Source organism: Flavobacterium sp. ACN6 (genome assembly GCF_002304005.1).
Classification (GTDB): domain Bacteria; phylum Bacteroidota; class Bacteroidia; order Flavobacteriales; family Flavobacteriaceae; genus Flavobacterium.
Genome location: NZ_MRCQ01000018.1, coordinates 1 through 88,696 on the forward strand (window position 1 = coordinate 1; position 88,696 = coordinate 88,696).

At 33.8% G+C, this 88,696-nt stretch carries 84 protein-coding genes; 65 read left to right on the forward strand and 19 right to left on the reverse strand.

Going from position 1 to position 88,696, the window contains the following annotated elements; translation table 11 throughout:
* The first annotated feature begins 350 nt into the window (after positions 1-350).
* The 8 genes from BSF42_RS20480 to BSF42_RS20515 all read left to right on the forward strand — a co-directional run bounded on the left by BSF42_RS20480 (position 351) and on the right by BSF42_RS20515 (position 8,915).
* Positions 351-2,570, forward strand: a complete 2,220-nt coding sequence (locus tag BSF42_RS20480) for a bifunctional (p)ppGpp synthetase/guanosine-3',5'-bis(diphosphate) 3'-pyrophosphohydrolase (RefSeq protein WP_095954961.1) — start codon at positions 351-353, stop codon at positions 2,568-2,570.
* Positions 2,571-2,658: 88 nt separating this feature from the next.
* On the forward strand, positions 2,659-3,117 hold the full coding sequence (locus BSF42_RS20485) for a Fur family transcriptional regulator (protein WP_095955035.1): 459 nt from the start codon (positions 2,659-2,661) through the stop codon (positions 3,115-3,117).
* A 96-nt stretch (positions 3,118-3,213) separates the two neighbouring features.
* Complete coding sequence (locus BSF42_RS20490; RefSeq protein WP_035649096.1) at positions 3,214-4,485, forward strand: adenylosuccinate synthase; 1,272 nt, start codon at positions 3,214-3,216, stop codon at positions 4,483-4,485.
* A gap of 55 nt (positions 4,486-4,540) precedes the next feature.
* On the forward strand, positions 4,541-5,125 hold the full coding sequence (locus BSF42_RS20495; protein WP_095954962.1) for an NUDIX domain-containing protein: 585 nt from the start codon (positions 4,541-4,543) through the stop codon (positions 5,123-5,125).
* A gap of 14 nt (positions 5,126-5,139) precedes the next feature.
* A complete protein-coding gene (locus BSF42_RS20500) occupies positions 5,140-5,718 on the forward strand; it encodes a hypothetical protein (protein WP_095954963.1) in 579 nt (192 codons plus the stop codon).
* Positions 5,719-5,800: 82 nt separating this feature from the next.
* On the forward strand, positions 5,801-6,691 hold the full coding sequence (locus BSF42_RS20505) for a L,D-transpeptidase (protein WP_095954964.1): 891 nt from the start codon (positions 5,801-5,803) through the stop codon (positions 6,689-6,691).
* Positions 6,692-7,125: 434 nt separating this feature from the next.
* Positions 7,126-7,716 (forward strand): TetR/AcrR family transcriptional regulator, encoded by a 591-nt coding sequence (locus BSF42_RS20510; protein ID WP_095954965.1) that lies wholly within the window; start codon positions 7,126-7,128, stop codon positions 7,714-7,716.
* A 59-nt stretch (positions 7,717-7,775) separates the two neighbouring features.
* Positions 7,776-8,915, forward strand: a complete 1,140-nt coding sequence (locus BSF42_RS20515; RefSeq protein ID WP_095954966.1) for an NAD(P)/FAD-dependent oxidoreductase — start codon at positions 7,776-7,778, stop codon at positions 8,913-8,915.
* 186 nt (positions 8,916-9,101) lie between these two features.
* On the opposite strand, the gene guaB is transcribed toward BSF42_RS20515, so the two are convergent.
* The 4 genes from guaB to BSF42_RS20535 all read right to left on the reverse strand — a co-directional run bounded on the left by guaB (position 9,102) and on the right by BSF42_RS20535 (position 13,729).
* Positions 9,102-10,574, reverse strand: a complete 1,473-nt coding sequence (gene guaB / locus BSF42_RS20520) for an IMP dehydrogenase (protein ID WP_095954967.1) — start codon at positions 10,572-10,574, stop codon at positions 9,102-9,104.
* A 260-nt stretch (positions 10,575-10,834) separates the two neighbouring features.
* Positions 10,835-12,235 (reverse strand): DUF5723 family protein, encoded by a 1,401-nt coding sequence (locus tag BSF42_RS20525; RefSeq protein ID WP_095954968.1) that lies wholly within the window; start codon positions 12,233-12,235, stop codon positions 10,835-10,837.
* Positions 12,232-12,783, reverse strand: coding sequence for a hypothetical protein (locus BSF42_RS20530; protein ID WP_095954969.1), 552 nt, complete (start codon positions 12,781-12,783; stop codon positions 12,232-12,234). The genes BSF42_RS20525 and BSF42_RS20530 overlap by 4 nt, the downstream gene beginning before the upstream one ends.
* Before the next feature lie 79 nt (positions 12,784-12,862).
* Positions 12,863-13,729, reverse strand: coding sequence for a hydroxymethylglutaryl-CoA lyase (locus tag BSF42_RS20535; RefSeq protein ID WP_095954970.1), 867 nt, complete (start codon positions 13,727-13,729; stop codon positions 12,863-12,865).
* A gap of 210 nt (positions 13,730-13,939) precedes the next feature.
* Here BSF42_RS20535 and BSF42_RS20540 point away from each other — a divergent pair, with 210 nt between their 5' ends.
* The gene (locus BSF42_RS20540) at positions 13,940-14,554 is read left to right on the forward strand and encodes a hypothetical protein (RefSeq protein WP_095954971.1); all 615 of its coding nucleotides are present in this window, start codon (positions 13,940-13,942) and stop codon (positions 14,552-14,554) included.
* Positions 14,551-15,267, forward strand: a complete 717-nt coding sequence (locus BSF42_RS20545; RefSeq protein ID WP_095954972.1) for a DUF3307 domain-containing protein — start codon at positions 14,551-14,553, stop codon at positions 15,265-15,267. The genes BSF42_RS20540 and BSF42_RS20545 overlap by 4 nt, the downstream gene beginning before the upstream one ends.
* Here BSF42_RS20545 and BSF42_RS20550 read toward each other — a convergent pair.
* Positions 15,253-16,287 carry a quinone-dependent dihydroorotate dehydrogenase gene (locus tag BSF42_RS20550; protein ID WP_095954973.1) on the reverse strand — a complete coding sequence of 345 codons (1,035 nt, stop codon included), beginning with the start codon at positions 16,285-16,287 and terminating at the stop codon, positions 15,253-15,255. The two genes, BSF42_RS20545 and BSF42_RS20550, sit on opposite strands and share 15 nt — an antisense overlap.
* Before the next feature lie 270 nt (positions 16,288-16,557).
* On the opposite strand from BSF42_RS20550, the gene BSF42_RS20555 reads away from it, so the two are divergent.
* The 6 genes from BSF42_RS20555 to BSF42_RS20580 all read left to right on the forward strand — a co-directional run bounded on the left by BSF42_RS20555 (position 16,558) and on the right by BSF42_RS20580 (position 22,670).
* A complete protein-coding gene (locus BSF42_RS20555) occupies positions 16,558-17,154 on the forward strand; it encodes a hypothetical protein (protein WP_141248490.1) in 597 nt (198 codons plus the stop codon).
* A 27-nt stretch (positions 17,155-17,181) separates the two neighbouring features.
* The gene (locus BSF42_RS20560; RefSeq protein ID WP_095954975.1) at positions 17,182-18,399 is read left to right on the forward strand and encodes an OprO/OprP family phosphate-selective porin; all 1,218 of its coding nucleotides are present in this window, start codon (positions 17,182-17,184) and stop codon (positions 18,397-18,399) included.
* A gap of 86 nt (positions 18,400-18,485) precedes the next feature.
* Positions 18,486-19,448, forward strand: a complete 963-nt coding sequence (locus tag BSF42_RS20565) for a DUF6515 family protein (protein WP_095955036.1) — start codon at positions 18,486-18,488, stop codon at positions 19,446-19,448.
* Between the two features lie 98 nt (positions 19,449-19,546).
* Positions 19,547-20,686, forward strand: a complete 1,140-nt coding sequence (locus BSF42_RS20570; protein ID WP_095954976.1) for a formylglycine-generating enzyme family protein — start codon at positions 19,547-19,549, stop codon at positions 20,684-20,686.
* Between the two features lie 118 nt (positions 20,687-20,804).
* A complete protein-coding gene (gene pepT, locus BSF42_RS20575; RefSeq protein WP_095954977.1) occupies positions 20,805-22,082 on the forward strand; it encodes a peptidase T in 1,278 nt (425 codons plus the stop codon).
* Positions 22,083-22,670, forward strand: a complete 588-nt coding sequence (locus tag BSF42_RS20580; protein WP_095954978.1) for a YdeI family protein — start codon at positions 22,083-22,085, stop codon at positions 22,668-22,670.
* A 456-nt stretch (positions 22,671-23,126) separates the two neighbouring features.
* Here BSF42_RS20580 and yajC read toward each other — a convergent pair whose 3' ends face one another.
* The 3 genes from yajC to BSF42_RS20595 form a co-directional block, all read right to left on the reverse strand.
* The gene (gene yajC / locus BSF42_RS20585; protein WP_095954979.1) at positions 23,127-23,402 is read right to left on the reverse strand and encodes a preprotein translocase subunit YajC; all 276 of its coding nucleotides are present in this window, start codon (positions 23,400-23,402) and stop codon (positions 23,127-23,129) included.
* Between the two features lie 122 nt (positions 23,403-23,524).
* On the reverse strand, positions 23,525-24,436 hold the full coding sequence (gene nusB / locus BSF42_RS20590; RefSeq protein ID WP_095955037.1) for a transcription antitermination factor NusB: 912 nt from the start codon (positions 24,434-24,436) through the stop codon (positions 23,525-23,527).
* Positions 24,437-24,712: 276 nt separating this feature from the next.
* Positions 24,713-25,819, reverse strand: coding sequence for a Glu/Leu/Phe/Val dehydrogenase (locus tag BSF42_RS20595; RefSeq protein WP_095954980.1), 1,107 nt, complete (start codon positions 25,817-25,819; stop codon positions 24,713-24,715).
* Between the two features lie 204 nt (positions 25,820-26,023).
* On the opposite strand from BSF42_RS20595, the gene BSF42_RS20600 reads away from it, so the two are divergent.
* From BSF42_RS20600 to BSF42_RS20615, 4 genes are all read left to right on the forward strand, one after another.
* Entirely contained in the window at positions 26,024-27,802 is a 1,779-nt protein-coding gene (locus BSF42_RS20600) for an ABC transporter ATP-binding protein (protein WP_095954981.1), read from the forward strand.
* 68 nt (positions 27,803-27,870) lie between these two features.
* Positions 27,871-28,239 (forward strand): PUR family DNA/RNA-binding protein, encoded by a 369-nt coding sequence (locus tag BSF42_RS20605; RefSeq protein ID WP_057119174.1) that lies wholly within the window; start codon positions 27,871-27,873, stop codon positions 28,237-28,239.
* A 162-nt stretch (positions 28,240-28,401) separates the two neighbouring features.
* The gene (locus BSF42_RS20610; RefSeq protein WP_095954982.1) at positions 28,402-29,226 is read left to right on the forward strand and encodes an alpha/beta hydrolase; all 825 of its coding nucleotides are present in this window, start codon (positions 28,402-28,404) and stop codon (positions 29,224-29,226) included.
* Between the two features lie 23 nt (positions 29,227-29,249).
* Positions 29,250-29,795 (forward strand): alpha/beta hydrolase, encoded by a 546-nt coding sequence (locus BSF42_RS20615; protein ID WP_095954983.1) that lies wholly within the window; start codon positions 29,250-29,252, stop codon positions 29,793-29,795.
* A gap of 57 nt (positions 29,796-29,852) precedes the next feature.
* Here the strand turns inward: BSF42_RS20615 and BSF42_RS20620 are convergent, their stop codons facing one another.
* Positions 29,853-30,188: a tRNA-binding protein gene (locus BSF42_RS20620; RefSeq protein ID WP_095954984.1), complete on the reverse strand. Its 336-nt coding sequence runs from the start codon at positions 30,186-30,188 to the stop codon at positions 29,853-29,855.
* Positions 30,189-30,315: 127 nt separating this feature from the next.
* On the opposite strand from BSF42_RS20620, the gene BSF42_RS20625 reads away from it, so the two are divergent.
* From BSF42_RS20625 to BSF42_RS20635, 3 genes are all read left to right on the forward strand, one after another.
* Positions 30,316-31,209: an alpha/beta fold hydrolase gene (locus BSF42_RS20625; RefSeq protein WP_095954985.1), complete on the forward strand. Its 894-nt coding sequence runs from the start codon at positions 30,316-30,318 to the stop codon at positions 31,207-31,209.
* Between the two features lie 130 nt (positions 31,210-31,339).
* On the forward strand, positions 31,340-31,894 hold the full coding sequence (locus BSF42_RS20630) for a thioredoxin family protein (RefSeq protein ID WP_095954986.1): 555 nt from the start codon (positions 31,340-31,342) through the stop codon (positions 31,892-31,894).
* Between the two features lie 376 nt (positions 31,895-32,270).
* Positions 32,271-32,666 (forward strand): GreA/GreB family elongation factor, encoded by a 396-nt coding sequence (locus BSF42_RS20635; protein WP_095954987.1) that lies wholly within the window; start codon positions 32,271-32,273, stop codon positions 32,664-32,666.
* Positions 32,667-32,774: 108 nt separating this feature from the next.
* Here BSF42_RS20635 and BSF42_RS20640 read toward each other — a convergent pair whose 3' ends face one another.
* The 6 genes from BSF42_RS20640 to BSF42_RS20665 form a co-directional block, all read right to left on the reverse strand.
* On the reverse strand, positions 32,775-33,098 hold the full coding sequence (locus BSF42_RS20640; RefSeq protein ID WP_095954988.1) for a cytochrome c: 324 nt from the start codon (positions 33,096-33,098) through the stop codon (positions 32,775-32,777).
* A gap of 96 nt (positions 33,099-33,194) precedes the next feature.
* Positions 33,195-34,127: a peptidylprolyl isomerase gene (locus BSF42_RS20645; RefSeq protein WP_095954989.1), complete on the reverse strand. Its 933-nt coding sequence runs from the start codon at positions 34,125-34,127 to the stop codon at positions 33,195-33,197.
* Positions 34,128-34,169: 42 nt separating this feature from the next.
* Positions 34,170-35,336: an MFS transporter gene (locus BSF42_RS20650; protein ID WP_253251130.1), complete on the reverse strand. Its 1,167-nt coding sequence runs from the start codon at positions 35,334-35,336 to the stop codon at positions 34,170-34,172.
* A gap of 142 nt (positions 35,337-35,478) precedes the next feature.
* The gene (locus BSF42_RS20655) at positions 35,479-35,826 is read right to left on the reverse strand and encodes a cupin domain-containing protein (protein ID WP_095955038.1); all 348 of its coding nucleotides are present in this window, start codon (positions 35,824-35,826) and stop codon (positions 35,479-35,481) included.
* 16 nt (positions 35,827-35,842) lie between these two features.
* Complete coding sequence (locus tag BSF42_RS20660) at positions 35,843-36,748, reverse strand: archaemetzincin family Zn-dependent metalloprotease (RefSeq protein WP_095954991.1); 906 nt, start codon at positions 36,746-36,748, stop codon at positions 35,843-35,845.
* Between the two features lie 14 nt (positions 36,749-36,762).
* Positions 36,763-37,635: a sugar phosphate isomerase/epimerase gene (locus tag BSF42_RS20665; protein WP_095954992.1), complete on the reverse strand. Its 873-nt coding sequence runs from the start codon at positions 37,633-37,635 to the stop codon at positions 36,763-36,765.
* A 586-nt stretch (positions 37,636-38,221) separates the two neighbouring features.
* Here BSF42_RS20665 and trmD point away from each other — a divergent pair.
* From trmD to uvrB, 21 genes are all read left to right on the forward strand, one after another.
* Positions 38,222-38,896: a tRNA (guanosine(37)-N1)-methyltransferase TrmD gene (gene trmD / locus BSF42_RS20670; protein ID WP_095954993.1), complete on the forward strand. Its 675-nt coding sequence runs from the start codon at positions 38,222-38,224 to the stop codon at positions 38,894-38,896.
* A gap of 232 nt (positions 38,897-39,128) precedes the next feature.
* The gene (rplS, locus tag BSF42_RS20675; protein ID WP_095954994.1) at positions 39,129-39,479 is read left to right on the forward strand and encodes a 50S ribosomal protein L19; all 351 of its coding nucleotides are present in this window, start codon (positions 39,129-39,131) and stop codon (positions 39,477-39,479) included.
* A gap of 280 nt (positions 39,480-39,759) precedes the next feature.
* Entirely contained in the window at positions 39,760-41,979 is a 2,220-nt protein-coding gene (locus BSF42_RS20680) for an NADP-dependent isocitrate dehydrogenase (protein ID WP_095954995.1), read from the forward strand.
* A 145-nt stretch (positions 41,980-42,124) separates the two neighbouring features.
* Entirely contained in the window at positions 42,125-44,506 is a 2,382-nt protein-coding gene (locus tag BSF42_RS20685; protein ID WP_095954996.1) for a TonB-dependent receptor, read from the forward strand.
* Between the two features lie 27 nt (positions 44,507-44,533).
* Entirely contained in the window at positions 44,534-45,355 is an 822-nt protein-coding gene (locus tag BSF42_RS20690; RefSeq protein ID WP_095954997.1) for a DUF4249 domain-containing protein, read from the forward strand.
* Positions 45,356-45,357: 2 nt separating this feature from the next.
* Positions 45,358-45,840: a GyrI-like domain-containing protein gene (locus BSF42_RS20695; RefSeq protein WP_095954998.1), complete on the forward strand. Its 483-nt coding sequence runs from the start codon at positions 45,358-45,360 to the stop codon at positions 45,838-45,840.
* Between the two features lie 2 nt (positions 45,841-45,842).
* Entirely contained in the window at positions 45,843-46,283 is a 441-nt protein-coding gene (locus BSF42_RS20700) for a DinB family protein (RefSeq protein ID WP_095954999.1), read from the forward strand.
* Between the two features lie 148 nt (positions 46,284-46,431).
* Positions 46,432-47,094, forward strand: a complete 663-nt coding sequence (locus BSF42_RS20705; protein WP_095955000.1) for a thiamine diphosphokinase — start codon at positions 46,432-46,434, stop codon at positions 47,092-47,094.
* Positions 47,095-47,252: 158 nt separating this feature from the next.
* The gene (gene xerA / locus BSF42_RS20710; protein WP_095955001.1) at positions 47,253-48,296 is read left to right on the forward strand and encodes a site-specific tyrosine recombinase/integron integrase; all 1,044 of its coding nucleotides are present in this window, start codon (positions 47,253-47,255) and stop codon (positions 48,294-48,296) included.
* Positions 48,297-48,433: 137 nt separating this feature from the next.
* Positions 48,434-49,729 carry a phospholipase D-like domain-containing protein gene (locus tag BSF42_RS20715; RefSeq protein WP_095955002.1) on the forward strand — a complete coding sequence of 432 codons (1,296 nt, stop codon included), beginning with the start codon at positions 48,434-48,436 and terminating at the stop codon, positions 49,727-49,729.
* Positions 49,730-49,909: 180 nt separating this feature from the next.
* Positions 49,910-50,542, forward strand: coding sequence for a DUF4240 domain-containing protein (locus tag BSF42_RS20720; RefSeq protein WP_095955003.1), 633 nt, complete (start codon positions 49,910-49,912; stop codon positions 50,540-50,542).
* 182 nt (positions 50,543-50,724) lie between these two features.
* The gene (locus BSF42_RS20725; RefSeq protein ID WP_095955004.1) at positions 50,725-51,342 is read left to right on the forward strand and encodes a hypothetical protein; all 618 of its coding nucleotides are present in this window, start codon (positions 50,725-50,727) and stop codon (positions 51,340-51,342) included.
* 146 nt (positions 51,343-51,488) lie between these two features.
* Complete coding sequence (locus BSF42_RS20730) at positions 51,489-52,079, forward strand: hypothetical protein (protein WP_141248491.1); 591 nt, start codon at positions 51,489-51,491, stop codon at positions 52,077-52,079.
* 171 nt (positions 52,080-52,250) lie between these two features.
* Positions 52,251-52,877 (forward strand): hypothetical protein, encoded by a 627-nt coding sequence (locus BSF42_RS20735; protein ID WP_095955006.1) that lies wholly within the window; start codon positions 52,251-52,253, stop codon positions 52,875-52,877.
* 155 nt (positions 52,878-53,032) lie between these two features.
* On the forward strand, positions 53,033-53,647 hold the full coding sequence (locus BSF42_RS20740; protein ID WP_141248492.1) for a hypothetical protein: 615 nt from the start codon (positions 53,033-53,035) through the stop codon (positions 53,645-53,647).
* 159 nt (positions 53,648-53,806) lie between these two features.
* Positions 53,807-54,259 (forward strand): hypothetical protein, encoded by a 453-nt coding sequence (locus BSF42_RS20745; protein ID WP_095955039.1) that lies wholly within the window; start codon positions 53,807-53,809, stop codon positions 54,257-54,259.
* Positions 54,260-54,421: 162 nt separating this feature from the next.
* The gene (locus BSF42_RS20750) at positions 54,422-54,868 is read left to right on the forward strand and encodes a hypothetical protein (RefSeq protein ID WP_095955008.1); all 447 of its coding nucleotides are present in this window, start codon (positions 54,422-54,424) and stop codon (positions 54,866-54,868) included.
* Between the two features lie 401 nt (positions 54,869-55,269).
* Positions 55,270-56,220 (forward strand): 23S rRNA (adenine(1618)-N(6))-methyltransferase RlmF, encoded by a 951-nt coding sequence (gene rlmF, locus BSF42_RS20755; RefSeq protein ID WP_095955009.1) that lies wholly within the window; start codon positions 55,270-55,272, stop codon positions 56,218-56,220.
* Between the two features lie 80 nt (positions 56,221-56,300).
* On the forward strand, positions 56,301-56,537 hold the full coding sequence (locus BSF42_RS20760) for a uroporphyrinogen decarboxylase (RefSeq protein WP_095955010.1): 237 nt from the start codon (positions 56,301-56,303) through the stop codon (positions 56,535-56,537).
* A gap of 84 nt (positions 56,538-56,621) precedes the next feature.
* Positions 56,622-57,563: an alpha/beta fold hydrolase gene (locus BSF42_RS20765; protein WP_095955011.1), complete on the forward strand. Its 942-nt coding sequence runs from the start codon at positions 56,622-56,624 to the stop codon at positions 57,561-57,563.
* Between the two features lie 47 nt (positions 57,564-57,610).
* Positions 57,611-59,602: an excinuclease ABC subunit UvrB gene (gene uvrB / locus BSF42_RS20770; RefSeq protein WP_095955012.1), complete on the forward strand. Its 1,992-nt coding sequence runs from the start codon at positions 57,611-57,613 to the stop codon at positions 59,600-59,602.
* Here the strand turns inward: uvrB and BSF42_RS20775 are convergent.
* Complete coding sequence (locus BSF42_RS20775; RefSeq protein ID WP_095955013.1) at positions 59,599-60,000, reverse strand: TerB family tellurite resistance protein; 402 nt, start codon at positions 59,998-60,000, stop codon at positions 59,599-59,601. The two genes, uvrB and BSF42_RS20775, sit on opposite strands and share 4 nt — an antisense overlap.
* 57 nt (positions 60,001-60,057) lie before the next feature.
* Here BSF42_RS20775 and BSF42_RS20780 point away from each other — a divergent pair, with 57 nt between their 5' ends.
* The 4 genes from BSF42_RS20780 (at position 60,058) to BSF42_RS20795 (ending at position 63,498) form a co-directional block, all read left to right on the forward strand.
* Complete coding sequence (locus BSF42_RS20780) at positions 60,058-60,858, forward strand: alpha/beta hydrolase (RefSeq protein ID WP_095955014.1); 801 nt, start codon at positions 60,058-60,060, stop codon at positions 60,856-60,858.
* Positions 60,859-60,886: 28 nt separating this feature from the next.
* The gene (locus tag BSF42_RS20785) at positions 60,887-61,897 is read left to right on the forward strand and encodes a dipeptide epimerase (protein ID WP_095955040.1); all 1,011 of its coding nucleotides are present in this window, start codon (positions 60,887-60,889) and stop codon (positions 61,895-61,897) included.
* A gap of 2 nt (positions 61,898-61,899) precedes the next feature.
* Entirely contained in the window at positions 61,900-62,928 is a 1,029-nt protein-coding gene (locus BSF42_RS20790; RefSeq protein WP_095955015.1) for an aminotransferase class I/II-fold pyridoxal phosphate-dependent enzyme, read from the forward strand.
* 111 nt (positions 62,929-63,039) lie between these two features.
* Complete coding sequence (locus BSF42_RS20795) at positions 63,040-63,498, forward strand: DUF1456 family protein (RefSeq protein WP_095955016.1); 459 nt, start codon at positions 63,040-63,042, stop codon at positions 63,496-63,498.
* Positions 63,499-64,437: 939 nt separating this feature from the next.
* Here the strand turns inward: BSF42_RS20795 and sucC are convergent.
* Complete coding sequence (gene sucC / locus BSF42_RS20800) at positions 64,438-65,631, reverse strand: ADP-forming succinate--CoA ligase subunit beta (protein WP_095955041.1); 1,194 nt, start codon at positions 65,629-65,631, stop codon at positions 64,438-64,440.
* Between the two features lie 416 nt (positions 65,632-66,047).
* Here sucC and gltB point away from each other — a divergent pair, with 416 nt between their 5' ends.
* The 16 genes from gltB (at position 66,048) to BSF42_RS20880 (ending at position 84,255) form a co-directional block, all read left to right on the forward strand.
* The gene (gene gltB, locus BSF42_RS20805) at positions 66,048-70,565 is read left to right on the forward strand and encodes a glutamate synthase large subunit (RefSeq protein WP_095955017.1); all 4,518 of its coding nucleotides are present in this window, start codon (positions 66,048-66,050) and stop codon (positions 70,563-70,565) included.
* Positions 70,566-70,675: 110 nt separating this feature from the next.
* Positions 70,676-72,130: a glutamate synthase subunit beta gene (locus BSF42_RS20810; RefSeq protein WP_095955018.1), complete on the forward strand. Its 1,455-nt coding sequence runs from the start codon at positions 70,676-70,678 to the stop codon at positions 72,128-72,130.
* Positions 72,131-72,293: 163 nt separating this feature from the next.
* Complete coding sequence (lysA, locus tag BSF42_RS20815; protein ID WP_256385393.1) at positions 72,294-73,586, forward strand: diaminopimelate decarboxylase; 1,293 nt, start codon at positions 72,294-72,296, stop codon at positions 73,584-73,586.
* A 490-nt stretch (positions 73,587-74,076) separates the two neighbouring features.
* On the forward strand, positions 74,077-75,243 hold the full coding sequence (locus BSF42_RS20820) for a glycosyltransferase family 4 protein (protein WP_095955020.1): 1,167 nt from the start codon (positions 74,077-74,079) through the stop codon (positions 75,241-75,243).
* A gap of 21 nt (positions 75,244-75,264) precedes the next feature.
* Positions 75,265-75,714 carry a hypothetical protein gene (locus BSF42_RS20825; protein WP_095955021.1) on the forward strand — a complete coding sequence of 150 codons (450 nt, stop codon included), beginning with the start codon at positions 75,265-75,267 and terminating at the stop codon, positions 75,712-75,714.
* A 97-nt stretch (positions 75,715-75,811) separates the two neighbouring features.
* The gene (locus BSF42_RS20830) at positions 75,812-76,174 is read left to right on the forward strand and encodes a hypothetical protein (protein WP_095955022.1); all 363 of its coding nucleotides are present in this window, start codon (positions 75,812-75,814) and stop codon (positions 76,172-76,174) included.
* Positions 76,175-76,425: 251 nt separating this feature from the next.
* Entirely contained in the window at positions 76,426-77,586 is a 1,161-nt protein-coding gene (locus BSF42_RS20835; RefSeq protein WP_095955023.1) for a DUF1624 domain-containing protein, read from the forward strand.
* A 125-nt stretch (positions 77,587-77,711) separates the two neighbouring features.
* A complete protein-coding gene (locus tag BSF42_RS20840) occupies positions 77,712-78,269 on the forward strand; it encodes a hypothetical protein (RefSeq protein ID WP_095955024.1) in 558 nt (185 codons plus the stop codon).
* A gap of 37 nt (positions 78,270-78,306) precedes the next feature.
* Positions 78,307-78,795, forward strand: a complete 489-nt coding sequence (locus BSF42_RS20845; RefSeq protein ID WP_095955025.1) for a YegJ family protein — start codon at positions 78,307-78,309, stop codon at positions 78,793-78,795.
* Between the two features lie 12 nt (positions 78,796-78,807).
* Complete coding sequence (locus BSF42_RS20850; protein WP_095955042.1) at positions 78,808-79,515, forward strand: M949_RS01915 family surface polysaccharide biosynthesis protein; 708 nt, start codon at positions 78,808-78,810, stop codon at positions 79,513-79,515.
* A 399-nt stretch (positions 79,516-79,914) separates the two neighbouring features.
* Positions 79,915-81,102 carry a hypothetical protein gene (locus BSF42_RS20855; RefSeq protein WP_095955026.1) on the forward strand — a complete coding sequence of 396 codons (1,188 nt, stop codon included), beginning with the start codon at positions 79,915-79,917 and terminating at the stop codon, positions 81,100-81,102.
* A 146-nt stretch (positions 81,103-81,248) separates the two neighbouring features.
* Positions 81,249-81,575: a helix-turn-helix transcriptional regulator gene (locus BSF42_RS20860; protein WP_095955027.1), complete on the forward strand. Its 327-nt coding sequence runs from the start codon at positions 81,249-81,251 to the stop codon at positions 81,573-81,575.
* Entirely contained in the window at positions 81,565-82,065 is a 501-nt protein-coding gene (locus BSF42_RS20865; RefSeq protein ID WP_095955028.1) for an SRPBCC domain-containing protein, read from the forward strand. The genes BSF42_RS20860 and BSF42_RS20865 overlap by 11 nt, the downstream gene beginning before the upstream one ends.
* Before the next feature lie 46 nt (positions 82,066-82,111).
* Entirely contained in the window at positions 82,112-82,609 is a 498-nt protein-coding gene (locus BSF42_RS20870) for an SRPBCC domain-containing protein (RefSeq protein WP_095955029.1), read from the forward strand.
* A 94-nt stretch (positions 82,610-82,703) separates the two neighbouring features.
* Positions 82,704-83,582: an alpha/beta hydrolase gene (locus tag BSF42_RS20875; RefSeq protein ID WP_095955030.1), complete on the forward strand. Its 879-nt coding sequence runs from the start codon at positions 82,704-82,706 to the stop codon at positions 83,580-83,582.
* On the forward strand, positions 83,575-84,255 hold the full coding sequence (locus BSF42_RS20880) for a GNAT family N-acetyltransferase (protein ID WP_095955031.1): 681 nt from the start codon (positions 83,575-83,577) through the stop codon (positions 84,253-84,255). Before BSF42_RS20875 ends, BSF42_RS20880 begins: the two co-directional genes overlap by 8 nt.
* Before the next feature lie 70 nt (positions 84,256-84,325).
* Here BSF42_RS20880 and BSF42_RS20885 read toward each other — a convergent pair whose 3' ends face one another.
* Positions 84,326-85,861, reverse strand: a complete 1,536-nt coding sequence (locus BSF42_RS20885; RefSeq protein ID WP_095955032.1) for a YifB family Mg chelatase-like AAA ATPase — start codon at positions 85,859-85,861, stop codon at positions 84,326-84,328.
* 79 nt (positions 85,862-85,940) lie between these two features.
* Entirely contained in the window at positions 85,941-86,915 is a 975-nt protein-coding gene (locus BSF42_RS20890; RefSeq protein WP_095955033.1) for a Gfo/Idh/MocA family protein, read from the reverse strand.
* A 316-nt stretch (positions 86,916-87,231) separates the two neighbouring features.
* Between BSF42_RS20890 and BSF42_RS20895 the strand changes: the two genes are divergently transcribed.
* Entirely contained in the window at positions 87,232-88,548 is a 1,317-nt protein-coding gene (locus BSF42_RS20895) for an ammonium transporter (RefSeq protein WP_095955034.1), read from the forward strand.
* The last annotated feature ends 148 nt before the right edge of the window (positions 88,549-88,696 follow it).

Sequence of the window (88,696 nt, forward strand, 5' to 3'; positions counted from 1 at the left end):
GAGGTTCTGAGGTTCTGAGGTTCTGAGGTTCTGAGGTTCTGAGGTTCTGAGGTTCTGAGGTTCTGAGGTTCTGAGGTTCTGAGGTTCTGAGGTTCTGAGGTTCTGAGGTTCTGAGGTTCTGAGGTTCTGAGGTTCAAATTAAAAGTCTACGCCTTTTAATTTATAATTTTTAATTTTTAATTCTCTCTACAAAGCAGTTCTTAAAATGTCAGGCTGAGCGAAGTCGAAGCCCATTTCTAAGAGCAAAAAATCTAAAATCAATCCCAAAGATTCGGGACTAAAATCAGTAATCATAAACGCTTGCGTATATACAAACAAATGCTTATTTTTAGTACTTGAACTATGCCGTTATGACAGAAATAGATATTGAAAAAGAAAATAAAGCTATTGCACAGGAATACAAGGAATTACTTCGAATAAGTTACCAAACTTTAAGTCCAACCGATAAAAAATTAATTCGAAAAGCTTTTGATGTTGCTGTTGATGCTCATAAAGAGCAGAGACGTAAGTCGGGAGAAGCGTATATCTTTCATCCTATTGCAGTTGCAAAAATTGTTGCCTCAGAAATTGGTCTGGGAGCGACCTCTATCGCCGCGGCCTTACTACACGATGTTGTAGAAGATACTCCAATTACAGTTGAAGATATTGAGCGATTATTTAATCCGAAAGTAGCGCAGTTGGTAGAAGGTCTTACGAAGATTTCGCTAGTTCAAAAAGACTTAAATGCTTCAATGCAGGCTGAAAATTTCAGAAAAATGATTCTGACATTGAATGATGATGTCCGTGTAATTCTGATCAAACTTGCCGATCGTCTTCATAATATGCAGACAATGGACTCGATGGCGGAATATAAGCAGACTAAAATTGCATCTGAAACTTTATACATTTATGCTCCTTTAGCCCACCGCCTCGGACTTTATAATATTAAAACTAAATTAGAAGATTTAGGATTAAAATATACGGAACCTGCAGTTTACAATGACATTGTAAGCAAAATTCGAGAAACTAAAGAAGAGCAAGACGCTTATATCAAAGATATTTCAGATGTCTTGAAAAAATCTTTAGACAATGAAGGCATTGATTATATCATCAAAGGCAGACCAAAATCTATTTATTCTATCCGCAGAAAAATGCGTGCGCAAAATGTAAGTTTTGACGAAGTGTACGATAAATTTGCGCTAAGAATTGTCTATAAATCTGATGCTCACGATGAAAAATTTGTAGCATGGAAAATATATTCCATCGTAACTGACCACTACAGACCAAGTCCGAGCCGTCTTCGTGATTGGATTTCATCTCCAAAATCAACTGGTTATGAAGCACTTCACATTACAGTAATGGGACCAAAAGGACGGTGGGTTGAAGTTCAGGTGCGAAGTGAACGTATGGACGAAATTGCCGAAAAAGGCTATGCAGCACATTATAAATATAAAAACGGTGCAACCGAAGAAAGCGGTCTGGACACTTGGCTGAATTTACTTCGCGAAGCTTTAGAAAATCAGGAAACCAATGCGGTTGATTTTGTAGAAGATTTTAAAATGAATTTATATTCAAAAGAAATCTTCGTTTTTACACCAAAAGGTGAAATTAAATCGCTTCCAAAAGGTGCTACTTCATTAGATTTTGCTTTTAGTATTCATTCTGAAATCGGAATTAAAACCAGAGGAACTCGTGTAAACGGACGTTTGGTACCGTTAAATCACGAACTTAAAAGTGGTGATCAGGTTGAAATTATTACATCTGCTAACCAAAAACCAACTGTAAACTGGTTAGAATATGTAACGACATCGCGTGCGAAAAATAAAATTAAAAACGTTCTTAACGAGAATACTAAAAAGATTGCAGAAGAAGGAAAAGAATTACTTACGAGAAAATTAAAACACTTAAAAGTAAATATCAACGAACAGGTTATTAATGAATTAGTAAACTTCTTCAAACTAAAAACAAGTTTAGATTTATTTTACAGAGTCGGAATTGGAGCAATTGAAAATCAGCAGTTAAAAGATTATGCTGCGCAGAAAAGCAATTCGTTTATCAATTTCTTTAAAAATAAAATTAAACGAAATAAAGATACCGCTGCAGAGGATATTCATAAACCAGTTATCAGCAGCAATTATGACATGCTGGTTTTTGGAACCGAACATGATAAACTGGATTACAAACTTTCGCAATGCTGCAACCCGATTCCAGGTGATGATGTTTTTGGTTTTGTCACGATTAATGAGGGAATCAAAGTGCATAAAAAAGACTGTCCGAATGCAATTGGAATGCAGTCTAACTATGCATACCGAATCATGAGCGCCAAATGGATCGACTCTTCGCAGGAAGAATTCAAGGCGATTATCAATATTACGGGAATGGATGTTTTAGGACTTACCAACCAATTGACAAGGGTAATTTCGAATAATATGAGTGTGAATATTCAGAGTATTTCGTTAAGCACAGATGCTGGAATTTTTCATGGTCAAATTGCTGTAATTGTAAAAAATAACACCATTTTGAAGAAAATGATTAATGCGATTAAGAAAATTGACGGGGTCGATAAAGTGACGCGAGAATACAGAACCTAACTTTTTAACCTATCTATAAGGGTTTTATAACTAAACTTTAAACCCGAAACTTTTATTGATTAAAAATAAAAAATTATCTTTGCCGGATATGACACTCATTTCAACTGACAACACTAGAAATCAAGAAATTGTAAAAAACGTTTTTACAATGTATCTTGAACAAAAAGGGCATCGCAAAACTCCTGAGCGTTATGCTATACTTCAGGAAATTTACGACAGCGAGGAACATTTTGACATCGAAAATTTGTATATCAAAATGAAAAACAAAAACTATCGCGTGAGTAGGGCTACTTTATACAACACGATCGAGTTATTGTTGGACTGCGCTTTGGTTAGAAAACATCAATTTGGACAAAATCAAGCTTACTACGAAAAATCATACTTTGATAAACAGCACGATCATATTATCATGACTGATTCTGGAGAAGTAATTGAATTTTGTGATCCAAGAATTCAAACCATCAAAAAGACAATCGAAGAAATTTTCGATATTGAAATTACAAATCATTCGCTTTATTTCTACGGAAACAAAAAGCAAAATTCATAGTCTAAAAAAAGGCTTTTCAGAAAAAACAAAAAAAAGAAAATTAACTACATAATCAGTAGGACAACTTAGATTGTCCCAACGCAAATTAAAAACAGAATGACCGTAGATTTATTACTAGGATTACAATGGGGAGATGAAGGTAAAGGAAAAATTGTTGACGTTCTTACCTCAAATTATGATATTATTGCACGTTTTCAAGGAGGACCAAATGCAGGACATACATTAGAATTTGACGGAATCAAACACGTACTTAGAACAATTCCTTCTGGAATTTTTCATAAAAATTCAGTAAATATTATCGGAAATGGTGTTGTAATTGACCCAGTAGTTTTTCAAAAAGAAATTGAAGGTTTAGAGAAATTTAACCTTGATATCAAAAGTAAATTAATCATTTCTAGAAAAGCGCATTTAATTTTACCAACGCACCGTTTGCTTGACGCAGCTTCTGAAGCATCAAAAGGAAAAGCAAAAATTGGTTCTACTCTTAAAGGAATTGGACCAACTTACATGGACAAAACTGGTAGAAATGGTTTACGTGTTGGTGATATCGAATTGGAAGATTTCAAAGAAAGATACAGAGCATTGGCAGACAAGCATGAAGCTATGATTGCTTTTTACGATGTTAATATTCAATATAATTTAGCTGAACTTGAAAAAGAATTTTTCGAAGCTATTGAAGAATTGAAAAAATTAGATTTCATTGACAGTGAAGAATACATGCACCAAGCTCAAAAAGCAGGTAAATCTATTCTTTGTGAAGGTGCGCAAGGATCTTTATTAGATGTTGATTTCGGAACTTATCCTTTCGTAACTTCATCAAATACTACTGCAGCTGGAGCTTGTACAGGTTTAGGAATTGCTCCTAACAAAATCAAAGAGGTTTACGGAATTTTCAAAGCTTACGTTACACGTGTAGGAAGCGGACCTTTCCCAACTGAACTTTTTGACGAAGTTGGCGCAACAATGGCAAGAGTTGGTAACGAATTTGGATCTGTAACAGGAAGACAAAGACGTTGCGGATGGTTAGATTTAGTAGCTTTAAAATATGCTGTGCAGGTAAATGGAGTTACGCAATTAATGATGATGAAAGGTGATGTACTTTCTGGTTTCGAAACTTTAAAAGTTTGTACAGAATACAATTATAAAGGACAAAACATTTCTCACTTCCCTTATAACATTGAACCAGAAAATGTTACTCCGGTTTACAAAGAATTTAAAGGATGGAAACAAGATTTAACTGGATTGACAACTTACGATCAATTACCAATTGAGCTTAAAGAATATATTGAATTTATTGAGAAAGAAATCGAAGTGCCAATCAAAATTGTATCGGTTGGACCAGACAGAAAGCAAACAATAACAAAATAATACATTTAAACGCTCTGATAATCAGAGCGTTTTTTTTTATGAAACTATTTCCAAAATGAGAAAAAATCCAGAAATTGAAATTACAGATACCAAATTGCTATCAGACAATTGGTACGTATTAAACAAAGTTACTTTTAACTATACAAAGGAAAACGAAAAAAAAGAATCGCATATTCGTGAGGTATACGACCGCGGCAACGGCGCAGGAATTTTGTTATACAATACTGCGAAAAAAACGGTTATACTAACCAGACAATTTCGCCTGCCGACTTATCTTAACGGAAATAAAACCGGAATGATGATTGAGGTTTGTGCAGGACTTCTAGATAAAGACAATGCAGAACAGGCTATTATTCGCGAAACAGAAGAAGAAACTGGATACCGCTTAAAAAAGGTTCAGAAAGTAATCGAAACTTACATGTCGCCAGGATCTGTAACTGAAATTTTATATCTCTTTATTGGAGAATATGATGAAAGCATGAAAGTAAGCTCTGGCGGCGGATTGGACGCTGAACAAGAAAATATTGAAGTTTTAGAATATACTTTTGATGAAGCTTACAATATGATTGAATCTGGTGAAATTACAGATGCTAAGACTATTTTATTGCTGCAGCATGCAAAAATAAAAGGTTTGATTTAGTAAGCCTCAAAATCATGTTTCACAACGCTCAAAATAAAACATCTATTTGGAAGCAATTCGCAGAAGATACTAACGGTACTTTCATAAAAGGATATTCTTCGTATTCAGATTCTGTAAAGATTGGACACAAAAACTGGAATCTAGTCTTTGATAACTTCACACTTTGGTCTGGAAAATATAGCACAGAAATGACCAGAATTATTGTTCCAATTACTTTAAAAGATAATTTTAAGTTTGAAATATATTCAGAAGGATTCATTCGTAAAGTAGGAAAAATATTTGGAGCTCAAGATATTGAAATTGGTATAGCAAAATTCGACAAATCATTTACTATTAAAAGTAATAATGAATTCAAAATAAAATCATTACTACGAAATAGCACAATTCGTAATTTGCTTTTAAAACAAAAAGACGTTAATATTCAAATATCAGATCAAAAAGGAATTTGGGAACAAAAAATGCCTGAAGACGAATTTGAATTATCTTACTATGCAAATGAAAAAATTAATGATTTACAAATACTAAAGCAACTACTTGAACTTTTTCAATTATTTTTAGACGAGTTAGTTCAAATAAATACAATTTATAAATGAAAATCAGACAAACTATTCAAAAAATTATGTAACCCTTTTTAGCTATCACATTTATAACTTTACTATCATAAAAATACGACCTATGAGAAAGTTATATTACACAGCAAACGCCTTACTTATATTGATGCTAACTTTAGCAGTTTCTTGCAAAAAAAGCGATACAATCAATCTAACTGAAAATAAAACTACCAAAAAAGCAATTGAATATAAGAAACCAGAATCTGCTGTTTCTTATCAAATTCAAAAAACGAAAGAATGGCTGAAAACAAATGAAGCCGACAGCAGCAAAAGCAAAATGGATATTATTTATGCCTTAAACAGAACTGATAAAGCAAATTTCAAAAAACTTGATTCTGTTGTTATTCCAGCAGATTTTACTGGTGATTTGGTTTATTATCTTCCGTTTCCATTGCATGTTGCAGCTTTGCAGGAAGTTTCAAAAATTATCATTTTTTCCTATCCAACACAAACTTTTGCGGCTTACGAAAATGGCGAATTAGTTTATACAGGACCAACAAACATGGGTAGAAAAAAAGATCCTACTCCAACTGGATTATTTTTTACCAATTGGAAAGCAGAACAAACAACCAGCACGTTTAATGACGAGTGGGATTTAAAATGGAATTTTAATATCGAAAATAAACTTGGTGTTGGTTTCCATCAATATGAATTACCAGGATATCCTGCGTCTCATTCTTGTTTAAGATTATTAGAAAAAGATGCTAAATATTTGTACAAGTTTGCAGATGAATGGATTTTAAAAGACAAAGAAAATGTGAAAGTAAAAGGAACTCCGGTAGTTGTGTTTGGAAGTTACGATTTTGACGGTCCAAAGCCTTGGTTGAAATTAGCATCAGATCCTGAAGCCTTAAATATATCGGAGTCTGAAATTGAAACACAGACAAAACCATATCTAAAAGAGATTTTAGAAAATCAAAATCTTAGAGAAGCCGAGCCAACAAAGACTTTGTAAAATATACTATAAGTACAAAATCAGCTGAAACGATTTAATATTGTTTCAGCTTTTTTTGTGCTATAAAATAGAGATATGCATAAAGATTTGGCTGAAGCCTTTTCCTCTTCTTTTCCATAACCTCCAGCTATAGCTGGAGGCAATTCAAATACATAAATTTGAAATTGCAGATAGTAAAAGTACAATCACCAACAAGTAAAAAACACCAACCACCAACCACAAACCATCAGCCAACAACCAAAAACCACAAACCAAAAACCATAAACCATCAACCATAAACCATCAACCATAAACCATCAACCATAAACCATTAACCATTAACCATTAAATCTTAGCATCTTAGTACCTCAGAATCTTAGAACCTCAAAAAAACATAACTAAGCGATCGTTCATTTATTATTTATTTATATCTTTGTAACATAATTAACGAAATTATGAGAACAAGAGATACTAATAAAGAAGAAATTGTAAAGCAAAAAGCAATCGAAATGATTGTTTCACAAGGCGTCGAAGGCTTTGGAATGAATCGGCTGGCAAAAGAATGCGGTGTATCTGTAGCAACACTTTACATTTACTATTCAGACAAAGAAGATCTAATTCGTAAGATTGGAATTGAAATAGGCCGTAACTTTTTTGATAAAATGCTTGACGGATTCTCTTCTGAAATGTCTTTTAAAGACGGATTACGAAATCAATGGGAAAATCGTATTTATTTCATGCTCCATTTTACCTTGGAAGCTACTTGTTTTGAGCTCTTGAAACATTCTAGTTATGGTGATGCAATTGTAGAGGAAATTACAGGCGATTTTAAACAAACGATGTCACAGTTTATGCTTTCGTCAATTGAGAAAAAAGAACTGATTCCAGTCACTTTTGAAGTATTTTGGAGTATTGCTTATGGCTCGCTTTATTCTCTTTTAGAACTTCACAGAGAAGGAAAATCCATGTCAGGAAAACCTTTTAAGTTTAATGATGATCTTAAAAATGAAGCTTTTAATTTGGTTTTAAAGGCGCTTACTCCTTAAGACAATGGTAATGGCAAAATTCAATATCAATATCAATTTTAAATTTTAATTTTAGTAAAATGAAAAATTCAATTATAGAAAATAAAAAAATAGTGATAATCGGCGGTGGTCCCGTGGGACTTACAACGGCTCGAATTTTACAAATAAATGGTGTGGATGTAACGGTTTACGAAAGAGAGATAAATGCTCAAGCTCGAACTTCGGGAGGAACTCTTGACATTCACTCAGATTCTGGTCAATATGCGATTCAAAAAGCGGGTTTGATGGAGGAGTTTCGCAAATACGCACGACCAACCGGCGAAAAAATGGCAGATATTGACGGAAATATTACTTCTGATGAAATGCCAGATGAAAGCAATGCTTTTTCCCGCCCAGAAATTGACCGCAATGATTTAAGAAAAATCATGCTGGATAATCTGGAGGAAAATACAGTTGTTTGGGACAGTCAGTTAATTAATAATGAGAAAACTGAAGACCAATACTTTTTGGAATTCAAAAACGGCAAAACCACAGCTGCCGATTTTGTGATTGTAGCAAATGGCGGTAGATCTAATGCAAGAAAATTTGTAAGCGATCAAGAACCAAAACTTTCTGGAACTTATATCATTCAAGGAGAAATTAAGAATCCAGATCTAGATTATCCTGAATTCAAGCCCAAATACGGAAATGGAAATGTTATGGCAATGGGTGAACAAAAAATGTTTTACACGCATACTATGCGCGATGGTTCTGTTCATTTTGGAGTTTCTTTTAAAGCTGATGAAAACTGGATTTTAAATAACGAAATTGACTTTGAAAATGATCAGTCCGTAATTTCATTTTTAAACGAAACTTTTAAAAACTGGGGAGACGACTATCAAAAATTCTTTAAAGCCTCAACTGAATTCTCAGGTTTACCGTTAAGATTGTTTTCGCTAGAAGAATCTTGGAAAGAACATTCCAATATTACTCTTGTTGGTGATGCAGCACATTTAATGCCCCCTTTTGCAGGTGAAGGCGTAAACATGGGACTTTTCGACGCTTATCATTTAACCAAAAACCTAACCGACGGAAAATTTGAAACAATAGATGAAGCAATTGCTGATTATGAAAAAAAGATGTTTGGTTACGCATTAGAAGCACAGCGCATGACAAAAAAAATGGAAGATTTACTCCATTCTGATGTTGTTACTGAAGACATTTTAAACAGCCGATTTTAGTTAGAAATTAGATAAAACCCCAGCGGGGTAAAATATTTATAGAATTTCATTAAACAATTGAAAAAGCTCCAGCGGAGCGACATATATTAGATTAAAAATGTCGCTCCGCTGGAGCTCTGTATTATAAACGTATAATTTTATCTATAAATATTTTGCTTCTCCGAAGCTTACAAAGAAAATTAAAAATTATCTAGAATAATTTGGAGCTTCTTTAGTAATAGTTACATTATGAGGGTGACTTTCAGTGATTCCGCTTGACGTGATTCTAACAAAACGTCCAGATTCTTGTAAAGTAGGAATATCTTTTGAACCACAATATCCCATTCCTGCACGAAGTCCACCAATAAATTGAAGCATACTTTCGTTTAATTCTCCTTTGTAAGGAACACGACCAACAATTCCTTCTGGAACTAATTTTTTTACATCATCTTCAACATCTTGGAAATAACGATCTTTTGAACCAGTCTGCATTGCTTCAACAGACCCCATTCCGCGGTACGATTTGAATTTTCTTCCTTCAAAAATAATAGTTTCTCCTGGAGATTCTTTTGTTCCTGCTAGTAATGAACCTAACATTACACAGTCAGCACCTGCAGCGATTGCTTTAGGAATATCCCCTGTATAACGAATTCCACCATCAGCAATTACAGGAACACCAGTTCCTTTAATAGCAGCAGCAACTTCTAAAACTGCTGAAAATTGAGGAAAACCAACACCTGCAACAATACGTGTAGTACAAATAGAACCAGGTCCGATTCCAACTTTTACACCATCAGCACCATTTTCTACCAAATATTTAGCAGCTTCCGGCGTTGCAATGTTTCCAACAATTACATCAATTTGAGGGAATTTTGATTTTACTTCTTTTAATGTATTAACCACACCTTCTGTATGTCCGTGTGCTGTATCGATAATAATTGCGTCTACTCCGGCAGCAACTAAAGCTTCAGCTCTTTGAACTGCGTCTCCAGTAACTCCAATTGCAGCAGCAACTCTTAAACGTCCAAAAGAATCTTTATTTGCGATTGGTTTTTGAGTTAATTTTGTAATATCTCTAAACGTAATTAAACCAACTAATTCGTTTTTATCGTTTACAACTGGTAATTTTTCGATTTTATGACCTTGCAAAACAACTTCAGCCTGTTCTAAAGAAGTTCCTTCAGCAACAGTTACTAAGTCTTTACTCGTCATAACCTCAATGATTGGTCTTGCACCATTTTTCTCGAAACGTAAGTCACGATTGGTAACAATTCCTTTTAAGATTTTGTTTTCGTCAACGATTGGAATACCGCCAATTCCGAATTCTTTCATGGCGTTTTTAGCGTCTGCAATAGTAGAATTAAGTGGTAAAGTAACAGGATCGATAATCATTCCTGCTTCAGCACGCTTAACTTTTCGAACTTTTCCTGCTTGTTGTTCGATAGTCATATTTTTATGTAAAACACCTATTCCGCCCTCTTGCGCCATAGCGATTGCCATTGCACTTTCGGTAACAGTATCCATAGCAGCAGATACGATTGGAACGTTTAGTGTGATGTTTCTTGAGAATTTTGATTTGATACTCACTTCGCGGGGAAGCACATTCGAGTAGTTAGGTACTAATAATACATCGTCGTAAGTTAAACCTTCGCCGATAATCTTGGAGTTGTGTGCTATCATGTTGCAATTTCTAGTTGAATTGCGTGCAAATATAGTGAATAAATTGGAAACTTGAATACTAACTTATTCATAAATTTGACTTTACAAGAAAAAACTTACTTTCAAAATTCCAAATTTTAAATTCCAAACTTTAAGAAAATTCCAAATTTTTTAAATCCCAAATTCCAACTAATCTTAATCTTACTCTTTTAAAATTTCAAATTCCAATACAGTACCTGTATTTTATTGGAATTCGGAATTTAAAAAATTGAAGTTTTTACCTAATCTTCTTTACCCTCAAAAACAAAATTTATACCTATCTGAAATGCTGCACTGCTGGCTTTTGACAAATCTTTGTATTCAAGAATATTGTTTACTAAAGCATAAATATTGACCGGCCCAATCGTTCCTGCGAGTCCGAGTCCTATATTTTTGTTTGAAAATTTATCAAAAGTATAGGTAGCTTTTACATCTAATTTTCTAAAAATATTTCTTCGATAAAAAGCGGTCAAAGCAACCAAAGGATCTCTTGGCGTAGTCATCGCGAATACCTGTGCTCCTGCTGCGTTTTTATAGTATTTTTCGACCTTACCTCTGCAATTGCATTCGTCATCAGGACGTGCTTCTCCAAAGGAGTATTGAATGGAGGAATAAAATTTAGTGGGACGCCAAGTAGTATATTTATTGTAAAGTGTATTTCTTGCAATTGCTTTTTCAAATTCATCAAAAACATCTTCTGGATCATCATTACCCATAAAGTCAGGATTTACGCCATTGTATTGATATGTTCCTTTGTAGGTAATTGTCTCAATGTCTTTGGACTGTCTTATAAAACCCAAATCGACTATACTCGCTGTAAGCTGTAAATTATCTTTTATATAATAAGTTATTCCTGCATCGATTCCCAGTCCTAAACTTCCGTTGAAGAAAGTATTATTGGCAATATCACGAGCAATATTTCCTTCGTATTCGTCTTTTGTAAAAGTGGCAATTCCAGAAGTTTTTAATTCTAAATTTGACGAAATAATTTGATTATACAGATTTGGTGTTCCTGCACTTTCGCCTGTGTAAATATATCCCGAATTCTTGGTTGAAGTTGCGTTTGCACCACTGGAATAAATCTTTGCGCGTCCTCCAAAAACAAATTTATCATTTACTTTTTTATGAAAACCAACATGAAGCACCGAAAGTACCTCAGCTTTAGCGCTTAAATCTCCAAGATTAAATGATTTACCGATGTAATCTCTATTTCCATTCAATGCCAGTAAAGCCGGATCTTCTGGAACGTACATAAAAAAATCAAATTCCTGATACAATCCGAAGGAAACATAAGAGCGGCTTTCTCGGCCTCCAACTCTGAATCCGCCAGAGAATATTTCTAGCTGCTGATTGGTTACTACTTTATCATTGCCAGACGATTTATTAATAACATCTCGCACTTTTTGATTAAAATCTACTCCGTTATCTGCAAATAAATCATAGGCAGAAAAACTGCTCGAACCCAAATTGGCAGAAACTCCAGACAAAACTGGAAATCCAAAATAATATTTGTAAGAAACGTCAGCCCCAGGGTTTACAAGGGAAGACTGCGGAATCGAAGTGAAATTATACAGCAGTTCTTTATTTTGAGAGAAACAAGAAAGCTGAAAAACGATACAGAAAATCAGATATATTTTTCTCATTCAATCACTAAATAAGCTGTTGCACTTGATCTTAATTTTAAATTTCCTAAACTTTCATCGTTTAATGGCGGCCCAGCAGCAATTAAAACAACAAAACCGATTTTTGTAGTCTGTTTTAAAAGAGCTAATCGCTCATTTTCAAAAACTTCTGTTGGGTATTTTATAATAGTAGTAGTTCCATTATAGGAAGGAACGGTATAAGATATTGTTTCCAGTATTTCACTTTCATCGTTCATCAGCAGCATATTTAGAACAAAAGTTCGATCGATAATGTTTTCAATCTCAAAATTAAATTCTGCTTTGTTTAACCGATTAGTGAAAAAGCTCTCTTTAAAAACATCAAAATTTCTTATATCATAAGCAATATTGGTACCGCCATCATCTATAAGCTGATTTGCGGGAATATCGAAGTAAGCAAGATTTGCTACAACCACTGGTTCGAGTTTTAAATCTTTGACCTGATCGAAATCTAATTCACTCGAACAGGAAAAAAATAAAAAAGCCACTAAAAATATACCTGAAATTTTACCTAGAAAATTTGATTTCATATCAAACAATTATATTGATAATAAATGTAACGCTGAATGTTTACAATCATTATGTAAGGTAAGAAAATATAACCATTTTTTAATGAAACTTTCCAAACAGTTTTGAAGCTTCATTATAAGCGCTTTCAAAACTTAGTGAGTTTAAACCCGTTATTTTTTTATTAGCAGTAAAATAAGAAATCAGTTTTTCGGTCGGCATGTTACCCGTCAATTTATCGGTTGCCATAGGACAGCCTCCAAAACCTTGTATTGCACCATCAAATCTTGTACAACCTGCTTTTGTTGCTGCATCGATTTTTTCGAACCAGCTGTCTGGAGTAGTATGCAAGTGTGCTCCGAATTCTATCTGCGGGTATTTCGGAATTAAATTCGAAAACAAATGCGTAATAACTTCTGGTGTAGATGTTCCTACTGTATCTGAAAGTGACAGGATTTTTACGCCCATTCCTGCAAGTTTTTCTGTCCATTCTGCTACAATTTCAACATTCCACGGGTCTCCATAAGGATTTCCGAAACCCATTGAAAGATAGGTTACCACTTCTTTATTCTTTTTAGCAGCAACTGCTAGAATTTCTTCTAGTGTGACCAAAGATTCTGTAATCGTTTTATGCGTATTACGCATCTGGAAATTCTCTGAAATAGAAAATGGAAACCCTAAATATTGAATTTGCTCATAGCCTGCAGCCGTAACTGCTCCTTGTGTATTAGCAATAATAGAAAGCAGTTTACTCGAAGTTTGAGATAAATCCAGCTGTTCTAAAACCGCTGCAGTATCCTGCATCTGCGGAATAGCTTTGGGAGAAACAAAACTTCCAAAATCAATCGTATCAAAGCCTACTCTAAGCAATGCCTGTATATAGGAAACTTTATTTTTTGTTGGAATAAAATCCTTTATGCCTTGCATGGCATCTCTAGGACATTCAATAATTTTGATTTCTTTATTCAAAGCTTATTCATTTGTAATGGCTAAGTTAGTTTCTTTTTTAAATAAATAAAATATAATTTTATTGGAATCGAAATTATTACAAAATACCGTAATAGGGTTAATTATTACACAAAAACGTAATAATTTAAAATATTACCAAAAAACGTAATAATTAAATTTATTACTTATATTTGTAATAGAAAGTTTATTATTTTTTAATTATATTTGGTTATGACTAGTGTTATTACAGGCGACATAATAGGTTCAAGACAGCAAAAATCAGATCATTGGGTTGAGGATTTAAAAAAAATCTTAGCTCCATTTGGTAAGATGCCAAGTCAATGGGAAGTTTACCGTGGTGACGAATTTCAAATTGAAGTTCCGAACCCTGAAGATACACTACTGACTGCAATTTTGGTAAAAGCACATTTACGAGCCCTAAAATCTGATGCCAGAATGAGTATTGGTTTTGGAGATAAAACACATAACGCCGAAAGAATTTCAGAAAGTAATGGCTCTGCTTTCATCCATTCTGGAGAACTTTTTGAAACATTGAAAAAGCAGAAAGTCACTTTAGCGCTGCGAACAGGCGATATTAATTTTGACGAAAAGATAAATTTAATGGTTCAGCTCGCCTTGACATTTATGGACAGCTGGCTGGTACAGTCGGCGGAGTTTGTAGCCGCTGCAATAGAAAATCCGAGTTTATCTCAAGAAGAATTAGGACAAAAACTAGGCATTAACCAAGCTGCCGTAAGCCGAAGACAAAAACGCGCTCAATTTGATTTGGTTATGAATTTAGATCGATATTTTAGAAAACAAATAAAACAACTTACAGCCTCATGATTTTATTTATAAAACTGCTTCTAGCTCATTTATTGGGTGATTTTATCTGGCAGCCAAATTCTTGGGTTACCGATAAAGAGCATAAAAAACATAAAAGTATTTACTTATATATTCATGTCTTACTTCATGGAGTTCTAGCAGCTGTTTTAGTCGGGCAAATCAGTTTTATTCCGTATGCAGTTTTAATTGCTGTTACGCACGGTGTTATTGATTTAATCAAATTGAATTTTCAAAAGCCAAAAAACAAACGTACTTGGTTTGTAGTCGATCAAATTGCGCATCTTTTGATTTTATTTGGAGTTACGTTTCTTTACCAAAATAATGGCATTATCGATTTTTGGGTTATGAATGAATTCTGGATTCTAATCACTGGAATTTTATTGGTAACCAAACCTTCTTCCATTTTTATTAAAACCATAATTTCAATTTGGAGTCCAGAAAGTCAAAATAGCCACCAGGACAATTCTCTTGCCAATGCAGGAAATTACATTGGCATATTAGAACGTTTATTTGTAGTTTGTTTTATTTTGACTGGACATTTTGAAGCAATAGGCTTTTTATTGGCTGCAAAATCTATTTTTAGATTTGGAGATTTAAAAGAAGCCAAAGACCGAAAACTAACCGAATATGTAATGATTGGAACTTTAATCAGTTTTGGAATTGCAATAGTAGTCGGACTCGTTATTCAGGCACTTCTTTTACAACTGCCCTAAAACTTTTTTGTTAATAGCTTTGATCAGCGCTGGACCTTCGTAAATAAAACCAGTATACAATTGCACCAAACTTGCACCTGCATTTAGTTTTTCAATAGCATCATCTGTAGAATGAATTCCTCCTACTCCGATAATTGGGAATGCTTTATTGCTTTTTTCCGAAAGAAAACGAATAACTTCTGTAGAACGTTTTGTTAACGGTTTTCCAGACAATCCACCCATTTCAGATTGGTTTGAAGATTGTAAACCATCTCTTGAAATTGTGGTATTGGTCGCAATTACGCCAGCAATCTGTGTTGTTTTTACAATATCAATAATATCTAACAACTGCTCATCTGTAAGGTCTGGAGCAATTTTTAAAAGAATTGGTTTTACTCGCTGCGTGCTTGTTTTTTGCTTTTCAATATTTCTGTCTTGCAAAGTCTGCAATAAAGCCGTTAAAGGTTCCTTGTCCTGCAACGCTCTTAAATTTGGTGTATTTGGCGAACTCACATTTACCACAAAATAATCAACGTGGTCAAACAAAGCATCAAAACAAATAATATAATCGTCTACAGCATTTTCATTTGGCGTTACTTTATTTTTTCCAATATTTCCTCCAATCAAAACGCCAGAGTTTTTCTTTAAACGCTCTACAGCTTCTAAAACTCCTCCGTTATTAAAACCCATTCGGTTAATAATAGCCTTATCTTCTTTTAAACGAAATAAACGTTTTTTAGGATTCCCTTCCTGACCAACCGGCGTTACAGTTCCAATTTCGATAAAACCAAAACCAAAATCAGAAAGCTCTTTATACAACTTGGCATCCTTGTCAAATCCTGCAGCAAGTCCTACTGGATTTTTAAATTTAATTCCGAACACTTCTCTTTCCAATCGAGAATCTTTTACCTCATAAATTGATCTTATAATTGAAGAAACTCCTGGAATTTTTGAAATGAATTTAACGAATGAAAAAGTAAAGTAATGCACTTCTTCAGGATCAAACCAGAAAAGTATCGGACGAATTATCAATTTATACATAAGTGTGTTGTTGTTTATTTTGGGTGCAAATTTAAATATTATAGTTTAAAAAGGTGCTTTTTTACCAAAACAAATAATTTCTATTTTGTTCAATTCTTCAAAACCTATTTATAAAGATATAAGTCAAAAATTTAAATTTTAAGGTTGCAAGTTATAAAATGAAACAACTTCAAGGATTTGAACAACCTACTCTGGATTATTTATTATTTAATTTTGAGCTATTTAAGAAAAAAAAATCTGCAATCCTCTTCATCAAATAAAATAGAAGTTATGCAAAATGAAACGACATCAGGAATCAATAACCTATTTGGAATAAGAACTCTTCTGATAATCCTTTTTTGTTTTTCAGGGTATCCAAAAATTACAGCTCAGGAAAAGGAAGAGAAATCATTTAGTCCGCATCATCAAATAGGAATATCTATTAATCATATTCACGTTTTTGAAGGTCGTGACGACGAAGGAAATCGCGAAGTTCTAAGTCTGCCTGCATGGGGAATTGATTATACCTTTCAGTTTCATGAAAAATGGGCAATAGGTCTCCATACCGATTTTATAATTGAAAAATTTAAAGTCGAAAAAAACCTTGCAAGCGAAGATGATAAGGAAACTATTGAAAGAAGTTATCCTATTGCTCCTGCCGTTATGGGAATTTACAAACCAAATGAACATTGGAGTTTTCTTTTAGGTTTCGGTGGTGAATTTGCTAAAGAAGAAGATTTCTTCCTGACTCGGGCTGGAGCAGAATATGGATACGAACTTCCAAAAGGGTGGGAAGTTTTTGGCACCATCAGCTATGATTTTAAATGGAATGCGTATGACAGCTGGGGAATTGGATTAGGAATTGCAAAAAACTTTGGAGGAAAATAATTGGATTAATACAAACCAATCGAGCTTATGTATATCGCAAACAAAACAAATCGTAATTCTAACCTTCTTTTAGTTTTTCTATTGCTAGCTGGTTTTAAAGGCTTTTCGCAGCAAGGGAAAGATACCACTAAACTTATGAATGTTCGGTATGGAAATAAAGGAATTGAACTACAGACGAAAGACAATAAGTTTTTATTTCAATTACAAAGCAGATTACAATTTCGTTTTTCTACTCCTTATGATACAGATCCTCTAACTTATGACGATTACAGCCAAGATGCCAAAACAACTTTTAAAATAAACCGAGCCAGATTAAAAATTGGCGGTCATGCTTTTGAACCTTGGTTAAAATATTATTGGGAATACGAATTGAGTCAGTCAAATTTACTTGACTTTAGAATTATGATCGAAAAGTGGGATTGGCTGAGCTTTAAAGTCGGGCAATGGAAAACAGAATTTACCCGCGAACGTTTCATTAGCAGCGGTGAACAGCAGATGGTTGAAAGATCCTTAATTAATAGGCCTTTTACAGTGGACAGACAATTAGGAGCCGAAGTTTATGGCCATTTAAAAGGAAGCGGCATAGCCGATTTTAATTACTGGTTTGCTGCTTTAACAGGAACAGGAAGAGGGAGCACTTCAAACGACGATAATCATTTAATGTATTTTGGACGCGCACAATGGAATTTTTTAGGAAGATTTCTTGATTTTGAAGGCTGTGATTTAGAATTTCATGAAAAACCGACTCCGATCGTTGCTTTTTCAGCCATAACAAACCGAAGCCCTTATACGCGTTTTTCGCAGGCAGGCGGCGGCTCATTAGATGGTTATGAAGATGGTCTGCCTGGTCAATACAGAGTAAACCAATGGAATCTGGAAACTGCGTTTATGTACCGTGGCTTTTCGTGGCAGAGCGAATGGCATACCAAGGAAATTATTGATCGATTGAATAATAACGATACCACCACATTAAAAGGATATTATGTTCAGGCTGGGTATTTTTTTCATAATATTTTCCAATGGTGGCCCAAACACTTAGAAATGGCAGGAAGACATGCGGCATATAGACCCGATAATTCCATTAGACAAAATAGACAAGACGAATCTACATTGGCTTTTAACTGGTTTTTTAAAGGACATAAAAATAAACTCACTTCTGAGGTAAGTTATTTTAGTTTTCAAGACAAAACACTTCCTTTAGAGCAAGGCTGGCGCTTTAGAATACAATGGGATATTTCGCTGTAATTCAAATAAGTACTTTTAAAAATTTGAGAAATTTCTCAAAATCGAACATTTTTTTTCATAACTTTAATTCATCTAAACAACTGAAAATGAAAAACATATCCAAATCAGTAAAAAGATCAGCAATAGCGTGTCTGATCGGAACATTTTTCCTTATTTCAATAGATAGTTTTGCACAGCGTCATGGCGGAGGCGGTGCTGCCCACAGAGCCGGCGGAGCAACGCACACAAGACCAGCTGTACAGTCTAGACCTGGTTCTAATGGAGGCGGTATAAAACGTCCTGCTAATTCTTCTACAAATAGAGTAACCAGACCAGCAGCATCAAATAATAATAAAATTACTAGACCTTCAAGCTCTAATAATAAAGTTACGAGACCAGCAACTTCTACAAATAGAAATAACAACAACATTAATGGAAATAGAACTGGAAACAGAAATACAAACATAAGCGGTAATACCAGAAATGTTGACAGAAGTCGAGATATTACCATCAACAATAATCGAAATACAGTTGTTAGACGAAACACCGTCGTGTATGCCCGCCCTCCTTATGTATACGGCGGTTATAGATATCATGCTTACAATCCGTATTATTTTCATCCGTACAGACCGTTTTATTATGGACCTGTTTGGCATCCTTGGGGATTTTTTGTTGCCACTTTAGCCGTTACAGCAATAGTAGTGAGTGTCGAAAGTACGCAATATCATTACGATCAGGGAGTTTGGTATGCACCATCTAATGGAGGCTATACAGCTGTTCCAGCACCAGTCGGCGGAACTGTAAATAATATCCCAAGCGGCGCACAGACTGTCAATACGGGAACAGTAAATAATTATTATTACGGAGGAACCTATTATGAAAAAGATGGCAGTTCTTATAAAGTAGTACCTCCAACGGCGGGAACTATTGTCGACAATTTGCCAGAAGGCGGAGAAGAAGTTACAATTGGAGATGTAAAGTATGTAAAGTTTGGCGAAACCTACTACCAGCCAGTTAAGGTTGATGGTAAAGACAAATATGAAGTAGTTTTAGTTGAAGAAGATAAATAATATTTATTAATCCTATATAATTACTATACTATAATGAATTTATTTTATAATTTTATCCCATCTATTTGACAACCAATATCAGATCAAAATCATATACCATGAAAAATAAAACATTTTGGATTATCGCTGTCCTGACAATTTCCATTATTTCAATTGCTTACAGTTATACTAAATTAGTTGTACCCAAAAAAGAAATAGTTGCCGCTGCAGAATGTCATGAGATTCCAAACACTTCCGAATCTTCTGCTTTTAAAGCAACAATTGAAAATAAAGTTAAACCGACAGGAAAAGCTCCTGCTGGAATGGTTTGGATTCCTGGAGGTGAATTTTCTATGGGAAGCAATGTCGAAGACGAAAGTTTGTGCAGTATAAAAGGGGTAACAAAAGATGCCGCTCCTATTCACCGCGTTTATGTGGACGGCTACTATATGGATGAAACTGAAGTTACCAATGAAGAATTTGAAAAATTTGTGAAAGCAACTGGTTATATAACTGTTGCAGAACAAAAACCAACTAAAGAAGAATTTCCGACTGCAACTGACGAACAGTTAATTACAGGATCTGTTGTATTTACACCTACTCCATCTGCAGTTAATCTGAATAATTTTATGCAATGGTGGCGCTACGAACCAGGAGCCGACTGGAAACATCCAGATGGCTCACAAAGTACTATTAAAGGGAGAGAAAAATATCCTGTAGTACACGTGGTTTATGAAGATGCTGCTGCGTATGCGAAATGGGCGGGAAAGAGACTTCCAACAGAGGCAGAATGGGAATTTGCAGCACGCGGCGGTAAGACAGGAAATTTATATGCTTGGGGAAATGATTTAAAACCAAAAGGAAAATTTCAGGCGAATATCTATCAGGGAAATTTCCCAATTAAAGATGGAGACACTGGAGAAGATGGTTTTAAAGGAATTGCTCCAACAGCGAAATACGCACCCAATTCATACGGCTTGTATGATATGGCTGGAAATGTATGGGAATGGGTTAGCGATTGGTACAGTGTAGATTATTATAAATCATTGGCAGAAAGCGGTAAAACTGTAAAAAATCCGACAGGTCCTGATGCTTATAACGATCCTAATGATCCAACAGAAATAAAACGTGTACATCGCGGTGGTTCATTTTTATGTACTGATCAATATTGTACACGATATATGGTAGGAACGAGAGGAAAAGGCGAAATTAGATCTGCCGCAAACCATGTGGGTTTTAGATGTGTAAAGAGTAAATAATTATAGTAAAACAACTGAAAGGGATTCTGCAGAGAATCCCTTTTTTTATTCATTCAGATATAGGAAGCTAAATTATTGAGCAGAAAAAATTTTCTATATTTGCTAAAAATTCAAAGAAATGCAACATATCATAGACCGCTTTATCAGTTATGTAACAATTGATACCGAATCGGATCCAAATTCACAAACAACACCTAGTACGGAGAAACAATGGAATCTTGCCAATAAATTAGTTGAAGAACTAAAAGCAATAGGCTTGGATGAAGTAACTATCGATGATAAAGCGTATATCATGGCAACACTGCCAAGTAACGTTGATCATGAAGTACCAACTATTGGTTTTGTTTCTCATTTTGATACTTCTCCAGATTTTAGCGGTGCCAACGTAAAACCTCAAATCGTAGAAAATTACGATGGAAAAGATATTATTCTTAACGCAGAAAAAAACATTGTTTTATCTCCAAATTATTTCAAAGATTTACTGCAGTATAAAGGTCAAACCATTATCACTACTGACGGAACAACTTTGTTAGGTGCCGATGACAAAGCTGGAATTACAGAAATTGTTTCAGCAATGGAATATCTTATCCAGCATCCAGAAATTAAACACGGAAAAATCAGAATTGGTTTTACGCCAGACGAAGAAATTGGCCGCGGTGCGCATCATTTTGATGTAGAAAAATTTGGCGCTCAATGGGCTTATACGATGGATGGAAGCCAGATTGGTGAATTAGAATATGAAAATTTTAATGCGGCTGGAGCTAAAATTACTTTTAAAGGAAAAAGCGTTCATCCTGGTTATGCAAAAGGAAAAATGATCAACTCAATGCTTTTGGCAAATGAGTTTATTAATGAACTTCCGAAAGGCGAAACTCCAGAGGAAACAAAAGGTTACGAGGGATTTTTTCACGTACATCATATAAAAGGAAACATCGAAGAAACGGTTTTAGAATTGATTATCCGTGATCATAACAAAAAGAAATTCGAAAAAAGAAAAGAGCTTATTGAAAAAATTGCCAAAAAATTCAATAAAAAATTCGCGAAGAAATTTGGTGAAGACATCGTAATTGCAGTTGTAAAAGATCAATATTACAATATGAAAGAAAAAGTTCTTCCAGTAAAACATATTGTAGATATTGCCGAAAAAGCAATGAAAGAATTAAACATCAAACCGATCATTAAACCAATTCGCGGCGGAACTGACGGTTCTCAATTATCGTTTATGGGATTACCTTGTCCGAACATTTTTGCGGGCGGTCATAACTTTCATGGAAAATACGAATATGTTCCTGCAGAAAGTATCCAAAAAGCAACTGATGTAATTGTAAAGATTGCTGAATTAACAGCTAATCCAGGGATTTTTGATACAGCTGAAAAATCTAAATCAAAGAAATAATTGGAATCACAATCCGAAAATAAAGGCATTTGGAAATATGGTGATAAATGGGAAGAAGAGCTCCTTCTTCTTCAATCTATCATCGATAAAACAGAACTTATCGAAACCACAAAATGGGGCGGTCCAGTTTATGTTTATAACAAGAAAAATGTGATCGGAATTGGGGGATTTAAAGACTATTTTGCCATTTGGTTTTTCAATGGTGTTTTTCTGAAGGACACCAAAAAGAAACTCGTAAATGCTCAGGAAGACAAAACTAAATCATTGCGTCAGTGGCGTTTTACATCCAAAGATGAAGTAAATGAGGCGATGGTTTTAGAATATATTTCTGAAGCAATTGAAAATGAAAAGCAGGGAAAAGTTATAAAACCTTCTAAAAAAGAAGCAATTGTTTCTGAACTTTTAGAGAAAGAAATGACCCAAAATCCAACTATAAAAGAAGCTTTTAATAAATTCTCGCCTTACAAACAATATGAGTTTTTAGAATATATTGAAACCGCCAAACAAGAAAAAACCAAACTTTCAAGAATTGAAAAAGTGATTCCGATGATTCTGGCTAATGTTGGACTGAATGATAAATACAGGTGATTTTTTTTAAAAAATTCCAAATTAAAAATTCCAAATTCCAAATGCTTCGCCAATTCGCGATCACTCGGATCTAAATTCCAATACTTTGTCATTCTGAGCGAAGTCGAAGAACTAAACTATACGAGACCTTTGTCAAAGTTTAAAACTTTGACAAAGGTTTTTTTATGCGCAAACAATGTCATTGCGAGGAACGAAGCAACCACACAGAGAATAACCTATTATAACTACAAAGCATTCCCACATAGTATGTCATTCCGAAAAACGAGAGTACACAACTATTTTTTGTCATTTCGACCAAAGGGAGAAATCACACCAGAAACTCCACAAGTCCTGTCGCCAATCTTTAGCGATCAGCGAGTTTAATTTCTCCCTTTGGTCAAAATGACAATAATGCGCAAAAAAAACCCAAACTCCTTTTGGAATTTGGGATTTTGAATATTGTAATTTTAAAAAAAATTATGCTTTTTTATTCAAAGCTGCACTCAATTCTAATGAAATCGCTGAACGCTCTAATTTTAATTTTCCTGACATAGTTTCGATTACAACGGTAGTTTCTGCTAATTCAGCAATTTTACCGTGAAAACCACTTTTTGTAACTATTCTATCACCAACTTTTAGGCCGCTTTCAAATTCTTTTTCGTTTTTAGCTCTTTTTTGTTGTGGTCTAATCATGAAGAAATAGATTACCACAAACATCAATAGAAATGGCGCAAATTGAGTTAATTGTCCCATAATTTAAATTTATTTTTGATTTATATTTAATATTTTCTTTTAACTCTTCTCCCGAAGCCTCGGGACGCTCAGAGAGACAAAACAGTTGGAATTTGGTATTTAAAAAATTGAAAATTTAATTTTTACATCAACCCTCTTCCCACTTTTACCATCTTTTTATTAGCGGTAAGTTCTTTTACAAGGTTATCTAAAATTCCGTTGATAAAAATACTGCTTTTTGGTGTAGAATACTCTTTTGCGATTTCTAAATATTCGTTAAGAGTTACTTTTACAGGAATTGACGGAAATTTTAAAAATTCGCAGATTGCCATTTTCAAAATAATAGTATCAATTTCTGCAATTCTTTCGCTGTCCCAATTTGGTGTTTTATCATCGTATTCTTTAGCAAAAACAGTTTCATTTAAAACAGTTCTTCTAAATAAATCTTTGGCAAAATCTTTATCCTCAACATCTTTATACAATTTTGGAACTCTAAAATCGTCTGGATCTTCTGTCTTAATTGCTTTTAACTGCTTAATAATATGTGTATTTACAACCGGAATATCATCAACCCAAGTTAATTTGTCATCCTCCAAATACTCGTATAATTTTTCATTTGGAACAATAACTTCAGCAAACAAATCAATTACAAATTGTCTGTCTTCCTCAAATGTATTCACATTATTGCTCATGTATTTTTTATACAAATCGCTTGCTTTTACATCATTTAAAAGCAAAATGATATAATCATCGTTTAATGACCAGTTGTTGATTTTACGATTTTCTAAAGCGATGCTTAAGGAATTGCTTTCGGCAAGAAGTTGAAAAATTTTATTCTTTACAAATTTTTCATTTGGATTACGTTCTGCAGCAGTTGCAAGGTGTTTTTTACTTGACAGATGTAAAAAAACAGACTCTTTTTTACAAATTTCTATCAATGAAGAAAGCATTATAAGATATAAGTCCTGAATATTATCAATGCTATAAAAAAGGAATTTCTCTTCTTTTTCCAGATTATCAGAACCGCTTTGGTGCATTGCATAAATGGATTGCATTACTTTAACGCGTATGTGTCTTCTATTTACCACCGTGTAAGAACATTTAAAAATTAGTCTGCAAAATTAGGAATTTCAATCCTTATAATAAAATTTATTCGTAAAAAAGTATTCAGTCGCAGTGTCAGTTTTCAGTCTTAGTCACGGTATTCAGCGAAATCAAAACAGTTCTCAGAAAAAACCAAAAATTGAGACTGGAACTGCGAACAAAAAAAAGCCCCAGTTTCCAGATAAAACTGGAAACTGAGACTGAGACTGTAAACTGAGACCTAAGAATTACTTAGAAGCGTTCTCTATTCTTCTTTGATCAATACGATTTTGAGCAATTGTAAGCGCTGCTTTATGAGTCGTAATATTATTTTTAGCGGCAAAATCTATAATTTCTAAAGTAGTATTATAAATATTTTCCGTTTTAGTCATGATTTCAGCTTTACCGTAATTTGCTAATTCCGCGTAAACATTGATAATTCCACCAGCGTTAATCAAGAAATCTGGAGCGTATAAAATACCTCTTTCCTGCAGTCTTGCACCGTGAACATTCTCATCTGCTAATTGATTGTTGGCAGCACCAGCAATAACTTTAGCTTTAATTTTGTCTACTGTATTATCATTAATTGTTGCTCCCATCGCACATGGCGCATAGATATCAACATCTGCTGTATATAAATCTTCACCAGTGTAAATTGTCGCATTGTATTTTGAAGCAACCTGATATAATTTTTCTTCATTAATATCAGTAATAGTTACCTGTGCTCCTTCTTTAGTTAAATACTCTACCAAAGTTTCACCAACGTGCCCAATTCCTTGAACCAAAACTTTTTTACCATCTAAAACATCAGTACCAAACTGACTTTTAGCTGCAGCTTTCATTCCTAAATAAACACCGTAAGCAGTAACAGGAGAAGGGTTGCCAGAACCACCTCTTTCTTCAGAAATACCCGTAACATAAGGCGTTACGTCTCTTACTGTATCCATGTCTTTAGTTTCCATTCCAACATCTTCTGCAGTAATATATCTTCCGCTTAATGAATGTACAAATTCACCAAACTTACGCATTAATTCAGGCGTTTTCTGTGTTTTAGCATCACCAATAATAACAGCTTTACCTCCACCAATATTAAGTCCAGTAATGGCAGATTTAAACGTCATACCTCTTGAAAGACGTAAAACATCATTTAAAGCTTCCCATTCTGTGTTATAATTCCACATTCTAGTACCTCCCAAAGCTGGCCCCATAACCGAATTATGAATACCAATAATTGCTTTTAAACCTGTATCTTTGTCATTGCAAAATACAATTTGTTCGTGATCGTCAAAAGATAATTGACCAAAAACAGGATCCATTTTTTGAAGTTCCTTTCCAGTTGCGAAAGTTGCATCCATAGCGCTAGTATTAATTAGGTTAAAATTATGAATTTGTCAAAAAGACTTCTCAAACATAATTAAAAAATACACATGTGCTAATTTTTTATCTTTAAAATAACAATTTTACAATACAATTGTTTTGATTAAATTGCAATTTATTATAATTTTAATTACTAATAATTCACAAAATCAAATCAATTCAATATCAGATTTCTTAAAAAAATGAAAGAATTAAGCTATTTAAACAAATATTTCATTAAGTATAAATACAGTTTTTCGCTGGGTATTTTAATCACCATAATCGCACAAATATTTTCTCTATTTACTCCAAAATTGATTAGTAAGTCATTAAATGCTATTGAGAATTTTGACAAACTATCTGCTGCAGACCAAAAATCGGAAGTCGTTATTGCTGCTTTTCGACAAGATTTAATTCATAACGTGCTGTTAATCATAGCAACCACGATTGTAGCTGGATTTTTAACGTTTTTAATGCGCCAGACTTTAATTGTAATGTCTCGTCATATTGAGTTTGATTTAAAAAATGAGGTTTTTAGACAATACGAAAATCTTTCTCAGACTTTTTACAAGCAAAATAGAACTGGGGATTTAATGAACCGTATCAGCGAAGACGTTTCAAAAGTACGTATGTATGTTGGGCCGGCTGTTATGTATACTATTAATACATTTATCCGTTTTGCGATTGTTATATTATATATGTATAATGTATCGCCGCTGCTTACCTTATACACGATACTTCCGTTACCAATACTTTCGTTTTGTATTTTTAAATTAAGTTCCGAAATCAATAAACGAAGTACTACTTTCCAGCAATATCTTTCTAAAGTTTCCAGTTTCTCACAAGAAATATTTTCAGGAATCAGAGTTATTAAAGCGTATTCTCTAGAAAAACAGCACCAAAATAATATGGTTGATCTTGCAGAAGAGAGCAAACGCAAGAGTTTAAGTCTGGCAAGAGTACAGTCTTTATTTGGCCCGTTAATGATTGCACTTATCGGAATTAGTAATTTGGTAGTTATTTATTTTGGAGGCGTAATGTATATTAATGGAACGATTCCGAATATCGGAACTATTGCCGAGTTTATTTTATATGTAAACATGCTGACTTGGCCGGTTGCTTCTTTAGGATGGGTTTCGTCAATGGTGCAAGAGGCAGAAGCTTCTCAAAAACGTTTAAATGAATTTTTGAAAATAGAACCAGAAATCAAAAACAACAACGAAAACACATCAGATATTCAAGGAACGATTTCTTTCGAGAATGTTTCTTTTACCTATAACGATACTAATATTGAAGCTTTAAAAAATGTTTCGTTTACGGTTAAAAAAGGAGAAACGCTGGCAATCTTAGGAAAAACAGGTTCAGGAAAATCAACCATACTTTCTTTAATCTCCAGATTATATGATGTAACCGATGGCGAGCTTAAAATTGATACAAACGAAATCAGTACTTTAAACTTAAACGATCTTCGAAATAATATTGGAATTGTTCCGCAAGATGCTTTCTTATTTTCTGATACTATTAAAAATAATATCAAATTTGGAAATCAAAATGCAACTGACGAAGAAGTATTCGAAGCTGCTAAAAATGCTGTTGTCCACGATAATATTATTGCGTTTAATAAACAGTATGACACTGTTTTAGGAGAAAGAGGAATTACACTTTCGGGCGGACAAAAACAGCGTGTTTCAATTGCAAGAGCGATTATTAAAAATCCTGCTATCTTACTTTTTGACGATTGTTTATCTGCCGTTGACACCGAAACCGAAGAAATGATTTTGAATAATTTATTTGAAATTTCTAAAGATAAAACAACTATAATTGTAAGTCATCGTGTGTCATCTGCAAAGAATGCAGACAAAATTATCATACTCGAAGACGGCCGTATTATACAACAAGGTTCTCATAATCAATTAATAAATCAAGACGGCTATTACGCATCGTTATATTTAAAACAACTTTCGGAAAAAGAATTACTTTAATTGTTGCGTAATAGATAATTTTTTATGATTTTTGAGTACTATTAATTCCAAAAATGATAGAACGTATTATGAGAGAAAATGACATGTTAGAAAAAGAAGAGATTTTTTCTAAAGTATTACGAGCAGGAAGAAGAACTTATTTCTTTGATGTGAGAGCTACCAAAGCTGATGATTACTATATCACTATTACCGAAAGCAAAAAATTTACTGAGGAAGATGGTTCATTTCATTTCAAGAAACACAAAATTTACTTGTACAAAGAAGATTTTAGTGCTTTTGCCGAAATACTAGAAGAAATGACCTCTTATGTTTTGAACCACAAAGGCGAAGAAGTAATTTCTGAAAGACATCAAAAAGATTTTAAGAAAGAATACAGTTCTGAAAAATCTGAAAGCCAAAGATCTAGCTTTACAGATATTGATTTTGACGATATTTAATTCAAAATAAACTTTTTATAAGTACGAGTCCAATTTGTTCTGCATTTTGGACTTTTTTTATATATTAATTTATTATTTTAGATTTTGGACCCGAAGTTTCGGGACAGATTTTAGATTTTCTTCAATCAATTAAACTCGAAAACACAATTCAATACTTTTAAAATGAAAAAATTAATTATCCTTCTAAGTTTCTTTCTCTACGGAATTTCAATCTCTTCGCAGAATTTAGAATACGAAACAAAAACCAACATTCAATATTACAATACAGCTGCAAACAAATCTGACAAGTACATTAACGAAAGATGTGTGTTGGATATTTATTATCCAAAAAACAAAACGGGATTTGCTACAATTGTATGGTTTCACGGCGGCGGCTTAACGGGCGGGAATAAAGAAATTCCTGAAGCCTTAAAAAATAAAGGTTTTGCGATTATTGGCGTAAATTACAGATTATCACCAAAAGTAAAAGCTGCAAATGCTATTGAAGATGCGGCGGCGGCAGTTGCTTGGACTTTTAATAATATATCAAATTATGGAGGTGACAAAGCTCAGATTTTTGTTTCTGGACATTCTGCTGGCGGTTATTTAGGAATGATGATTGGTTTGGATAAAAAATGGCTTCAAAAAGAAAATATCGATGCTGATAAAATCGCTGGATTAATTCCGTTCAGCGGACAATGTATTACGCATTTTGAAATTAGAAAAGAAAACGGAATTCCTGAAAAACAGCCTACTATTGATGCTTTTGCTCCTTTATACTACGTTCGCGCCGATGCACCGCCTCTTTTGTTAATTACCGGAGATCGTGAATTAGAAATGCTCGGACGTTATGAAGAAAACGCATACATGGCCAGAATGATGAAATTATCAGGGCACAAACAAACTAAACTTTACGAACTTGACGGTTACAACCATGGAATGACTGAACCTGGTTTTCCGCTTTTAGTGAATGAAGTAAACCGAATTTTGAAAGAAACTAAAAAATAATATATAATTTAAAATCCACGGCAATGGAAACAAATTTATTGATATTACCCGGTCTGGGCGACTCAGGCGAAAAACACTGGCAGACCTTTTGGCATAAAAAATTCAAAAACTCCATTCGAGTGGTACAAGATAATTGGGACGAACCCGTTCGCGAGGATTGGATTGCGAGATTAAACGAGAACATTTTAAAGCTTACTAAACCAACTATTTTGGTAGCACACAGTTTAGCGGTTTCGCTGGTGCTGCATTGGGCAGAAAAGTACAACAACCAAAATATAATCGGAGCTTTTTTAGTTGCTCCTGCAGATGTAGATTCACCTCAACACACACCAGAATGCATTAGAAATTTTTCGCCAATGCCAATTTACAAATTGCCTTTTCCATCTGTTGTTGTTGCAAGCGAAAATGATCCTTACGCTTCTTTCGAAAGAAAACAATATTTCGCTGAAAAATGGGGAAGTGATTTTGTAAATGTCGGTCAGCAAGGACACATTAACTCTGATTCTGATTTAAAATATTGGGAAGAAGGACAGATTATTTTACGTGATTTTCTTTCTAAAATAAAATAATTTAGTCTCAGTCGCGGTTTTCAGTCACAATGTGAGACTGTAAACTGCGACTGAATACTAGCCTATACGCAATCCATTCGGGATCTTAAAATCTGGAGCTAATAAAATTACATCTCCCTCCTCGCCTACAGCGCCAAGAACCAGACATTCGCTCATAAACTTCCCGATCTGTTTTCTAGGAAAATTTACCACTGCAACAATCTGGCGGTTTAGTAAATCTTCTTTTTGATATCTTTTTGTTATTTGTGCCGATGATTTTCGAATCCCAATCTCTGATCCAAAATCAATAGTAAGCTGATAAGCAGGTTTTCTCGCTTCAGGAAAATCATTTACTTCAATTATAGTTCCTACGCGCATATCTGTTCGATCAAATTCGTTCCAAGTTAAATCCATTTTTAATTGTATTAGAATTACAAACCTATAAATTTTGTAATTAATGCACCTAATTCTGTAACCTATTTCTTTCGGTTAGCTTATAATTTTACTGTAGAAAATAGTATACTAACGAAAAATATATAACATGGAACATACTGAACCAAATGCATGCATGTCAATTAAAGATTTTGAATCAAATTTAAAACAGGTTCACACCGATAAATATATAGAAACAGCTCAAAACGTAAGGTTATATGTTAAAGATTATGGACAGGGAAAACCAGTAATTCTTATTCATGGCTGGCCGCTTTCTAACGAAATGTGGGAATATCAAATCGACCATTTAGTACAAAATAATTACAGAGTTATTGCCTACGACCGACGCGGTTTTGGTAAATCATCGCAGCCTTGGGACGGTTATGACTACGATACTTTAACAGACGATCTTAAAGAAATTATAGAACAATTGGAATTAGAAAACGTAACACTTGTTGGTTTCTCAATGGGAGGCGGAGAAGTGGTTCGTTATTTCAGCCGTCATGGCGGAAAGGGCGTTACCAAAGCAGTTTTAATTTCTTCAGTTATTCCGTTCCTTTTAAAAACTCATGATAACCCAGACGGACATCCGAAAGAGAAAAGTGAAACTACTGCAGCAGCAATTAAAGAAGACAGAATTGCTTTTGTAGACAATTTCGGAAAAACGTTTTTTGGCATCAATATTATCAATAAACCAATTAGCACACCGCTTCTAGAATATTACAGATCATTATGTTCGCTAGCTTCTCCAAGAGCGACTTTGAAATGTGCTGAATCGTTCTCATTTACTGATTTTAGAGATGAACTAGATTTTATCAAGGTTCCAACTTTGATCATTCATGGTGATGACGATAAAATTGTTCCTATCGATCTTACTTCAAGAAAAGCTGCAAAAGCAATTGCAAATAATACTTTTATTGAATACGAAGGAGCACCACACGGTTTATTTTACACAGACAGAGAAAAACTAAACGAGGATTTACTGCAATTTTTAAATTCTTAAAAACATAAAAAAGTGTCCAAAGAAGCAAGCTGATCCAGCTAACTGCTTCTTTGGATATTTTTTTTTATTCTTGTGCTCTTTTATTTACAGATTTTTAAAGCTATTTTTGAAAATCTAATTTCTAGTAAAAATGGCACAAGCTAAATCAACAATGCTTCCTTTAGGAACAATGGCTCCTGATTTTTATCTAAAAGACACTAACTCAAATGACACTTTTTCTTTCGAAGATTTAAAAGGTTCCAAAGGTACTTTGGTTATGTTTATCTGCAACCATTGTCCGTTTGTGCTTCATGTTATCAATGAAATTGTAATGATTGCTAACGATTACCGCGTACAAGGAATTGGAGTAATTGCTATTTCAAGCAACGACATTGTTAAATATCCCGAAGATGCTCCAGAATTGATGACGGCATTTGCTATGCATCATAAAATTGATTTTCCTTATTTGTATGATGAAAGTCAGGAAACAGCAAAAGCTTATGACGCTGCCTGTACTCCAGATTTCTATTTATTTGATAATCAAGATAAACTTTTTTACCGCGGCCAACTGGATGATTCAAGGCCTGCCAACGGAATTCCTCTTAGCGGAAGCGACCTTAGAGGCGCTATAGATGCCTTAATTTACAACAGAAGTTTAAAAGAGCCACAAGTACCAAGTCTGGGCTGTGGCATTAAATGGAAGTAAAAACTCACTAAATTGAAAAAGATTACCTATCTTTGCAGATCAATTTAATTCTCCTCATGGGAAATATAATATCACATACAGCTATAAAAAAGTCATTTTCCTTTTCGGGAAAATCGCTTAGTGCTGTAATTATTTCGCATAATAGGGCCTTTATTAATTAGGCCTCCGTCTATTCCAGTTTCTTCTTTCTGACGGAGGATTTACAATCAAGCTTAAGCATTTTATTATTTGACAAAAATCAATTTTGGTCAGATATTTTTTTGTTTTTCAAATTAAAACATTTTAAATCCTTTGTCTTATTTTAAGACTAAGAAGCAGTACGATTAAATTCATAAAAGAATCATTTAAATTTTATAACAATAAATTCAATATAGATATGAAACCAACACCCACTTTCTGTAAATCAGATTATCAATTTTTAAGAGAATTGATTTTAAAAAGTAAAAATTCAACAAATACTAAAGAAGCCAATCAGCTTTCGCAAGAATTAGACCGCGCTGTAATAAGCAAAGAAAGCGAACTTGATACTTCTGTTATCCGAATCAATTCTTTTGTAACAATTGAAGATGTGAAAGCCAAAAAACAAATGAAAATTCAAATCGTTTTACCTTCTTCGGCAGACGTAAAACAATCTAAGATCTCAATTCTAGCGCCGCTAAGTGTTGCTATTATTGGTTTTAAAGAAAATGATGAAGTAGATTGGGAATTACCGGCTGGCATCAAAACTTTAAAAGTAATTGCGGTAGATAATTCGGCTGTACATCATTCTTAACTTTTTAAACACCTCATTCTGTGAAGGTGTTTTTTTATATCTATTTGAAAATAAAAAAAAACGGTTCAATTATATTTTGAACCGTTTTTTTATGCTTTATTAAATCAATTACAATTGTGAATGAATATAACTGGTAACAGATGCTAATTGAGTTTCGTCTAATTTTGCCTTTTTACCCATTCTTACCAAAATTGGCGCCCATTCTTCTTTAGTGTATTTCTTTGGATCGTACAATTTGTGGCATCTTGCACAACTGTTTTCATATAAGTTTTTCGCTTCTGCTAAATCTACATATGTAGTAGTTAATTCTTTAGCATCTCCTGCTTTTGGCGGAGGTGGAGGTGATGGCGCAGCTTCTGCAACCGTTTTTGTAGTACCGCAAGCCACTAAAAGCAGTGTCACAGCAGTTAAAGTTAGTATTCTTAATTTCATCTTGCTTTTTTTATTTGAAAGTAAATATAAAAAAATCCCATACACAGCGGTGTATGGGATTACAATTTAAAACAATACTAAATTGCTTGTAAATTCTTATTTTACGTCCATTAATTCAACGTCAAAAATCAAAGTTGCGTTTGGCGGGATCACTCCTCCTGCACCAGATGGTCCGTATCCTAAATCAGATGGAATTACAAAACGAGCTTTGTCTCCAACTTGTAATAAAGCGATACCTTCGTCCCATCCTTCGATAACCTGCCCAACTCCTAATTTAAATTCGATTGGTTTTTTACGTGGGTAAGAGGAATCAAAAACTTTTCCGCTTTCTAATGATCCTTCGTAGTGAACAGAAACCGTTTTTCCAGCTTCCGCTTTTTTACCATCTCCTTTTTGGATCATTTTGTAACGTAAACCGCTTTCCGTTTTATCAAAACCTGCAGCCAATTGTTCCATTTTTGCTTCAGTTTCTGCTTTTAAAGCTGCTTCACGTTTTAGACGAGCACCTTTTAAACCGATGAAAGATTCGATAGCATTAAATTTTTCTGCTTCCTCACCTACTCTAATGATTTCTACAGACTCTAAATTATCACCTTGAGCAACAGCATCAACGATATCTTGTCCTTCAACAACATAACCAAAAACACTGTGTTTTCCGTCTAACCAAGGAGTTGGAACGTGTGTAATAAAGAATTGAGAACCATTGCTTCCAGGACCAGAGTTTGCCATAGACAATACTCCTGGACGATCGTGTTTTAAACTTGGGTGAAATTCATCATCAAATTTGTAACCTGGATCTCCAGTTCCAGTTCCTTTAGGGCATCCACCCTGGATCATGAAATCAGGAATTACTCTGTGAAATGTTAATCCGTCATAGAATTTTTGTCCTTGAGGTTTAACTTTATTTTCCATATTACCTTCTGCAAGAGCTACAAAGTTCCCTACAGTTCCAGGTGTTAAATCGTGTGTTAGTTTTACTAAAATCGAACCTTTGCTAGTGTTGAATTTAGCGTATATTCCGTTTTCCATGTTGTTATTTTTAATTTGAACGCAAATTTACAAATTAATTTTTTAATCAATTTGCGCTTTTGTTTTTTTAGTCCCTATGTTTCGGGATGATTTATAAGTCAGTCCGTAAATTGCCAATGAGATTAATGATAAAACCATACAGCCAATAGCTACCGCATGCCATCCGCCTAGTTTCCACAATAACAATCCGTATGCAGATCCAGCAGCAGTTCCTAAGAAACTGAAAGACATAAATACAGTATTCAATCTATTTCTGGCTTCTGGTAATAAAGAATAAACGCGGGTTTGGTTTGAAATGTGAACACCTTGAATTCCTACATCAATAAATACAATTCCAATTGCAATTCCTATTACACTTTCTACAGAAAAATAGAAAACCATAAAGCTAATTAAAATCAATAAACAGCCGTAACCAACTGCAATTCTGGAATTTCCTTTATCTCCGAGTTTACCAACCAAAGGTGCTGCTAAAGCTCCAGAAGCACCAACAATTCCGAATAAACCAATTGTGGCACTATTAAAATTAAAAGGCTCACCAGAAAGCAGTAAAACCATTGTTGTCCAGAAAGCTCCAAACTGGGCAAAACTGAAAACATTGATTGCCGTTGCTTCACGCAAAACAGGCTGTGTTTTTATAAGGGTAAATAAAGATTTAATTAACTGGCCATAAGTGCCTTGAAACTGCGGTTTATTAACTGGGAATTTATTTTGAATGACAAAAAAGATTAAAAGACAAATTCCGGCAGCGATATAAAACATAGACCTCCAGCCTAAAACCTGACCAATAAAACCGCTTAAAGTCCGCGAAAGCAAAATCCCGACTAAAAGTCCGCTCATAATTGTTCCGACAACTTTTCCCCGCTGTTCAGGCGCACTTAGAGAAGCAGCCAAAGGCAGGATAAGCTGTGGCACTATAGATGTGATTCCAATAAGCAGTGAAGCAATTTGTAAAATAAAAAAACTCTTTGCCGTTGCTGCAATTAATAAGGCAATTACAGAGGCAAAAGTGGTCATTAAAATTTGTTTTTTTCGTTCTATTTTGTCACCAAGAGGCACCATAAAAAACAACCCAATTGCATAACCCGCCTGAGTTAAATAGGTAATAGTTCCTGCGCTGGCTTCGGGAATTTTAAATTCGTTGGCAATTAGAACAATCAGAGGCTGGCAGTAATAAAGATTTGCAACTATAAGACCAGTGCAAACTGCCATAAAAAGTACATTTGTTTTAGATAAATTCATGCTGCAAAAATACCGATCTAATCTTAATCAAAAGTTTAAAAAAGTTATAAAATTTTTAAATTTAAGATCAGATCAGTCTTTTCAGCTTATATTTTGGTTGATTCTAAAAGTGTTACGACTTCAAAAAATCTTCTCTTGCCGGACCAAAAACATCCGTCAGCATGCCCGTTTCCAAACAAACAACCCCATGAATTGCGTGAGGCGGAATGTAAAAGCTATCGCCTTCTTTTAACGTTTCGGTTACACCATTTATCGTAACATCAAATTTACCGCTCGCCACATAAGTAACCTGCGTGTGATAATGTTCGTGCAAAACGCCAATTCCTCCTTTTTCAAAATGTACATTTACCAGCATCACTCTGTCATCAAAAGCCAAAATTTTACGTTTGATTCCTTCGCCAACTACTTCCCACTCTATTTCGTCGCCTTTTATAAACTCTTTGCTTGTTCCTACACTCATATTATTTTTATTTAATTTATTCAATGCTTTTAAGATCTTTCTTCATTAACTGCAAACCTTCAGCTAAATTGTTTTCCTTAAAATACTTTTCTAATTCTTTTAACCTTTTTACATTATCGTATTTAAATCCTGAATTTAATTTTCTTTGGCAAAGAGAACACAATCTAATAGAATGCATATCTGTTTCAGACATGCTATTGGTTCCATTCATAACACAATTAGCTTCAATACAATGATGCAGACCAAACATATGCCCTATTTCATGAGAACATATTTTCAATAATCGATCTAGAGATAAATTAAAATCGGCTTCTTTTTGCATTCTATACATCGAACTTACCGCGATTTTATCTCTGTAAGATGCGAGTCCAAAAACATAATTCCATTCGGGTTTTGGGTACAAATCCTTTTCTGTTATTGCCATTAACGCAATTCTTTTATCAGGATTCTCTTTTTTTAGAACATCATTTAAAATATAACCTGCCAAAAATTGTTCTTGTCCTACATTGTTAATTCTTCTGGCATGGTTGGGAATAATATCATTTGAAACATTTTCTAAAACCTTAGTTTCCAATTGAAAAAATACTTGCAGGTACTGACGAACTAATTCTATCTGCTTCAATTGTTGTGAATTAAATTCACCGATAGGCTCTAAATAAATAATATTTTCTTCTTTGGTTGGCACAACATGTCTTGTTTTTATAAACTGCCCAAAACTCTGTCCTTTTTCTTTCCGAGAATACAGCCAGTCTCCAAATTCTGGTTTACCAAGTTTTACATCATTAGCTTTAATGTCTGCAAAGTAAGGCAGCAGCGGAAAATCTTGTTCTGTCTTTGATTGCAGACTTGGACTAGATTTTTCCTTTTTTTCTGATTGACAGGAGCAAAAAATAACAAATACCAGCAAAAGAAGTCTCTTCATAAATTACATATTATTTAGATTAAGTTTTTTGAAATAAAATCGCAGCTAGATTTAATAGAATCAAAAGAATTAACTGCAAAATTATTTTCCTGTTCTACAAAAAAATGAATCATTCCTGATTGTTTTGCTGCTGCAAATAAAGGTTTAAAATCTATTAAACCCGAACCAACTTCAGTATTTAAATCGTTATTATTTTTGTCTTTATCCTTTACATGCCACATTTTGAAACGTCCAGGATTTTCTGAGAATAATTTAATTGGGTCATTTCCAGAGTGAATTACCCAATATAAATCCAATTCAAAATAAACAATATCTTTATCGGTTTCATTTAGTAGAATCTCGTAGCCTGTAATTCCCTCATATTTTTGAAATTCAAAATCATGATTATGATAAGCCAATTTCAAACCTGCTTTTTCGCACATTTTAGCAGCTTCATTTAAGCGTGAAGCAATCTTTTTATAATCTTCAAGATTTCTTCGAAAAGGTTCATCGACCCACGGAACAGTCAAAAACTCACTTTTTAGATTTTTTGCTGCTTCGATTGAAGCTATTAATTCCGACGTATTTCCATCATATAAAAAGCTTCCCAAATTGTAATGACCGCTTACTGCTTTTAAACCATTATCGTCTAAAAGTTTTTTTAACTCTTTTGGAGTCAGTCCCCAAAATTGGTCTTTAATAGAAAAACCATACGTCTCAACGGTAGTAAATCCTGCTTTTGATACTTTTTCTAAAGTTGCTTTTACATCATTCGGAAGTTCTTCACGAAGTGTATATAACTGTAAACCTATTTCTTTTTTATTCATAGAAAATGCTAATGATGGTTGAGCCAAAACAGCTGTTGTTGCAAGACCTGTGGTTACTATAAAATTCCTTCTTGTAATCATTTGGTTAGATAAATTTCATAAGGTAAATTTATTATAAAAAATGATTCTCAAAATTTTTTATAAAGTTTTAAAATACGGGACGCCATTTTCCTTGCTTCATAATCATCATTTTACCCTGATTTAAACGCTCTCGTGAATGATTTATAAAAAAAGAGTACTTTAAAAATTGCTTTTAAAAGTACTCTTTTTTATACCGACAAAAAGATAAATTGATTTTATTTACTTAAACCAATTACGTTTTTTGATTCAACAGTTTGAGGCGGGAATTTTTGCTTTTCATCATGCCATGAATAAATTTTTTCCTTCTTTATTTACATATAATTGTATTTCCAATAATAAGGACCAGCGATATTGGAATCATCATCATGACCATTGGTAAAAATTTGATCAGCGTACAGCAATATTTAATTATCCTGATCGTCATGAAATACTCTGATCGGAGATCCCCAATTTTTAATTAATTTTTGTTTGGATACGATGAAGTGCACTGCATAGATGTATGTTCTTCTATTCTATTCAAAATCTTTTAGAAATTGACAACTATTAACTTTGTATCTTTGTCGCCAAGAAAATCATTGAATAGAAAATGCGAATTGATATTATTACACTTTTACCAGAATTATTAAGAAGCCCGTTTGAAGCTTCGATTATGAAACGTGCCATCGATAAAGGTTTGGTCGAAGTACATTTTCACAATCTTCGTGATTATAGTACTAACAGACAGAAAAGTGTAGACGATTATCCATTTGGAGGCGGTGCTGGTATGGTAATGACAATTCAGCCAATTGATGATTGTATTACCCATTTAAAAAGTCAGCGTGAGTACGACGAAATAATTTATATGTCTCCGGATGGTGACACTTTAAATCAAAAAATGGCCAATACGATGTCTATGTATGAAAATATCATCATTTTGTGCGGCCATTATAAAGGTGTTGACCAAAGAGTTAGAGATCATTTTATTACTAAAGAAATTTCGATTGGCGACTACGTTTTATCTGGAGGAGAATTAGGCGCTTTAGTTTTATCTGATGCTTTAATTCGATTAATCCCTGGAGTTTTAAGTGACGAAACCTCAGCTTTAACAGATAGTTTTCAGGATAATTTATTATCAGGACCTATATATACAAGACCAGCAGATTATAAAGGATGGAAAGTGCCAGAAGTTTTAACCAGCGGCCACTTTGCAAAAATCGACAAATGGCGCGAGGATATGGCGTATGAACATACTAAGAATAGACGACCTGATTTACTTGAGTAAGATTAAAAAGTTTTCAGTCTCGGTTCTCAGTTTACATACTGGATTCATTTCGCAAGAACTGAAAACTGACACTGAAAACTGCGACTAATTACCATTTTATCAACAACTTAAAATAATTTACAATTTATAATTCATAATTTATAATTATTTTTTACATTTGCACCCGAATTAGACTAACCTCTGGCGAAATCCGTGAATGTTACTCTATTAAAAACAATAATATAAAATTATCATGGCAGATTTATTAAAATTCGTTCAAGACGAATTCGTTGCTAGAAAAGATTTCCCTGAATTTGGAGCTGGAGATACTATTACAGTATTCTACGAAATTAAAGAGGGTGAAAAAACTAGAACTCAGTTTTTTAAAGGAGTTGTTATTCAAAGAAGAGGTTCTGGTAACACAGAAACTTTTACTATTCGTAAAATGTCTGGAGCTATTGGAGTTGAGCGTATCTTCCCAGTAAACTTACCAGCTTTACAAAAAATCGAAATCAACAAGAAAGGTGCTGTACGTAGAGCTAGAATTTTCTACTTCAGACAACTTACTGGTAAAAAAGCTAAGATTAAAGATAAAAGAAGATAATCATTTATCGAATTGTTATAAAAAACTCGTTTCATATTATTTGAAACGAGTTTTTTTTGCCTTCTATTTTCAGCACTAACAAAACTGTAATTTTTTAATATCAAAATCATCGAATTAGCAATTTAACGAGCTCGAAATAACAATCTGTTAATTTCTGCTTTTCTCGGGAAAACTCAACCGTTTTCGTTGTGATTTTATTATATTTGCTCCGCTCATTTTGAGCCGAATATACCTGTTACATCGTTAACTCCCAACGATACGATTATAAAAAAAAAAGAAAATGACAAAATCAAAAATTTTTTACACCTTAACTGATGAGGCGCCGTTATTGGCAACTTACTCTTTGTTACCAATTGTTCAAGCTTTTACAGCGACAGCTGGAATTGAAATCGAAACCAGAGATATTTCGCTGGCAGGAAGAATTTTATCGAATTTCCCAGATTCTTTGACAGATGCTCAAAAAACTGGAGATGCATTGGCAGAACTTGGCCAATTAGCAACTCAGCCGGAAGCAAACATTATTAAATTACCAAACATTTCAGCATCTGTACCGCAATTAAAAGCTGCAATTGCTGAATTACAATCTCACGGATACAACGTTCCAAATTTCCCAGAAGATCCACAAAATGATGCTGAAAAGGAAATTAAAGCAAAATATGCAAAAGTTTTAGGTTCTGCTGTAAACCCAGTTTTACGTGAAGGTAACTCTGACCGTAGAGCTCCAAGAGCAGTTAAAAACTTCGCAAAAGCAAATCCACACTCTATGGGTGCTTGGTCTGCTGATTCAAAAACTAAAGTGGCATCTATGCCAAATGGTGATTTTTACGGAAGTGAAAAATCATTAACTGTAAATGAAGCAAACGATGTAAAAATCGAATTTACTGCTAAAGATGGAACTACAACTGTTTTAAAAGCAAGTACTCCGCTTAAAGCTGGAGAAATTATTGACAGTTCAGTTTTAAGCGTAAGCAAATTAAAAGCTTTTGCAGCTGATGCTATTGCTGAAGCAAAAAAAGAAGGAGTTTTACTTTCTGTGCATTTGAAAGCTACAATGATGAAAGTTTCAGATCCAATTATCTTTGGCGCTATCGTTGAAGTATATTTTGCAGATCTTTTCAAAAAATATGAAACTTTATTTACTGAATTAAACATTGATACCAGAAATGGTTTAGGCGATATCTATGCAAAAATTGCAGGAAGACCTGAACAGGCTGAAGTTGAAGCTGACATTACTAAAGCAATCGAAAACGGACCAGCTTTGGCAATGGTTAATTCTGATAAAGGAATTACAAACTTACACGTTCCTTCTGATGTTATTGTTGATGCTTCTATGCCAGCAATGATCCGTACTTCTGGACAGATGTACAACAAAGAAGGAAAACAACAAGATACTCTTGCTGTTATTCCGGACCGTTCTTACGCTGGAATTTATACTGCAACAATTGATTTCTGTAAAAAACACGGTGCTTTTGATCCTAAAACAATGGGAAGTGTTCCTAACGTTGGATTAATGGCTCAAAAAGCTGAAGAATACGGATCTCACGACAAAACTTTCCAAATAAAAGGTGACGGTGTTGTTCGTGTTGTAGATGCAAACGGAACTGTTTTAATGGAACAAAACGTTGAAGAAAACGATATTTTCAGAATGTGTCAGGCAAAAGACGCTCCTATTCAGGACTGGGTTAAACTTGCTGTAAACAGAGCTCGTTTATCTGATACGCCTGCTGTTTTCTGGTTAGACGAAAACAGAGCACACGATAGAGAATTGATCGTTAAAGTTCAAAAATACCTTAAAGATTACGATACTACAAACTTAGATATCCGTATTTTAAATCCTATTGCTGCTACTGAATTTACTTTAGACAGAATCATCAAAGGTTTAGATACTATCTCTGTAACAGGAAACGTTTTACGTGATTACCTTACCGATTTATTCCCAATTTTAGAATTAGGAACTTCTGCAAAAATGTTATCTATCGTTCCTTTAATGAACGGCGGGGGATTGTTTGAAACTGGTGCTGGAGGTTCTGCTCCTAAACATGTTGAGCAATTTACAGAAGAAGGATATTTACGTTGGGATTCATTAGGAGAGTTTTTAGCTCTTGGTGCTTCATTAGAGCATTTAGGACAAACTTTAGACAATTCTAAAGCAATTGTTTTAGCTGAAACTCTTGATGAAGCAAACGATAAATTCTTAGCAAACGATAAATCTCCAGCTCGTAAAGTTGGGCAAATTGACAACCGTGGTTCTCATTTCTATTTAGCTTTCTATTGGGCTCAAGCTTTGGCTGCTCAAAACAAAGATGCTGAATTGAAAGCGATCTTCGCTCCAATTGCTGCTGAATTTGAAGCTGAAGAAGCTAAAATCGATGCAGAATTAATTGGTGCTCAAGGAAAAGCGCAAAGCATTGGCGGTTACTACCAGCCAACTGCTGAGTTAGTGAGCAAAGCGATGCGTCCTAGCGCAACATTTAACGCTATTATTGCTAAAATCAAATAATTCAAAATACATAAATCGTATTTTTAATAAATAAAAAAAGGACAGCTCTCAAAGTTGTCCTTTTTTTTTATTAACTTATGTTTAACAAAAGTTTCGTGGTAATGTCTAGCAAGAATTATTAACTATGTAATTCAAAATCAATGTAATGATTACAAAAAATACCTGCACATTTTTTCTTTTTATTTTAACGATTTTCAGCGCCTTTTCACAAGAAAAATTTACATTAAGCGGTACCATCAGCGACAGCAAAAATAATGAAACTTTAATTGGAGTAAATATCTACATTCCGGCTTTAAAAATCGGAGCAACTACAAACGAATACGGATTTTACTCACTCTCTGCTCCTAAAGGAGAATATGAAATTGAAATCAGTTATGTTGGCTACCAAACCATTCAGAAAAACATTCTTCTAAATCAGAATACAAAAAACAACTTTTCTATCAGCGAAGGCGGCGAAGAATTACAAGAAGTTATAATTACAGATAACAAAAGTAAAATCAATATCAAATCGCCCGAAATGAGTGCCAACAAACTTTCTATTGCCACAATAAAAAAAATGCCCGTTGTTCTCGGAGAAGTCGATGTTCTTAAATCCATTTTATTACTTCCAGGCGTTACTAATGCAGGAGAAGGCGCTTCTGGATTCAATGTCCGCGGAGGCGGTGCAGACCAGAACCTCATTCTTTTAGATGAAGCTACCATATTTAATTCATCACATGTTTTCGGATTCTTTTCTGTTTTTAATCCAGACGCCATCAAAGATTTAAAACTCTATAAAGGAGGAATTCCTGCACGCTATGGCGGAAGAGCTTCATCTGTTTTGGATATTTATCAAAAAGACGGAAGCAGTAAAGATTTTCACATGAACGGCGGTATCGGATTAATCTCAAGCCGTCTGCTTGCTGAAGGTCCAATTGTAAAAGACAAAGGTTCGTTTTTAATTGGCGGAAGAGCTTCTTATGCCCATTTATTTTTAAAACTCTCCGAAGATGATAAAAATAATACTGCTTATTTCTACGATTTAAACACCAAATTAAGCTATAAACTCAACGACAATAACAGCTTGTATTTATCCGGATATTTTGGCCGTGATGTTTTCAGCTTAAATAAAAGTTTCACCAATACGTACGGAAATTCAATTTTAAATTTGAGATGGAATCATTTATATTCTGATAAATTATTTTCTAATCTTTCCCTGATTTACAGTGATTATTATTACGGATTAGACCTTGATTTTGTTGGCTTCAAATGGGACTCTGGAATTAAAAACTATAATATAAAATACGATTTCAAGCATTATCTTTCAGATAAATTAAAACTAAATTACGGCATCAACGGAACGTATTATGAATTTAATCCCGGGACTATCAAACCAACCGGCACAGATTCAGGAATTAATCCCGATCAATTGGATAAGAAATATGCTTTTGAACCTTCTGTATATTTAGATGCAGAAAGTCAGCTTACTACTAAAATCACCATTGCTTACGGATTGCGTTACAGCCTTTTTTATAGATTAGGTTCTTCTACAATTAATTATTACGAAAATGATCAAGCAGTAATTTTTGATACCGATATGCAGATTTATGAAAAAGGAACACCCACTTCTACACAATATTTCGGCAAAAATAAAGTGATTAAAGACTATACTAATTTCGAACCCAGATTCTCTGTTTCTTACCAATTAAATAACGATCAAGCCATAAAAGCGAGTTACAACAGGATGACACAGTATCTGCAATTAATTTCGAATACCTCATCTCCTACTCCGCTTGACGTTTGGATGCCGAGTGATAATTACATCAAACCGCAGCTTGCAGATCAGGTTGCTTTAGGATATTTTAGAAATATTAGCAATGGTGATTACTCATTTGAAGTTGAAACTTACTACAAGGAAATTCAAAACAGACTGGATTATATCGATGGTGCCGATTTAATTGCGAACGATGCTATCGAACAAGTAATTTTAAACGGTCAGATGCGCTCGTATGGCTTGGAAATTATGTTCAAGAAAAACAAGGGTCAGTTTAATGGCTGGGTTTCCTATACTTTATCTAAATCAGAGCAGCAGACTCCAGGCCGAACGCCGGATGAAATTGGAATCAACAATGGTCAATGGTATGCTTCTGCTTATGACAAAAGGCATAATTTAGCCATAACATCGGCTTATAATTTAAATGAAAAATGGTCGTTTGGTGCTAACTTTGCTTTGCAGTCCGGACAGCCGGTTACGTATCCGAATGGACAATATGAATACTTGGGAATTACGGTTCCAAGTTACGGATTACGAAATAAAAACCGACTCCCTGCGTATCACCATTTAGATATTTCTGCTACTCTGACACCAACTAAAAACAAAGGCCGAAATTGGAAAGGCGAATGGGTTTTCAGTATCTACAACCTTTACAATCGCATGAATGCGGCCTCAATTAATTTCCGTCAAAATGTTGACACGGGCGCAAATGAAGCAGTGCAGTTATCCATTTTCGGCATTGTTCCAGCGGTAAGTTATAATTTCAAATTCTAAAGATCAATTCAGAAACTAAATATAATTATGAAAAAATTAGTTTTGTTAATCGCATTTTTCACATCAATTTTCTTTACCAGCTGTGAAGATGTTGTAGATGTTGACTTAGATACGGCCCCTCCAAAATTAGTAATTGAAGCGGCAATAAACTGGGAAAAAGGCTCCAGCGGAAGACAGCAGGTAATAAGGCTTACGACAACTACAGGTTATTTTGACGACTTGATTCCTATTGTTTCCAACGCCGTGGTTTTTATAAAAAACAGCAAAAACCAGCAATTTAATTTTAATGAATTTAATAAATCGGGAAATTATGTCTGTAATGATTTTAGAGCTGAAATGAACGAGCAATACACCTTAACGGTTATCAGCGGCGGCAATACTTATACGGCATCAGAAATCTTAAAATCGGTTGCACCAATAACAAGAATGGAGCAAAAAAATGACGGCGGTTTTACAGGACAGGATATTGAAATTAGGTCTTATTTTACAGATCCGGGCGACGAAGACAATTATTATTTATTTAAATACGTTTATTCTAATAAAGTGACTTCAAACTTCTATGTTTCTGAAGATAAATTCTATCAGGGAAATGAAATTTTCAGCAGCACTGATGACGAAGATCTAAAAGCTGGTGATGAAATTGAAGTGACACATTTGGGAATTTCAAAACAATATTACAATTACATGAATATTCTGGTAAGTATTGCCGGAAGTAATATTGGCGGACCATTTCAGTCACCGCCGGCAACAGTAAAAGGAAACATTATTAATACGACCGATAAAAGCAATTATCCTTTGGGTTATTTCTCTTTGAGCGAAACGGTTACAAAAAAATATACTATTCAGTAATTATGCAGCCACTAATAAAATCTTTATCCGAAAAAAAACTTATTGGACATTCTATCGAAATGTCTTTCCTAGAAAATAAAACATTTCAGTTATGGAGTGGTTTTATGCCAAAACGAAAGGAAATAAAAAATGCAGTAAACGCTAATTTATACTCTTTGGAAGTATATTCCGAAAATCATTTTGATAACTTTGATCCTAGCGATAATTTCCAAAAATGGGCTGCAGTAGAAGTTTCCGATTTTGAGAATGTTCCAACAGAAATGAAAAAATTAATTGTACCTAGTGGTTTGTATGCCGTTTTTCTTCATTCTGGACCTGCGGCAGAAGCACATAAAACCTATCAATATATTTTTGCAGAATGGCTTCCAAATTCAGAATATATCGTAGACGAAAGACCGCATTTTGCAGTAATGGACGAAAAGTATAAAAAAGACGATCCAGATTCTGAAGAAGAAATTTGGATTCCGATAAAAAACAGAAGCTAGTTATGATACTTGAAACTCTAAAAATACTTTTTAATAGAGATTTGAATAAACTCAAATTCGAAATTGAATCGTACCAATATGAAAATCAAATTTGGGCTGTCAATAACGATATTTCCAATTCTGGCGGTAATCTTTGCCTCCATTTAATTGGAAACTTGAATACTTACATTGGCGCAGAGATTGGAAAAACAGGCTATATTCGAAATCGCCCATTAGAATTTTCACTAAAAGATATTCCGAAATCAGAATTAATCCAGAAAATTGAAGATACAATCCTAGTGGTAAACCATGCACTTGATGTTTTAAATGAAAAAGATTTAAACACTATTTATCCGCAGATTGTTTTCGAAAAAGAAATGACAACCGGATTTTTCTTAGTACATCTTTCAACGCATTTAGCGTATCATTTAGGCCAAATAAATTATCATAGAAGACTGATTTAACAAATTCCAAATTTTAAATTCCAAATTCCAAAAAAGAGCGAAGCGATTTTTTTGGAAAAATCTAAAATCTAAAATCTATCCCGAAACTTCGGGACTAAAATCTAAAATCTAAATGTACCTTTGTACAACATTCAAAAAAAAAACTAAAATGTCATCACACCATATAGTTCGCGACGATCAGGAACCTGCTTTAATAATTGCCAACGGCTCTGCCTGCGATCCTGAATTATTGGGACAATTGCTTGAATGGTCTCCTTTGGTTGTTGTTTTAGATTCGGCTATCGAAAGAGTGATCGAATTGGGCATAAAAGTCGATGTTCTTTTAGGTGATTTTGACCGTGGTTTCGATCCTGAAATCTATAAAATTTCACAATTTCCAATAGAAATTGTCCATACACCAGATCAAAATAAAACAGATCTGGAAAAAGCATTCGATTACCTTATCGAAAGAAAAATTCCTGCCGTAAACGTAGTTTGGGCAACCGGAAGACGCGCCGATCATACGATAACAAACCTTACTAATATTGTTCGTTACCGCGATTTACTTAAAATTGTAATTCTTGACGATCACTCCAAAATATTTTTGCTTCCGAATAAATTCGAAAAATGGTACACAGCCAAAACGCCTATTTCTTTGATTCCTATTGGTGTTGTAAACGGAATTTATTCGACCAATTTAGATTATCCACTTCAAAATGATACACTTACTATGGGGTACAGAACCGGAAGTAGTAATTCTGTCGCACAAGACGGGCTTATAACGATCACACATCAAAATGGTGATTTGTTGTTGATGGAGTGTATTGATTAAATTATTTCTGAGAATTCAGATTACTTTGACAGAAGTTTTTTTGAAATCTGATCCTCCATACACTTTTAGTAATTTAATTGCATAAAGCCACTGACACAGTAGTTCTTATTTTAAATACATAACTATTTTCTTACTTTAGCTGTTAAATTATTACAACGATGAATTGGGAAGCTAGAATTATTACTTATAAAAAAGAAAAAAGAATTGCAGTGTATTTTGAAAAAAATGCCGAATTAATACAACGAATGAAAAAACTGGCAGGTTCACGCTGGAGCCAAACTTTGGGCGTTTGGCATCTCCCTGACACAGTTGAAAACAGGAAACGGTTTCATTTGGTTTCTCTTTCACATTCTTTACCATCAACAGAAGGCATTGAGCAGATAAAAAAATACATTCAATGGCTTTCTTCTAAACGATACAGTTCCAACACTATCAAAACGTATTCTGAAGCTTTGAAATCTTTTTTGGTATTTTATAGAGAAAAAACTATTGCCGACATTACCAATGAGGATTTGATTACTTACAACAATGAATTTATCCTTAAAAACAATCTTTCATCTTCTTATCAAAATCAAATCGTAAATGCTATAAAATTATTTTTTAGTACTGTGAGAGGTGCCAAAATTGAAATTGACAAAATTCATCGTCCCAAACGTTCAAAAATTTTACCTAACGTTTTGAGTAAAGAAGAAATAAAATTGATTTTGAATGCACATTCCAACATCAAACACAAAACAATGCTTTCGTTGATCTATAGTTGCGGATTGCGCCGAAGTGAGCTTTTAAATTTAAAACCTGCCGATATTAATTCTAAAAGAGGAATTGTCATTATTAAACAAGGCAAAGGTAAAAAAGACCGGATATCACCTTTGTCCCTTAAAATATTAGAAATGCTTAGAGAATATTACAGTATTTATAAACCTGCCATTTGGTTGTTTGAAGGTCAAAATTCTGGAGAGAAGTATTCAGAACAAAGTTTGCAAAGTGTTTTGAAACAAGCTCTTCAAAAAGTTGGGGCCAAAAAACCAATAACGCTTCACTGGTTGCGTCACAGTTATGCAACACATTTGCTAGAGAGCGGAACCGATTTGCGTTACATACAAGAACTATTAGGTCATAGTAGTAGCAAAACTACTGAAATTTACACCCATGTAAGTACTAAAAGTATTCAGCAAATTAAAAGTCCTTTTGATGATTTATAAGGATTTATCTATATATTTGATTTAAATAAAGTATGTAGTCAGTCATACTTATCTATCCAAAACTGGTTAGATATGTATGATTTTGTCATACATATATACTAGTTAGGTGCTAGATAAAAAAAAACATCCGGATAAATATGAACGAAATAGTTTTAAAAAACCCAATTACGAACTCAGTAAAAAAATCAATTGAAAACTGTTCGAAACGTATTAATATTGCTGTACCTTTTCTTTCTGGATTTGTAAAAACAATACTTAATATTGAAAATACAGATAACATTATCGACAAGAAAATTATCACTCGTTTTGATGATTCATATATAAATTCATTTGATTTACCTACCCTTACAGCATTACTACACTGTGGTTTTGAAATAAGATACAATAATTCAATACATCTTAAATTATACATCGCAGACGAAAATATATATGTAACTTCCTCAAACTTTACAAAAGGAGGATTTGAAGATAATATTGAGCTGACAATTAAAGTCGATGAAAAAAACAATCAAGAATGTAGATTTATTTTTAATGAAATTTGGAATAAATGTGAACTTAATATCATTGACGACAAACTTATTAGCTCAAATTTAGAAAAATACGAGCTACTTAAGAAAAGGCAAAATTATCTAAAAAAGGAATCGAAGAAAATAACTAATCAAGAAAGTCCTAACTTGGAACTAGATATCCAAACCATAATAGATACAATTTTCAATGAGAAAAAAGATTATTCAAGAACTGTTCAATTATTATTTGAAGCTAATAAATTAAGAAATCAAACCAGAGCAAAACTGATAGATGGATACAACTCTGATATATTTTATGTTACAGAAGGTAATATTTTAAGAAAACAAACATTGTTTTATGATTTTGTATATGGATATGAAAGTCAACTTGCTGGTACTGGTCTTCGCGAATCTCATTTTCAATCTGTTTTTCTCCATCCTAATTTTGAAAAAGTTATTAATTATATTTTACCTGAAAAAATTGGTCTGGAACCTTGGAATTTTAAAGACGAGAAAATATTAAAAGAATTCTGCAATGGAATATTTGATTTTGATATTCCATCATATAAAGAAACTTTACCAATTAGATTGGCAACATATTTCTACCCAGAAATTCTTTTACCAGTTTACAAACTTGATCATTTGAAAGAAATTTGCGATTCATTTGGATTTAAAACAGATGCTGAAACTAAAGGAGATAAACTTTACAGCTACAATTCCTTTTTACTTAATAAAATGAAATCACTTCCTTACGAAAATATCATAAAAAGTTATATTGCATATCAAGTGAAATTTACATTAGAATTATTAGATAAACTGAAAAGAGAACAATTCGATTCGATATTAAGTGGTTACCGAAAACTTTGGATGAAAAATTTTATTATTGGCGCAAATGAAATTTTGATCAAATTGAATAAAACACAATAATGTCCAGCACCTAACACACGCTACAAGCAATTTGGGGATTTGGCTAATTGAAAGATGGTTTTGTATTTGGAAGATTTGGCAAAACCGGATAATAGGCTTAATTTAGTCCCAAACTGCTTGTAGTGCGGGAACGTTACCTGTCATTGAAGAAACCAAACGCAAAAAAAACTATATAGAATTATGAATTCAAAATTGACAATAATAATCCTTCTTTTTATTATTCAAATTTCGACGGTAAGCTGTCAAAAAAAAGAATATAATAAACCAGTAAAAACTCATGAGTATATTAACTTAACATCTTCTGATAAAAGTGGAAAGATAATGGAAGAAAATAAGTTTTGGGAATTAATTGAAGTTTCAAGAATTCAATCTAAAGATAATTATGAGCTTCAAATAAACATATTAAAAACTGAACTTCTAAAACTTGAACCTAAAGAAATTGAAAAATTTGACAATACATTTTCTGCTCTTTTAGCAGGCTCATATAATTGGAATCTTTGGGGTGCTTCTTATGTTATAAACGGAGGTTGTTCGGATGATTGTTTTGATTATTTCAGACAATATTTAATTGCTCATGGTAGAGAAAAATTTTATGAAACAATTGCAAACCCTGATGATTGTGCATATTGGATTAAATCCGAAAGTGAAGAATTATGGGAAGGACTTCAATATTCGGCTTACGATGCTTATAAAGAGAAAACAGGAAAGGATCTTCCAAAAACATATCATCCTGATTGGACGCTCAAAGGAAAAAAATTTGACGAAAACACAGTACAAGAAAAATATCCAAAACTTGCGGAAAAATTCCACTGAATAAGATCAACGACAGGTAACAGCCACTACAACGGATTTGGGCATTGGGCTTAATGGAAAGATGGTTTTGTATTTGGGATGATTTGGCAAATCCGAAAATAGGGCTTAATTTAGTCCCAAACCCGCTGTAGTATCAGAACGTTGGCGGTCAGTTTAAGAAGTCGAAGAATAAACGACAAAATATGAGTATCGAAAGAAAACAGTTAATAGAATTGTGTGACAAGTTTCTTAAGGATGAAATTCAAAAAATTGATTTATCAAATTTTGCGTGGAATTGTATAGCTTCTGACGAAATAGATTGGGACGAAAATGACGAAATAATTTCTGAAACAATTTTTGATTGGGATAACGAAGAAATAAACTTTCCCATCAATAAAGTTAATATGAAACTTTGGAAAAATAGGCTCGAAAACGATGTGGACGAATTAATGGTTTATAACAATTGGAATATTCATATTGAAAAGCAGAAAGAAATCTGTGAAAAATATGGCTCAAATTGGAAGCCCATCAATAAAACTCTTAACATTGGTACTTCCCAAAATTTAGATTTAGAGAAATTAAATGGATTCAGGCACAGAACCAAAAAAGGTGAAGTTTGTTGGTTTATTTGGAGCGGAGAATATTCAGAAGACGACAATTTTTTTCAACCAATTTGTGCTGAACATTTATTGCAAAGAAAACCAAAACTGATTGACTATTTAGGACTTGACGAAGGATTTAGATTTCTAATAACCGAAAATGGCTATGAAGATGTTTGGTTTGACGAAAAACTGTTGGAAATAGAAAAACCGAACCGCTAACAGCCGTTACACGAGATTTGGGCATTAGGTTGAATTTAAAGATGGTTTTGTACTTGGAAAATTGTGCATAACAGAAAAAACTCGCATCTTTAATCCCAAACTGCTTGTAGCGCGAGAACGTTGGCAGTAAGTTAAACATCAGAAATTTGAACGAGACATTTAAAATATTAAAAGGATTGCCGGCATATGGCGAAATATACATTTCAATTCCTGAAAATGGCTATTCTGAATTTTCAGAAGGTTTGGCAATTAAATTTATCAAAAAGGATAATACTGAATGGATTGGAAATTTTGAAACTGGAAGTTCAAGTTTGAAATTTGCAACAAAATTAAAAGACAGTGAAAATATTTTAATAATTGCGTGTGGAAATTGCTACATAATGAATTCCGAAGAAACTCAACCGAAAGTTGAATTTGGACACGATTATAAATATATTTTTGAATATAACACCAAGTTTGTTTTAGTTGGCGAATATTCTATATCTATTGTAGAAAGTATCGATAACATTGAACATTTAGACAATTTATGTTACGAAGGAATAACAAATGTAAAATTGGAAAACGAAAACTTAATTGGAGAATTAAATAATTATGATTCGTACGGAGAAGGATATAAAAATGGTTTTATTTTAAACCTAGAAACTTCAGAGTTTAAAGGAATTGAAAGAATCAAAAAGCAAAACAAAATAAATACAGAAAACATAGCTAAGAACAATAAATGGTGGAAGTTATGGTAACTAAATAACCTATTGCAACACACGCTACAAGCAATTTAGGAATTTGGCTTAATGGAAAAATTAGTTTGTATTTGGAAGATTTGGCAAATCCGAAGATAAGGCTTAATTTAATCCCAAACCTTGTGTAGCACCAGAACGTTAACTGCCATTTAAAAAAACGTAAATAAGAAAATGTCTGTAAAAAAGAGCGTTTTAGAAGGGAAAAAAAATAATGAATTATATATTTATATTCAGCCTGAAAGTAGATTTGTAGCCCAAGCTATTAAATATTCTTTTGATATTTTAAAACAAAGAGGAGAAATCTTTTCTGAAGAAGAAACCAATCGAATACTAAAATTAATTGAAGAGAAAAGTTTAAAAGAAAAGCAAGAATCAATTGGAGAAGAAGCTTGGGATAAACATTCGGTTGAAGATAATAACGCAATCGAATTGTTTTCACAGTTATCGATTTGGGGATTTTCAATTGCATTTGGAGTAATTTTTGGTAGCATTTTACTTGCGTTTAATCTTAAAAAATTGAATAAACCTAAAGTGTCAATTATTGTTGTTTTATTTGGTATCCTTTATACAGTTTTTCAATTTCTTGCAATAAATTATCTTGAAGAAATTAATTTTGTTATTAAAAGACAAACATTCCTTTTTTCGGGAGTTGGAGCATTAATTCTACATTATGTATTTTGGGAAAACTATATTGGAAAAGAAATAAGTTATAGGAAGAAGTCTATAATAAAACCTTTGATAATTTGCATTGTGATTTTTATCCCGATAATATATTCAATTATTATTGTAAACAAATAAACGACAGTTAACAGCCGTTACACGAGATTTGGGCATTTGGCTGAATTTAAAGATGGTTTTGTACTTGGAAAATTGTGCATAACAGAAAAAACTCGCCTCTTTAATCCCCAACCTCGTGTAGCACCAGAACGTTGGCAGTAATTTTAACGAAAAAAATGAGAAACAGAAAGTTAAACTTTATAATTATAATATTTTTAGTTTTTGCATTTTCAAGTTGTGCAACATTCTCAAAAAAAAGATTTCGCAAAGAAGTACAAAAACTAAAAATTGAAAATATTTCAAAATTAAGTGGAAATTATTCTTTTAACCCAATTAAAAGATATTACAGTCTTGGAAAACCAGAGGTAACAGATAATATTGCTGATTCATTAAGAAATAATAATGCGTATATGTTTTTACTAAACCAATCTCTAAATAAACACATCAAATTTGATTCCCTTAGTAAAACTAAAAACAATTTTCAGCTAAATTTAGCTATCGAAAAAAATATATTGAAAGTTAAAGTTTTAGAGGGTTTAGTAGTAATTAAAGATACAACACTGACAGGAAAATATAGAAATGGAATGTTTTATTTAGATAATAATTTTTTAGAATGTAACGGAATTCCATATCTTTTTGGAGGGTGTAGAAATAACAAAAGAAGAATTGGATTGACAAAAAATGGAAATTTGATAATAAATGAAGCTGTAAATAATGAAGGAGCTCTATTATTAATTATTGGAGCGGGATATAGTTATAATTTGACATATGAATACAAACGAGTTGAATAAAAAAACTACCACCAACACACGCTACAAGCAATTTGGGGATTTGGTATAATTTAAAGTTGCTCTTGTATCTGATAAATTTGTGTTTATCCGCAGATTTAGTTTCCTTAATCCCAAAATACTTGTAGCGCGGGAAAGTTGGCAGTAATATTACCTCAGAAAATGAAAATTCACGAAAAGAAATTTAACGAAATTAAAGACTTGCTAACTAGTAAACTTGTTGAAAAAGTTAGTATCTATAAAGAACAAGGTACCCAATTTTTAAAAATAGAAAACACTGAATTTTGGTTGTCTATTGATGAAAAAGAATTTACAGTTGGTTATGGATTTAATCATACTCATTTTAGTGAAGATTATGCAAACCTGTATGAAGGAATAATTCAAGCATTTGATTTAATAACTAACAAAGTAAAAACGACAAAATTCATAAAAGGGAATACTATTTTCAAAACAAAAACCGAAATAGAATTTCCAAATTCAAAACTTGTAAATATTGGTGAAACAGGATTATTAATTTTTCCTTTTTGGAAAAAAACTAAAATTGAAACTTGCTTTTCTGACTTAATAATTAATAAAAGCGAAATTGAAAACGAAGTGAATAAACTAATCAACTAAAAATACTACTGCTAACACACGCTACAAGCAATTTGGGCATTAGGCTTGATTTGAAGTTGATTTTATATTTGGAATGATTTGGCAAATCCGAAGAATGGGCTTAATTTAGTGCCAAACCCGCTGTAGCGCCAGAACGCTACCAGCTATTTTAGAGAATCGAATATGAGAGAAAATTGGCTTTTTATTAAAACTCCGGATCATTACGGAAAGTCGGAGATTATTCAGATTGATGAAGATATCATTTATTATTTTGTCGTTGAAAAAACTGATAAAATCGGTCTAATAAAGAACGAAAATAGAAATGAAAATCTAAGCGAGACAGAACATAAATATATAAATCAAAATCGAATTAGACTTTTTAAAAAAGGAAAAATCTACAAAGTTTTAATCGATGAAAAGTCTGTAACTGAAGATTGCGTATTCGAAAATGATTACGAAAAACTAAACGCTACTGAAACTGAATTAACAGAAAGTGAAATTCAGAATTTAAAGTTTGAGTTTAATTGGAATGGCGAAAAAAAGAATATTAGGTTCAATGAAGTTTTGGACTCGCCAGTTATGCAAGAAATAAACAAACGTGTGAATAAAGAAGGAAGCAGAATTACTTGAAAAACTAAATGAAACGCTATTTCTTTCACTTTATACAGACAATTATCTTGATAAACTAATTCCAATAAAATATGTTGACAAACAAAAGATAATTTTATATGGTTTCCCAAAAGAACCTTATGAAATTAATTGTCCAATAATAGAATAAAAAACAGTTGGTAATAGCTACAACAAAGGATTTGGCATTGGCTTACTAAAAAATTAGTTTTCTATTTGTGATGATTTACTTCTCTTATTCGCTATCGCTCGCTGTTTCCCCTATTCCTTATCTATCGAGTAGCAAATCTGTGAAAAAGCATAATTTAGTTAAGGTCTTTCCAATGTTTTATTACATCAATGCACTACTTTCATTAAGCCTTTTCTAAAAAAGGAATACCTATCTTTGCACGAAATCCATAAAAATGAAAGCAATCGACAATTCTGAAAAAAATAATTTACATCCGAGAAATCTTCACCGAACTCGTTACGACTTCGAAAAACTGATTTCGAATTGTCCAGAACTAAAAGCTTTTGTAACCATAAACAAACACGGAATCGAAACGGTTGATTTTAGCAATCCTCTTGCTGTAAAAATCTTGAATAAAGCGTTACTGCAAACTTACTACGATATTCAAAACTGGGATATTCCGAAAAATTACCTTTGCCCGCCAATTCCAGGACGAGCAGATTACATTCATTATATTGCCGATTTATTAGCAGAAACCAACAACAACGAAATTCATGACACATCAAATGTTTTAGGTTTAGATATCGGAACAGGCGCAAATTTAATATATCCGATATTAGGAAATTCCATTTACAATTGGAGTTTTGTGGCAACAGATATCGATAAAAAAGCAATTGAAAACTGCAGCAAAATTATAGAAGCCAATCCAAAACTAATTGACGCCATAAGTTTACAACAGCAAACTGAATCTCGCTTTATTTTTAAAAACATTATTACGCCCGAAGATCGTTTTACGTTCACGATGTGTAATCCGCCTTTTCACGCTTCGGCAGAAGAAGCAAATAAAAGTACATCGAGAAAAGTTTCCAATTTAAATCCGAAAGAAAAAAGAAATACAAATCCAGTTTTGAACTTCGGAGGTCAAAATGCAGAATTGTGGTGTAATGGCGGCGAAATCGGATTTGTAACGCAAATGATTTACGAAAGTGCAAAATATACTTCGCAGGTTTTATGGTTTACAACATTGGTTTCTAAAAAAGAAAATCTTTCTTCCATTTACAAAATCTTGAAAAAAGTAAATGCCGTTGCTGTAAAAACAATCGAAATGTCACAAGGTCAAAAAACAAGCCGAATTGTAGCGTGGAGTTTTATAGATAATACCGAAAAACAAAAACAATTCTTTTAAACAACTGATTTTCAAACACAAAATATTGATTTTACAATTTGATTTGCTACATTTATTGTAAACAATTTAAAATCAATTTTATGGCTGAATATGTTGGTTACCTCGCATCTGTTTTTATTGTTGGCGGATTTTTATTGAAAAACCTGAGAACAATTCGCTTCATCAATATGTTTGGCTGTATCTGCTTTGTAATCTATGGCATTTTTTTAAATGATTACAGGGATTTAAATCAATGGCTTTGGCCTGTGATAATTCCGAATGCGATTTTAGCATTTGTTCAAATTTATTATCTGACTTCCAAAAACGATCAATCGTAAAATTATGATACTTTAAAATAAAATTCTGATACACTTTTTGGCTGCCATACTTGTAACTTTAAGGTCAAATTGAATTTTATTACTATGTTAAAACTATATTCTCGTTTGGCTGTCGTGCTATTTTTAATCACAAGTTGTGCTTCAACAAAGAAGGTAAAATTTGAGGATTACGTTTTTAAAACCAGAACCGAAGAGCAGAAATACCAAAGCTCTTATGACAAAGCTTTAAAACTTTGGAACATTCCTTATACAGAAGAAGATATTCAAACCACTTTTGGAACAGCACATGTCGTTATTGCAGGTCCAAGAAATGGCAAAGATTTGGTTTTACTCCACGGAATGGATGCCAGCTCAACCATGTGGTATCCCAACATTCAGGTATTAGCTAAAAAACACCGTATTTATGCCATCGACTTTTTGATGGAACCGGGAAAGTCAAATTTAACCGCAAAAGCCCTTTCATCAGAAGAAATCGTAATTTGGTATAACGAAATTTTCTCGCATTATAAATTGAAGAAATTTGACATAATCGGAGCGTCACGCGGCGGCTGGATCGCAACATTATTGGCAACACAAAAAACAAATTCAATAGACCGAATTGTTTTATTAAGTCCCGCCCAGACTTTCAAATTTATCGATAAAGTAGGAAAAACAACTTCGGCATTAATGTTGAAACTTTTTCCAAGCGAAAAGAAATTCGGTAAAACATTAAACACTTTTTCGACTCATCCAGAAAAAATTAGTCAGATATATAAAAGACAGTTTTATTTGGCTAATAAATATGCCAAATCCAATTCGAGTATGCTTAAAATGCATCCGTTTTCAGACAAAGAATTGCAATCAATAGATAATCCCGTTTTGGTTTTAATTGGTGACAAAGACGTTATTAATTCAGAAGACAGTTTAGAACGAGCTCAAAAATATTTAAAAAACAGCAAAACAAAAGTCATAAAAGATGCTGGACATTTTTTATCGATCGATCAATCTAAAATCACCAACGACGCTATGATTAATTTTTTAGAATAGCATTCAAACTTTGTATCTTTACAAAACCAAATTTTCAGCGCACAAAAATGAAATTTCAAGTATCCTCAGAATATAGTCCAAAAGGAGATCAACCTCAAGCCATACAAAAACTGGCACAAGGTGTAGTCGACGGAGAAAAATATCAAACTTTATTGGGGGTTACAGGATCTGGTAAAACATTTACTGTAGCAAATGTAATTGAAGAAGTACAGCGACCTACTTTGGTTTTGGCACACAACAAAACCTTAGCCGCACAGTTGTATTCTGAATTCAAGCAATTTTTCCCGAACAACGCGGTTGAATATTTCGTTTCCTACTACGACTATTATCAGCCAGAAGCTTTTATGCCGGTAACGGGGGTTTTTATTGAAAAAGATTTATCTATCAACGAAGAACTTGAAAAGATGCGTTTGAGCACCACTTCTTCCCTGCTTTCTGGGCGACGTGATGTTTTGGTTGTAGCATCTGTTTCTTGTTTATACGGTATTGGAAACCCTGTCGAATTTAAAAAGAACGTAATTGAAATAACCCGAGATCAGGTCATTTCCAGAACCAAATTACTGCATAATCTTGTTCAAAGTTTATATGCCAGAACAGAAGCCGATTTTAATCCCGGAACTTTTAGAATAAAAGGTGATACGGTAGAAGTATATCCTAGTTATGCCGATGATGCCTACAGAATACATTTTTTTGGAGATGAAATTGAAGAAATAGAATCTTTTGATGCTAAAACTTCATTGGTAATCGAAAAATTCAAACGACTTACTATTTACCCTGCCAATATGTTTGTAACTTCTCCAGATGTTTTACAAGGTGCAATTTGGGAAATTCAGCAGGATTTGGTTAAACAAGTTGATTATTTTAAAGAAACAGGAAAACACTTAGAAGCCAAACGTCTAGAAGAACGAACCAATTTCGATTTAGAAATGATTCGGGAATTAGGCTATTGCTCTGGAATTGAAAATTATTCTCGTTATCTTGACGGAAGACAAGCAGGAACAAGACCTTTCTGTCTTTTAGACTATTTTCCAAATGATTATTTAATGGTTGTTGATGAAAGTCACGTAACTGTTTCGCAGGTTCATGCGATGTATGGAGGCGACCGCTCGCGTAAAGAAAACTTAGTAGAATACGGTTTTCGTCTGCCTGCTGCAATGGACAACCGACCTTTAAAATTTGAAGAGTTTGAGGCATTGCAAAATCAGGTAATTTACGTTTCGGCAACGCCGGCAGATTATGAATTGCAGAAATCAGATGGTATTTATGTCGAGCAGATTATTCGTCCAACAGGATTATTAGATCCAGTTATCGAAGTGCGCCCAAGTTTGAATCAGATCGATGATTTGATTGAGGAAATTCAGGTTCGCTGTGAATTGGACGAAAGGGTTTTGGTAACAACTTTAACCAAAAGAATGGCAGAAGAATTAGCAAAATACCTGACCAAAGTAAGCATTAGATGCCGTTATATACATTCTGAAGTGGACACTTTAGAGCGTATCGAAATCATGCAGGATTTAAGAAAAGGTATTTTTGATGTTTTGATTGGTGTTAACTTACTTCGTGAAGGTTTGGATTTACCAGAAGTTTCTCTTGTTGCTATTTTAGATGCTGATAAAGAAGGTTTCTTAAGAAATCACAGATCTTTAACGCAAACTATTGGGCGTGCGGCAAGGAACTTAAACGGAAAAGCAATTTTGTATGCTGATAAAATTACGGCGAGTATGCAGAGAACAATTGACGAAACGGAATATCGAAGAACCAAACAGATTAATTACAACGTACAAAACAATATCACGCCTCAGGCTTTAAATAAAAAAATCGAAAGCGCTTTCACCAAAAATCCGTTGGTAGAATACGAATTAGGCCATCCAATTCCAGTTGCCGCAGAACCAGAAACTGCTTATTTATCTAAAGGAGAGTTGGAAAAAATGATTCGCGAAAAACGCAAAACAATGGAAAAAGCCGCTAAAGAATTAGACTTTTTACAAGCTGCTAAACTAAGGGATGAAATTAAAAAACTACAGGAACAGCTTGCTTAATTGTGCTGTTCTTGAAAAACCTGCAGTATTACATTTGGATTAATTATCGTATTTGGTGCTTTTTTCATCATTTCTAAAACACGTTTTACTGCAGATGGATTTAATCCCATTTCTAAAGCAATCTGCTGAATGGCGTTAAATTCTCTTTCGTGCAAAACTCCGTCGCAATGCATTAATAAAGCCAGTCTGTAAAATTGATTGATACGCTGCATTTCTGACTTTATTGGAATTGATTTTACTTCTTGATGAAATAAATCTTGAAATTCTTGTTTGTTGATATTCAATTCCTGAGCTACAATCCAAAGAAAATCCAGCTCGCGTTTATGCAAATGTCCGTCTACCGTGGCAAACATAATCATTTCTAAAAGTAAACTTCTTTTTTCTGCTTCTGTATTCATCAATTTATTATTTTTAGCTAAAATATTGCTTTTATATTTAAATACAAAACACAGATAATGAAGAGGTTTTTCTTAGCTATTTTATTTTTATCAACTATTACTGGAAAGGCACAGGAAAGCACGGCTTCAAAAAACATTTCGACTTTTACAATTGAAGCTCCTCAGTTAAATACAAAAAAAAAAATCTGGATTTATCTTCCCAAAAATTATTCAAAAGACATCAAAAAAAAGTACAGCGTTATTTACATGCACGACGCTCAGAATTTGTTTGATGCTAAAACTTCTTTCTCCGGAGAATGGAATGTCGATGAAAAATTAGACAGCTTAAAAGCTCTCGTAATTGTTGTTGGAATTGAGCATGGAAATGAAAAACGCATCAATGAGCTGACTCCGTTTAAAAATGAAAAATATGGCGGCGGCGATGCCGACAATTATTTGGAATTCATTGTAAAAACGTTAAAACCTCATATCGACCAAAACTACAGAACCAAGACAAAAGCCAAAAACACTATTCTTTTTGGAAGTTCACTTGGCGGTTTGGTTTCCTATTATGGCGCTTTAAAATATCCTGAAGTTTTTGGTAAAGCAGGTGTTTTTTCTCCTTCTTTTTGGTTTTCAAATGATATTTATACTTTCACTGAAAAACAAACCAAAATCAAAACTAAAATTTATTTTCTATGCGGTGACAAAGAAAGTGACGATATGGTAAAAGATTTAACTAAAATGAAACGTTTACTAGATACCAAAAGATGCTATTGCCTTCATCTGGATAAAATCAAAATTGTAAAAAATGGAGAGCATAATGAAAAATTGTGGCGTGATAATTTTACTGACGCTTTACTCTGGCTGGGTTATTAAATTAATACTAAAAAATAATTCTATAAAAATGAAACTGATTTTAAGAGAATACAACCTAAAATTAAAACACACTTTCACGATTTCCAGAGAATCTATTGATTTTCAACCTTCTTTAATTGTAGAATTACAAAGTGATGGTTTTTCTGGTTTTGGAGAAGCCACTTCAAACCCTTATTACAATACAACGGTTCCGATGATGATGCAGGATTTAGAAAAAATCAGAAGTATTATCGAAAGTACCGAAAACGAAACTCCTGAAGTATTTTGGGCAAAAATTCATCCGTATTTAAAAGACGATATGTTTGCTTTGTGCGCTTTAGATTTGGCTTATACTGATTTGTATGCCCGAAAAAAAGGCAAAAAGTTGTACGAATTATGGAACTACACAACCGAAAGAAATCCGATGACCGATTATACAATTGGAATTGCTTCTATCGATAAAATGGTTTCTAAAATGCAGGAACTTCCTTGGCCGATTTATAAAATAAAATTGGGAACTAAAGAAGATATCGAAATTGTAAAAGAACTTAGAAAACATACCAATGCTATTTTTAGAATAGATGCCAACTGCGGCTGGGGAGTTGAAGAAACAATTAATAATGCTGTCGAATTAAAAAAACTGGGCGTTGAATTCTTAGAACAACCCATGAAAGCTGATAATTGGGATGCGCATAAAGAAGTTTTCAAACATTCTGTTCTTCCTGTAATTGCAGATGAAAGCTGTATTATTGAAGAAGATGTAGCAAAATGTTTCAACCATTTTCATGGCGTAAATGTCAAATTGGTTAAATGCGGCGGTCTGACTCCTGGAAAACGCATGATCGAAGAAGCTAAAAAATTGGGATTAAAAACCATGGTAGGCTGCATGACAGAATCTACTGTTGGAATTTCTGCTATTGCACATTTATTGCCGCAATTGGATTATGTGGATATGGATGGCGCGCTCCTTTTGGCAGAAGATATTGCTACAGGAGTTACCATAAAAGACGGCGTTGTAAGCTATTCTGATCTTAACGGAACTGGAGTTACACTTTTATAAAAATGATAGTCGAAAAATTTCCCGATCGAATTATTGAAATTGACCAAGAACTGTATTTGTATTTTGGCGGCACCGCCTATTTAGGTTTGCCTACAAACAAAGACTTTCAAGATTTAGTCGTGAAAAACATTCTGAATTGGGGAACTACTTACGGAAGTTCGAGAACAGCAAATGTTAAGTTAAGCGCGTATGATTATGGTGAGAAGTTTTTAGCCTCTCATATTGGTTCAGAAAACGCTGTTACGGTTTCTTCGGGAATGCTGGCCGGAAAACTCGTTATAGATTTAATGAAAAAGCAGACCGATTGCTTTTTTCATTTTAATGATATACACGCCGCGATCAGAATAGAAAACAGTCTTCCCTTGTTTGAAAATGGAAAATTGAACAATCGCCTATTCGATTCCAATTCGGAAAAAATTACAATTCTAACGGATGGAGTTCCTTCTTTCGAAACAAAACCTGTCGATTTTTCTTTTCTAGAACAAATTCCAAGTCATAAAGAAATTACAATACTTGTAGACGAATCGCATTCTTTTGGAATTACTGGTAAAAATGGTTCAGGAATTTATTCTTCAATTCAATTTCCAATTAAAAGAAAAGTAATGGTTTCTTCTTTGGGAAAAGCCTTTGGTTTAACGGGCGGCGTTATTGCCAGCGATTCTGAATTTATTACTCAAATAAAAGAATTAGAAGTTTTTACAAGTGCCGCCGGAATGAATCCAGCATTTGTGCAGACACTTTCAGATGCTTCAGAAATTTACAGTAAACAGCATAAAAAATTACTGGAAAATTTAAATTACATCGATTCAATTTTAAGCCAAAACAGGAATATCAAATTTGACAAAAATTATCCTTTAATTTATTTATTATCAAAAGATTTGGTAGAAAAATTAAAAATTGAAAAAATCATAATTGCCAGTTTTAAATATACGAAAGATGCGGAACCACTCAATCGTATTGTAGTTACTGCCAATCATCTTAAAGAAGATTTAGATAAACTTGTAGATATTTTAAATTCGTGTAATTACTAAACCTTAAAACATTTATTAGCTTATTCAAGTAAGCGCAAATTCGTAAATTCGCGGCAAAAAAAATAAATCGGCTAATTACTTTTAAAACGTACCTTTGTAAAAAATTAAATAATGACGAATAACGATATACTTAAAAAACTTCGCGTGGCTTTGATGCTCCGTGATGACCAAATAGTTGAAATTTTAGAATTAGTAGATTTTAGAATTACAAAATCTGAATTGGGCGCTTTTTTTAGAGCCGAAGATCATCCAAATTATATGGAATGCGGCGATCAGGTTTTGCGTAATTTCTTAAACGGATTGGTTATTCATTTAAGAGGAACAAAAGAAAACCCTAAAAATCCAACTGACGTGTTAGCAAAACACAAAGCGGAAATTCCTAACAAAGAAACTTCTAAAGACCGACCTGAGTTTAAAGCTGCTCCAAAAGATTCTGAAAGAGCAAGAGGCGATCAAAAACCTTCAAAATCTGGAACGGCTGCTAAAAAACCTTTCAAGAAAAAACCTGCAACACCTAAAATTCAGGTGGTAGAAAAAGTGGTTTATAAAAACGGTAAGAATAAAAAGTAATTTTAACCGCAAAGCACACAAGGAATTACACAAAGTTCGCAAAGTTTATTTGATAAAGCTTTGCGAACTTTGCGTTTTAAAAGAATTGTTGTTACAATCCAATTTTCAAATACAGCCCGCGGTTGAAACCGCGGGGACACAATGCATATTAAAATCCGTATATCAACATCTGTAAATCACGGAACTTTCCCATGGTTGAAACCACGGGCTATATTCGCAAAGAAAAGTTTATTGGTAGAGACGCGCAGCAGTGCGTCTAGGCAAAGTTTTTCCCCAATATGGATTTACGCGACTTTAGACGCACTGCGGTGCGTCTCTACGATATACTTTGTCTTTATTAATAATCTTAATTTTTTCTCGCAGGATTTATTGTAGAGCCGCACAGCGGTGCGTTTACGCAAAGTATTTCCCCAATATGGATTCACGCGACGTTAGACGCACTGCTGTGCGTCTCTACGATATACTTTGTCTTTATATAATAATCGTATTTTTTTTCTCGTTCCAAAATACAGATTCACGTGGCGTTAGACGCACTGCTGTGCGTCTCTACGACATACTTTGTCTTTATTAATAATCTTAATTTTTTTCTCGTTCAGAAATACAGATTCACGCGGCGTTAGACGCACTGCTGTGCGTCTCTACGACATACTTTGTCTTTATTAATAATCTTAATTTTTTTCTCGCAGGATTTATTGTAGAGCCGCACAGCGGTGCGTCTACGCAAAGTTTTTCCCCAATATGGATTCACGCGACGTTAGACGCACTGCTGTGCATCTACGCAAAGTTTTTCCCAAATATGGATTCACACGATGTTAGACGCACTACAGTGCGTCTCTACTGAAAAACATTATCAAGAGGGATTTTTTTTTTTAAATATGAAAACAAAAAAAATCCCTCCGAATATCGAAGGGATTCTATATAATTGAATTTCTTATTTGATTAAGAAAGTGCAGCTTTAACTTGGTCAGCAGCTTCTTGGAATTGAACAGCTGATAAGATTGGCATACCAGAGTTATCAATTAATTCTTTTGCAATTTCAGCATTTGTTCCTTGCAAACGAACGATAATTGGCACATTGATAGCATCTCCCATGTTTTTGTAAGCGTCAACAACACCTTGAGCAACACGGTCACAACGAACGATTCCTCCGAAGATGTTAATCAAAATAGCTTTTACGTTTGGATCTTTCAAGATAATTCTGAAAGCTGTTTCAACACGTTTTGCGTCAGCAGTTCCTCCTACGTCAAGGAAGTTAGCAGGCTCAAAACCAGCATATTTAATTAAATCCATAGTTGCCATTGCAAGACCAGCTCCGTTTACCATACATCCTACAGTACCGTCAAGATCTACATAGTTTAGACCAACTTCTTTAGCTTCAACTTCGATAGGATTCTCCTCACGGATATCTCTCATTTCAGCATATTTAGGTTGTCTGTATAAAGCGTTATCGTCGATATTTACTTTAGCATCAACAGCTAAGATTTTGTTATCAGAAGTTTTTAAAACTGGGTTGATTTCAAACATAGAAGCATCAGAACCAATGTAAGCATTGTATAATGCATCGATGAATTTCACCATTTCTTTGAAAGCATTTCCAGAAAGACCTAAGTTGAAAGCAACTCTTCTAGCTTGGAAACCTTGTAATCCAACAGATGGATCAATTTCTTCAGTAAAGATTAAGTGCGGCGTATGCTCAGCAACTTCTTCAATATCCATTCCACCTTCAGTAGAATACATAATCATGTTGCGTCCTGTACCTCTATTCAATAAAACAGAAACATAAAATTCAGAAGTTTCGCTTTCACCTGGATAGTAAACATCTTCTGCAACTAATATTTTGTTTACTTTTTTACCTTCAGGCGGAGTCTGAGGCGTGATCAATTGCATTCCGATGATTTGTTCTGCAATTTCTTCAACTTGCTGTAAGTTTTTTGCCAGCTTAACTCCTCCACCTTTTCCACGACCACCTGCGTGAATTTGTGCTTTTATTACGTGCCATCCTGTACCAGTTTCGGCAGTTAATTGTTTTGCAGCAGCTACAGCTTCAACCGGATTGTTAGCTATAATTCCGCGTTGTACGCGTACTCCGTAACTCGCTAAAATTTCTTTTCCTTGATATTCGTGTATGTTCATAATATAGAATTTGTCTGGTTCTGAATTTATTTCAGAATAAAAGTGCGACAAAAGTAACAAAATACAACTTAATAGTAAAATCTTTTTCAATTAAATAAATGTTACCTATAGGTATTAAACGTTGATTCTTTTGCAAAGCAAACAAATCGTTAACGAAAGACTTTGTTAATGTTAACACAAAACCGCTAAAACGTTTGATATTTAACAAAAACTTCACTGAATTCAAGACATAAGCGGCGATTTTTCTTAATATATTTTATTCTCAATTATGATTTTGATAATTCGCAATCGTTTATATAATAATATTATCATTTAAGAACCGTTTTTCTAATATTACAACAAAAATGAAAGCGAATACATAATTTCAATACATTATGTTTAACGAAATCTTTATTTTTGTAGAAAAAATATCAAGAATGAGAGTTAAAGAACAAGGGCTTTATCTGCCTGAATTTGAACACGACAATTGTGGTGCAGGATTTATTTGTAATTTGAATGGTATTAAGTCAAATGATATTATTCACAAAGCATTAGACATCTTAATTAAATTGGAACATCGTGGTGCAGTTAGTTCTGATGGACGAACTGGTGACGGGGCCGGAATTTTATTCGACATCCCTCATGATTTTTTTAAGAAAGTTTGTGACTTTGAAATCCCAGAAACGCGTGAGTATGCAGTAGGAATGGTTTTTTTACCAAAAAGCAAAAACCAGGTTTCGTTTTGTATTAATGCATTTGAAGCAACTATCAAAGACCAAAACTTAAAAGTTTTAGGTTGGAGAGATGTACCAGTTGACGTTGAAAATTTAGGGCAAATCGCCGCAGAAAAAGAACCAACAGTTAAACAAGTTTTCGTATCTAAAAACGGACAAAATTTAACTGAACAAGAATTTAATGCAAAACTTTTTGCAGCTAGAAAAATTGCAGAACATGCCGTAAGAGGTTCTAAGACTTCTGAAAGCCATATGTTTTATTTTACTAGTTTATCGACAACTACTATAATATATAAAGGTCTATTGATGCCGGAAGACATCAGCCGTTATTATATAGATTTAAAAGATCCAGACTTGGTGACGCGTTTAGCGCTTGTTCACCAGCGTTTCTCTACAAATACATTCCCATCTTGGGATTTAGCGCAGCCGTTTAGATACATGTGTCATAATGGTGAAATCAACACACTTCGTGGAAACGTAAGCCGTATGCGTGCTCGTGAAGAGCTTATGCAGAGTGCTGTTTTTGGCGATGATATTAAAAAATTATTCCCAATTATCTTAGAAGGAAAATCAGATTCTGCTTCTATGGATATGGTGGTTGAACTTTTATTAATGACTGGACGTTCTCTTCCAGAGGCAATGATGATGGTTGTTCCTGAAGCTTGGGAAAAACACCAGACAATGTCTCCGGAGAAAAAAGCATTCTACGAGTTTAACGCTTGTATTATGGAACCTTGGGATGGTCCAGCTTCCATTCCGTTTACAGATGGAAACGTAATTGGTGCTTTACTAGACAGAAACGGATTGCGTCCTTCTCGTTACACCTTAACAAAAAGTGGTTTCGTAATCATGTCATCAGAAATTGGTGTATTAGATATCGATCCAGAAGACGTAATTCAGCACGGTCGTTTAGAGCCAGGGAAAATGTTCTTGGTTGATATGAACGAAGGTCGTATTATCGAAGATGAAGAAGTTAAAAAAGCGATAGTTACAAAACGTCCTTATAAAGAATGGCTGGATGCTAACTTATTACCATTAGCTAATATTCCATATACAAATAATCCTACTCCAGTTGAGAAATTAGATTTCTTAACGAGACAAAAATTATTTGGTTACACGATTGAAGATTTAAAAACAATTATCAATCCAATGGGAGGTCAAGGAGCTGAAGCAATTAGTTCTATGGGTAACGATACGCCTTTGGCAGTATTGTCAGACCAGCCACAATTGTTGTACAACTATTTCAAGCAGTTGTTTGCTCAGGTTACCAATCCGCCTTTGGATGGTATTCGTGAAGAAATCATTACTGATATCAGTTTAGCAATTGGAGGGGATTTCAATATTTTTGAAATTGAATCTAAACAATGTAAAAAACTAAAAATCCAAAATCCAGTTATTTCTAACGAGGATTTAGATAAAATCAGAAACATTGATCACGCAGATTTCAAATCGGCTACTATTTCTACTTTATACAAAATAGAAAAAGGAGTTAACGGTTTAGAGCGCGCGCTTGAGAAATGTGTTCAGGCAACTTTCAAAGCGGTTTCTGAAGGATGCAATATCATTATTTTATCAGATAGAGGTGTTAGCGAAGAATTTGCTCCAATCCCTATGCTATTGGCTTGTTCTTACATTCACCACTCTTTGAATATTTTACAGGTTCGTTCTAAATTCGGAATCATTATTGAATCTGCAGAGCCTCGTGAACCGCATCATTTTGCGTTATTGTTCGGATACGGCGCAAGTGCGATCAATCCATACATGGTAAATGAAATTATTCACGATCAGGTAAACCAAGGATTCATTAAAGGTGTAAAAGCTGATTATGCGATTGTAAATTACAACAAAGCGATTGCGAAAGGAATCGTTAAAATCATGAACAAAATTGGTATCTCTACTCTACATTCGTATAGAGCTGCTCAGATTTTCGAGATTTTAGGTTTAAACAAAACATTTACTTCTAAATATTTCCCTTACACACCTTCTAGAATTGAAGGAATTGGTTTAATGGAAGTGGAGAAAGAGGTTAAAAAACGTTTCCAAAAAGCATTCCCAAATTCAAAAATCGCAAACTTGCTTTCTCTTGAAATTGGAGGTATTTACAGATGGAGACGTGGTGGTGAAAAACACATGTTTAACCCAACCACTATTTCTAAATTACAACAAGCGGTTCGTTTAAACAGCCCTGAAAGTTATAAAGAATACTCTAATGCCGTTAATGAGCAAAGCTCAAACTTAATGACAATTAGAGGTTTATTTGAATTCAACAACTTAGATCCAATTTCTATTGATGAAGTAGAGCCTTGGACAGAAATTGTGAAGAAATTCAAAACGGGTGCGATGTCTTATGGATCTATCAGTAGAGAAGCACACGAGAATCTTGCGATTGCAATGAACAGAATTGGTGGAAAAAGTAACTCTGGAGAAGGTGGAGAAGATCCGAAACGTTTCCAGAAAGAAATTAACGGAGATTCTAGAAACAGTGCCATCAAACAAGTTGCATCAGGACGTTTTGGTGTTTCGATCAACTATTTGACAAACGCTAAAGAAATTCAGATTAAAATGGCTCAGGGAGCGAAACCTGGTGAAGGTGGACAATTACCTGGAGAAAAAGTAGTGCCGTGGATTGCTGAAACTAGAAACTCTACACCTTATGTAGGTTTGATTTCGCCTCCGCCTCACCACGATATATATTCTATTGAGGATTTATCTCAGTTGATTTACGACTTGAAAAATGCAAACCGTGAAGCACGTGTAAACGTAAAATTAGTATCTGAAGTTGGAGTTGGAACCATCGCTGCCGGTGTTGCCAAAGCAAAAGCCGACGTTATCTTAATTTCAGGTTATGACGGAGGAACGGGTGCTGCTCCATTAACTTCATTACAACACACAGGTATTCCGTGGGAACTTGGTTTAGCTGAAGCACAGCAGACTTTGATCTTAAATGATTTAAGAAGCCGTGTGGTTTTAGAGTGTGACGGACAGTTAAAAACAGGCCGTGATGTAGCAATTGCTGCATTATTAGGAGCAGAAGAATTTGGTTTTGCAACTGCACCGCTTGTAGCTTCTGGATGTATCATGATGAGAGCTTGTCACTTAAATACTTGTCCAGTTGGTATCGCAACTCAGGATCCTGAATTGAGAAAAAATTTCAAAGGAACTCCAGAGCACGTAATCAACTTCATGTATTTTATTGCTGAGGAATTAAGAGAAATCATGGCGCAATTAGGTTTCAGAACCTTAAAAGAAATGGTAGGTCAGTCACAAAAATTAAATGTGAATAAAGCGATCAAACATTACAAAGCCAATGGTTTAGATTTATCATCAATTCTATACAAACCGGAAAAAGCGAAAACGGTTCCGAATCACAATACAACAGAGCAGGATCACCAACTTGAAAATGTATTGGATTTTGCGATCATCAAAGAAGCAATTCCGTCTATTTATAGAAAAGAAAAAACAAGAGTTACATTTAAAATTAAAAATACAGACCGTTCTGTAGGTGCTATTTTGAGTAATGAAATCTCAAAAATATATGGCGCACAAGGATTACCTGATGACACTATTTTAGTTGATTTTGAAGGTTCTGCTGGACAAAGTTTTGGTGCTTTTGCAACAAATGGATTGTCGTTTAAAATTCACGGAAACTGTAATGATTATTTAGGAAAAGGACTGTCTGGAGGAAAATTGATTATCAAAGTCCCTCCTACTGCAACCTTTAAACCTGAAGAAAACATCATTATTGGAAACGTTGCCCTTTACGGAGCTATTACCGGAGAGGCTTATATTAATGGTATGGCCGGAGAGCGTTTTTGTGTGAGAAATTCTGGAGCAACAGCCGTTGTTGAAGGAATTGGAGATCACGGATGCGAATACATGACCGGTGGTACAGTGGTAGTTTTAGGAAAAACAGGAAGAAACTTCGCAGCTGGTATGAGCGGTGGTGTAGCTTATGTTTACGATCCAAATAAAAAATTCGATTCGACTGTATGTAACATGGAAATGGTTGCATTCGATCCAATGGAAGAAGAGGACTTTACAAAACTAAGACGATTGATCAAAAATCATTCCCTGTACACTAGCAGTCCATTAGCAAAAAGAATTTTAGCAGACTGGGAAAATGAGCAGAAACATTTCGTAAAAGTAATGCCGACTGATTACAAAAAAGCATTACAACGAATTGCAGAAGAGAAAAAAATAGAAGAATTAATAGCTGGATAAAAATCAATTTCAAAAAATAAAATTCCAAATTCCAATGGCAAGATCAATGCCTATAGTAATAAAAATTGGAATTTGGAATTTAAAGAAATTGGAATTTAATTTAAAATGTCATGGGTAAAATAGGCGGATTTAAAGAATATAATAGAGCCGACGAAAGTAATTTAGCAGTAGCAGAACGCGTTTCTAACTATAACGAATTTACTATTCCGTTAGCAGAAGATAAGAAAAAAGAACAAGGTTCAAGATGTATGGATTGTGGTATTCCTTTTTGCCACAGCGGTTGTCCGTTAGGGAATTTAATTCCAGATTTTAACGACATGGTGCATCAGGAAGAATGGCAGAGTGCATTAGAGATTTTACAATCGACTAATAACTTTCCAGAATTTACAGGTCGCTTATGCCCTGCTCCATGCGAAAAAGCATGTGTATTAGGAATCATTCAAGATCCTGTTGCGATCGAAAACATCGAGAAAAACATCGTTGAAAGAGGTTTTGCTGAAGGATGGATTAAACCACAAACTCCAAAAACCAGAACTGGAAAAACAGTTGCTGTTATTGGTTCTGGACCTGCAGGTTTAGCGGCAGCACAACAATTAAACAGAGCAGGTCACACTGTTACTGTTTTTGAAAGAGATAATGCAATTGGAGGTTTATTACGTTACGGAATCCCTAATTTCAAATTAGAAAAAGAAATTATCGACAGACGTGTAATTATCCTTGAAGCAGAGGGAATCACTTTCAAAACGAATGTAAATGTTGGTGTTAACTTCAGCGTAGAAGAATTAAACGCATTTGATTCTATCGTTTTATGTGGAGGAGCAACGGAAAGAAGAAGCTTGCCAACTAAAGGAATCGAAAGTAAAGGTGTTGTTCAGGCAATGGATTTCTTAACACAGCAGACTAAAGTTTTATTTGGAGAATCTATCCCAGATCAAGTAAAAGCTACTGGAAAAGATGTCATCGTTATTGGCGGCGGAGACACAGGTTCTGACTGTGTTGGAACATCAAACAGACACGGAGCTAAATCGGTAACTAACTTTGAAATTTTACCAAAACCTCCAGTAGGAAGAAGCGAGTCAACTCCTTGGCCTTTCTGGCCGTTGCAGTTAAAAACATCTTCTTCTCACGAAGAAGGCTGTAACAGAAACTGGTTAATCAACACTAAAGAATTTATTTCTAATGATAAAGGTGAATTAACTGGATTAAAAACAGTTGAAGTACAATGGAAAATGACTCCTGGTCAGCGTCCTGAATTAATCGAAAAAGAAGGTTCTGAAAAAATCTGGCCTTGCGATTTAGCTTTACTAGCTTTAGGATTTACAGGTCCAGAGAAAACATTGAGCGAGCAATTAGGAATCGAAACTGACGCAAGAAGCAATTATAAAGCCCACAATTATCAGACAAATGTTCCACATATTTTCACTGCTGGTGATATGAGAAGAGGACAATCTCTGATTGTTTGGGCAATTTCTGAAGGCCGTGAAGCCGCAAGAGAAGTAGATTTATTCTTAATGGGTTCTACTAATCTTCCAACTAAAGGAAGAGGAGATTTGCCTAGTTTATAATCTTTCAAGGCTCACAGGTTCATAGTAACAAAGGGACAAAGCTTAGAATGAGCAAAGTAAAAACTTTGTTACTCTGAGCCTTTGTCCCTTTGAATCTTAAAAAAGATTTACAAAAATCTTTTTTAATCGACTTTTTGTTTAAAAATAAACATTTTGTTATAATTTGTTATTTTTCTACAAAAAATTTGTCGTTACTCAAAAGTGTAATAACTTTGCCCAAAATGATTTAAAAATGCAAGCAAAAGATTTACTGCAGTTAGCAGACCAATTTGGAAGTCCATTATATGTTTATGATGCCGAAAAAATCCAATCTCAGTACAATAGGTTAACTAAAGCTTTCTCTAAGGTAGAAAACTTGAGAGTTAATTACGCCATGAAGGCATTGTCAAACGTTGCGATTCTTCAGTTATTAAAGAACATGGGGTCTGGTTTAGATACTGTATCAATTCAAGAAGTTTTATTGGGACTTCATGCTGGCTATGATCCTGACAAAATTTTCTTTACACCAAACGGAGTTTCTCTAGAAGAAATCGAAGAAGTTGCCGCAATGGGTGTACAAATCAATATTGATAACTTATCTATTCTGGAGCAATTCGGAACAAAATATCCACAAATTCCAGTATGTATTCGTATCAACCCACACGTAATGGCGGGTGGAAATGCCAATATTTCTGTTGGACATATCGACAGTAAATTCGGAATCTCTGTTCACCAAATACCGCATATTTTGCGAATTGTAGAGAATACAAAAATGAGCATCGTGGGAATTCACATGCACACAGGATCTGATATTTTAGATATCGAAGTATTCTTGTATGCTGCTGAAATCTTGTTCGATACGGCTAAACATTTTAAAGATTTAGAATTCTTAGATTTCGGAAGTGGATTTAAAGTTCCTTACAAAAAAGACGATATCGAAACAGATATTGAAGAATTAGGTAAAAAGTTATCAAAAAGATTCAATGCTTTCTGTACAGAATACGGCAGAGATTTAACGCTGATTTTCGAACCAGGAAAATTCTTGGTGAGCGAAGCAGGTTTCTTCTTAGCAAAAGTAAACGTAGTAAAACAAACAACTTCAACAGTTTTCGCTGGAGTTGACAGTGGTTTCAACCATTTAATCCGTCCAATGTTTTACGGTTCACAACATTATATCGAAAACATCTCTAACCCAAAAGGAAAAGAGCGTTTTTACTCTGTTGTAGGATACATTTGCGAGACAGATACTTTTGCGAACAACCGTAGAATTTCAGAAATTACAGAAGGTGATATTTTGGCTTTCAGAAATGCTGGTGCATACTGCTTCTCAATGTCATCTAACTATAATTCAAGATACAAACCAGCCGAAGTTTTATGGAAAGACGGAAAAGGGATTCTAATTCGCGCTCACGAAACTTTCGAAGATTTACTTAAAAATCAAATTCCGTTGCCACAAGAAATTGCTGCAACAGTTTAAAAATAAAAAAAAAGAGAATATCTAGTTAATCCCGTTTCTTAATTGAGGCGGGATTTTTTTATTTTAGATTTTAGTCCCGAAGCCTCGGGATAGATTTTAGATTAATGTGTTTGTCAGGCTGATCGAAGTTGAAGCTTTAGGATAGATTTTAGATTAATGCCTTTCTCAGGTTGAGCAAAGTCGAAGCCCACGAAAAGTAACCACAAAGTCTTGATAATATATCGACTTTATTTAAGCGCCAAACTCGACAGGTTTTTAAAACCTGTCAGGTTTCCTAAACGACTACAATTGGAATTTAGAATATAAAAAATTGAAAATTCTATTTTATGGCATCTCCCTCCGGGCTGTCCCGCCAGCTATCTGTATTGGGCTATATCTTTTGCTTCGCTTCACTCCACAAAAGAATACCAACGCTATCCCTGATGCAAAATTTGTTTTCATTAGAAAATAATTTTTATCTTGTACTTTTTTTTACCACCAACCCCCAAAAATGAAAGAAAAAAAAATCGTCGGATTTTTAACTGCTACAGATCCTACTGATAAAAGAAGCTGGTCAGGTATTCATTATAGAATGTATAAATCTCTATTAAATGAATTTGACGAAGTATATCTATTTGGCCCAATACCAAAAAGTAAAGCTTTAAAAAAAACACTTCAAATACTTGAGAAAATTCACTTAAAGTTATTTTCTAAAAAATATAATGTTTTTCACAACATCATCTTAAGTAAATTTTATGCTTATAAAATTAATGCACAACTTAAAAAGAAAAAAATAGATATTTTATTTGCGCCGGCAGCCTCAACTGAAATTGCTTTTTTAAAAACTGGTGCACCCATCTGCTATTTGTCTGACACCTCTTTCGGTCAGATAAATGGATATTATGAAAGCTTTTCTGGATTATCTCCTTTATCCGTTAAGGAATCAAATTTAATTGAGAAGAAAGCAATAAAGAATTCTACAACGCAGGTCTACTCATCAAATTGGGCAGCAGATTACGTAATAAACAATTACAAAGCTAATAGCAAAAACATCTACACTGTTAGTTTTGGAGCCAATATAGATTCGATACCTGCAGAAAAAACTATAAAAAAAGATTTTACTGGCACCGTAAATTTCCTTTTTTTGGGAGTTGACTGGAAAAGAAAAGGTGGAGACATTGTTTTAGAAGCCTTTACTATTTTAATAAATAAAGGATACGCTGTTACATTGACGATTTGTGGCTGCACTCCACCAGATCAGATAACAAATCCGAAAATAAATATTATTCCATTCCTAAATAAAAATAATGCTGAAGAATATAATGAGTTTTTAAAAATATTATCTCAAACACATCTTTTATTTGTTCCAACTCGCGCAGATTGTACTCCCATTGTATTTTGCGAAGCAAATGCATTTGGAATTCCAGTAATTACAACAAATACAGGAGGTGTTAGTTCGATAATCGAAAATCATATAAATGGTTTTGCTTTGCCATTTGAATCAAAACCAATTGAATACGCTGATCAAATTGAAACTCTTTTAAATGATCGAACAAAGCTTAAAGAATTATCACTGCAGTCAAGACAGAAATTTGACAAAGAATTAAATTGGAATTCCTGGGGTCAAAAAATGAGAGAGATACTTTTGTTAACCATAGATCAAAAAAAACTATTTTAGAAAATCAAATCAAAAAAAACAATGAAAATCACGATTCCCGTGTCAGCATTATTTCTACTACTTAGCACCAATCTATTCAGCCAGACAATTGCTGATCTAAAACTAAAACCAAAAGAAATTCCAAAAACCTATACTTTAAGCGACGGTAATATTTGCATTACGCCTCAGGCCTGCAGTTTTTATAATGATATTGAAACCTACAGCAACATTGTTGGAACTATAAAAAGTAAAGCAATTCAAAGTTTTAAAAGCAAAACAGATCGTGGTTCTATTATGTATTTTGAATTTGAACATACCTTTAAAGGCGACAGATTTCTGCAAGGATTGCTGTGGGGGAAAAACGGCCAGCCAACAGATGAACATCCAGAAGAATATTTGGCAAAAGGAAAATTTCTAATCATTTGGAGTTTTCGTCCAGAAAGTGCTTTAAAGGAAAAATCTGAGTCTAAAATTGAGGCACTTTTGGAATAAAAATAAAGTCTGAATTGGAAATATTTTGACTTCACTTAGAATTCATCTTTTAATATTATCTTCGTATTGAAAAATCTTCATCATAAATAATACAAAAATGAAACCGCAGATACGAATCCTACTCTACTCAATCCTATTCTTTTTATATCTTACTTCAACATCCGTTTTTCTTTCGTTAGGACAAGTATTGAAGACAGATCCCTATATTACTTTAGGTTGCGGTTTTGCTGTTTTTAATCTTATTTATGCTTTCCTAGCTTTAAAATGGAAACCAGTTTTAAATATAATATTTGCTATTGCAATTGCAGCTTTGTCATTATTTCTAGCTTTGCAATTTACTAATTTACATCTTCTTATAAATTACGATCCGTATCAGGTTAAAACTGCCATATTTGCCAATGCTTTTTTTTCCATTATTTTTTGGGAAATTGTGTATCAGGTGAAGATCAGAAAATCATAAAAATCAATATCAATTGCCTACAGCTTTAGCTGGAGGTTAATAAAAGGCTTTAATATTAAGGCTTTAGCCAAAAAGCGCATTTCTTTTGGCTAAAGCCTTTTTCCTTTTAGCAACAAATACCTCCAGTTAAAACTGGAGGCAAATCATTTTATATTTCATAAAAAATCCAATAAATTAATTTTATCAAAAAATGGTTAAATACTTAAAAGATAATTTATTAGATTTACCTTAAGTATTTAAAAATCAAACTCATGAAACGACAGCCATCAATAGATATTGTTCGCGGCATTGTAATGGTTATTATGGCTCTCGATCATGTTTGGGATTTGATGCACGTCGATTCGATTACGCAGAGTCCGACTGATTTGGCTTCTACTTCACCTTTGTTGTTTTTTACACGCTGGATTACGCATTTGTGTGCGCCTATTTTTGTTTTCTTGGCGGGAACTTCAATTTATCTTTCACTTCAAAACAAAAACGATTTTACCAAAACCAGACAGCTTTTATTAAAAAGAGGACTTTGGTTAATCTTACTCGAATTTACAATAGTCAATTTTGGATTGTTTTTCGATATTGGTTTTCACACACTTTTATTTGAAGTAATAGCCGCGATAGGTTTTGGGTTTGTTATTTTAAGTTTACTGCTAAAGGTTCGTTCCAAGATATTAGGTATAATTGGACTGGTAATTATCTTTTTCCATAATCTTTTACCGCTTATTCCGTTCGCAGAAAATTCAGTTTTAAAAACGATTTTAACGCCATTATTTGGCCCAGTTGTATTTCCGTTTGCTGGAAAAGCATTTATTATGGGCTACCCGCCTATTCCGTGGCTAGGAATTATGCTCGTTGGCTTTGCCACAGGCAAATTCTTCGAACTCGCAGAAACACAAAGAAAAAAACTATTTCTGAAAATTGGTTTGAGCGCTTTGGCTTTGTTTATCGTATTTCGGATTATAAATATTTATGGCGATCCCGCTTTGTGGACTGCGCAAAAAGATTTGGTTTTTACGTTTTTATCTTTTATGAATGTAACGAAATATCCGCCATCGCTCCTATTCTGTTTAGTGACTTTAGGAATTCTGTTTTTACTGCTCGCCTTTGCGGAACAATTTCATAATACGGTTAAAAAAGTTACCTTGGTTTACGGAAAAGTGCCTTTGTTTTATTTTGTCGTTCACTTTTATGTCATTCATATTCTAACGCTTTTTATGCTTTTCGCACAAGGCTTCAATTGGCAGCAATTGGAATTTGCTGCAGGAACTTTTGGCAGACCTAAAGGCGTTGAAAGCGGTCTGCCTCTTTGGTCAATTTATTGTATCTGGATTTTGGTTGTGGCACTGCTATATAAACCTTGTCAATGGTTCGGGAAATATAAAGCTGAAAAGCAGTATTGGTGGCTGAAGTATATTTAATTTTTCTAAAATGGCTAGAAGGAATATTGTAATTCTAGTTATATAGAATGTATAAAAAACAGCCGAATTTCGTACGTATTTTTTTATATTAGCATCTTGAATTTTTCCAAGCCAAAATACTAACTATGAAAATTAGAATTCTAATCCTTTTATCTTTAATTGCGATTTCTTGTAAAAAAGAAAAACAAACCATAATTGAAACACCAAAAAAACAAGAAAAAGATACGTTAGAAATTGCTTTAAAAACAACATCTGAAACTCCAAAAACAGATACAATCGTACTTTCTTCCAAGCATAAAACGAACAAAATTTTATGTGATTTGGATGGAGACGGAAAAAACGAAACCGTAGAAATAGTAAGAAGTACAAAAAGCGATAAAAGCGGTTTGAAAATAACTTTCGGAAACGGAAAAAGAACTGATTTTCTTGGTCTGGGAAATACTGTTTTAGCACAAGGTTTTGATGAAATTGACTGGGCCGGAATATTTGAAAAAGCTCCAAAAGGTGAAATGTACTGGAATAATGTAAATGACGACGGCGAAATAATGGCTGAAGAAGAAGTAAAAGAAGAAGACAAAATTAAACTCCCAAATGACGGAATATTTATTCATGCCGAAGAAAGCTGCGGCGGCGGTATTATTTATATAAAAAAAGGAAAATACGAATGGATTCAGCAGGAATAAAATTATACGGAATCTAACTTTTAAACTATTTTAAATTATGAAAATAAAATTTCTGGTATTACTAAGCATCCTTTTTCTTGCAGGCTGTAAAGAATCAAATAAAATTGAAAGAGAAAACGAACCAACAATTTATGGTGTTGAAAGCGAAAATGAAGAAATGAATGCGGCAATACTAAAAGCAAATGAGACATTGAATGATTTTAACGCTGGATTATCGAATCCGAATGCTGACAGTCAGGCTTTAAAGATTAAGTTTTCAAATGCTAAAGGCATCGAACATATGTGGATTGGAGATATTGTATTTAAAGACGGTAAATATTCTGGTATTTTAAATAACGAACCCGAATATGTTACAGAATTCAAAGCAGGTGACAAAATAGATATTGATCCGTCTAAAATAAGCGATTGGATGTATCTAGAAAATGGTAAATTATTTGGCGGCTACGCGATAAAGGTTTTGCGAAACAGAATGACCAATGAAGAGAAAAAACAATTTGATGAGGAAAGCGGTATGCAAATCGATTAATTTAAAATAATGATGAAAAATATTCTATTCTTTTTTTTATTTATAATTCTTTTTTCAAGTTGTAAAGAAGATAAAAAACAAGAAACTCAAGTTATTTCAAATACGGAATCAAACAAAGAAGAACAGTTCGTTTTAAACGTACAAAAAATCGATTCTACCCAATTTCCAAGCGTGATTAAATACGAAGGTTTTGTAAAAAATGCTGTTCGCTGGAAAGATAAACTTGGTGATAATATTGTTATTACTACTGAAACAGGCTATCATATTAACAAAAAGTTTGAGCATGAAACTGATGGATCAGATGCTGAATTGTTTGCGTATCATTTTATAGTTTCTGGAAATGAGGTAAAACAAACTTGGAAAGTTTACGATTTTATTGCCGATTGTCCGGTTGATATTGTGGCCTCGTTTGTAAAAAACTCTTTTCAAATTACTGATTTAAATAATAACGGAATTGCCGAAACGTGGCTGATGTATAAAACAACCTGTCACGGTGATGTGAGCCCTTGTGACATGAAAATTATTATGTACGAAGACCAGCAGAAATATGCGATACGCGGCGAAAGCAAAGTTCAGGTTGGAGTTTTAGATAATGGTGAAAAACAATTTATAGGCGGTGAATATAAACTGGATGAGAACTTTAAAAAAGGTCCAAAAGTCTTTAAAGAGTTTGCCGAAAAATTATGGAAAGATAATTTGATTGAAACTTGGGAAGATTAAGTATTCTTCCTTTAAAGCAAATTACGCACAAAAAATCATGCTGAAAATTTAAATCTTTATTTTTCAGCCAGTTTGTGTCATTTCGTCGAAAGGAGAAATCGCACACGGGGGGTTCCACAAAGATTTGTTATTTCACTTTGCATCCGTTCCTCGCAATTACAAACTTCACCTTCTCCAGTGTAGTTAACTTTATTTATTATGAAAAACTAAAGATCTAATCTAGCCCCGATAGAGCCGATATCCTCGCATCCCGATGACTATCGGGATGCGAGATAAAGGCGAAAGCGGGACTAAAGGTTCTTATGAAAAATTGATTTCTGCTCCTTAAAATAAATCCAAAAAAAAGGCATAGTTGTTGAAAGTTAAAAAAGATATATTTACACCTTCAAAAGAGATACTATGCAAAAAACTACTTTACTATTTTTTATATTCTTTTTGGTTCTTTCTTCGTGCGGGGTAAAAACGACTCAGGCGTTAATAAGCGACGGAAATTATGACGGTGCTATTGATCGCGCTGTAGAGGCTTTGAGGACAAATAAGGATGCAAAAGGAAAACAAGATTATGTGTATTTGCTCGAAGAGGCTTTTGCAAAAGCGAAAGACCGTGACCTCCGTAATCTGGAAATGCTTTCTAAAGATAACAATCCGGCAAATGCCGAGCGAATCTACAATACGTATTTACAACTCAATAACCGTCAGGAAAAAATTAGTCCGATTTTGCCTTTGAAATTAATAAAGCAAGGCAGAAATGCGAATTTTCCGTTTGATAATTATTCCAATGAAATTGTAAACAGCAAAAATGCACTTTCAAAATATTTGTACGAGAACGCTTCTAACCTTTTGAAATCGAACAACAAAATGGATTTTAGAAAGGCGTATGATGATTTTGCTTATTTGGAAAGTATAAATCCAGGGTATAAGAACACCAAGAAATTAATGGATGATGCACTTTTTAAAGGAACTGATTTTGTGGATGTGTATGCAAAAAATGAAACCAATATGGTGATTCCGAAAATGCTTCAGGATGATTTGCTGGATTTTAAAACGTACGGACTTAATGATAAATGGACGGTTTACCATATCGCAAGACAAAAAAATGTAACGTACGATTATAGTTTGATTATTAATTTTAGACAAATTGCAATCTCGCCAGAACAGATTAAAGAAAAAGAATTTGTGAAGGAAAGACAAATTAAAGACGGTGTAAAAACACTTCTGGACAGTCGCGGAAGACCTGTAAAAGATAGTTTGGGCAAAGAGATTAAAGTGGATAATTATAAAATACTTCGCGCAAGTGTTTATGAATTCAGACAATTTAAATCTTGTTTGGTAACTGCTAAAGTTGATTATGTAGATTTGAAATCAAATCAGCTGGTGCAGACTTTTCCTATTAGCAGCGAATATGTTTTTGAGAATATTTATTCGAAATATAAAGGAGACCGAAATGCCTGCGACGATAATTATCAAAGCTATTTTTCTAAGCGTGCTGTTCCTTTTCCTAATAACGAACAAATGGTTTTTGATACGGGTGAAGACTTAAAAGCAAAACTTAAAGATATTATTGTCAGAAATAAATTTAGACGATAACACCTAAAAACGATATAAAAGGGCGCATTAAATATGCGTCTTTTTTTGTTTACGATATTTCAATTAAAAAAAATCACTTTTTTACGTTACGCAACCAAAAAGCTGCTTATATTCGCAACTAATTAGTTGCGTAATTCTATTTTAAAATGAAACGAGATATTTTTCAGGCCATTGCCGATCCTACCCGCAGAGCAATTTTAGTTTTGATTTCTTCAACTGCGTTGACACCAAATGCAATTGCAGAACAGTTTCAAACTACAAGACAAGCCGTTTCTAAACACATTAAAATACTGAATGAATGTGATTTGCTGGAAGAAAAAAAATTAGGCAGAGAAATTTATTATCAGCTCAAAATAGATAAAATGAAAGAAATAGATCATTGGCTGGAGCAATTTAAAAAGATTTGGGAACAGCGTTTTGACCAATTGGATCAAGTATTAATGAATTTAAAATCTAAAGAAAATGAAATCTGATCTTTTAATGAATTTTTCTGTAGACAAGGAAAATAAAACAGTAAATGTAAAACGCGAATTTAAGGCGTCATTGTCAAACGTTTGGTCTGCCTGGACAGAAGCTTCCATTCTGGATTTGTGGTGGGCGCCGGCTCCGTTTAAATCCAAAACAAAGTTTATGGAATTTAGAGAGGGCGGAAAAAGATTGTATGCGATGGTGAGTCCTGAGGGAGATGAACGCTGGGCTGTATTTGAATATAATTCAATTTCTCCTAAAACAAATTTTAAACATTCGTCTACTTTCTGTGATTCAGAAGGGCTTCCAAATTCTGCTTTAGGCAGTTCTTATTGGGACATTACTTTCTCTGAAGAGGGAGATTCTACAATTGTTGCTATTGCGATTAAGCGCGACAGTTTAGAAGAATTAGAAAAAATAATTGAAATGGGTTTCAAAGAAGGCTTTACAATTGCGATGGAAGGTTTAGATAAAATTCTGGAAACAAATAAATAAAATTATTCTAAGAAATAACTATTAATAAATTTAAAATCTAAAGAAAATGAAATCGAATCTATTAATGAATTTTACTGTAAACAAGGAAAATAATACTGTAAATGTAAAACGCGAGTTTAGTGCTTCTCTAGCAAACGTTTGGTCTGCTTGGACAGAAGCAGCAATTTTGGATCAATGGTGGGCGCCGGCACCATGGAAATCAAAAACAAAAAGTATGGATTTTAAAGAAGGCGGACGCAGATTGTATGCAATGCTTGGCCCAGAAGGTGAAGAACATTGGGCAATCGCCGATTTTACTTCGATAAGTCCGAAAACCAATTTTAAATATCTGGATGCTTTTTCAGACAGTGAAGGAAATTTAAATACCGAATTTCCGCGTTCGGATTGGGATGTAACTTTTTCGAAGCAAGGCAGTTCTACATTTGTTGATATTGTAATCAAGCACGAAAAACTATCTGATTTGGAAGCGATAATTCAAATGGGCTTTAAAGAAGGATTTACCATTGCAATGGAAGGTTTAGATGCGATTTTTGCAGAGCAATAAATAATCTTAAATTACTAATAAAGCTGGGGTAAAAAAGGGGATTTGATGTATTAAATTCGTATTTTCGTTTTTATACTTTTACCTGCTTACTTCAATGAACAAATTTATTACCCTGGCTTTCTTTCTTTTTTCTTTCACTTTAATATTCAGCCAAAAAAACAAAACCAAAGCTGCAGAAATACAAAAACCATTCGTTTTAGGTGTTATTGACGAAATTCAATCCAAAGAACTTAACGAAAAAAGAATACTAAATATTTATCTTCCTGAAGGTTACAATCCTTCTGAAAACACAAAATATCCTGTTATATATTTACTTGATGGCTCTGCCAATGAAGATTTTATACACATTACTGGTTTAGTTCAATTTAATAGTTTTGAGTGGATCAACCAAGTTCCAAAATCAATTGTAGTAGGAATTGCAACTGTAGACAGAAGAAGGGATTTTACATTTCCAACAACTATTGAAAGTGATAAAAGCCGTTTTCCAAGCGGTGGTCATTCGGATCGTTTTATTGCTTTTATCGAAAAGGAACTACAGCCTTTTATTGAGCAAAGATATAAGACAAATGATTCGAAAACTATTATTGGCCAATCTTTAGGCGGATTATTAGAAACTGAAATTTTGTTTAAAAAGCCTTTTCTTTTTAATAAATACGTCATTGTAAGTCCGAGTCTGTGGTGGAATAATGGTTCTTTACTTGATTTAGATTCAGAAATACTGAAAGAAGATTTTAAACAGCAGACCGACATTTATATTGCAGTTGGAAAAGAAGGCTTAACTCCCACAACAATTCCGCGAGTTATGGAAGTAGATGCTAATTTATTGACTGAAAAAATAAAAAAATCTAAAAGTAAAAACATCAAAGTTTATTTTGATTATTTACCAGATGAAAACCACGCAACTATCCTTCATCCAGCAGTATCGAACTCATTTAAAATCTTCTACCCTCAAGCAAAAAATAAAAATGAATAATATTGACGAAAATAAACTGGACAATCCTGTCTTGAATTCTTTATCTGAAAATCACGAAAAATTTTGCCTTGATTATAACGGAGTAAAATTTTATAATCCCGATTATTGTCCTTTTGGGGGCTTTATAAACCTCGAAAAAACTGAAAAAGCAACTGCTGACTACGCCTCATTATGTGAAAATTTTTATATTGTTGGAGAAAAGCCTAGCATTTCAAGTCCTTTAAAGATCATCAAAGAATTGGTCTGCCTTCAAATGATTATCTCTAAAAAAATTCAACTAACTCCTAAAAATGAAATCATCAAACTTACAGATGAGCATACTAAAGAATTATTGGATTTAGTCAATTTAGTACAGCCTGGATATTTTAAACCAAAAACAGCTGCGCTGGGAAATTACTACGGAATCCTTATAGATAAAAAATTAATTGCTGTTGCAGGTGAACGCATGAAAATGAATCATTTTACAGAAGTCAGCGCTATCATCACTCATCCAGATTACACTGGAAAAGGATATGCCAAACAATTGACTGCCTATGTTGTAAACAAAATTTTCGAAGAAGGTAAAACTCCTTTTTTACATGTCGTAGAAAGTAACATTGGAGCTGTAAAATTATACGAAAAACTGGGTTTTGTTACGAGAAGAAAAATGAGTTTTTGGAATATTTCAAAATAGTAAACTGAAATATTCAAGACTGAAAAATAAAAAATTAGCCCTGATAATTATTATCAGGACTAAAATGAATTTATCCCAGCCATCCTTCTCGATCCAAACTTCTATACTGAATTGCTTCTGCAATATGCGACGAAACTATACTGGGCGCATCATCTAAATCGGCAATGGTTCTGGAAACTTTCAAAATTCTGTCATACGCTCGAGCGGAAAGATTCAGTCTTTCCATTGCGGTTTTCAACAGCTCTTTTGAAGCGTCATCTAAAACACAATATTCCCTAATTAATTTACTGCTCATTTGAGCATTGTAATGAACATTTTCTATCGCTTCAAATCGTTTGGTTTGAATTTCGCGTGCTGCAGTTACACGTTTCCGAATTTCTACACTACTTTCTGCTTTTTTTTCATCGGCCAATTTTTCAAACGGAACTGGTGTAACTTCTATATGAATGTCTATTCTGTCTAATAACGGACCCGATATTTTACTCATATAGCGCTGCATTTCGTGTGGAGAAGAGGTATTTGGCGTGCTTGGATCGTTAAAAAAACCACTCGGACTTGGGTTCATACTGGCCACAAGCATAAAAGAAGACGGATAGGTAATCGTAAACTTAGCGCGCGAAATAGTAACTTCCCGATCTTCTAACGGCTGGCGCATTACTTCAAGAACATCTCGTTTAAATTCTGGTAATTCATCCAAAAACAAAACACCATTATGCGCCATCGAAATTTCTCCCGGCTGCGGATAACTGCCGCCACCAACCAAAGCCACATTCGAAATGGTATGGTGTGGACTTCTAAATGGACGCTGATTCATTAAACCAACTTCTTTTAATTTTCCCGCAACACTATGAATTTTAGTAGTTTCAAGTGCTTCCCGCAAAGTCATAGGAGGCAGAATACTCGGAACACGTTTTGCCAGCATCGTTTTTCCAGCTCCAGGCGGGCCTATTAAAATAATGTTGTGACCTCCCGCTGCTGCAATTTCCATACAGCGTTTAATACTTTCTTGTCCGCGAACATCTGAAAAATCAAATTCTGGAAAATCCAACGTTTTATAAAATTCTGCCCTCGTATCTATTACTGTTGGCTGAAGCGTACCTTTTCCAGCAAAAAAGTCAATGATTTCTTTTAGATTCTCTACGCCATAAACATCTAAATCGGATACAATCGCCGCTTCCTTTACATTTTGAATGGGAAGAAAAAAACCTTTATAACCTTCTTCTTTTGCTTTGATGGCAATTGGTAAAGCACCGCGAATAGGCTGCAGACTTCCGTCTAAAGAAAGTTCACCCATAATAATATATCGCTCAATTTCTGGCGCTTTTATCTGATCTGAACCGACTAGAATTCCCATTGCCAAGGTCAAATCGTAAGACGAACCCTCTTTTCTAAGGTCTGCCGGCGCCATATTAATGGTAATTCTTTTTCCAGGCATACCGAAACCATTATTTTTAAGTGCTGCCGCGATTCGGAAACTGCTTTCTTTTATAGCATTGTCTGGAAGTCCAACTAAATGATAACCAATCCCTTTATCCATATGAACTTCGACTGTAATTGTCGTTGCCTCTACGCCAAAAACGGCACTTCCATAAACTTTTACTAACATAAATATCTTTTCATTAAATGTTTTTAAAACTAATGAAAAATTATTATTATGTAAATATTTTATTACAAAATTTTTAAAATTAAAATGGAAGCTTGATTTGGATCTTAATTTCCTCCACAATCTTACTCAAATCCAAACTATTCTGATGTGACCAAAGTTCACTTTCTATCTGGTTATTTCGAATACAATTATGGCATTCTAGTATTTCATGAGAATAGCCTTTTCCTAATGTTGGTAAACTGACAACTGCTTCTTTTTCATCATTTATAAATAAAGAATACCCATCTGCCACATACCAAGGCGAATTCAATTCGATTCTCCCTTTTGAACCGCTTATTGAAGCTTTCATATCAGACTCTGAAACAATTGAAGCGTGCAAAACCGATTGAGCAGATTCGTATTGCAGTATCATAGAAGTCTGCAAATCAATATCATTTTTATGCTTTACCGCTTTTGCAATAATCTCTTTTGGTTTTCCTAATAGTATATAAGACAGGAACAAAGGATAAACACCAATATCAAATAGCGCTCCGCCTCCTAAATCTTTATCAAAAAGTCTTTTATTTTCGATTTCACTTCCGTGAAAGGCAAAATCGGCTTTTATATAATTTATGCTTCCTATGACTCCGCTATTTATCTTTTGTAAAACATCTTGAACAGAAGGGATAAAGCGCGTCCAGAAAGCTTCCATAAAAAACCTGTTGAACTTTTTAGAAGCTTCAATCATAAGCTTGGTATCTTTATAAGACAAAGACATTGGTTTTTCACAAATAACATGTTTCCCATTTTCAAGCGCTTTTATCGATAATGACGCATGCGAATTATGCGGTGTCGCTATGTAAATAATTTCAACTTCTTTATCTTCAAAAAGTAAATCGTATGAATTATATATTCTTGAAGCATTAAATTTTTCTGCAAACTGCTCTGCCTTCGAAATATCTCTTGATGCAACAGCTGTTAGCTCTGCATCTTCAACTAATAATAAATCTGCTGCAAACTGATTGGCTATATTGCCAAGACCAATAATTCCCCATTTAATTTTCCTATTTTCCATTCTTGTATTTTAATCATTAAAATTGTTAAAAACATTAAAAAAATCTTATTCTCAAAAATTATCAGATGTTTTTAAACAACAAATATCCAATATATCGCAAAAAGTAACAATCAATTAACCCAAAAATTATCAAAAGTCTTAGTAAGGAGAAAAAAAATGTTGCCGAATTACAAATTTTAAGTCTGTTTTAACAAATTCACGCAAAATTTAAGGGTTCAAATTTTAAATTTAACAAAAATTAAACATTGAACCCTATTTTTTTAGGGGGTATGAAATCATTTTATACTTTTATAAAAAATTTTAAAACTAAATAACTATGCGAAAAATTATTTTAAGTGTGATTCTTATCACTATTTTGGTACTAACCTTTATATCAAACTTTATCATTGCAGATAACCCAATTCCTGCAGAAGCGGTTAAGTTTGATACAGGAGATACGGCTTGGATGATCGTTGCAACTGCTTTTGTATTGTTAATGACTCCTGGTTTAGGATTTTTCTACGGAGGAATGGTAGGTAAGAAAAACGTAATTAGTACTATGCTGCAAAGTTTTATGGCCATGGTAATTGTTACAATTTTATGGACTGTTGTAGCTTTCGGATTAGCTTTCGGACCAAGTATTGGAGGAATTATTGGAGATCCAACCAGTAATTTATTCTTTCAAGGTGTTGGAACCAATACAGCATGGAGCCTTGCGCCAACGATTCCTTTTATGTTATTCGCATTATTTCAGGCAAAATTCGCCATCATTACTCCTGCGTTAATTACAGGTGCTTTTGCAGAACGTGTACGTTTCTGGGCTTATTTGTTATTCATGGTTTTATTTATATTATTAATATATGCTCCGTTGGCTCACATGACTTGGCATCCTGATGGAGTTTTCTTTAAAATGGGAGTTCTTGACTTCGCTGGTGGAACAGTAGTACACATGAGTGCTGGCTGGGCTGCATTGGCTGGAGCAATCTTCTTAGGAAAAAGAAAAATTCAAAAAGTTAATCCTGCTAGAATTACTTATGTATTATTAGGAACAGGTTTACTTTGGTTCGGCTGGTTTGGTTTCAACGCTGGATCTGCATTAGGAGCAAATGGTTTAGCTGTACAAGCTTTAGGTACAACCACTGTTGCTGCTGCAGCTGCTGCAATGGCATGGGTTTTCCTTGATAAAATATTAGGACACAAATTATCTGCTCTTGGAGCTTGTATCGGAGCTGTTGTAGGTCTTGTTGCTATTACGCCTGCAGCTGGTTTTGTTAGTATTCCTCATGCAATTTTCATCGGTTTATTCTCTGCAATTGTAAGTAACCTTGTAGTTAGCAAATTCCCTAAAGGAAAAATTGATGATGCATTAGATGTATTTGCTTGTCACGGTGTTGGTGGTATGGTTGGTATGTTATTAACTGGAGTTTTCGCTTCAAAAGCAATTAACCCAGCTGTTGGAGACAATCAAGGTTTAATTTTCGGAACTCCAACTTTGTTTATCAATCAATTAACAGCTTTAGTGGTAGTATCAATCTTTGCTTTTGTAGGTTCTTATATTTTATTCTTCGTTGTAAATAAAATTACTCCTCTAAGAGTTACTGAAGAAAAAGAAGAACTTGGTTTAGATATCTCTCAACACGGAGAATTCTTATAAGATATTAATTTTCAACTTTCAATGACTAGTCCTAAATAATCGATACAGATTATTAGACAAATATATTTAATTAGACACCTGTAATATTTTTTATTGCAGGTGTTTTTCTTTTATAAGTTCTCATCTTTACTACACTTTGTTGATGCAT

Coding starts and splice junctions, on each gene's coding strand:
- BSF42_RS20780 (WP_095955014.1), top strand. CDS start 60,058: ATGAAGAGGTTTTTCTTAGCTATTTTATTTTTATCAACTATTACTGGA.
- BSF42_RS20540 (WP_095954971.1), top strand. CDS start 13,940: ATGACTAGTGTTATTACAGGCGACATAATAGGTTCAAGACAGCAAAAA.
- BSF42_RS20480 (WP_095954961.1), top strand. CDS start 351: ATGACAGAAATAGATATTGAAAAAGAAAATAAAGCTATTGCACAGGAA.
- BSF42_RS20635 (WP_095954987.1), top strand. CDS start 32,271: ATGAAACCAACACCCACTTTCTGTAAATCAGATTATCAATTTTTAAGA.
- BSF42_RS20880 (WP_095955031.1), top strand. CDS start 83,575: ATGAATAATATTGACGAAAATAAACTGGACAATCCTGTCTTGAATTCT.
- trmD (WP_095954993.1), top strand. CDS start 38,222: ATGCGAATTGATATTATTACACTTTTACCAGAATTATTAAGAAGCCCG.
- BSF42_RS20890 (WP_095955033.1), bottom strand. CDS start 86,915: ATGGAAAATAGGAAAATTAAATGGGGAATTATTGGTCTTGGCAATATA.
- BSF42_RS20620 (WP_095954984.1), bottom strand. CDS start 30,188: ATGGATTTAACTTGGAACGAATTTGATCGAACAGATATGCGCGTAGGA.
- BSF42_RS20845 (WP_095955025.1), top strand. CDS start 78,307: ATGAAAATAAAATTTCTGGTATTACTAAGCATCCTTTTTCTTGCAGGC.
- BSF42_RS20685 (WP_095954996.1), top strand. CDS start 42,125: ATGATTACAAAAAATACCTGCACATTTTTTCTTTTTATTTTAACGATT.
- BSF42_RS20825 (WP_095955021.1), top strand. CDS start 75,265: ATGAAAATCACGATTCCCGTGTCAGCATTATTTCTACTACTTAGCACC.
- BSF42_RS20490 (WP_035649096.1), top strand. CDS start 3,214: ATGACCGTAGATTTATTACTAGGATTACAATGGGGAGATGAAGGTAAA.
- gltB (WP_095955017.1), top strand. CDS start 66,048: ATGAGAGTTAAAGAACAAGGGCTTTATCTGCCTGAATTTGAACACGAC.
- rlmF (WP_095955009.1), top strand. CDS start 55,270: ATGAAAGCAATCGACAATTCTGAAAAAAATAATTTACATCCGAGAAAT.
- BSF42_RS20775 (WP_095955013.1), bottom strand. CDS start 60,000: ATGAATACAGAAGCAGAAAAAAGAAGTTTACTTTTAGAAATGATTATG.
- BSF42_RS20860 (WP_095955027.1), top strand. CDS start 81,249: ATGAAACGAGATATTTTTCAGGCCATTGCCGATCCTACCCGCAGAGCA.
- BSF42_RS20865 (WP_095955028.1), top strand. CDS start 81,565: ATGAAATCTGATCTTTTAATGAATTTTTCTGTAGACAAGGAAAATAAA.
- BSF42_RS20660 (WP_095954991.1), bottom strand. CDS start 36,748: ATGAAGAGACTTCTTTTGCTGGTATTTGTTATTTTTTGCTCCTGTCAA.
- BSF42_RS20765 (WP_095955011.1), top strand. CDS start 56,622: ATGTTAAAACTATATTCTCGTTTGGCTGTCGTGCTATTTTTAATCACA.
- BSF42_RS20760 (WP_095955010.1), top strand. CDS start 56,301: ATGGCTGAATATGTTGGTTACCTCGCATCTGTTTTTATTGTTGGCGGA.
- BSF42_RS20640 (WP_095954988.1), bottom strand. CDS start 33,098: ATGAAATTAAGAATACTAACTTTAACTGCTGTGACACTGCTTTTAGTG.
- BSF42_RS20595 (WP_095954980.1), bottom strand. CDS start 25,819: ATGGATGCAACTTTCGCAACTGGAAAGGAACTTCAAAAAATGGATCCT.
- nusB (WP_095955037.1), bottom strand. CDS start 24,436: ATGCAATCCATTTATGCAATGCACCAAAGCGGTTCTGATAATCTGGAA.
- BSF42_RS20820 (WP_095955020.1), top strand. CDS start 74,077: ATGAAAGAAAAAAAAATCGTCGGATTTTTAACTGCTACAGATCCTACT.
- BSF42_RS20630 (WP_095954986.1), top strand. CDS start 31,340: ATGGCACAAGCTAAATCAACAATGCTTCCTTTAGGAACAATGGCTCCT.
- BSF42_RS20510 (WP_095954965.1), top strand. CDS start 7,126: ATGAGAACAAGAGATACTAATAAAGAAGAAATTGTAAAGCAAAAAGCA.
- BSF42_RS20525 (WP_095954968.1), bottom strand. CDS start 12,235: ATGAGAAAAATATATCTGATTTTCTGTATCGTTTTTCAGCTTTCTTGT.
- BSF42_RS20700 (WP_095954999.1), top strand. CDS start 45,843: ATGATACTTGAAACTCTAAAAATACTTTTTAATAGAGATTTGAATAAA.
- BSF42_RS20565 (WP_095955036.1), top strand. CDS start 18,486: ATGAAAAACATATCCAAATCAGTAAAAAGATCAGCAATAGCGTGTCTG.
- BSF42_RS20550 (WP_095954973.1), bottom strand. CDS start 16,287: ATGTATAAATTGATAATTCGTCCGATACTTTTCTGGTTTGATCCTGAA.
- BSF42_RS20830 (WP_095955022.1), top strand. CDS start 75,812: ATGAAACCGCAGATACGAATCCTACTCTACTCAATCCTATTCTTTTTA.
- BSF42_RS20705 (WP_095955000.1), top strand. CDS start 46,432: ATGTCATCACACCATATAGTTCGCGACGATCAGGAACCTGCTTTAATA.
- BSF42_RS20680 (WP_095954995.1), top strand. CDS start 39,760: ATGACAAAATCAAAAATTTTTTACACCTTAACTGATGAGGCGCCGTTA.
- BSF42_RS20645 (WP_095954989.1), bottom strand. CDS start 34,127: ATGGAAAACGGAATATACGCTAAATTCAACACTAGCAAAGGTTCGATT.
- BSF42_RS20695 (WP_095954998.1), top strand. CDS start 45,358: ATGCAGCCACTAATAAAATCTTTATCCGAAAAAAAACTTATTGGACAT.
- BSF42_RS20735 (WP_095955006.1), top strand. CDS start 52,251: ATGTCTGTAAAAAAGAGCGTTTTAGAAGGGAAAAAAAATAATGAATTA.
- BSF42_RS20870 (WP_095955029.1), top strand. CDS start 82,112: ATGAAATCGAATCTATTAATGAATTTTACTGTAAACAAGGAAAATAAT.
- BSF42_RS20505 (WP_095954964.1), top strand. CDS start 5,801: ATGAGAAAGTTATATTACACAGCAAACGCCTTACTTATATTGATGCTA.
- BSF42_RS20570 (WP_095954976.1), top strand. CDS start 19,547: ATGAAAAATAAAACATTTTGGATTATCGCTGTCCTGACAATTTCCATT.
- BSF42_RS20790 (WP_095955015.1), top strand. CDS start 61,900: ATGATAGTCGAAAAATTTCCCGATCGAATTATTGAAATTGACCAAGAA.
- BSF42_RS20500 (WP_095954963.1), top strand. CDS start 5,140: ATGTTTCACAACGCTCAAAATAAAACATCTATTTGGAAGCAATTCGCA.
- BSF42_RS20610 (WP_095954982.1), top strand. CDS start 28,402: ATGAAAAAATTAATTATCCTTCTAAGTTTCTTTCTCTACGGAATTTCA.
- BSF42_RS20725 (WP_095955004.1), top strand. CDS start 50,725: ATGAGTATCGAAAGAAAACAGTTAATAGAATTGTGTGACAAGTTTCTT.
- BSF42_RS20530 (WP_095954969.1), bottom strand. CDS start 12,783: ATGAAATCAAATTTTCTAGGTAAAATTTCAGGTATATTTTTAGTGGCT.
- BSF42_RS20745 (WP_095955039.1), top strand. CDS start 53,807: ATGAAAATTCACGAAAAGAAATTTAACGAAATTAAAGACTTGCTAACT.
- BSF42_RS20485 (WP_095955035.1), top strand. CDS start 2,659: ATGACACTCATTTCAACTGACAACACTAGAAATCAAGAAATTGTAAAA.
- BSF42_RS20625 (WP_095954985.1), top strand. CDS start 30,316: ATGGAACATACTGAACCAAATGCATGCATGTCAATTAAAGATTTTGAA.
- BSF42_RS20555 (WP_141248490.1), top strand. CDS start 16,558: ATGCAAAATGAAACGACATCAGGAATCAATAACCTATTTGGAATAAGA.
- yajC (WP_095954979.1), bottom strand. CDS start 23,402: ATGGGACAATTAACTCAATTTGCGCCATTTCTATTGATGTTTGTGGTA.
- BSF42_RS20655 (WP_095955038.1), bottom strand. CDS start 35,826: ATGAGTGTAGGAACAAGCAAAGAGTTTATAAAAGGCGACGAAATAGAG.
- BSF42_RS20875 (WP_095955030.1), top strand. CDS start 82,704: ATGAACAAATTTATTACCCTGGCTTTCTTTCTTTTTTCTTTCACTTTA.
- BSF42_RS20855 (WP_095955026.1), top strand. CDS start 79,915: ATGCAAAAAACTACTTTACTATTTTTTATATTCTTTTTGGTTCTTTCT.
- BSF42_RS20600 (WP_095954981.1), top strand. CDS start 26,024: ATGAAAGAATTAAGCTATTTAAACAAATATTTCATTAAGTATAAATAC.
- BSF42_RS20750 (WP_095955008.1), top strand. CDS start 54,422: ATGAGAGAAAATTGGCTTTTTATTAAAACTCCGGATCATTACGGAAAG.
- BSF42_RS20650 (WP_253251130.1), bottom strand. CDS start 35,336: ATGGCAGTTTGCACTGGTCTTATAGTTGCAAATCTTTATTACTGCCAG.
- BSF42_RS20835 (WP_095955023.1), top strand. CDS start 76,426: ATGAAACGACAGCCATCAATAGATATTGTTCGCGGCATTGTAATGGTT.
- BSF42_RS20850 (WP_095955042.1), top strand. CDS start 78,808: ATGAAAAATATTCTATTCTTTTTTTTATTTATAATTCTTTTTTCAAGT.
- BSF42_RS20515 (WP_095954966.1), top strand. CDS start 7,776: ATGAAAAATTCAATTATAGAAAATAAAAAAATAGTGATAATCGGCGGT.
- guaB (WP_095954967.1), bottom strand. CDS start 10,574: ATGATAGCACACAACTCCAAGATTATCGGCGAAGGTTTAACTTACGAC.
- BSF42_RS20720 (WP_095955003.1), top strand. CDS start 49,910: ATGAATTCAAAATTGACAATAATAATCCTTCTTTTTATTATTCAAATT.
- pepT (WP_095954977.1), top strand. CDS start 20,805: ATGCAACATATCATAGACCGCTTTATCAGTTATGTAACAATTGATACC.
- BSF42_RS20615 (WP_095954983.1), top strand. CDS start 29,250: ATGGAAACAAATTTATTGATATTACCCGGTCTGGGCGACTCAGGCGAA.
- BSF42_RS20690 (WP_095954997.1), top strand. CDS start 44,534: ATGAAAAAATTAGTTTTGTTAATCGCATTTTTCACATCAATTTTCTTT.
- BSF42_RS20605 (WP_057119174.1), top strand. CDS start 27,871: ATGAGAGAAAATGACATGTTAGAAAAAGAAGAGATTTTTTCTAAAGTA.
- BSF42_RS20785 (WP_095955040.1), top strand. CDS start 60,887: ATGAAACTGATTTTAAGAGAATACAACCTAAAATTAAAACACACTTTC.
- BSF42_RS20895 (WP_095955034.1), top strand. CDS start 87,232: ATGCGAAAAATTATTTTAAGTGTGATTCTTATCACTATTTTGGTACTA.
- BSF42_RS20885 (WP_095955032.1), bottom strand. CDS start 85,861: ATGTTAGTAAAAGTTTATGGAAGTGCCGTTTTTGGCGTAGAGGCAACG.
- sucC (WP_095955041.1), bottom strand. CDS start 65,631: ATGAACATACACGAATATCAAGGAAAAGAAATTTTAGCGAGTTACGGA.
- BSF42_RS20740 (WP_141248492.1), top strand. CDS start 53,033: ATGAGAAACAGAAAGTTAAACTTTATAATTATAATATTTTTAGTTTTT.
- BSF42_RS20715 (WP_095955002.1), top strand. CDS start 48,434: ATGAACGAAATAGTTTTAAAAAACCCAATTACGAACTCAGTAAAAAAA.
- BSF42_RS20795 (WP_095955016.1), top strand. CDS start 63,040: ATGACGAATAACGATATACTTAAAAAACTTCGCGTGGCTTTGATGCTC.
- BSF42_RS20545 (WP_095954972.1), top strand. CDS start 14,551: ATGATTTTATTTATAAAACTGCTTCTAGCTCATTTATTGGGTGATTTT.
- BSF42_RS20665 (WP_095954992.1), bottom strand. CDS start 37,635: ATGATTACAAGAAGGAATTTTATAGTAACCACAGGTCTTGCAACAACA.
- BSF42_RS20810 (WP_095955018.1), top strand. CDS start 70,676: ATGGGTAAAATAGGCGGATTTAAAGAATATAATAGAGCCGACGAAAGT.
- BSF42_RS20495 (WP_095954962.1), top strand. CDS start 4,541: ATGAGAAAAAATCCAGAAATTGAAATTACAGATACCAAATTGCTATCA.
- xerA (WP_095955001.1), top strand. CDS start 47,253: ATGAATTGGGAAGCTAGAATTATTACTTATAAAAAAGAAAAAAGAATT.
- BSF42_RS20560 (WP_095954975.1), top strand. CDS start 17,182: ATGTATATCGCAAACAAAACAAATCGTAATTCTAACCTTCTTTTAGTT.
- uvrB (WP_095955012.1), top strand. CDS start 57,611: ATGAAATTTCAAGTATCCTCAGAATATAGTCCAAAAGGAGATCAACCT.
- BSF42_RS20840 (WP_095955024.1), top strand. CDS start 77,712: ATGAAAATTAGAATTCTAATCCTTTTATCTTTAATTGCGATTTCTTGT.
- rplS (WP_095954994.1), top strand. CDS start 39,129: ATGGCAGATTTATTAAAATTCGTTCAAGACGAATTCGTTGCTAGAAAA.